Annotated in this window: 88 protein-coding genes and 1 tRNA gene (1 of these 89 only partly in view); 33 read left to right on the top strand and 56 right to left on the bottom strand. The window is 63.5% G+C overall.

Translation table 11 applies throughout. The annotated features are described in order from the left end of the window. Nucleotides 1-12 precede the first annotated feature (12 nt). Both HMPREF3227_RS00725 and HMPREF3227_RS00720 read right to left on the bottom strand, forming a co-directional pair. The gene (locus tag HMPREF3227_RS00725) at nt 13-324 is read right to left on the bottom strand and encodes a hypothetical protein (protein WP_156452944.1); all 312 of its coding nucleotides are present in this window, start codon (nt 322-324) and stop codon (nt 13-15) included. A 98-nt stretch (nt 325-422) separates the two neighbouring features. Further along, nucleotides 423-2003, bottom strand: a complete 1581-nt coding sequence (locus HMPREF3227_RS00720) for an ABC-F family ATP-binding cassette domain-containing protein (protein ID WP_066491036.1) — start codon at nt 2001-2003, stop codon at nt 423-425. 163 nt (nt 2004-2166) lie between these two features. Between HMPREF3227_RS00720 and HMPREF3227_RS00715 the strand changes: the two genes are divergently transcribed. Next, complete coding sequence (locus HMPREF3227_RS00715; RefSeq protein WP_066491031.1) at nt 2167-2919, top strand: hypothetical protein; 753 nt, start codon at nt 2167-2169, stop codon at nt 2917-2919. 100 nt (nt 2920-3019) lie between these two features. Here the strand turns inward: HMPREF3227_RS00715 and HMPREF3227_RS00710 are convergent, their stop codons facing one another. The 5 genes from HMPREF3227_RS00710 to HMPREF3227_RS00695 form a co-directional block, all read right to left on the bottom strand. Further along, nucleotides 3020-3814: an HAD hydrolase family protein gene (locus tag HMPREF3227_RS00710; protein WP_066509449.1), complete on the bottom strand. Its 795-nt coding sequence runs from the start codon at nt 3812-3814 to the stop codon at nt 3020-3022. A 19-nt stretch (nt 3815-3833) separates the two neighbouring features. Continuing rightward, nucleotides 3834-5858, bottom strand: coding sequence for an NAD-dependent DNA ligase LigA (gene ligA, locus HMPREF3227_RS00705; protein ID WP_066509446.1), 2025 nt, complete (start codon nt 5856-5858; stop codon nt 3834-3836). 65 nt (nt 5859-5923) lie between these two features. Continuing rightward, nucleotides 5924-6295 (bottom strand): hypothetical protein, encoded by a 372-nt coding sequence (locus tag HMPREF3227_RS13130; protein WP_141759213.1) that lies wholly within the window; start codon nt 6293-6295, stop codon nt 5924-5926. Nucleotides 6296-6521: 226 nt separating this feature from the next. After that, nucleotides 6522-7271, bottom strand: coding sequence for a hypothetical protein (locus HMPREF3227_RS00700; RefSeq protein WP_066491022.1), 750 nt, complete (start codon nt 7269-7271; stop codon nt 6522-6524). Then, nucleotides 7268-7966 (bottom strand): helix-turn-helix domain-containing protein, encoded by a 699-nt coding sequence (locus HMPREF3227_RS00695; protein WP_066509443.1) that lies wholly within the window; start codon nt 7964-7966, stop codon nt 7268-7270. The genes HMPREF3227_RS00700 and HMPREF3227_RS00695 overlap by 4 nt, the downstream gene beginning before the upstream one ends. 150 nt (nt 7967-8116) lie before the next feature. On the opposite strand from HMPREF3227_RS00695, the gene HMPREF3227_RS13935 reads away from it, so the two are divergent. Genes HMPREF3227_RS13935 through HMPREF3227_RS00685 form a run of 3 tightly spaced genes read left to right on the top strand, consistent with a single transcriptional unit; the run spans nt 8117 to nt 9249 of the window. Further along, the gene (locus tag HMPREF3227_RS13935) at nt 8117-8665 is read left to right on the top strand and encodes a putative glycolipid-binding domain-containing protein (protein ID WP_196131145.1); all 549 of its coding nucleotides are present in this window, start codon (nt 8117-8119) and stop codon (nt 8663-8665) included. Nucleotides 8666-8725: 60 nt separating this feature from the next. Next, a complete protein-coding gene (locus HMPREF3227_RS00690) occupies nt 8726-8980 on the top strand; it encodes a type II toxin-antitoxin system Phd/YefM family antitoxin (protein WP_066491016.1) in 255 nt (84 codons plus the stop codon). Between the two features lie 5 nt (nt 8981-8985). Then, on the top strand, nt 8986-9249 hold the full coding sequence (locus tag HMPREF3227_RS00685; protein ID WP_066491014.1) for a Txe/YoeB family addiction module toxin: 264 nt from the start codon (nt 8986-8988) through the stop codon (nt 9247-9249). Between the two features lie 12 nt (nt 9250-9261). Here HMPREF3227_RS00685 and HMPREF3227_RS00680 read toward each other — a convergent pair whose 3' ends face one another. Together HMPREF3227_RS00680 and HMPREF3227_RS00675 are read right to left on the bottom strand one after the other, a co-directional pair. Beyond that, nucleotides 9262-9444: a hypothetical protein gene (locus HMPREF3227_RS00680; protein WP_066491012.1), complete on the bottom strand. Its 183-nt coding sequence runs from the start codon at nt 9442-9444 to the stop codon at nt 9262-9264. Further along, on the bottom strand, nt 9445-9681 hold the full coding sequence (locus HMPREF3227_RS00675; RefSeq protein ID WP_369814841.1) for an alcohol dehydrogenase catalytic domain-containing protein: 237 nt from the start codon (nt 9679-9681) through the stop codon (nt 9445-9447). It lies immediately after the preceding gene. Nucleotides 9682-9915: 234 nt separating this feature from the next. Between HMPREF3227_RS00675 and HMPREF3227_RS00670 the strand changes: the two genes are divergently transcribed. The 4 genes from HMPREF3227_RS00670 to HMPREF3227_RS00655 all read left to right on the top strand — a co-directional run bounded on the left by HMPREF3227_RS00670 (nt 9916) and on the right by HMPREF3227_RS00655 (nt 12556). Then, a complete protein-coding gene (locus HMPREF3227_RS00670) occupies nt 9916-10584 on the top strand; it encodes a 3'-5' exonuclease (RefSeq protein WP_066491007.1) in 669 nt (222 codons plus the stop codon). A gap of 201 nt (nt 10585-10785) precedes the next feature. Next, a complete protein-coding gene (locus HMPREF3227_RS00665) occupies nt 10786-11283 on the top strand; it encodes an ArsR/SmtB family transcription factor (protein WP_066491127.1) in 498 nt (165 codons plus the stop codon). After that, a complete protein-coding gene (locus tag HMPREF3227_RS00660; RefSeq protein WP_066491004.1) occupies nt 11283-12269 on the top strand; it encodes a serine hydrolase domain-containing protein in 987 nt (328 codons plus the stop codon). The genes HMPREF3227_RS00665 and HMPREF3227_RS00660 overlap by 1 nt, the downstream gene beginning before the upstream one ends. After that, nucleotides 12266-12556 (top strand): hypothetical protein, encoded by a 291-nt coding sequence (locus HMPREF3227_RS00655; protein WP_141628778.1) that lies wholly within the window; start codon nt 12266-12268, stop codon nt 12554-12556. The genes HMPREF3227_RS00660 and HMPREF3227_RS00655 overlap by 4 nt, the downstream gene beginning before the upstream one ends. Here HMPREF3227_RS00655 and HMPREF3227_RS00650 read toward each other — a convergent pair. After that, nucleotides 12499-13422: a uroporphyrinogen decarboxylase/cobalamine-independent methonine synthase family protein gene (locus HMPREF3227_RS00650; RefSeq protein WP_066509431.1), complete on the bottom strand. Its 924-nt coding sequence runs from the start codon at nt 13420-13422 to the stop codon at nt 12499-12501. The two genes, HMPREF3227_RS00655 and HMPREF3227_RS00650, sit on opposite strands and share 58 nt — an antisense overlap. A 31-nt stretch (nt 13423-13453) precedes the next feature. Between HMPREF3227_RS00650 and HMPREF3227_RS00645 the strand changes: the two genes are divergently transcribed. Beyond that, nucleotides 13454-13816, top strand: a complete 363-nt coding sequence (locus HMPREF3227_RS00645; protein WP_066490995.1) for a PH domain-containing protein — start codon at nt 13454-13456, stop codon at nt 13814-13816. Here the strand turns inward: HMPREF3227_RS00645 and mnmA are convergent. Then, nucleotides 13813-14898 (bottom strand): tRNA 2-thiouridine(34) synthase MnmA, encoded by a 1086-nt coding sequence (gene mnmA / locus HMPREF3227_RS00640; protein ID WP_066490989.1) that lies wholly within the window; start codon nt 14896-14898, stop codon nt 13813-13815. The genes HMPREF3227_RS00645 and mnmA overlap by 4 nt on opposite strands. 27 nt (nt 14899-14925) lie before the next feature. Then, nucleotides 14926-15438 carry a VIT1/CCC1 transporter family protein gene (locus HMPREF3227_RS00635; RefSeq protein WP_066490987.1) on the bottom strand — a complete coding sequence of 171 codons (513 nt, stop codon included), beginning with the start codon at nt 15436-15438 and terminating at the stop codon, nt 14926-14928. A 94-nt stretch (nt 15439-15532) separates the two neighbouring features. Between HMPREF3227_RS00635 and HMPREF3227_RS00630 the strand changes: the two genes are divergently transcribed. Continuing rightward, nucleotides 15533-16366 (top strand): spermidine synthase, encoded by an 834-nt coding sequence (locus HMPREF3227_RS00630; RefSeq protein WP_066490983.1) that lies wholly within the window; start codon nt 15533-15535, stop codon nt 16364-16366. A gap of 43 nt (nt 16367-16409) precedes the next feature. Beyond that, nucleotides 16410-17273, top strand: coding sequence for an endonuclease domain-containing protein (locus HMPREF3227_RS00625; RefSeq protein ID WP_066490976.1), 864 nt, complete (start codon nt 16410-16412; stop codon nt 17271-17273). Nucleotides 17274-17363: 90 nt separating this feature from the next. Here the strand turns inward: HMPREF3227_RS00625 and HMPREF3227_RS00620 are convergent, their stop codons facing one another. Genes HMPREF3227_RS00620 through HMPREF3227_RS00580 form a run of 9 tightly spaced genes read right to left on the bottom strand, consistent with a single transcriptional unit; the run spans nt 17364 to nt 27983 of the window. Next, nucleotides 17364-18503, bottom strand: coding sequence for a glycoside hydrolase family 25 protein (locus HMPREF3227_RS00620; RefSeq protein WP_066490973.1), 1140 nt, complete (start codon nt 18501-18503; stop codon nt 17364-17366). Between the two features lie 48 nt (nt 18504-18551). Then, nucleotides 18552-20897: a bifunctional lysylphosphatidylglycerol flippase/synthetase MprF gene (locus HMPREF3227_RS00615; RefSeq protein WP_066509428.1), complete on the bottom strand. Its 2346-nt coding sequence runs from the start codon at nt 20895-20897 to the stop codon at nt 18552-18554. After that, nucleotides 20884-22155, bottom strand: a complete 1272-nt coding sequence (locus tag HMPREF3227_RS00610; protein WP_066490963.1) for an alpha/beta hydrolase — start codon at nt 22153-22155, stop codon at nt 20884-20886. Before HMPREF3227_RS00610 ends, HMPREF3227_RS00615 begins: the two co-directional genes overlap by 14 nt. Nucleotides 22156-22215: 60 nt before the next feature. After that, on the bottom strand, nt 22216-23334 hold the full coding sequence (locus HMPREF3227_RS00605) for a cysteine desulfurase family protein (RefSeq protein ID WP_066509425.1): 1119 nt from the start codon (nt 23332-23334) through the stop codon (nt 22216-22218). Further along, nucleotides 23334-24278, bottom strand: coding sequence for an electron transfer flavoprotein subunit alpha/FixB family protein (locus HMPREF3227_RS00600; RefSeq protein ID WP_066490961.1), 945 nt, complete (start codon nt 24276-24278; stop codon nt 23334-23336). The genes HMPREF3227_RS00605 and HMPREF3227_RS00600 overlap by 1 nt, the downstream gene beginning before the upstream one ends. A 12-nt stretch (nt 24279-24290) precedes the next feature. Next, nucleotides 24291-25079, bottom strand: coding sequence for an electron transfer flavoprotein subunit beta/FixA family protein (locus HMPREF3227_RS00595; protein ID WP_066490956.1), 789 nt, complete (start codon nt 25077-25079; stop codon nt 24291-24293). A gap of 42 nt (nt 25080-25121) precedes the next feature. Further along, nucleotides 25122-26276, bottom strand: coding sequence for a THUMP-like domain-containing protein (locus tag HMPREF3227_RS00590; protein WP_066490951.1), 1155 nt, complete (start codon nt 26274-26276; stop codon nt 25122-25124). Next, nucleotides 26273-27133: an NUDIX hydrolase gene (locus HMPREF3227_RS00585; protein WP_066490937.1), complete on the bottom strand. Its 861-nt coding sequence runs from the start codon at nt 27131-27133 to the stop codon at nt 26273-26275. The genes HMPREF3227_RS00590 and HMPREF3227_RS00585 overlap by 4 nt, the downstream gene beginning before the upstream one ends. A gap of 22 nt (nt 27134-27155) precedes the next feature. Further along, a complete protein-coding gene (locus HMPREF3227_RS00580) occupies nt 27156-27983 on the bottom strand; it encodes an ABC transporter ATP-binding protein (protein ID WP_066490930.1) in 828 nt (275 codons plus the stop codon). Between the two features lie 67 nt (nt 27984-28050). Here HMPREF3227_RS00580 and HMPREF3227_RS00575 point away from each other — a divergent pair, with 67 nt between their 5' ends. Both HMPREF3227_RS00575 and glgB read left to right on the top strand, forming a co-directional pair. After that, nucleotides 28051-30096, top strand: a complete 2046-nt coding sequence (locus tag HMPREF3227_RS00575; protein ID WP_066509413.1) for a maltotransferase domain-containing protein — start codon at nt 28051-28053, stop codon at nt 30094-30096. Between the two features lie 129 nt (nt 30097-30225). Continuing rightward, complete coding sequence (gene glgB / locus HMPREF3227_RS00570) at nt 30226-32346, top strand: 1,4-alpha-glucan branching protein GlgB (RefSeq protein WP_066490926.1); 2121 nt, start codon at nt 30226-30228, stop codon at nt 32344-32346. Between the two features lie 110 nt (nt 32347-32456). Here the strand turns inward: glgB and HMPREF3227_RS00565 are convergent, their stop codons facing one another. The 22 genes from HMPREF3227_RS00565 to rho form a co-directional block, all read right to left on the bottom strand. Further along, nucleotides 32457-32864: an arsenate-mycothiol transferase ArsC gene (locus HMPREF3227_RS00565; protein ID WP_066490914.1), complete on the bottom strand. Its 408-nt coding sequence runs from the start codon at nt 32862-32864 to the stop codon at nt 32457-32459. Nucleotides 32865-32969: 105 nt separating this feature from the next. Further along, entirely contained in the window at nt 32970-34409 is a 1440-nt protein-coding gene (locus HMPREF3227_RS00560; protein WP_066490913.1) for a cation:dicarboxylate symporter family transporter, read from the bottom strand. Nucleotides 34410-34729: 320 nt separating this feature from the next. Continuing rightward, a complete protein-coding gene (locus tag HMPREF3227_RS00555; RefSeq protein WP_066490908.1) occupies nt 34730-35641 on the bottom strand; it encodes a tetratricopeptide repeat protein in 912 nt (303 codons plus the stop codon). A 3-nt stretch (nt 35642-35644) separates the two neighbouring features. After that, nucleotides 35645-35956 (bottom strand): thiamine-binding protein, encoded by a 312-nt coding sequence (locus tag HMPREF3227_RS00550; protein ID WP_066490903.1) that lies wholly within the window; start codon nt 35954-35956, stop codon nt 35645-35647. Between the two features lie 68 nt (nt 35957-36024). Next, on the bottom strand, nt 36025-38127 hold the full coding sequence (locus HMPREF3227_RS00545) for a RecQ family ATP-dependent DNA helicase (protein ID WP_066509408.1): 2103 nt from the start codon (nt 38125-38127) through the stop codon (nt 36025-36027). A 38-nt stretch (nt 38128-38165) separates the two neighbouring features. Then, complete coding sequence (locus HMPREF3227_RS12710) at nt 38166-38450, bottom strand: hypothetical protein (RefSeq protein WP_068801669.1); 285 nt, start codon at nt 38448-38450, stop codon at nt 38166-38168. Further along, the gene (nucS, locus tag HMPREF3227_RS00540; RefSeq protein ID WP_066490892.1) at nt 38450-39142 is read right to left on the bottom strand and encodes an endonuclease NucS; all 693 of its coding nucleotides are present in this window, start codon (nt 39140-39142) and stop codon (nt 38450-38452) included. The genes HMPREF3227_RS12710 and nucS overlap by 1 nt, the downstream gene beginning before the upstream one ends. 81 nt (nt 39143-39223) lie before the next feature. Then, nucleotides 39224-39727, bottom strand: coding sequence for a DUF2550 domain-containing protein (locus tag HMPREF3227_RS00535; protein ID WP_231725114.1), 504 nt, complete (start codon nt 39725-39727; stop codon nt 39224-39226). A gap of 270 nt (nt 39728-39997) precedes the next feature. After that, nucleotides 39998-40369: a F0F1 ATP synthase subunit epsilon gene (locus tag HMPREF3227_RS00530; protein ID WP_066490883.1), complete on the bottom strand. Its 372-nt coding sequence runs from the start codon at nt 40367-40369 to the stop codon at nt 39998-40000. 10 nt (nt 40370-40379) lie between these two features. Next, complete coding sequence (atpD, locus tag HMPREF3227_RS00525; protein ID WP_066490872.1) at nt 40380-41828, bottom strand: F0F1 ATP synthase subunit beta; 1449 nt, start codon at nt 41826-41828, stop codon at nt 40380-40382. 3 nt (nt 41829-41831) lie between these two features. Beyond that, on the bottom strand, nt 41832-42806 hold the full coding sequence (locus HMPREF3227_RS00520) for a F0F1 ATP synthase subunit gamma (RefSeq protein WP_066490870.1): 975 nt from the start codon (nt 42804-42806) through the stop codon (nt 41832-41834). Nucleotides 42807-42862: 56 nt separating this feature from the next. Then, complete coding sequence (gene atpA / locus HMPREF3227_RS00515; protein ID WP_066490863.1) at nt 42863-44503, bottom strand: F0F1 ATP synthase subunit alpha; 1641 nt, start codon at nt 44501-44503, stop codon at nt 42863-42865. Nucleotides 44504-44588: 85 nt separating this feature from the next. Next, entirely contained in the window at nt 44589-45407 is an 819-nt protein-coding gene (locus tag HMPREF3227_RS00510; RefSeq protein WP_066490852.1) for a F0F1 ATP synthase subunit delta, read from the bottom strand. A 6-nt stretch (nt 45408-45413) separates the two neighbouring features. Further along, nucleotides 45414-45974, bottom strand: coding sequence for a F0F1 ATP synthase subunit B (locus HMPREF3227_RS00505; RefSeq protein WP_066490850.1), 561 nt, complete (start codon nt 45972-45974; stop codon nt 45414-45416). Nucleotides 45975-46018: 44 nt separating this feature from the next. Further along, a complete protein-coding gene (locus HMPREF3227_RS00500) occupies nt 46019-46258 on the bottom strand; it encodes an ATP synthase F0 subunit C (protein WP_066490849.1) in 240 nt (79 codons plus the stop codon). Between the two features lie 104 nt (nt 46259-46362). Then, nucleotides 46363-47136 carry a F0F1 ATP synthase subunit A gene (gene atpB, locus HMPREF3227_RS00495; protein ID WP_230384023.1) on the bottom strand — a complete coding sequence of 258 codons (774 nt, stop codon included), beginning with the start codon at nt 47134-47136 and terminating at the stop codon, nt 46363-46365. A gap of 530 nt (nt 47137-47666) precedes the next feature. Continuing rightward, on the bottom strand, nt 47667-48158 hold the full coding sequence (locus tag HMPREF3227_RS00490) for a hypothetical protein (protein ID WP_369814837.1): 492 nt from the start codon (nt 48156-48158) through the stop codon (nt 47667-47669). A gap of 49 nt (nt 48159-48207) precedes the next feature. Next, nucleotides 48208-49383 (bottom strand): MraY family glycosyltransferase, encoded by a 1176-nt coding sequence (locus tag HMPREF3227_RS00485; protein WP_066490844.1) that lies wholly within the window; start codon nt 49381-49383, stop codon nt 48208-48210. A gap of 93 nt (nt 49384-49476) precedes the next feature. Then, entirely contained in the window at nt 49477-50139 is a 663-nt protein-coding gene (locus tag HMPREF3227_RS00480; protein ID WP_066509405.1) for an L-threonylcarbamoyladenylate synthase, read from the bottom strand. A 73-nt stretch (nt 50140-50212) separates the two neighbouring features. Further along, on the bottom strand, nt 50213-51067 hold the full coding sequence (gene prmC / locus HMPREF3227_RS00475) for a peptide chain release factor N(5)-glutamine methyltransferase (protein ID WP_066509402.1): 855 nt from the start codon (nt 51065-51067) through the stop codon (nt 50213-50215). 3 nt (nt 51068-51070) lie between these two features. Next, the gene (gene prfA / locus HMPREF3227_RS00470; protein WP_066509399.1) at nt 51071-52147 is read right to left on the bottom strand and encodes a peptide chain release factor 1; all 1077 of its coding nucleotides are present in this window, start codon (nt 52145-52147) and stop codon (nt 51071-51073) included. After that, entirely contained in the window at nt 52147-54165 is a 2019-nt protein-coding gene (rho, locus tag HMPREF3227_RS00465; protein WP_066509397.1) for a transcription termination factor Rho, read from the bottom strand. Before rho ends, prfA begins: the two co-directional genes overlap by 1 nt. 358 nt (nt 54166-54523) lie before the next feature. On the opposite strand from rho, the gene HMPREF3227_RS00460 reads away from it, so the two are divergent. From HMPREF3227_RS00460 to HMPREF3227_RS00440, 5 genes are all read left to right on the top strand, one after another. After that, a complete protein-coding gene (locus tag HMPREF3227_RS00460; protein WP_066509395.1) occupies nt 54524-56296 on the top strand; it encodes a long-chain fatty-acid--CoA ligase in 1773 nt (590 codons plus the stop codon). A gap of 251 nt (nt 56297-56547) precedes the next feature. After that, a complete protein-coding gene (gene moaA / locus HMPREF3227_RS00455; RefSeq protein ID WP_066490819.1) occupies nt 56548-57666 on the top strand; it encodes a GTP 3',8-cyclase MoaA in 1119 nt (372 codons plus the stop codon). An 11-nt stretch (nt 57667-57677) separates the two neighbouring features. Continuing rightward, nucleotides 57678-58904, top strand: a complete 1227-nt coding sequence (locus HMPREF3227_RS00450) for a molybdopterin molybdotransferase MoeA (RefSeq protein ID WP_066490815.1) — start codon at nt 57678-57680, stop codon at nt 58902-58904. A gap of 30 nt (nt 58905-58934) precedes the next feature. Next, complete coding sequence (moaC, locus tag HMPREF3227_RS00445; protein WP_066490814.1) at nt 58935-59435, top strand: cyclic pyranopterin monophosphate synthase MoaC; 501 nt, start codon at nt 58935-58937, stop codon at nt 59433-59435. Beyond that, entirely contained in the window at nt 59435-60001 is a 567-nt protein-coding gene (locus HMPREF3227_RS00440) for a molybdenum cofactor guanylyltransferase (RefSeq protein ID WP_066490805.1), read from the top strand. The genes moaC and HMPREF3227_RS00440 overlap by 1 nt, the downstream gene beginning before the upstream one ends. A gap of 43 nt (nt 60002-60044) precedes the next feature. Here the strand turns inward: HMPREF3227_RS00440 and HMPREF3227_RS00435 are convergent, their stop codons facing one another. Beyond that, nucleotides 60045-60521 carry a MogA/MoaB family molybdenum cofactor biosynthesis protein gene (locus tag HMPREF3227_RS00435; protein ID WP_066490803.1) on the bottom strand — a complete coding sequence of 159 codons (477 nt, stop codon included), beginning with the start codon at nt 60519-60521 and terminating at the stop codon, nt 60045-60047. A 235-nt stretch (nt 60522-60756) separates the two neighbouring features. Between HMPREF3227_RS00435 and HMPREF3227_RS00430 the strand changes: the two genes are divergently transcribed. From HMPREF3227_RS00430 to narI, 5 genes are read left to right on the top strand one after another with little or no spacing between them, the layout of a single operon-like run. Continuing rightward, nucleotides 60757-62082 (top strand): nitrate/nitrite transporter, encoded by a 1326-nt coding sequence (locus tag HMPREF3227_RS00430; RefSeq protein ID WP_066509389.1) that lies wholly within the window; start codon nt 60757-60759, stop codon nt 62080-62082. Nucleotides 62083-62109: 27 nt separating this feature from the next. Further along, nucleotides 62110-65847 (top strand): nitrate reductase subunit alpha, encoded by a 3738-nt coding sequence (locus HMPREF3227_RS00425; protein ID WP_066509383.1) that lies wholly within the window; start codon nt 62110-62112, stop codon nt 65845-65847. Beyond that, nucleotides 65847-67442 (top strand): nitrate reductase subunit beta, encoded by a 1596-nt coding sequence (gene narH, locus HMPREF3227_RS00420; protein WP_066490795.1) that lies wholly within the window; start codon nt 65847-65849, stop codon nt 67440-67442. Before HMPREF3227_RS00425 ends, narH begins: the two co-directional genes overlap by 1 nt. Continuing rightward, a complete protein-coding gene (gene narJ, locus HMPREF3227_RS00415) occupies nt 67443-68249 on the top strand; it encodes a nitrate reductase molybdenum cofactor assembly chaperone (RefSeq protein WP_066509381.1) in 807 nt (268 codons plus the stop codon). It begins immediately after the preceding gene. A 9-nt stretch (nt 68250-68258) separates the two neighbouring features. Continuing rightward, nucleotides 68259-69041 carry a respiratory nitrate reductase subunit gamma gene (narI, locus tag HMPREF3227_RS00410; RefSeq protein ID WP_066509378.1) on the top strand — a complete coding sequence of 261 codons (783 nt, stop codon included), beginning with the start codon at nt 68259-68261 and terminating at the stop codon, nt 69039-69041. Between the two features lie 209 nt (nt 69042-69250). On the opposite strand, the gene HMPREF3227_RS00405 is transcribed toward narI, so the two are convergent. From HMPREF3227_RS00405 to HMPREF3227_RS00395, 3 genes are read right to left on the bottom strand one after another with little or no spacing between them, the layout of a single operon-like run. Further along, nucleotides 69251-70663, bottom strand: coding sequence for a multicopper oxidase domain-containing protein (locus HMPREF3227_RS00405; protein ID WP_066509375.1), 1413 nt, complete (start codon nt 70661-70663; stop codon nt 69251-69253). Continuing rightward, nucleotides 70660-71907 (bottom strand): beta-carotene 15,15'-monooxygenase, encoded by a 1248-nt coding sequence (locus HMPREF3227_RS00400; RefSeq protein WP_066509372.1) that lies wholly within the window; start codon nt 71905-71907, stop codon nt 70660-70662. The genes HMPREF3227_RS00405 and HMPREF3227_RS00400 overlap by 4 nt, the downstream gene beginning before the upstream one ends. Continuing rightward, entirely contained in the window at nt 71864-73000 is a 1137-nt protein-coding gene (locus tag HMPREF3227_RS00395) for a hypothetical protein (protein ID WP_066509487.1), read from the bottom strand. The genes HMPREF3227_RS00400 and HMPREF3227_RS00395 overlap by 44 nt, the downstream gene beginning before the upstream one ends. A gap of 64 nt (nt 73001-73064) precedes the next feature. Between HMPREF3227_RS00395 and HMPREF3227_RS00390 the strand changes: the two genes are divergently transcribed. The 4 genes from HMPREF3227_RS00390 to HMPREF3227_RS00375 all read left to right on the top strand — a co-directional run bounded on the left by HMPREF3227_RS00390 (nt 73065) and on the right by HMPREF3227_RS00375 (nt 77066). Next, nucleotides 73065-73325 (top strand): DUF2249 domain-containing protein, encoded by a 261-nt coding sequence (locus HMPREF3227_RS00390; protein WP_066509369.1) that lies wholly within the window; start codon nt 73065-73067, stop codon nt 73323-73325. A 134-nt stretch (nt 73326-73459) separates the two neighbouring features. Next, complete coding sequence (gene modA / locus HMPREF3227_RS00385; protein WP_369814840.1) at nt 73460-74290, top strand: molybdate ABC transporter substrate-binding protein; 831 nt, start codon at nt 73460-73462, stop codon at nt 74288-74290. Nucleotides 74291-74317: 27 nt separating this feature from the next. Continuing rightward, the gene (locus HMPREF3227_RS00380) at nt 74318-76153 is read left to right on the top strand and encodes an ATP-binding cassette domain-containing protein (protein ID WP_066490778.1); all 1836 of its coding nucleotides are present in this window, start codon (nt 74318-74320) and stop codon (nt 76151-76153) included. Between the two features lie 163 nt (nt 76154-76316). Beyond that, nucleotides 76317-77066: a helix-turn-helix transcriptional regulator gene (locus HMPREF3227_RS00375; protein ID WP_068801654.1), complete on the top strand. Its 750-nt coding sequence runs from the start codon at nt 76317-76319 to the stop codon at nt 77064-77066. A 99-nt stretch (nt 77067-77165) separates the two neighbouring features. On the opposite strand, the gene thrB is transcribed toward HMPREF3227_RS00375, so the two are convergent. The 4 genes from thrB to argS all read right to left on the bottom strand — a co-directional run bounded on the left by thrB (nt 77166) and on the right by argS (nt 82638). After that, entirely contained in the window at nt 77166-78095 is a 930-nt protein-coding gene (gene thrB / locus HMPREF3227_RS00370; RefSeq protein WP_066490776.1) for a homoserine kinase, read from the bottom strand. A 24-nt stretch (nt 78096-78119) separates the two neighbouring features. Beyond that, nucleotides 78120-79457 carry a homoserine dehydrogenase gene (locus HMPREF3227_RS00365; RefSeq protein ID WP_066490774.1) on the bottom strand — a complete coding sequence of 446 codons (1338 nt, stop codon included), beginning with the start codon at nt 79455-79457 and terminating at the stop codon, nt 78120-78122. A gap of 184 nt (nt 79458-79641) precedes the next feature. Beyond that, entirely contained in the window at nt 79642-80985 is a 1344-nt protein-coding gene (gene lysA, locus HMPREF3227_RS00360; protein ID WP_066509366.1) for a diaminopimelate decarboxylase, read from the bottom strand. Further along, entirely contained in the window at nt 80986-82638 is a 1653-nt protein-coding gene (gene argS / locus HMPREF3227_RS00355; RefSeq protein ID WP_066490772.1) for an arginine--tRNA ligase, read from the bottom strand. It abuts the gene before it with no gap. A gap of 226 nt (nt 82639-82864) precedes the next feature. On the opposite strand from argS, the gene HMPREF3227_RS00350 reads away from it, so the two are divergent. From HMPREF3227_RS00350 to HMPREF3227_RS00325, 6 genes are all read left to right on the top strand, one after another. Continuing rightward, entirely contained in the window at nt 82865-84517 is a 1653-nt protein-coding gene (locus HMPREF3227_RS00350; protein ID WP_066509364.1) for an L-lactate permease, read from the top strand. Between the two features lie 405 nt (nt 84518-84922). Beyond that, the gene (locus tag HMPREF3227_RS00345) at nt 84923-85708 is read left to right on the top strand and encodes a (Fe-S)-binding protein (protein WP_066490756.1); all 786 of its coding nucleotides are present in this window, start codon (nt 84923-84925) and stop codon (nt 85706-85708) included. After that, a complete protein-coding gene (locus tag HMPREF3227_RS00340) occupies nt 85708-87255 on the top strand; it encodes a LutB/LldF family L-lactate oxidation iron-sulfur protein (protein ID WP_066509362.1) in 1548 nt (515 codons plus the stop codon). The genes HMPREF3227_RS00345 and HMPREF3227_RS00340 overlap by 1 nt, the downstream gene beginning before the upstream one ends. Beyond that, a complete protein-coding gene (locus tag HMPREF3227_RS00335; RefSeq protein WP_066490752.1) occupies nt 87255-87890 on the top strand; it encodes a LutC/YkgG family protein in 636 nt (211 codons plus the stop codon). Before HMPREF3227_RS00340 ends, HMPREF3227_RS00335 begins: the two co-directional genes overlap by 1 nt. A gap of 225 nt (nt 87891-88115) precedes the next feature. After that, nucleotides 88116-89714 (top strand): alpha/beta hydrolase, encoded by a 1599-nt coding sequence (locus tag HMPREF3227_RS00330; RefSeq protein ID WP_066509360.1) that lies wholly within the window; start codon nt 88116-88118, stop codon nt 89712-89714. A 119-nt stretch (nt 89715-89833) separates the two neighbouring features. Continuing rightward, nucleotides 89834-89907: transfer RNA gene (locus HMPREF3227_RS00325), tRNA-Arg, on the top strand. Nucleotides 89908-90131: 224 nt separating this feature from the next. Here HMPREF3227_RS00325 and HMPREF3227_RS13120 read toward each other — a convergent pair. From HMPREF3227_RS13120 to HMPREF3227_RS00305, 5 genes are all read right to left on the bottom strand, one after another. Beyond that, a complete protein-coding gene (locus tag HMPREF3227_RS13120; protein WP_154666904.1) occupies nt 90132-90299 on the bottom strand; it encodes a hypothetical protein in 168 nt (55 codons plus the stop codon). A 197-nt stretch (nt 90300-90496) separates the two neighbouring features. Continuing rightward, nucleotides 90497-90796 carry a molecular chaperone GrpE gene (locus tag HMPREF3227_RS00320; RefSeq protein WP_066490747.1) on the bottom strand — a complete coding sequence of 100 codons (300 nt, stop codon included), beginning with the start codon at nt 90794-90796 and terminating at the stop codon, nt 90497-90499. A 119-nt stretch (nt 90797-90915) separates the two neighbouring features. Beyond that, a complete protein-coding gene (locus tag HMPREF3227_RS00315; RefSeq protein ID WP_066490745.1) occupies nt 90916-91413 on the bottom strand; it encodes a MarR family winged helix-turn-helix transcriptional regulator in 498 nt (165 codons plus the stop codon). A gap of 270 nt (nt 91414-91683) precedes the next feature. Further along, complete coding sequence (locus HMPREF3227_RS00310; protein ID WP_066509355.1) at nt 91684-94401, bottom strand: AAA family ATPase; 2718 nt, start codon at nt 94399-94401, stop codon at nt 91684-91686. A 6-nt stretch (nt 94402-94407) separates the two neighbouring features. Continuing rightward, nucleotides 94408-95033: the 3' portion of a metallophosphoesterase family protein gene (locus tag HMPREF3227_RS00305; RefSeq protein WP_066509352.1), read on the bottom strand. It continues 523 nt past the right edge of the window; only the last 626 of its 1149 coding nucleotides appear in the window; its start codon lies off the right edge, out of view — the gene reads right to left on this strand; the stop codon is at nt 94408-94410.

Raw genomic sequence — 95033 nt, 5'->3', positions numbered from 1 at the left:
ATAGGGTGTCCACTAAACGAGGGTAACCTCAACACCAACAAGAATGGGCAGCGTCCACGAAGGACGGAATCCGCGCGCGTCAACGAACGACAACACCGCCGTGAGCACAAGATAAGCAGCAACGACCGTCCATCCAGCGGCGTTAGCAGGGACCAGCACGCTGATTATCCACGGCGCGAAAACTAGTGCGGCTACCAGCACAACTGGAATCACCCAGTGCCAGCCGGTGCGCTTTTCTTCAGATTCCTCTTCCTCCGCATCCTCGGTGGGGACGGGATGCGCAACCGATTCCTGTTCGATGTCGAAGACTTCGTCGTTGTTCACGTCAGACACGCTAACAAGCATTTCGACTAAATGACACCGTTATGCAATTACGTTTCAGTCTCGATTTCCTGCTTCCAACCGCCTCAACGCGAATGAAGTTAAAGGTCAACCCACCCTTCGAGTCCAATGTCTTCACAGAATTTCTCGTCATGGCTCACCACAATGAGTGCACCTTCAAAGCCTGCGAGCGTCTCCACCAACCACTGCACCGTGCTCAGATCCAGGTTGTTCGTGGGCTCGTCGAGGAGCAACAGCCGTGGCGCCGGTTGGGCCAACAATGTCCGCGCGACTTCTACGCGGAATCGCTCACCGCCCGACAGTTCGCCGCACTTCTTGGAAACATCGTCATTGACGAAGAGTAACTGTGCAAGGTGGTCCCGTAGCCACTGGGGATCGGCTTCCGGATTTGCCGCTCGCACCACGTCCCACACGGTGTTCTCAGCAGGCAGAGTGATGAGTTGGCGAACGAAGCCGATGTCGGAAAGTGCGTAGGCCACCTGGAAATTGGACCGCGCAGCTGCATCCGCATCACCCGCTATGGTTCGGAGGAGCGTCGTCTTTCCGGAACCATTTGCCCCGCCCAGCCGAAGTCGTTCGGGCCCGGTAACGATGAGCGAGCGTTCTCCCCCACGCGGAGTCAGCTCCACCACCTTCGTTCCCTGTGGCAATCGCGATTCCGGCAAGTGAAGAAACACTGAAGCGTCATCGCGAATGCGCAATTGTGCCTCGGCCTCCTCGCGCCGCGCGTCCTCCACCGACGCGGCGTGCGACGAGTGACGGCGCGCTGCCGATCGTTCCGAGCGTTGTTTATCAAGCCCCATCGCCATGCCAGGTTTACGCTTCGACGCAGCAAACTTCTTTCCGCGACGAGCATCACGCGCGAGTCGAGTTTCCATCTCTTGGCGTTTGCGCACAGCCTGCTTTCGTTGCGACCGCGCCTCCGTCCAGGCCTGTACCGCCTTGTCCTGTTCACGGGCAATCACCGATTCATACGCCGAATAATTCCCGGGGAAACTACGCACGCGGCCGGCAAAGAATTCAATAATTTCGTCCGCCATGTTCAACAGCTCGCGATCATGGCTCACCACCACAACGGGTACCGTCGATCTGGCCAGAAACTCATACACAGCCTCACGGCCTGCGCGGTCGAGATTATTGGTCGGTTCATCCAGCACATACAGCTCCGGCGTGCGCAGCTGCAATCCAGCAAGCGCGACCTTGACGGCTTCGCCGCCCGAAAGAGACTGAGCAGCACGCGACAGATTCTTAGGCTCGGAAATTCCAGCATCGGACAGTACCGTCTCTGCGTGCTCACGAATATCCCAGTGCCCCTCGACCAGCTCGAAATCGTGCTCATCAACGCCACCGCTTTCGATGCGCTCCAGAGCTTCCACGATGTCCCGAATACCCAAGAGGTCAAGAACCGAGTGCCCTTCCACTGATGCATGTTGCGGCAAATATCCACGGCGTTCGGGCACGCGGAACGAACCGGAGCTCGGCATAAGCTCGCCTGCGAGTATCTTGAGGAAACTGCTTTTCCCAGAGCCGTTATCGCCGACAATCGCTGTCACGCGGCGATTGATATCCACGGAGACCTCTGCGAAGCACTGGGTTCCGTCTGGCCAGGTAAGAGAAAGATGATCCGTAGAGACGACGGAATGAAAGAAGTTGGCAGCCATGAGTGAGCCTTTCAGCAGTTGGTGTACAAGCTGAAGGCCGTGCCTCGGCGCTTCAGCGAATTACTTGACAAGCACTTCGCTGTTCACTGGTCTTCCTTTGTTCGATAATTCGGACACCTAAGACTGTATCAGCTCGGGCCACCGGCATGTTAGCTTCGGCATCATGGATACAGTCCTGATCACCACCTTGTTTGTCGCACCGCCCGCCCGGCTCACGGAAGCCTATGAGCTCTATCGCACTCGAGCGAACGCTGCCGATGCCGCCGTCCTCGCCCAGTCCACACACCCGCGCCCAGTCACCGATGACCCTTACACGCTGTGGGAGCTGCGCTCCGAGGCCGCCTTCTACCGTCTCACACAGCCGCAAAAGATGGAGCTCTTCGAGTTGCGCAGCCTAGTGCGCTACAACAGCGACGACGATAAAATTTTCGATCGCGTGCACGAGAAGTTCTTCTTCGAGGACCACGACGAACCCACGGTGTTCCCTGGCCAAGTCTCTCAGAGCCCCAGTGTGAAACTCCCGGAATCCGCACCAGAGCGGATGCCGGGTCAGCTCAATTACCTACGGATTTCGTTCCTCAGCCAAGAGACGAACGCCACAACCGTCTCTCAGACCTTCCAAAAGTTCATTGAGAAAGTGGCCGCCTTCGCCTATCTCGAGGACACCGAGGGCTGCATCAGCTCCGAAAACCCTAAAATCGCCGGGCCATTGTGGGTCCGCAATTCGACGCACACTGCGGCAGGCGTCGGCGACGGCGCGTTCCCCTTAGCAAAACACCTGTGGGTCGGCTACGCCCTGTGTGAGGCCTCGGCCGACGAGGCCGCGGCGCTCCTGCCCGACCGCACGGATCCGGACTGCACGATCCTTGGCCAGGTGGAGCAGCTCGACACGCTAACGACGAATCTCGCCGAGTAAGCCTCATCGCGACGGAAGAAGCACCACCCCGGTGATATGCGCATGTCGCGCGAGGATCACTCCGGGGCTTTCGTCGCAAGCATCGCAATAAACGGAGGACTCAGTCGCCTCCGGACGCTGAGAGCCCCGCTCTGGCGAGTCGCAGACCAGCAGGTACGTCGGCAACCACGTGATGAGCGCGAGCCTGTACGTCGGGGTGTGCATGCGGGAAGGTGAAGGAGGCATCGGCAAGCTCATGCATGGGCAGGTCATTAAAGCTATCGCCGAAGGTGAAGAGCTCAACCTCGGCGCGGGGCAGGCCGAGATGTTCGAGGAGCCAGGTCAGGCCCGTGCCCTTGGTATGGCCGGGCGGCATCATGTCGAAGAAGCCGGTGTTAAGCGAGGTCGAGACGTCGTAGCGCTCGTTGATCCACGGGATAATCTGATTCTGTAGCGGCTGATTGTCCGGCATGTAGGCCGAGAGCAGCACGACCTTTTCGTCTTCGAGCTCCGCACGAGAGACGACGCGCGGGCACTGGATGAAGGCGTTGGAGGATTCCGGAATGCCTTGCGTGACGATGCCGTCCGCGCCGTCGAGCGTCGTGCAATACAGGTTGAGCCCCGGTGTGCCTTCGAGGTGCGCGGCGACCTCATTGACGATCTCTGCGTCCAAGTGGTGCTCGTAGAGGACCTGGTAGTCCGCGTCCGTGATGACGGTGCCGTTGTAGAGGACGTGGTAGTCCATGTCGACGCCGAAGGGCTCGAGCGCGCGGCGGACCGAGTCGATGGACTTGCCCGTCGCGGAGACCGCAAGATTGCCCGCGGCGCGCCAGTCCTTGATGGCCTGGACCGTTTCAGGCGCGATCGCGTGATCGATGTAGACGGTGCCGTCCATATCGAATGCCGCAATCTTCATGGACAACACTGTAGTGAGTTTAGGCCTCGCCCGTGTCCAATAGTTTCTGAAAGCCGGCTTCGTCGAGGATCGTGAGCCCTAAGTCGCGGGCCTTCTGCTCCTTGGAGCCAGCGTTTTCGCCAACCACAACGTAGTTAGTCTTCTTCGACACCGAGCCCGAGGCCTTACCACCGCGGGTGAGAATAGCTTCCTTGGCGCTGTCGCGCGTGAAGTTCTCCAGGGTTCCGGTAACGACGATGGTGAGCCCCTCGAGGGTTTGCTCCTTCTTGTCGGTCTCGGCGACCTCCATGGACACGCCGGCGTTCGTCCACTTTTCCACGATCTCGCGGTGCCAGTCGACGTCGAACCAGCTCTTGAAGCTCTCTGCGATAATGCCGCCCACGCCGTCGGTCTCCGCGAGGTCCTCCACCGGCGCCGCGCGCAGAGCCTCCATCGAGCCATAACGCGTGGCCAGCGCACGCGCGGCGATAGGACCAACATGGCGGATGGACAGGGAGACGAGGACGCGCCAGAAATCTGCGTTCCGGGCGGTCTTCAGGTTCTCTAGCAGCTTCTTGCCCGGCGCGTTAAGCTTGCCGGCCTTGGTCGTATAAGCGCTGGTTCCCAGCAGCTTGTCCTCGTCGAGGTCGAAGAGATCGCCTTCGTCGTGGAGCACACCGGATTCGATGAGGTCGCGAGCTGCTTCCTCACCGAGCGCCTCGATATCAAGTCCCTTGCGGGAAGCCAAGTATTCCAGACGCGCGGAAAGCTGCGCCGGGCAGCTGCGGGTATTCGGGCAGCGCCAGTCTGCGTCGCCATCTTTCTGTGGGGCGAGCTTCGTGCCGCAGGACGGGCAGTTAGCCGGGAAATGCCACTCTTCCTCGGTGCCGTCGCGCTTCTCGGCGACAGGTCCGAGAACCTCCGGAATAATCTCGCCGGCCTTGCGGATGATGATGGTATCCCCGATGAGCACGCCCTTGCGCTTGACCTCGGACTGGTTGTGCAGCGTGGCGCGCGAGACCGTCGACCCGGAGACGAACACCGGCTCCATCACGGCGTACGGGGTCACGCGACCGGTGCGCCCCACGCCGACCTCGATGCCGAGCAGCTTCGTGGTCACTTCCTCCGGCGGGTACTTGTACGCAATCGCCCAGCGCGGCGCGCGCGACGTCGCACCCAGCGCGCGCTGCGAAGCCAAGTCGTCCACTTTGACCACGAGGCCGTCCATCTCAAAGATGGCGTCGTGGCGATGGTCCGCCCAATACTTCACGCGGTCTTGGACATCCTTGGCGGAGGTCACCTGCTCCGTGTATGGGGAGACCGGCAGGCCCCAGGCCTCCATCGCCTTGTAGGCGTCGTGCTGACTCGTGGGCGCGAAGCCTTCGCGCGCGCCGATGCCGTGGCAGACCATGTGGAGACGACGCTTCTTCACGTCTTCAGGATCCTTCATGCGCAGGCCGCCCGCCGCCGCGTTGCGCGGGTTGGCAAACGCCGGCTTGCCGTCGGAGAGGCGCTCCTCGTTAATCGCGCCGAACTCTTCCGGGCGCATGTAGACCTCGCCGCGGATTTCCACAAGCGCCGGAACCGGATACTCCTCGGTGCCTGTGAGCTCGTGCGGGATATCCTCGATAACGCGGGCGTTGTTCGTGATGACCTCGCCCACGCGGCCGTCGCCACGGGTGGCGGCAGTCGTGAGCTTTCCGTCGCGGTAGACTAGGTCGATAGACAGACCATCGATCTTCAACTCGGTGAGGTACGTCTTCGCCGGGGTGCGGTCCAGCCAGTCCTGCATCTCGGACTCGCTAAAGACGTTATCCAGGCTCATGAGCCGCTCGAGGTGCTCGATATCCGCTGCGCCCTCCGGTGCCGCGCCCACTTCCTGGGTCGGCGAATCCGGCACGGCCAGCTCGGGATGTTCGGCCTCCAGCTCCTGGAGACGACGGAACAGCGCATCGAAGTCCGCGTCCGGAATGATGGGCTGGTCGTTGTAGTAGAGCTCGCGGTGGCGGCGCACCTCTTGGGCGAGCTCGGACCATTCGCGTTGGATATCAACTGGGTTAGTCACGAGGGACAGTCTAGTGAAGTGGCGGACATGACTTCGAACTACATCGGCCTCCCGTGGCATCTTTTTTACACCGCGGGACGCTCCCACAAACTTTCCGAATCTGTAGCCGTAGCAATAAGCTTTCGAAGCTCTGCAACAGAAATAGTTGCGTCATCATCGACAGCGTAGGCAACTGCTGTTTCGAAAATTACTCTGAGTACTAGGCCAGTGGTTTCACCGCGTTGTGCAGCAATGTCACGAACCTTGTTAGAAACGCTCGTTGGCAATCTGACCGTAAAGGCGCTCATAGGCTCCGCAGCATTATGGCCTGCTTTATCGTGTGCACCGTTCTCAGGCTCGCTATCAGCCGACATTTCAATTTCCGCAGAAAAATCATTTCGCGACCGTCGCTCGCTTCGAGCTAGTACCACCATGGCGTATCTGCCAACATTGGTCATCCCGAAACAAGCATGATTTCATTCCGGCCATCGAGATATTTCTTGGGGTGCGAGCCCAAAACTTCTTCTACTTCCCTCGGAACGATATTGTGCCGAGCGATATGTGCCTCGATGTCTTCGTTCCATGTCAGCTCATGCCACATCCGCCGGGGTTCCGCCGATCAAAATACGTATCGTACGCGCCAACTAGGCAGTGTTCGAGAGCCGCTTGATTCAACTGTTCGGACTAACCAATCCTTCGCACAATGGTCGCGACTGCTTCTGCCGGAGCATCACACCAGACCCGCACGTCGTTGATCGATACGGCATGTTCCTTTTGCCACGGCCATCTCGGTGCTGAAACAAGCACAGGAGACGCCAGCTCGATATGGATGTTCGTCCCATCGCCATTCCCTAGAATCAATGTATCTACGTCGACAGCGTGCCGCTCATGTGAATAGCCACGCGACTGCACGATGCTCGCGACTGCACTTGGGGCGATACGTGCGATATCTCGCCCCGCATGCCGCAGTACGAGGTCTCCATCAACGAAATGTGGATAGACGAAAGCTGCCCCAAACACGCCCCACAGCAAGACGAGCGAATAGAGGGAAACTACGAGGATGACTGCGCGCAGCCAGACCCACGGCACCAGGAGCTCGATTGCAATGCATTCAATCCCCGTTGCACCTGTAACCGCAGCCGGAATTACCCACCACCCGCGATACGAATCAAGGGCCACTCCCGAGTAGCGTCGTTGTCGCAGAAGCAGCAAGACACCGGTCGTCAGCACCTGAAGCTCCGATTTCACTGCCCGAACTGGCACCAAATCCTTGTCACGATTGGCAAAGAGAAAGAGGCCTGCAAGAAAAAGTTCGAGAGCAATAAATCCCGCGACTATCTCGGATCCTTGTCCGAGCCCAGCGACAACGATGAATAGTTCTACCGCAAGAACAGTGCCGAAGAGTACTGATATAAGGACTGCACGGGCTTTCATCGCCGTATCAACTCCAGAGCCACCACCTGTCCATTATGTGCTGCGATGTCGTTCGGTTGGAGGTCTAAATACCCCGGGGTTAACGTCTCAATAATCCCGTTCATGACGCCGTCGGAATAGGCTGCAAACCACTGTTCCGCGAGCGCATCGCACTTCGGGCCAGGCTCGGTTTCCCCCAGTTGTACCCACAGCTGGTGGTGCTGCCTCACTGCGGAAACACACTCTGCCGAGTAAACGTTGGCTTGGAGCACTCGCCACGTCTGGTCGGTGGCGACCCCCGAATAGGACATGAGATTCCACGCATCGATCTCCTGTGCAATGTCCTGTTCCGACAATCCACCGGCTGCAAGCACCTTCTCCACTTCAGCCATAAGCTCACGAGGTGCCGGCATCGGTGGATTGTCCCTGAGTCGAAGGAGCCGGACACGTTGCTCACCTAGCTCAACAATTTTGCGATCAATTTCGGCAAGTGCGGCATCATACAACTCGTCTTCGGAATCAACGACCACGGATTTGAGCGGAATTCCTGCCACGACCAGTTGTCGAACTTTCACTAGAGCCGCGAGGTCCGCAAGAGAGTAGTCCCGGTACCCATTCGCTTTCCGCTCAGGTTCCGGAACCACACCCTGTTGGTGATAGTGACGAATGGTGCGAACACTACAGCCTAGCGCTCGGGCGACTTCAGAGATCCTCATAAGGCTTTTATAAACTATGACGTCGCGTCAAGGTCAAGGCACGAACGGCTACGGTTTAAAGGTTCACGTATTTTTGCCACATGGTTTCCTACACGTGGCGCAGCCGTATCGACAGCCAACAGGTTGACAACTACGACATCGAGTTTCTCGGTGGTGCTCCGCGCCCAAGGCCTACAACTCACAGACAAATACGTTGCGCGTTGGCAGCTCACGGCACCGTCTAATTGGACAACCTCGCACTTCAGCTTCAGCGCCACGGTGCAGGGTAAGGATAATTGGTCGTCCTCCATCGCGGCTTCAGGCAATCAGCCCACGGGACTCCCTGCGTCAGGACTCGACGCTGGAGTAGATCTCTCCAGCGCATTAGACATCGATTTGGGACGTTGCCCAATGACGAACAGGATGCCCATTCGGTGGCTCGGCCGGCTTGAGGACGACGTTGTCCGCACGCCATTCATCATGGCGTGGATTGATATGCCTCTCTGCGCGTCATCGCAAGCGACCACTACTCTCCCTCAGCAACCAAGAGTTCCGTGCGCTACGAGTCAGGAACACGGGACGTCAACGTCCTCCTCAAAGTCGACGTCAACGGAGATGCCTTCGACTATCCCGCTCTCGCACGGTGAGTCTCGACCGCGCATCACTCCCGGACCCCTCATCGTTAGTGCCGAGTCTAACGAACTTGACAGCAGCAGTTGACGCACAAAAAGAGCAAACGTACAATTTTTTGTACAATCCCAGACGTTAAGGAGATTTACGATGCGCACCATGACTTACTCCGATTCTCGAGCTCATTATGCCGAGGTACTCGATTCCGTCGTGGATGACCGAGAAGAGGTCATCATTACTCGAAACGGCAAAGAATCAGCCGTTATTGTTTCGCTCGATGATTACAACTCACTTCGGGAAACCGCCTATCTTATGCGCTCTCCTGCCAATGCCCGCCGCCTCTTCGATGCAATTGAGCGCCTAGAAAACGGCAGCGGAACCGAGCACGCTCTCGTCGAGGACTAGCCTCCATGAAGCTCGTCTGGGACGACAACGCGTGGGAGGACTACGTATGGTGGCAAACCCAAGATCGCAAGGTCCTCAAGCGCATTAATGCCCTCATCAAGGACATTGAGCGCAACGGAAACGAGGGCATCGGAAAGCCGGAACCGCTCAAACATGATTTTGTAGGCTACTGGTCACGGCGTATCACCGATGAACATCGCCTGGTCTTTAAAGTCACCGACGATGCCGTGCTTATCGCCATGTGCCGTTATCACTACGGGCAATGCTAGCGCGGACGACCATTAGAAATTCAGCAACGCCTTCGTCGCGCGCCGTTCGTCCATGGCAGCGTAAGCCGTAGCGGGATCGGCAAGCGGCAATTCGAGGCCGAAGACCACGCCGGGGTCGATGGTGCCATCCTTGATGAGCTCGATCAGGTGCGGAATGCGCGCGTACTCGGCCCGGGTGCCGACGCCGCCAACCATCTACACGTGCGTGCAGAACGACTGATAGCCCGCCCGGCAGATCTCGCACGTGTTGTCCGAGGCGACGAAGGGCCCAACCACGAGAGCGCCGGCCTTGACGTTCTTGACCTCAGCCCCAACTACTTCAACGACGCCGACGTATTCGTGTCCCATAACGCGATCCTGAATCTCGCCACCGAGGCCACTGTAGGCCCACAAGCCGGAACTGCACACGCGCGTCAGCTCCATCTTGATGATGGCGTCCGTCGGAGCTTCGAGCGTTGGATACTAGCGTTCGACGACGCGGACGAATCCGGCTTCGTGCATGACTACTGCGCGCAAAATGACTTTCTTCTCTATGAGATCGTGGGAGTGTCCCCAGAGGATCCGCGAGACGATACGCTGGCACTCTCACCTCGCGATCGCAGTCTCATGTCCGGCAGTTTTGACGTTCCTGTCTTCATGTCGAGGCGGGGCGCTAAGGTGTAAACCATGAACTTCGACGCCAGCCGCATGCTCTCTTTCGACCTCGAGACCACCTCCGTTAATCCCAAGGAAGCCCGCATCGTCACCTCCGCGCTCGTGCGCATTGATGGACGCGACGTCGACGCGCGCGAGATGCTCGCCGACCCGGGCGTGCCGATCCCTGAGGAAGCCGCCGCAGTCCACGGCATTACAACCGAAAAGGCCCAGGCCGAGGGCCGCCCGCACGATGAAGTCCTCGCCGAAACCGTTTCTGCAATCAAGCAGGCCTGGGCTGATGGACTCACGCTCATCGTCTACAACGCGCAATATGATCTCTCGGTGCTGCGCGCCCTCACCGGCGACTTCACGGTCGACGGCCCGGTCTTCGACCCCTTCGTTATCGACCGCGTCATGGACAAGTTCCGCAAGGGCAAGCGCACTTTGACGGATGTTTCCGCCCATTACGGCGTGGAGATCGGCAATGCGCACGAAGCCACTGCCGATGCCCTCGCTGCCGCCCGCGTTGCTTGGAAGCAGGTCCGCAAGTTCCCGGAGTTGACCGAGATGGACATGGACGAGCTCATGGAATTCCAAGCCGTTAAGTGGCACGAGGACCGTCTGAGCTTTAAGAAGTATCTCGAGGGCAAGGGCCGCGACGCCTCGGACGTTTCCACCGCGTGGCCGATGATTAGCTAAACTTCTCGAATTTCTCGACAGCCCGATTACCAGCAGATTCAGCGCCAAATCAGCCGATTTAACGTTCACGTTCGAGAAAACCTCCCTCCCCAAACGCCGCACGGCTCACCGCCGTGCGGCGTTCCTTTTGTCACGAGCGCGTCCCAATTTCCATAATTCTTGAAGTTTTTTGAATTTTCTGGAATTTTGGAATACATGACCATGACAGACCTCGTACAGCGCCTCGCCGAGGTGGAGCGACGCCTCGATGCTCTGGAGCACAAGCCCTCTGCAAAGCAGCAACCCGCGTCAGCCGACACTTTCTGGCTCCTTGACGCCCTTCAAGCCGGTCCCGAGATCCCGGATGGCTCCGTCGCCTTCGGCGGCGACGTCCAGCTCGGCGGAGGCAGCTACCAATACCAATGGCAGCGCCCCACCCACGCCGTGACAGACGAGCCGTGGACTGACGCCATTACCCGCCTTTCTGCGCTCGCGCACCCCCTGCGCGCGGAAATTCTCCGCCGTCTCCTCGCGGCCCCTGCGACGGCAGCCGACCTCGTGGAGGAGGGCATCGTGAGCTCCACGAGCACCGCCTACCACCATCTCAACGAGCTCAGCTCCGCCGGCTGGATTACCAAAGCCAAAGCGTCCACGTTTGAAATCCGCGCCAGCCGCGTCATTCCGCTGATGACCATCATCATCGCAGGAGAGGACCACTAATGAATAAGCGAATCATTGCATCCGTTGTTGCCGCAGTCTTCGTCGCCGCAGTACTCATCAGCTCCGGGCCCCGCGGAATCGCCACCGAGTCACGTCGTACCGGCACGCTCGACCTCACAAGCCACGCGGAGCGCGGCCATCATCAACTCGCCGCTTTCTTCCTCACCGACGGCACGCCCGAGTTCGGCGGCCTCGGCGCCGACGAGCACACTGAGGTTGAAATCGGCTCCGTGACCAAAATGTTCACCGTCGAAATCACACAGCAGCTTATCGAGGAAGGAGTACTCTCCCGCGACACTCGTGTCGGCGAAGTCCTTGACCTCGGGGACTCCCCCGCCGCCGACATCACTGTCAAGGAACTCGCCACCCACACCTCAGGCCTTCCGCGTCTCGCCAACCCCGACTTCTTTCGCAGTCTCGTCACAATGGTCAGAAACGGAAATCCCTATGCGGGTGAGACAACCGAAGATATTCTCGATGCCGCCCGCACCGCGAAACTCGAAAACCGCGGTACGGAGCAGTACTCCAACTTCGGCTACGCGCTCCTCGGCGCCCTGCTCGCGGAGAAGACCGGCACTCCCTACGAGGAACTCGTGCGCACCCGCATCTTTGAGCCCGCCGGCATGACGGAGTCCTACGTCGCGCTCCCCGGCACCGTGCCTGCCGATGCCCCGCGCGGCCTCGCCCCCAATGGCCGCACCGCCGCAGCGTGGGAGCTCGACGGCGATGCCCCTGCTGGCGGCATTCGATCCACCGCCGCAGACATGGCGAAATTCGCCGCCTGGATGTGCGACCACGGACACTTCGATCTCGGTTGGGAGAAGGAAGACAACAGTGACTGCACCTACTGGCACAACGGCGGCACCGGTGGCTACAGCACGATGCTCATCATCCAGCCCGAGCAGCACCGCGCCGCCTACGCCAGCAATGACGGCATGACCGGCGTCGAAGACCTTGCCCGCGCGCTATTTAAGGAGCACGCATGATGGCCATCGGTATCGCCCTCGCCTACTCAGCAGGACTGCTCTGGAGCACCTGGCGCCTGCGCACGCGGCCGCTATCCCTCCTGAACTTTCTAGCCAACGCGCTCTTCGACATCGCGCTCGCCTTCTATTTCGGCCGCGCGCTCGCCTGGAACCCCGGCGCCCTGTGGGCGTGGTACATCCTCGTCGCCGCCGTAACTCTACGCATCGGCGTTGGTGCCTACCAGCTGTTTTATAAGTCCCCTGCGTCACGCTCAAGCATGCCCGCGACCTCAGCCGCGAAGCGGTAGTCGCGCGCGGCGTCCCGGACGGGCCACGGGTTGATATCGACGTGCGTGACGAGCAGCTCGCGACTATGTCCCAGGCGGTCGACGTGCTGGGCCACGGCGATCGCGGCGGCGCGGGCATCGGTGAAGGTGCGCGGATCGAGTGCCAGGCCCACACGGCGGCTGGCCTCGAGGTGCTCGCCCAAGCCGTCGAGGTTCGCTGGCGTATCGAGTCCCGCGAAGTCGACAAGCAGTGTGCCCGCCGAGGCCAGCGGCCAGAGATTCCCGGCGCGCAGGTAATCCGCGCCGAGCTCCTCCAGCCTCGCGATCGCGACCTCCTCCGGTACTGCCCGGATTGGGTCGAAGTCGGTGGTGCCTGGGATGCGGCCTACGAGGGCATCGGCAAGCTGAGGCTCATCGAGTTGGAGGACAACCTCGGAGTTAAAGCGGCGGGCTACCTCCGCGGAGTGAGCCTGGATGCCTTCGAGGAGCGCAGCATGCAGGTCTTCGCGGGCGCCGCGGTCGGTAATCACGCGGTGGCCGTTAGACAACTCAACAGCGGCGGCGAGTGTCCACGGACCCACGGCCTGGATCTTCACGCGTGGAACATGCTCGCCCCAGACCTCCACGATGGCGTCGAGGTCACGCTCCATGCGGTCCCAGACGCGGCGAGTCTCGCGCTGCGGCCGGGCTGTCATCTGCCACGAGCGCGGGCCACGGTCGACGGTGAGCGCCTCGAGGAGGCCGGCGGTGCGGCCGATAGCATCAGAACCCAGGCCTCGGTCCGGCAGCTGCGGCAGATGCGGAAGGGCGCCGGTCTCCCCCATCACGATATCGGCGGCCTCAGACATGGAAGTGCCCGGCATGGGGCCTAATCCGAAACCGGTCATAGGTGCGCATCCTTTTGTTAGGTTGGTGGCTATGGCTTACGACAGTATCGCAACATGGTGGTTCAACGACGAAACCGACATTCCAGCGGACGTGCCGCTCGTGCCCGGCGAAGAAGCTATCGCCGCGTATACGACGCTGCGCGACGTCGCTGTCTTCACCACGAAGCGGCTCATCGTGCGCGACGCGCAAGGCCTAACAGGCAAGAAGAAGGAAATCTACTCACTGCCGTACTCCTCCATCACGATGTGGTCATCTGAGAATGCAGGCAAGATCGACCTCGACGCGGAACTCGAGTTGTGGACCCGTGCCGGGCGCATCAAGGTCAGCGTAGGCAAAAAGGTCGATGTCCGCGCCTTGGACCAGCTGATCAGCCGCTGCGTGCTGGGAGCTTAGTTAGTCCCGTTGATGGTGCCAGACCCGATAACGATGTCGCCGAGCTCGTCCGGGCTGGGCAGGTAGAGTACGGCGGCCTGACCGCGGGCCACGCCGTCGAGCGGCTCGTCGAGTTCGAGCGTCATCGTGTCATTCGCGCGATCGACGACGGCGTGGCAGCGCACGACGGAGCCGTGGGCGCGGACCTGGACGTCGCAGTCGAACTCGCCGTCCATGGCCGGGTGCAGGTACTTAAGACGGTCCGCGGTGATGCGCGTGACCTTAAGATCCTCGCGGGAACCGACCGTGACGGTGCCGGTGGCGGCATCGATGTCCGTGACGTAGCGCGGGCGACCATCGGCAGCGGGGGCCTTGATATCGAGGCCCTTGCGCTGGCCGATAGTGAAGTTCCACGCACCGTCGTGTTCCTTGAGCTCGTGCCCTTCCTTGTCGATGATCATGCCCGGGCGCAGACCGATCTTGGAGCCCAGGAACGCCTGAGTGTTGCCGTCCGGGATGAAGCAAATGTCGTAGGAATCCGGCTTCGTCGCGGTGGAGAAGCCGTGGCGCTTAGCCTCCTCGCGAATCTGCGGCTTGGGTGTGTCCCCAATCGGGAAGAAACAGTGGTCGAGCTCGTCCTTCGTGATGACACCCAGGACGTAGGACTGGTCCTTGTTTTCGTCGAGGGAGCGACGCATGTAGCCGTCCGAGTCGATGGTGGCGTAGTGGCCGGTCGCGACGGCATCGAAGCCCAGCGCCATGCCCTTGCGCAGGAGGGCTGCGAACTTGATCTTCTCGTTGCAGCGCAGGCACGGGTTAGGGGTCTCGCCGCGGGCGTATGAGTCCACGAAATCGCCGATGACGGCTTCCTTAAACTCCTCCGAGAAGTCCCACACGTAGAAGGGAATGCCCAGCTTGTCGCAGATGCGGCGAGCATCCGCGGAGTCCTCAAGCGAGCAGCAGCCGCGGGCCTTCTCACGGGTTTGCTGTGCGTCCTTGTGCAGCGCGAGGTGCACGCCCACGACCTCGTGGCCGGCGTCCACGGCGCGTGCGGCCGCCACAGAAGAATCGACGCCGCCGGACATTGCTACTAGAACTCGCATGGAGGTCAGTTTATCCCTTAAGGCAAATTATCCCACGACCCCGCCGAACGCTGTGCCGATGCCGTATGTCACCGCCAGGCCGAGCGCGCCACCCAGCACGAGCCGGAGTACCGCGCGCACGGGATCCGTGTCAGAGAGTTTGGCCGAGGTAAAGCCCGTAATCACCAGCGCGAGCAACGTCGTCGCGAAGACGACGAGGGCAGAGTTGGAGGAGAAGAACACTGATGCCAACGGCAGCGCCGCACCGGCCAGGAAGGAAGCGCCCGAAGCCGCGGCTGCCTCCCAGGGATTAGTGAGTTTCTCGCCATCGAGGCCGTACTCAATCTGCAGGTGCGCGGTGAGCGGGTCGCCCTCTCCAATCTCCTGCGCCGCCTTGTGCGCGGTCTTATCCGAAATGCCGTAGCCGGAGAGGATGCCGGCGGTGAGAATGGCGGCATCGGAAGCACCGGAGCCTATAACGCCGAGGAGAAGCGCGGCATTGCTGATGATGCCGTCGTTCGCGCCAAGCACCGCTGCGCGCAAGGAATTAACAGTGACCATGCATTCATTATGCACGACCTATAAGAGCTGGTCTAGGCTTGAAAACCTAACCTAACATGCGTCCGACGAGCCTGCCCTTAGTAAGGTATAGCGCATGGGTAGACAACGCGCGCACTCCTCCGACCCTCGGGTCGGCACCTACGAGATTTCCACGGGCTCGGCTTCCGTCGAAGCCGACCCATTCCGGGAGGGCGCGTATATCCTCAACGTCAACGGCGTGCCGTCCTCGCACATCGTGATCGATGAACCGAAGGAGCTTGAGTTCGAGTACATGCGCTGGATCGCTGCGGCTGTCGAGTCGCTGGCTCCTAGTCGCCGACTCGTCCATCTGGGCGGCGCGGGGTGCTCGCTGGCGCGCTATTTCGCTTCCGTCTGGCCTAACTCGCACAACACCGTGGTAGAGCTTGATGCCAAGCTCGGACAGTTGGTGCGTGAGCTTTTCGATATCCCGTCTGCCCCCACCGTCAAGATCCGCGCCGGGGAGGCGCGCGCGGTGACCTTCGGCTTTCCGCCGGGGCGTTGCGATGTCATCATCCGCGACGTCTTCGCGGGGTCCACAACCCCGCGCCCTCTCACCACGGTCGAGTTCTTCGAGGCGGCTCACTCGGCACTGAGCGCGGGCGGCCTGTATGTCGCGAACTGCGGCGACCACTCCTCGCTGCGGGTGGCGAAGGCGGAGCTGGCCGGCCTGGCGCAGGTCTTCTCTCATGTGGCCGTCATCGCGGATCCGCCGATGCTCAAGGGCCGCCGCTACGGGAACATCATTCTCATCGCCTCCGATACTGAGCTTCCTGTAGAGGGCTCACCGGAGTTTGCGGCGCTTACAAAACCACTGCTCGCCGGCGCCGTGCCCGCGCGTTACGAGGACGAACGCTGGACCCGGAAATTTTTCAAGGGGACGGACGCACTGCGCGATCCCGCCGAGTAGGTTAAGCTCCGGGACGGGGACCACACATTCAAGGGGGATTATCATGGATGACCTCGTCCTTTCGGAGCTCAGCCGCTCGAAGCTGCGCACGCTTGTCAAGAACGGCAAGGCCGTGCCCATCTGCAGAGGCTTGTATCTGAGCCGCACGCCCACAGCGGCGGAGTTAGCTGTCATCCTTCAAGACCGGACGCCGGACCTCGTTCTCACTGGGATCACCGCAGGACAGATAGCTCATGGAAAGCCGCTGACGCTGCCGCTCCACGTCGCGTATTCAGAAACTCTTCCCCACTCGCAGTTCTTCGTTGCGCACCGCACAACGCAGCTTGCGAACGACGTCCACAGCAAGGCACGCATTCACTACCCAATTCTCGCGGTCGCATGCATAGATGACGACGAGCTGGGCCTGAAATACCTCGAGCGCGCATATGCCGGTCAGCCCGGAAAAATCCGGCTCGAAGAGCATATGGAGTCGATTGCTCGCCTCCCGAAACGCTCGCGGGCGCTCCTCGATCGCGCGGCACTCGGGACCGACTCGGGCGCAGAAAGAAGTATCGTTCGCGGATTGCGCGAGCTCGGCCTGCACACTGAATCCAATGTTTTCATCGGCCCCTATCTCTGGGACATCGTGCTGCCCAAATTGGGATTTGCCGTAGAAATCGACGGCTTCGAGTACCACTCCCGGAAACCCGAGACCATTCGCGACGCGTGGAAGACAAACGACGCAGTGCTGCGCGGCTGGCGTCCGCTGCGCTATACGGGAAGCTGTGTGACGTACCACCGCGACGATATCCTCCGGCAAATCTCGACGGCGCTGAATCCCGACTTGGAGGCGAAAGTCCACACACCGGTCCGGCAGTGGCACAGGTGGTTTAGTACGCGGAGCGACCCGTGGGATGTGCATGACTGACGCGAAATAGCCACAACGTCCGAATAAGGAGTCGAAATGTGAAAAATCGAGACCTTATTCGGACGTTGTGGCTATTGTCAGCGCTGCCGTTTAAGCCCCGGCGAGCATCCGGTTCACGGCCGCCGCGACGGCGCCGGAGTCGAGCTGCGGCAACTGCACGCCAGCCTCGCGGGCGGCCTTCTGCGCGTGGTCGACCTCGACGGCGTCGACCTCGGTGTTGGACAGGTGCGCCGCGTTGTCGAGCAGCAGCGCGAGGTCGGAGAGGGTGGCACCGTTCTTCAGCATCTCCTCGAGCTTCTCCTTCGGCAGCGCGTCGTTGGCGATGAGTGCCTTGGCCATATCTGTAAACTGGTCCCCTCCGGCAGCCTCGGTGAGGGCAGGAGCGACGGCGGCGCCGACGGACAAAGCAAGGATGGCAGCAATGACGGCACGTGCGTCGCCGGACAGGTCAACGCCCGGGATGACGAGGTTCTCAAGGATGCCGCCGAAGTCGATGTAGTTACCGGCAGAGAACGTCTCGAGCTGCATCTGGGTGCCATTGAAGATGTTCATATCCACCGGGCCAGTGATGCCGCCCACGCGGCCGGAGTCAGAGCGCTGCCAGAAGGCGATACGGTCCCAGCCGCCCACCGGCTCCGGGGCCTGATCCTGGTACGCGGCGAGCCACAGCGGGAACTCGGAGAACTCCGTCGTGTTGCCCATCTCGTGGAGCCAGAAGTACTTGTACGTGTAGATCATCGGGGTGCGGCCGGTTAGGCGCTGCAGCTCCGAGGTGAAGGTGCGCGTCCAGGCCACGAGCTCGGCCGGGGACTTGCCCTCGGAGACCTCGAGGTCGAGGACCGGCGGCAGGGTCTGGCCCGGGACGAGGGCGAGCTGTGCAGCGAACTCCGCGGCCTGGCGAGCGGGATCCGCTGCTGGGCGGGCGTAGTGGTACGCGCCGACCTTGAGACCGGCCATCTTCGCGGCGTTCGCGTCGCCGACGTAGTGGCTGTTAACCCAGCCTTCGCCCTCGGTGGCCTTGACGAACGCGAAGGACTGGCCGTCCGACTTCACGGCGTTCCAGTCAATGCCGGCGAGCGTGGTGTGCTGGTGTCCAGAGACATCGATGCCGCTGGGTGCAACGAGGCCGCCCAGGTCTTGGGCCTGAGCGACGGTGCTGGAAACGGTGGCTGTGGACAGAGCAAGTGCGGCAGCCGTAAGGGCCGCGACGATACGGCGTGCAGAGATCATGTCTGCGACACTACACATCAATCACACGAGTCACACACACAACACGCGTTACTGCTTTAACTTTTCGGATCGCGCGGCGAGCCACGCGCGCACGGCACGCGCCGCATCCGCAGCCGAGAGCGACGGCACATAGGCGTGGACGACCGCGGCGGCGATAGCAGGCAGCGCCAACTCATCGTCGTACGCGAGGTACCACGCGTGCTCCGTCGGCTGGAACTTGCGCTTGCTCGCGGCGAGCGTGCGGAAGCCGTAGAGCGGCTCCATCTCCTCGCCCACGCGCGAGAGCAGCGCGTCGAGCAAACCGGGCTCGGACGAGCTGCCGGACAGCGGCGCGCCCGAGAGCGAAATCCACTCGCAGCCCTCGGCAGCGGCTTGCAGGAGCGCTTCGGAGATAAGCAGCTCAATGACGCCTTTAAACCCATGCTCGGAACGGCGCATGACGTCGAGCGTGTACCCCGCGATCTCGCCGGAATGGTGGACCGGCAACCATGACGTCACGCCATGCAAAGAACCGTCAGAACCCACGGCGAGCAGCAAGCGGGTACCGGGCACACGCAGCTCCGGCAGCGAGCCCAGAGTAAAGCCCATCTCCGGCAAAGACTTCTCGGAGACCCATTCTTCAGACAGGGCGATAACGGCCGCTTGAAGCTCGAGCGAAAGTTCCGACCACGTCGTCCACATAGTCGTCACGCCTTCTTTGCCGGCCTTGTTGCGCGCGGTACGCACGTTCTGGAACTTCTTGCCTTTAAACTCAGTGTTCTCGGTGGAGAGCACTGCTTCCTCGGCGACTTCGAGGCGGCGGAACCCCGGGCGCTCGAAGGCTTCGGAAACGGAGTACCACGCCGGACGCAGCGAATTCTCACGCGCGAAGGCCTCGAACTCGGCGGCGCAGCCCTCGGTGTCAAGTCCCACAGGCTGGCCCAAGGACAACGCCACCCCTCGGGAGGCGCGGTAGGCCACATACGTATCCCCCTCTTCATTAAAGAAGTAGCGGTTGCCCTCCCACAGAGTCATGAACGACAGGTGGTCGCCAGAGCCGGACTCGAGGATGGCACGCGCGTGAGTGGCATCACCGGAAGGGTCAGCAGGTCGAGCGAATATGCGCCAGCCTTGCCACGCGGCATAGAGCCAGAAGACCGTGCCCACCCACTCGTAGAGCGCCCACGCCGCCGAGGTGCCCGGCACGAGCGCGTACGGCAGGAGCAGCGCAACAACGGGCGGGAAGAAGCGCAACGGCCATTCAAACGCGATAGAGCCGAAGGACGCGTCGTCAAAGGAAGCCCTCAGAAGCCAGGCACCCACGAACCACACGGCGCTCACTACAACGAAAGCGAGCAGGAGGCGCAGCAGTACGCGGAGGACCGAGGCGGAATTCTCGCGCACGCTGAACACGCGGCGGTTCCAGACGAGTACACAAGCACACCCCAGCCACGGCACGAGAACCGCCGCTAGGTTGATGCCGTAGAGCGCCACGCCGTCTTCATCCAAGTCGAAGAGCTGCGTGACGAGCACGGCCATGGCAGCGAATTGAACGAGAAGCGAACCCCACCACGCGGCGAGGCGGCCCTTCCACAGCCCATAACAGAGCACGAGTTGGATGAGCAGCGGGATGAGGTCCGCGACGGCCGGGCCCAGGCCGTAGACACGCGACCAGCTGAGGGCGTCCTGGCACTCCTGCGAGCCGGGCAGGGAGTGGCATAGACCGGCGGTGAGGGCATCGGAAGCACCGCCGGACCACATGAGCTGGGTGACGGGGCTAAACGGGCCCTCGGCGCCAGGATTGAGCGCAACAAAGAGCGGACCGAGCGCAACGATCCCCACCACCAGTGCAGTGAGCACGCGCTTCTCGCTTGCCGATGCCCCCGCGCCGCGGGTTTCCTTCGCCCACCAGGCTCCCGCGGCGATGGATAACACGGCGGCGGTCACGCCGATGACATCGGGAAGCGTGCCCGAATACAAGGCCATGGTGGCGGGCAGCACGAGGATGACTAGGCGCACGCGGCGGCGCCAGAGCCGGGGAAGCCGCGCGGAGGCGAAACCGGCGGTGCCAATGATGAACGCGATGAGCGTCATCCGAGTCGAGCGCAGGAGATCATCGCCCCAGCGGTTGAGACCGGCAATCTCAATGCCCTTGGCAATCACGAGGGACAGCGGCACGACGATGAGCTGGCTTGCCACGCCCACGGCGAGGAAACGTTTCCACCCCAGGGTGCGCTCGGCTGGGATGTCCACGGCGAGGGCAAGCAGCGTAAGCATGAACGCCCCGCCGGCGGTGTGGACGGACAGGTCATCGAGCAGCCCATCCGAGGCACCAAGAATCCACAGAGCCCACACGATGACGATGAGGAGGAGCGTCACTGGGTTGCGACGCAGGAAGGTTTTAGAGCGTGACATCGGAATCTTTCAGTCCGTCGAAGGGGTCGGTCGTTACAGTGAGCCCGCCGCGGCGCGCGGCCCACGCGAAGGCGCGTTGTAGGCCAGGGCGCCACACGTCAAAGGAATGTCCACCTTCGAGCGTGCCGTACCACGCCGGAATTCCGGCGGCACGCGCCTTGGCCGAGAGGTCTGTGAGCGCGCTCTTCGCATGCTCATCCGCGGTGCCCGCGATGAAAACGGCGGCCAGCCCCGAATCCTTGTAGCTGTGTGCGGTAAGCAGGCTAGCGGGGTTTTGTGCTTGGTACTTGGACTCGTCGCCACCGAAGAACTTCTCAACCGTCGCGGCATGCGTGCCGATGGTCGGCTCCGCCTCGCCGGACAGATCGATGACCGAGCCGAATGCGGACGGGTGCGTCGTGGCGATCTGCAGCGTGCACGTGCCGCCGTAGCTCAAACCAGCGACCGTCCAGTGCTTCTGATCCGCATCCACGCGGAAGTCTGCCTTAATCGTGTTCGGCACGTCCGTCGTGAGGTACGTCATCACTGTGGCGACCGAAGAGTTGGCGCAGATGGGGTTGGCGTTCTCGGAGCCTGTGGCATCGACAGCGATGACGATCGGGCTTACTCCCCCGTTGGCGGCCTGGAAGCGGTCCGCGGTCTGCGCTGCCTCACCGGAGCCGAACCACTGCTCCGGTCCGCCGGGGTTGCCGTGGAGCAAGACGATAACCGGCAACGTGGCGTTCGACGTGAAATACGCCGGCGGCAGATACGCCGTGGCGTCGCGCGAGGTGAATCCCGAGACCGCGGAGGACACCGGGAAGGTAACGAGCGCGCCGTGGGCGCCGTCCGTCGCCGACGCAGCCTTGACCTGATCGAGCGTCATCTCCGGAGCTACGGGCTGCGGGTCGAGCGAGGCGACCGTGGGATACGTGCCGTATTCCATGTTGGCCAGGCCCGCGGTGGACACGGCGGAGACGACGGCGACGAGCGCGAGGAGCACGCGCAGGCGCGGCAGGACGGCCACGCCCACGAGCGCGAGCACCGAGACGAGCCCAGCGGCGAAAAGGTAGAGGGGAATATCCCAATGGCGGAGAATAAACCATGCCGCGGAGACAGCGGCGAGCGCCACGGCGAGGGTAAGGCCCGTGCGGTGCCACCGCTTCCAGCCGGCCCAGAGGACGACATCCGCGCCGAGGACAAGTAGCACCACGTAGATGACGCCCGCCGCGGTTCCCGTGAGCGGAATCTCCCGCACAAAATCGATAACTGATTGCACGAGATAACAGTAGTTCCCGCCTGCTGGAACGTTACGGGCGAAAGCCCACGAGTTTCCTACTTATACGCTGCGAGCTCGCTCCACGATGCTGGGAATTTCCTGACAGGCAGCATCCACGTCCGCCTGCGTGGTGCCGGGGCCGAGGGTAAACCGCAGACTACCGGAGTGGTCCTGGTCGATCCCCATAGCTTCGAGGACGTGCGAGGGGCGGTACACGCCGGCATGGCATGCGGAGCCTGCCGATGCCTCTATCCCCGCAGCGTCGGCCAGCATGAGCAAGCTATCCGAGTCCGTGCCCGGGAACGTGAGATGCAGGTGGCTGGGCAACGCCGGCTCATGCGTGTTGCAGATCGCGTCGGGCACGGCGGCCAATAGGCGATCGCGGAGAGCGTCGCGCAGTACGCGCACGCGGGCGGCCTCGGACTCGAGCTCGGCGAGCGACTCGTGGAGCGCGGCCGCCGTCGCAGAAGCGGCTGCCACGTCGACGGTGCCGGGGCGGATGCCGCGCTCTTGTCCCCCGCCGTAGGCGATGGGCTGCGGTGCCGGCGAGCGGCGCGCGAGCAGAAGGCCTGCGCCACGCGGACCGCCGAACTTGTGGGCACTGGCGGCCAACGTTGAGGCACCCAGCGCGTGGAAGTCGATAGGCAGCTTGCCCATGACTTGAACGGCGTCGATGTGGACGGGGGTCTCGCCCGCCCGGTCGATGACTTCTTTGACGGGCTGGAGGGCGCCGGTCTCATTATTGGCCCACATGCACGTCGCCACGGCAGCGGGGGCGTCGAGCGCCGCGAGGTCGCTCAGATGGCCGTCGTGGCCGACGGGCAGCAGGTCAACGGTCGCACCTTCCTTAGCGAGGGCGGCAACGGTCTCGAGGACACCAGGGTGCTCGATGGGCGTGGAGACAACGCGCGCCGGCGCACCGGCAGCCACGCGGGCGCGATAAAGGCCCTGGATGCCGATGTTGTCCGCCTCGGTGCCAGACGAGGTGAAGATGACCTCGATGGGCTCGCAGCCGAGGTCGGCGGCGATGGACTCACGGGCATCGTCAAGCACACTGCGCGCGCGGCGGCCCGAAGCATACGTCGCGCCGGCGTTGAGAGCGCCCGACGCGGCGACCCAGGCGTCCACGGCCGCTTGGCGCATGGGCTGGGTCGCCGCGTAGTCGAAATAGTGTGACATTAGCCGCGACGCGAGTTGATCTCGGCGGTAAGCGCCGGGGCGATCTCGTGGAGGTCACCCACGACGCCGAGGTCAGCGATCTCGAAGAAGGGCTCGTCCTGGTCCTGGTTGACCACGACGATGGTGCCCGAGGTACGCATGCCTGTGAGGTGCTGGATGGCGCCAGAGATGCCGAGTGCAATATAGAGATCCGGCGAGACGGTGACGCCGGTCTGGCCGACCTGGTGCGCGGGGTCGTAGGCGCCGTTGTCCACGGCGTCGCGGGTGGCGCCGACGGCGCCCCCGAGGGCATCGGCAAGCGGCTCGACAACTTCGGCGAACTTGTCGCCAACGCCGCGGCCGCCGGAGACAACGACCTTGGCGGCGGTGAGTTCGGGGCGCGCGGAGTGCTCGGCGGGCTTAAAACCGGTGACGGTGACGTCGCGCTCGGTGGCGCCCGGCAGCGGCATGGGGGCGAGCTCGCCCGCGGCCGGCTGCGGTTCGGCCTTGATGGCGCCGGGGCGCACGGTAAAGACCGGGCAGGCGCCCGCGGCGGTGGAGGTCGCCTGGAAGGTGCCACCGAAGATGACGTGGGTGGCGGAGTGATCCGGGTTGATGGCCGTGACGTCCGCGAGGACGCCGGAGGCCAGGCGTGCGGCAACGCGGCCGGCAATCTCGTTGCCGGTGGGCGTCGCGGCGATGACGATGGGCGCGGGGTTCGCGGCGCCGAGGGCGTGGAGGGCGTCGACCTCGGGTGTGATGAGGCGCTGGCCGTAGTCGGCCGTGGTGGCCTCAACGACCTGGGCGGCGCCGAGCTCGGCGAGCTCCTTCTCAAATCCTGCAGGCGAGGCGGAGACGACGACGGCAGAGACGACGCCCAGCGGGCGGGCGGCGGTGATGAGCTCGGCGGTGACCGGTGAAAGCTGGCCCGCCTCGTGCTCGACAAGAACGTAAACGTGCGACATGGTGGGTGCTCCTTAAATGAGGTTGCGGGCGGCGAGGAAGTCGGCGATCTGGCTGGCGGCCTCTTCGGCGGAGACGCCGGAGATGACCTCGCCGGCGGTGCGCGGCGGCAGTTCCTGGGAGTCAGTGACCTGAGTGGCCGGCGCAATGGCGTCGATGCCAAGGTCTGCGACGGACCACTCGGTAACCTCGGCCTTCTTCGCGGCCATAAGGCCCTTGAAGTTGGGGAAGCGCGGCTTGTCCGCCTTGTCTGTAACGGTGACGAGAGCCGGCAGGGCGGTCTCGATTTCCCACGTACCGCGGGCGTCCTCGCGGGTACCGGTGAGCTTGTCGCCGGTGAAGTTCAGGGTCTTCACGCCGGTGAGCGCGGGCAGCTGGCGGTACTCGGCGAGCAGGCCTGCGAGCAAACCGGTCTGGGAGTCCGAGGCCTGGGAGCCGGCGACGACGATCTGGACGGGGTCGGTCTCGGCGAGCTTGGTGAGCGCGGCGTTCAAGGTCCAGGCGGTGGAGAGTGCGTCAGCGCCAGCAAGCTGATCGTCCACGACGTGCACAGCGGCGTCCGCACCCATGGCGAGCGCCTTGCGCAGAGCTTCGTCGGCTTGGGCCGGGCCCATGGTGAGAGCCACGACGCGGAAGCCGGCGTCCGGATTGTTTTCGCGCAGGCGAAGGGCCTGCTCGACGGAGAATTCGTTGACCTCGTCGATGACGTTGTCCACGTCGCGGTTAATCCGGTGATCCTCCCCCAGTGTCTTCGTCGACCAGGTATCCGGTACGTGTTTGACCAGCGCCACGATGGTTGGCATGTGTCGTGTCCCTTTCCGTCATGCGTGTGTTATGAAAGTTAGCTAAACCTTGCTCGATGATACTCGGGGGCCGCAGATAAATGCGACCTGCCGCGAACTTCCGGCGGCCGAGCCCGCGAGGCCGTCGTCGACGCGCGCCACCACCACCGTGAGCGCTGCGGGGCCCCGCAGCTTGAGCTTCTTGCGGAGCTGGTCTGGGTCGACGTTCACGCCACGCACGAGGATTTCCGCGCGGCCACAGTCGTACGAAGCGAGCGCGGCCTTGAGCTTCTTGAGGGGGACCTGCTCGATGAATTCAAATCCCGAGGTGCCCGTGGGCAGCCGGTCGCCGGTGAGGTAGGCCAAGTGCTCGTCGAGCTGCCAGAGCCCCTCGCGCGCGGCGTAATGCTGGACGAGCCCGGCGCGGATGATGGCGCCGTCGGGCTCGAGGATGAAGCGGCCGGGCTCGCCGGGCGCGGGTGGATCGACGGGCGCGTCCGTGACGATGTCCGTGTGGCCGTCGCGGAGGATGACCGCGCGGCGGCGAGCGGCGGCGAGGTCCGGCGTGTAGAGGCAGGCCTCCTTGACGCCGCCGTCGACGGAGACGATGTCCACGCCGCCGTCCCACTCGGAGAAGTCGAGGCCCGGCGCGCACTTGATGGCCAGGGGACGGCCGGGGTACGCGGCGACGAGGTCTGGCAGCGGAGGAAGAAGCTTGGCGGGGTCGGTAATGCGGCGCCCACCCGCGCGACGGGCGGGGTCGGCGACGACGACGCCGGAGTTGGTCACGGGTGCCAAGGCATCCGCGCGGACGAACCAGCCGTCGGGCACGTTGTGGCGGGCCATGGCCAAGCGTGAGGCGTCGAGGTCGGAGCCGACATAGTCAATTCGGGCAGTGCGAAGCAATGCCCCCTCAGTGCCGATGGAACAGGTGACGTCGTGGACGAACTCAACGCCGAGCGCAGCCAAGTGCTGGGCGCGGAAGGACGCGACGGCGGGTGGGGTGGCTTGTTGGACCGAGGTGGCATCGGCAAGCCAGTGAGCAGGGAGCTTGCCCGAGCGGCGGGCCTGGAGGAGCTCGGCGACGGCGCGGGCGTGCTCGCCGTAGAGCCCGCGGAGGAACTCCACGTCCTTGAGCTGGGTCTTGGGAGTGAGTTCAAGATCGTGGTCGAAGGTGTGGGCCGCGAGGAAGGCGACCTCGTCGAGGGTAAAACTCATATGCGGTCCACCGGGTTGGTCTCGAAGTAGTCGCTGTAGTGTGGGTCGTCGACTGGGTCGCCGATGACGGGGCGCAGGTCAGCATTGGCCGCGGCCTTGATCACGCCGGAGACGCTGTCGTGCTCCGCGAGGCGGGCAAGCTGGCGCCACGTGGGCAGGGCAAGGCGCACGAGCCCGGCGCGCCATCCGTCGAGGAGGAGCTGGGGCGGGAACCAGTTGGCGTCAGCGGCTTCAAAGGTCGTGGCGTCCGGCTCCTGGCCCGGAGGCAGCGTCGCGATAAAGAAGAACGTGTCGAACCACTGGCCTTTATCGACGCCCGCCCAGCGCGCCCAGGGGCGCAGCATATCTGCGTCGAGCTTGAAGCGGCGGCGCGAGAGGAACTCTGTAAAGGAGATGGTGTGGTTTTCGAGCTCAAGGCGCTCGTCGTGATAGCGGCGCGCATCCTCGAGAACCTCGCCGGACAGGCCGCGCACCAGAAGCGTGCCGGCCTCCTCAAAGAGCTCGCGGGCAGCGGCGAAGACGAGGGCGTGCGTCTTGTAGCGGGTCACGCCCATCTTGCGGGCCATGGAAATGGTGGACGCGCCGGACCACAGCTCGCCGGAATCCCACGTGCGCGGCGGGAAGTCGCGGGGGTCGACGCCGCCGCCGGGGAATACGACATGCCCCGGATAATTGCGCATGGTGGACACGCGTTCTTGTACCCAGACCTCGAGTCCGTCCTCGCCATCGCGAACGATAAGGACGGTGGCAGCCAGCTTGCCGCCGTTGAAACCGGTATGGTCCGCGTGGTCGATGGCGTCGTGCTCACCGACGCCATCACGGAAATAAGTCCGGTTAGGGTCCCGATAGGTTGGCATAGTGAAGCCAGATTACCGCAACCTAGCGCACGCGGCGGGCGAAATAGCGCTCTCCAATGCGGTCAACCTGAATAGGCTGATGGAACGCCGTGGAGAGGTTCTCAGAAGTCAGCACGCTATTGATAAGGCCCATGTCCACGACCTTGCCCTCGTCGAGGATCATCGCGTGAGTAAAGCCGTACGGGATCTCCTCGACGTGGTGGGTAATCATCACGATCGCCGGGGCGTCCGGATCGAGCGCCAAATCCCCCAGGTAACCCACGAGGTCCTCGCGGCCGCCCAAGTCCATGCCCGCGGAGGGCTCGTCGAGGATGAGCAGCTCCGGGTTGACCATGAGGGCGCGGGCCAAGATGACGCGCTTCTTCTCACCCTCGGACAAGGTGCCCCACGTGCGCTTGGCCAGGTGGGTCGCCCCCACCTGGGCGAGAATTTCCTCGACGCGGCCGAAATCCATATCCTGGTATTCCTCACGCCAGCGTCCGAGCACGGCGTAGCCGGCGGAGATGACCAGATCGTCGACCCGCTCATTGTCCGGGATGCGGTGCTGCACGGCGGCCGAGGAAATGCCGATGAGCGCGCGCAAGTCGCGCATGTCCGTCTTGCCGATGCGCTCGCCCATTAAGAACGCCGTGCCCTTGGACGGGAATTCCTCCGCCGCGGCCATGCGGACAAGGGAGGTCTTGCCCGCGCCATTGGGGCCGATAATGACCCATCGTTCGTCGAGCTCTACCTGCCAATCGATGGGACCTACAAGGGTGCGTCCACCGCGGCGCAGCTCCACGCCGTGGAAGTCGATCAGAAGGTCGGGGTCAGCCACGTATTCAGGTTCGGCGATCTCTTGCGCAGTCATGCCCTCTATAGTGCCTTACGTTCCACTTCCCCGGTGAAAGTGACACAGCTAGGTTAGGCTGAAAGGCATGACTTCTCCCACCTCCTCCCCGCGCATATACGGCCACGCTTTCGGCCGCCTGGGCATTGACGATGTCCGCCCCGTCATCTCCGGCGGGAAGCTGCCCTCCAAGGGCACCGTTGGGGAGGTCATCCCCGTCACGGCCTTGGTCTGGCGCGAAGGCCACGACGCCATCGCCGCCACGCTGTCTGTGTGGAATGCGGAGGCCTCCACGGTCTCCTCGACGACCATGGACTTCGACCCCGTCAACCCGGATCGCGTCCATGCCGTCTTTACCCCCGCCACCCCGGGCCGCTGGTTCTTCCGCGTCGACGCGTGGAGCGATGTCATGGCCACGTGGCGCAACGCCGTGACGAAGAAGATGGACGCCGGCCAATCCGAGCAGGAGCTCGCCAACGATCTCTCCCACGGCGCCGACCTCTTTACCCGCGCCGCACTCCAGACCCCCACGGACCAGGCGGGCCCGCTCTTCGCTGCGGCCAAGGCACTTGCTTCCGATGCCCCCTTCACCGAGCGCGTCGCCCCCGCCTTCTCCCCCGAGGTCACCGAAATTCTCGAGCACCACCCGCTGCGCGAGCTCATCACCGAAAGCGAGATTTACGAAGTCGACGTCGAGCGTGCCAAGGCCCGCTACAGCTCTTGGTACGAGCTCTTCCCCCGCTCCACCGGCGGTTGGGACGCAGATGGCAACCCCGTCCACGGCACCTTTGAGACCACGAAGCGCGCGCTGCCCCGCGTGGCGGAGATGGGTTTTGACACCGTCTACTTCCCGCCCATTCATCCCATCGGCGAGGTGCACCGCAAGGGCCGCAACAATGCGGTGACTGCACAGCCGGGCGACGTGGGTTCCCCGTGGGCCATCCAGGACCACACGACCACGCACCCGGAGCTGGGCACAATGGAGGACTTCAAGGACCTCCTCTCCTACGCCGAGTCGCTCGGCCTCGAGGTCGCCCTCGATCTGGCCCTCCAGTGCGCACCGGACCACCCATGGGCGCAGTCCAACCCGGAGTTCTTCACGGTGCTCGACGACGGCACCATCGCGTATGCAGAGAACCCACCCAAGAAGTACCAGGACATCTACCCGCTCAACTTCGACAACGACCCAGACGGCATCTACGAGGCCATCTACGACATGGTCATGATCTGGGTGAACGCCGGTGTAAAGACCTTCCGCGTGGACAACCCGCATACCAAGCCCGCCAACTTCTGGGCGTGGCTCATCGCCAAGGTGCATGCCACGCACCCAGACATCATCTTTCTCGCCGAGGCGTTCACGCGCGCCCCGCGCCTGCTGGGCCTGGCCAAGGCGGGCTTTTCGCAGTCCTACTCCTACTTCACGTGGCAGAACTCCAAGTACGACCTCACGGAGTTCGTTCAGCACCACCTGGAGCAGGCCGATATCTGCCGCCCCAATATGTTTGTCAACACCCCAGACATCCTGCACGAGTCCTTGCAGACCGGCGGACGCGCCATGTTCGCCATCCGCGCCACGCTCGCCGCGACGCTCTCCCCGCTATGGGGCGTGTACTCCGGCTTCGAGCTCTACGAGCACGAGGCCGTCAAGCCCGGCAGTGAGGAATACCTCGACTCCGAAAAGTACGAGCTGCGCCCGCGCGACTTCCAGGCGGCGCTCAACTCCGGCGACTCGCTCGAGCCCTACATCGGGATGCTCAACCGCATCCGCCGCGAAAACCCGGCCTTGCAGCAGCTGCGCGCGCTCACCTTCCACGAGGTAGACAATGACAACGTCATGGCCTACTCCAAGGCGGACGCCGCCACGGGCAACGTCGTGCTCACCGTGGTCAACCTCGACCCGCGCAATACCCAGGAAGCCACCGTCCACATCAATTACGCGGCCATCGGCCAGGACGAAGGCGCAAGCTTTGAGGTCCACGACAAAATCTCGGGCAAGACATTCACGTGGGGGCCGCACAACTTCGTGCGCCTCGCCCCGCAGGGCGACGTCGCCCACGTCCTCGTGCTGCCCACCGTCGCCGAGGACCGCCGCACGCAGCTGGCCTGGCGTCCGCAGGACACCTACCGCGCCTAGTGCCAGCCAGGCCCTGCACGCCCGTTCGAGTGAGCAGGGTCCGCGGGCACAATATCAACCGCTCGGTGCCGATCAAGAGAAAACTCACATCGCCTGCACGCACCCCTCTATAAAGGTACTTTTGACTCTATGAGCATCCCGCAGTCTGACCTCGATCTCCTCAACTCCTGCCGCCACTGGGCGCCGCACGATTTCTATGGCTGGCACGACGGCGTCGTGCGCACCCGCAAGCCGGGTGCCGAGTCGGTCGAGCTCGTCACGGCCGAGAAAACCATTGCCATGACGAACGTGGGCAATGACATCTGGGAAGCCTGCTTGGTTCGCGAGGCCGATTACCGCCTGCGCGTGACCTATCCGGGCCAGCCCGCCCGCGAGGTGGCCGACGGCTACCACTTCCTCCCTACGCTCGGTACCTTTGACCTGCACCTTATCGGGGAGGGCCGCCACGAGCGCCTGTGGGAGGTGCTCGGCGCGAACCTCAAGTCCTATGAGACGGATCTCGGCGTCGTCGAGGGCGTCGCCTTCGCCGTGTGGGCCCCCAACGCCGTGGGCGTCGCCGTCGTCGGCGACTTCTGCGGATGGAACCCCACCCAATACCCCATGCGCTCGCTAGGCTCCACGGGCATCTGGGAAGTCTTCGTCCCTGGCATCGGCGTGGGCGAGCGCTACAAGTTTGCCATCCAGACCAAGCACTCCGGCCGCATCGACAAGGCCGACCCGCTCGCCAAGGCCACCGTTGCCCCGCCGGCGACGGACTCCGTCGTCGCCCGCTCCACCTACAAGTGGAACGACCACAAATGGATCGACGCACGCACCGGCGATATCAACGTGCCGGTCAATATCTATGAGGTCCACGTCGGTTCCTGGAAGATCGGTTCGAATTACAACGTGCTGCGTGAGGAGCTCATCCCCTACCTCTTGGAGCACAACTACACGCATGTCGAGTTGATGCCCGTCGCCGAGCACCCCTTCGGCGGCTCCTGGGGCTACCAGGTCTCCGGCTACTACGCGCCCTCCGCGCGCTGGGGCTCGCCAGAGGATCTCAAGGCGCTAATCGATGCCCTCCACCAGGCGGGCATTGGCGTCATCATCGACTGGGTCCCCGCGCACTTCCCCAAGGACGAGTTCGCGCTCGGCCGCTTCGACGGCCAAGCCCTCTACGAGCACCCGGACCCCCGACGTGGCGAGCAGTCCGACTGGGGTACCTACGTCTTCGACTTCGGTCGCAACGAGGTTCGCAACTTCCTGGTCGCCAACGCTCTGTACTGGGCCGAGGAATACCACGTCGACGGCCTGCGCGTCGACGCCGTGGCCTCCATGCTTTACCTCGACTACTCCCGCGAGGAGTGGCTGCCCAACCAGTACGGCGGCCGCGAGAACCTCGAGGCTGTCCAGTTCCTCCAGGAAACCAACGGGACGCTCCACCGCGCCCACCCGGGCGTGTGGACCATCGCTGAGGAGTCCACCTCCTGGGATGGTGTTACCCGCCCCACCTCCGACGGCGGCCTGGGCTTCGACTTTAAGTGGAACATGGGCTGGATGAACGACACGCTCGAGTACTTCAAGCGCGAGCCGGTCCACCGCTCCTACCACCACGGTGAGCTCACCTTCTCCATGGTCTACGCCTACTCCGAGCACTACATCCTGCCGTTTAGCCATGACGAAGTCGTCCACGGCAAGGGCACCATCTGGGGCCGCCAGCCTGGCGATGACTGGAACAAGGCGGCCGGCGTGCGCGCGTTGTATGCCTACATGTACTCCCACCCCGGCAAGAACCTGCTGTTCATGGGCCAGGAATTCGGCCAGACCACCGAGTGGAACGAGTCTTCTTCCGTCGATTGGTCCAACCTGGAAGGCTGGGGCCACGAGTGGCACCAGGGCATCAAGAAGCTCTCGCGCGACCTCGGTGCTCTATACAAGAACACTCCGGCGCTCTACACGCGCGATTTCGATCCCTCTGGCTTCCACTGGGTCGTGGGCGATGATGCCAACGGCAGCGTGCTCGCCTACGAGCGCTACGGCGAGGACGGCTCCGCGCTGCTCGCGGTCATCAACCTCTCCGGTTCCTCCCACACTCATTACCAGCTCCACCCCACCCGTCCGGGCTGCTGGGAGCTCGTCCTCAACACGGATGACTCCAGCTACGAGGGCGCGGGCAACAACCTGCCCTCCGAGTTCACCGCGGGCGACGACGGTGCCTGGCTGCACCTGCCCGCCAACTCGGCGCAGTGGTACGTCTACCGCGGCTAGTTCTTCCAGTCTCGCCCTGAGACGCAATGACCACAACGCCCGAATAAGGTCCCAAAAATCACAACTTTTCAGGCTTATTCGGACGTTGTGGTCATTTTCAGATCTCCGGACTACTTCCCCACGAGCCCGCGCACGTGCGCGTCAATCTCGTCGCGGATAATCCGCATGCGTTCCATGCCGTGGATGTCCTGATCGACGGGTTCGGATACCTCCCAGCGCTCCAGCTTTCCAGTCGCGTCCTCCGGCCAGTCCAGCTCCGCGCCACCCACGATGACCACGTGGTCGACGCTGCGCAGCAACTGTGGGTCCACGGCCTCGACTCGGCCGTGGGTCATGTCCGCGCCGACCTCGGCGAGCGCCTCGACGGACTCCTGGTTAACCTCACCCTCGGCACCCGACTTCGTGACCTTCACGCCCGCGGAGTACGTCTCCCACTCCGGAGCGTGCTTACGCGCCAGCGCCTCGGCCATCTGGGACTTGCCACGGTTGCTATTGCACAGGAAGTAAACGGAGAGCATGGTGGTCACCTTTCAGTACAGAACACGGTTGATGTGGGTCATTGTAGACATGACAACGCCCGCACGGCCGGTTGAATGGCAGCGCGGGCGGGTGGGGTTGAGCTCTTACTTGTAGATGCCCGAGCCCTTCTCGTAGTTGTCCAGGTCAATCTGCTGCGTAGGCTGCAGCGTCTCGTTGGCGGGGTTGACGACGTCCGGCAGCTTGAGGTCGACGTCGCTGTCGAGGTCGGTCTCCTTATAAGGCAGCTGGCCGTCGAGCACCTGGTGAACGCGGTTCATGTCGACAGAGTGCGTCCAGCGGCCGATCAGGACCGTGGCCAGGGCGTTGCCCGCGAAGTTGGTCAGCGCGCGGGCCTCGGACATGAAGCGGTCAATACCGACGATGATGTCCACGCCGTGCAGGAGCTCCGGGCGGTGCGATTGCAGGCCCGCGGCCAGCGTCGCGATGCCGGCGCCGGAGACACCGGCCGCGCCCTTGGAGGCGATGATCATGAAGACCAACAGGCCGATCTGCTCGCCCAGGTTCATGGGCATGTGCATGGCCTCCGAGATGAAGATGGAAGACAGCGTGAGGTAGATGGCGGTGCCGTCAAGGTTGAAGGAGTAACCAGTCGGGACCACGATGCCGACGGTGGGCTTTTCCACGCCGAGGTGCTCCATCTTGCGCATGAGGTTCGGAAGCGCGGACTCGGAGGACGAGGTCGCGAGGATGAGGAGGAACTCGCGGCCCAGGTACTTGCACAGCTTCCACATGGAGATGCCGCCGAAGACGCGGGCGATGGTACCGAGTACGAGGAAAACGAAGAGGAAACACGTGATGTAGAACGCCAGCATGAGGATGGCGAGCGACTTCACGGCATCGAAGCCGGTGGCGCCAACCACGCCGGCCATCGCGCCGAACGCGCCGATGGGCGCGACCCAGAGGATCATCGACAGCAGCTTAAACACGAGGCGCTGGAGGTGCGCAATGAACGCGAGGATGGGCTCACCCGACGGGCCCATGGACTGCACGGCGAAGCCGCAGAGTAGCGCGACGAAGAGAACCTGGAGCACCGAGCCCGACGTAAAGGACGAGAACAGCGTGTCCGGGATGATAGACGCAATGAAGCCCGTGAGGCCCTCGTGGCTCTCTTCTGCCTGAGCAATAAAGGAATCCGCAGCGCCTTGCGAAGCAGAGATGTCCAAACCGGTGCCCGGCTCGATGTAGTTACCGACGAGGAGGCCCACGCCGAGCGCGAAGGTCGACATGATGATGAAGTACGCCAGGGCGATGCCGCCGGCCTTGCCCACCGAGGCTGCGGCACGCACGGAGCCAATGCCGAGCACGATGGTGCAGAAGATGACCGGGGCAATGATCATCTTGATGAGGCTCACGAACATCGTGCCGAGGATCTTAAACGGCGCGGCGGCCTCCGGCGCGACGAGGCCGAAAACCACGCCACCGACGACCGCGACGATGACAGCAATGTAGAGCCAGTGCGTGCGGTCTTTCTTCGGACCCTTCGCCTGAGCAATTTTTGGGGTGGTGGTAACTGGCGAAACCATAGCCGTCCCTTTCTTGAAAGTGTGAGCCGCTCGATAGCGCACAGAGTTATGTATCGTCTTCTGCACCAAACGTGAAGCGGCTCACGTACGGGTGATATAGGGATACTAGACCCGCTCTTTTCTGTCGCGAAACCTAGGAAGTACAGGGTTAATGTGGTTTTAACCCCGGGGCTAGGAAAGGGGTGTCCGCGAAATTCGCCAAGCGAACACAAAGCCCCGCACGGGTGAGCATTTCTCTCACCCGTGCGGGGGATAGCCCGACAGCCAGGTCGTTATCGTGGCTGTTGGACGCGCCGCAGCGTGCAGCTGGTCACACTCGCCTAGTACAGGGCGCTCGCCAGCTTGGTACGTGCCGCGAGGACACGCGGGTCGCCCGCGTCGAAGAGTCCGAAGAGCTCGAGCAGGCGGTCGCGCAACGCAGCCTTCTCGTCACCCGCCGTGACCTTCATCGTGTTAATAAGGCGGTCAAAGGCCTTTTCCGGCACGCCGGCGACGACCTCGGCGTCCGCAGCATGCATCTGCGCGGCCGGCGAAGGGTCGGTCTCTGCCTCGGCGATGGGGTCTTCGACGCCGGAGATACGCTTGAGCAGCTTCGTGGTGTCGCGCGCCTGCTTGATGTCCGTTGCCTTCGGGTCGTCCGCGAGGATCGAGTCGTAGACCGCGATGGCTGCGTCGAAGTCGCCCGCGTTGAGCGCGTCCTCGGCCTGCGTCACGCGCGGATCGAGCTCCGGTTCCTGGGGCGTATCCCCCGCGTCCGGGATGCCCGACAGTTGGGCGCCGACCTGCTGGACGAGGGCGGCGACCCACTGCTCGAGGCTCTCGCGCGGCTGGCCCCCCTCGAAGTGGGTGATGGGCTTGCCCGCGGCGAGCGCAATGACGGTAGGCAGGTTTTGTACGCCGAAGACCTGCGCGACCTGCGGGGTGGCATCCGCGTCGACGTAGCCGACCACGAACTTCAGGCCGCCAGCCGCGGCGAGCTCCGCGAAATCGGCCTTCAGTTGCTCCGACTGCGGCGAGCGCGCCGTGCCCACGAGGACGACAACGGGCACCTGGGCGCTGCGGCGCGCGACGTCTTCTTCGAAGTTGGCCTCGGTCACCTGGAAGAAGGGCTGGACGCCGGCAGACGAGCCACCTGGCTGCGGGGCAGATGCCGCCTTGGCGCGCGCGTCATTGCGTGCTTTAAGCTCGCCCAGATCCAGGGCACCGCCGACGAAACGATTCGGAATAGTCATGGCTTAAACCTCCCCATTCTTCAGGTGGCGCTCGACGGCCTCGACCTTGCTGGTGAGCTGGCCCGTCACGCCCTCGCGAATATCGGCCTTAATCACAAGACCCGTACGCGGCGAAACCGCGCGTACGGCGTCCGTGGCCTTCTTAATGACGGCGAAGACCTCGTCCCACTCCCCTTCCAGGAGCGTGAACATGGCGTTCGTCTCGTTGGGAAGGCCGGATTCGCGCACGACCTTCACGGCGGCGGCGACGGCCTCGGACATCTCTGCGGTGGGCGACTCCACAATCGTGGGCGCGACAGAAAAAGCGACAATCATGCGTGCGATTCTACGCGCGCGAGCCACCCCACCGCCGGGTGGATCGCACTCAACGATCAGCCCTGTGATCACCCCCGAGCCGCGAGTGCAAAGGGCAGGACTTCTGCCCCCGTTGTTGTGAAAATGCCGCTGCCCGCGACGGTGACGGACCACGCCGTGTCCACGAGATCGGTCACGAGAAGCACCGGTCCGCCCGCCGCGGTGAGGACGTCCTGATTGATGCTCGCAAAGTCATAGTGCTGTAGCAGCCCCATGACGCGGTAGGCGGAGTTCTGCGCGGTGACCTCCGTGACGCCGGGCGCGGTGCGCAGGGTGCCGGCGAACTGCATGCGTCCCAGTCCTGCGACCGCCTGGGCGAGGCGCTCGACGAACGCCGTGGTCTCCGGGTCCACGTTGCCCAGTGCGACGACGGAGGTGGGACGCGTCTGCCAGTCCCAGCCGGCGAGGACCTCGACGACCTGCGGCAACCACGGGTCCTGCTGCCACGGCTGGCTGGGCACCCAGGCACGCTCCGTGACGAGCGTGGTAAGCGCCGGGCCACGCCCAATGTCATTGAGACGTCCGAGCGCCTTGCCTTCACCCACGCCCTTGATACGGCCCTTGACCGCGACGGGCCGGGTGATACCCGTCGGCCACATCTTACGATGTGCGAGTGCGACGCCGGGCGCGGTAAGTTGCGCCCTAACGGACTGGCCGACGGCGGCGTCGACGCTCGGATCCCAGCGTCTGCCCGTACAGTTGTCGCAGCGACCGCAGGGGTCGGTCGCGGTGGCGTCATCGAGCTGGTGGCGCAGGAAGAGCATGCGGCATTCCGTCGTCGCCTCGTAGTCAAGCATGGCCTGCTGCTCCGCTGTGCGCGCGGCGGCGAGGCCTTCATAGCGGGCCGAGTCATAAGACCACGGCTGCCCGGTGGACTGCCAGCCGCCTTGCACGCGCTGGACGGCGCCGTCTACGTCGAGGACCTTGAGCGCCTGTTCCAGACGCGAACGGTTAAGGTCCACGTGCGGCTCAATCTTCGCCGTGGACAACGGGCCGTCCGTGTTCGCGAGGACCTCGAGGAGCTGGCGCACGACCGGCTCGGGAGGGAAGGTAAGCGACGCGAAATAACCCCAGATGTCCTGGTCCTCGACGCCGGGCAAAAGGAGGACTTCCGCGTGATCGGTGCCGCGGCCCGCGCGGCCGATCTGCTGGTAATAAGACACCGGCGAGCCGGGTGCACCGACGTGGATGACGAAGCCCAGGTCCGGCTTGTCGAAGCCCATGCCCAGCGCGGACGTCGCTACAAGCGCCTTGAGCTCATTGTGGATGAGTGCCTGCTCAAGGCGCTCGCGTTCCTCGGCCTCTGTGCGACCGGTGTAGGCGGCGACCTCAAAGCCGGCACCGCGCAGCACCTCCGCGAGGTCCTCCGCCGCGGCGACGGTAAGGCAGTAGATAATGCCCGAGCCGGGCAACTCATGCAGGTGCGTCGCGAGCCAGGCCGGGCGCTGCGTCGTATCCTCGAGGCGCAGCACCGCCGGGTAAAGCGACTCACGGTCGAGCCCGCCGCGCAGCACGCCGGTGTTCTCCCCCAGCTGTGCCTGAACATCCGCGACGACACGGTCATTCGCCGTCGCTGTCGTGGCCAGCACCGGCGTATCTGGGCGCAGGCCAGCGAGCAGATCCTTGATGCGCCGGTAGTCCGGGCGGAAGTCGTGGCCCCAATCGGAGATGCAGTGCGCCTCGTCAACGACGAGCATGCCGGCGGCACGGCTAAGCTGGGGCAACACCGCGGTGCGGAAGGACGGATTATTGAGGCGCTCGGGAGAGATGAGCACGAGGTCAGCCTCCCCCGCAGCAATCGCGGCGTGGAGATCATCCCACTGCGTCATGTTCGCGCTGTTAATGGTCACCGCGCGGATGCCCGCGCGGGCGGCGGCCTCCACCTGGTTGCGCATGAGCGCCAACAGCGGCGAAATGATGACCGAGGCCCCAAAGCCACGGGTACGCAGCAACTTGGCCGCGATGAAATACACGGCTGACTTGCCCCAACCAGTGCGCTGCACCACGAGCATGCGGCGGCGCTGATTGACGAGCGAGTCGATGGCGGTCCACTGGTCGTCACGCAGATGGGCCTCGGATCCGGCGATGCCTTGGAGGAGGACGTCGGCTTCTTCACGGGTTGCGGGGTTCATGCCTTCCGAGTCTATCGGCGTGCGCGAAGCGTCACGCCCTAGCGGCGTTCCCAGCAATGCCGGTGCCAGTGGCGGCGGTCATCCGCGCGCCCGCCGGTATCGCGTGGCCATGCCACGATGTGCGCGACGCCGGGCGGAATGTTCTGGTTGCAGCCGGGGCAGATATAGAACTTCTTCGCAGCGGCCGAGCCGATGTGTCGCATAATGTAGGGCTCGCCGTGAGTCCAGCTGGGCCCCTCGACGGTCTGGGAACCGAAGAAAGAAGAGCCATCGGCAGGCAGGTAGCGTGGTTCGGTCTTGATTCTTCTGTTGCGACGTGGCATTAGAACAGGCGCAGCTCGTTGCTCTCAATGCCGCGCAGATCCTGGTAGTCAAGCACGACGCAGCGGATGCCACGGTCTTCGGCGAGGGTGCGAGCCTGTGGCTTAATCTCTTGGGCAGCGAATACGCCCTGGACCTTACCCAGCAGCGCGTCGCGGTTGAGCAGGTCGAGGTAGCGCGTAAGCTGTTCCACGCCATCGATGCCCCCGCGGCGCTTGATCTCCACGGCCACGTGGTGGCCCTCAGCGTCGCGCGCCATGATGTCCACGGGTCCGATGGCCGTGGGGTACTCGCGACGCACGAGGGTATAGCCCTCACCGAGGGTCGTGATGTGCTCGGCGAGCAGCTCCTGCAGGTGGGACTCGACACCGTCCTTCACCAAGCCTGGGTCCTCGCCGAGGTCATAGGCGAACTCGTGGAGGATTTCCTGGATAGTGATGCGCAGCTGCTCCCCCTTGGGATTTTCTACGAGCCACAGAATCTCGCCCGTGTCCTCGCCGTCGAGGTCCGTAATGGGCGACTCCTCGAGCGTGCACGGCGGCTGCATCCAGTTGAGCGGCTTATAAGCGCGATCGTCCGCGTGGACGGACACGGAGCCGTCCTTCTTCACGATGAGCAGGCGGTCTGCGAGCGGCAGGTGTGCATCGAGACGGCCAACATAATCCACGGAGCAACGGGCGATGACTAAACGCATGCTCACTACCCTAGCGCGGACGGCGCGCGCCCTTGCAATCGGCTTTCCGATGCCCCCTTGTGCCCAGCCATGCAGGCTGGCTTAGCGTCCCTGCTGGCGCTTATCCCGCTGCACGCGCTCGCGCAGCTTCTTAATGTCCACGCGCTCAAGCCGCTTGGACGGCGCCGACTCAACCCAAGCGTTGAGCGCCATCGCCCCATGGAGATCCGTGGCAAGTTCGTACTCCTGGCCGGCGGCCTGGAAATGAACGGCCTCGGTGGCCTCCGTCATAAAAGAAGCCTCGTCATCGTCGAGGGTGCGAGAACCCAACAATTCGATGTCGAGGCGACCTAGCGTAAGATCGGCGGCCGGCCATACGGAACGCAGCTTGTAGAACTCCATGAGCTCACCACGGTAGCGCAGCAGGCCGTGGCGCCAATTGTGCGTATCCTTGGCCGGCACGGTGCGCAGAAGCACCTGGGTGCCGTTGGAACGCAGAGCAAAGAAGCGCACGGCGGCGAGCAGCACCACAACGACGACGATGAGCAGAACAAGCCAGCCCAGAATGGTCATCACGGTCTCCACGGCGGTGCCACCTCCATGCAAGAGATAAATCTAAATTGGGGTTAGAGGCAACTCTAGCGCGTTCGCATTCCCTTGCGCTAAAAAATAACCGAATGCGGGTCAAGGATCACACGCGTACTGGCCCGTTTGTGGTGGGCACGGGGCATTTCGTTGCGCCGAGAGACGCACCCGGTCCGACTGCCAAAACGACGAATCCCGCCTCCCCTTCCCGAAGGAAGGACAGGCGGGATGCGACTCAAGCGAGAGCAGGAAGGGCCTTGCTGCCCTTGTCATCTCTCCAGCCGCAGAGTCTTAAGACTCCTGGGCACGACGGACGGCGCGCTCACCGGCGGTCTTACGAGCATTCTCCAGCCATTCGCTGGTGTGCTCGTTGCCCACGGTGGTGTCCTTGCCGTATTCGTCGGACCACACGGCCCAATCGGCAAGGACGGTCACCTTGTCTGCGTTGATGGAGAGGAAGCCACCCGACACGGCGGCGACGCGACGGTCGCCGTCGACCGGACGGATGGTCACGACGCCGTTCTCGACCAGCTGGCCGATCATGGGCTCGTGGCCAGGAAGCACGCCGATCTCACCCTCGGTGGTCTCAGCCGTGACGATGGTGGCCTTGCCAGTCCACAGCATGCGTTCGACGGAAACCAGTTCCACGGTGATGTCAGCCATGTGCGTCTCCCTACTTCTTCTCGGTCAGCTTCTTGTACGCAGCCTCGACGTCGTCCAAGCCACCCAGGCCGTTGAAAGCCTGCTCCGGGTAAGCGTCGAACTCGCCATTGCAGATGCGCTCGAAAGCGTCGATCGTCTCGGACAGCGGGACGTAGGAGCCCGGCAGGCCGGTGAACTTCTCTGCGACGAAGAAGTTCTGGCCCAGGAAGCGCTCGATACGACGTGCACGCTGAACGGTGATCTTGTCCTCTTCAGACAGCTCGTCCATACCAAGGATGGCGATAATGTCCTGGAGTTCCTTGTTCTTCTGCAGAATACCGATGACGCGCTGCGCAACTGCGTAGTGGCGCTCGCCGACGATGGACGGCTCGAGGATACGAGACGTCGAGGTCAGCGGGTTCACGGCCGGGTAAATACCCTTGGACGCGATACCACGGTCAAGCTCGGTCGTGGCGTCAAGGTGGGCGAAGGTCGTCGCCGGTGCCGGGTCAGTGTAGTCATCCGCCGGGACGTAGACGGCCTGCAGGGAGGTAATCGACTTACCCTTGGTGGAGGTAATGCGCTCCTGCAGAACACCCATCTCATCAGCCAGGGTCGGCTGGTAACCCACGGCAGAAGGCATACGACCCAGAAGGGTCGACACCTCAGAACCGGCCTGGGTGAAACGGAAGATGTTATCGATGAACAGCAGCACGTCCTGGTTCTGGACATCGCGGAAGTACTCCGCCATGGTCAGGCCGGACAGGGCCACGCGCATACGAACTCCCGGCGGCTCGTCCATCTGGCCGAACACAAGGGCCGTATCCTGCAGAACGCCCATCTCTTCCATTTCGAGGAAGAGGTCGGTGCCCTCACGGGTACGCTCGCCGACGCCGGCGAAAACGGAGGTACCGGAGAACTCGCGTGCGATACGAGTAATCATCTCCTGGATAAGAACGGTCTTACCCACACCTGCGCCGCCGAAGAGACCAATCTTGCCGCCCTTGACGTACGGGGTCAGAAGGTCGATGACCTTAATACCCGTCTCAAGGATTTCGGTCTTACCCTCGAGCTGGTCGAATGCCGGCGGCTCGCGGTGGATGCCCCACTGCTCGCCGTCACGGCCCAGACCCGGCTGGTCGAGGCAGTCGCCGAGGGCGTTGAACACATGGCCCTTGACGATGTCACCGACGGGAACCGAAATCGGCTTGCCGGTGTCGGTTACGACGGCACCGCGAACGAGGCCGTCAGTCGGTGCCATGGACACGGCACGGACGAGGTTGTCACCGAGGTGCTGAGCGACCTCGAGGGTGACAGTCTTTGCAACAGCTTCGAGGGAGATCTCGACGTGCAGTGCGTTGTACAGTGCCGGCAGTGCGCCGCGCGGGAATTCCACGTCGACGACCGGACCGATGACGCGCACGACGCGACCGGCAACCGCCGAATCCTGTGCATTCTGCTCTTGCAGAGCTGTAGTCATAATCTAGTCACTTTCTGCGCTGTCAGATAGCGCGCCAGCGCCACCGACAATCTCTGTAATTTCCTGGGTAATCTGTGCCTGACGGGCCTGGTTGGCCACACGCGACAGGTCCTTGACCAGGGCCGTCGCGTTATCAGTTGCAGACTTCATAGCGTTGCGTCGGGAAGCGGACTCGGACGCCGAAGACTCCAAGAACATGGAGAACAGCGTACGCGAGACATACTGCGGAAGCAGGGCATTCATGAGAGTGTCTGCGTCCGGCTCGAACTCGTAGTCTGCAGTAACCTCTTCCGTCGTCGCCGCAGTGGCGGACTCCGGAAGCTGCAGATCCTCTTCCTGGATGACCGGAACGACTGGCAGCAGCTGCTGCGCACGCGCAGTCTGAGACAGCATGGACTCAAACTCCGTGAACACAACGTGAACCTCGTCGAAACCGCGGACCGGCTGGCCCTCGTTGACGCCTTCACGCGACTTGGCCGTACCATTCGAACCCGCGAGGAAGCCATCAATAATGTGACGGCGCACGTTGTGGGTTGCCTCCCAGGACGGATCCTGAGAGAAACCGGTCCAGGCACCTGCAACCGGATCTTCGCGGAACTTGTAAAAGCCCACGCCCTTGTTGCCGGTGACGTAACGAACGACCTCGAGGCCGCGCTGCTTGAGCGCCGCTTCCAGCTCGGCCGCCTTCTTGAAGACGTTGTTGTTGTAGCCACCGCACATACCGCGGTCCGAGGAGACCACGAGAATGGCAGCTACACGCGTGTCTTCACGCGGCGTAAGCATCGGGTGGTCGAGCGAGCTAGCCGCAGCGAGTCGATTCATAACGTTGTTCAACTCTTGTGCATACGGCTGGGACGCTTCCACGCGAGCCTGCGCCTTGGTAATGCGCGAGGTAGCAATGAGCTCCTGAGCCTTGGTGATCTTCTTAGTCGAGTTCACGGACCGGATACGGTCGCGCAATTCGCGAAGATTTGCCATGGTGTTCGCTCCTCCCTTCTTTAATCTAGACGGTTAAAAGTCGTTGGATGTGTGACTTACTTGGCCGTCTTGCGGGAGACGTTGAGCTCGGTCTTCTTGTGCTCCGCCTCTGCCAGCGGCTCCACCGGAGCCTCGGTGCCGAGGTTGTGGCCCTCGGTCGTCTGGAAGGTCGGAGTGAAGTCCTTTGCACCAGCGAGAAGCGCTTCCTTGGACTCGTCGGTCAGAGCCTGGCCGCCAGCAATCTGCTCGAAGACCTGCGGCGCGTTGGAACGCAGGTACTCCTGCACATCGCGCTCGAAGCGGCGAACGTCCTCGACGGGAACGACGTCGAAGATGCCGGCGTCGGCCAAGAAGATGGACACCATCTGGTATTCAACCGGCTGCGGGGAGGACTCGGACTGCTTCAGCAGCTCGACAAGGCGCTCACCGCGCTCCAGCTGAGCCTTGGAAGCAGAGTCAAGGTCCGACGCGAACGCGGCGAAGGCCTGCAGGTCGCGGTAGGACGCGAGGTCCAGACGCAGGTTACCGGCAACCTTCTTCATACCCTTGGTCTGAGCGGCACCACCGACACGAGACACCGACACACCGACGTTAATTGCCGGACGGACGCCCTGGTTGAACAGGTCGGACTCCAGGAAGACCTGGCCGTCGGTAATGGAAATAACGTTGGTCGGGATGAAGGCGGAGACGTCGTTCGCCTTGGTCTCGATGATCGGGAGAGCCGTCATAGAACCAGCACCCATGTCGTCGGAGAGCTTTGCAGCACGCTCCAGCAGACGGGAGTGCAGGTAGAAGACGTCGCCCGGGTATGCTTCGCGTCCCGGCGGACGACGCAGCAGAAGGGAAATCGCACGGTAGGCCTCAGCCTGCTTGGTCAGATCATCGTAAATGATCAAGACGTGGTCGCCCTGGTACATCCAGTGCTGGCCAAGAGCAGCACCGGAGAACGGTGCCAGCCACTTGAAACCTGCGGAGTCAGAAGCCGGAGCAGCCACGATGGTGGTGTACTCCAGGGCACCGTGCTGCTCGAGCGTGTGGCGCACGCCAGCAATAGTGGAACCCTTCTGGCCGATAGCGACGTAGATGCAGCGAACCTGCTTGCTCTTGTCGCCGGACTCCCAGTTAGCCTTCTGGTTCAGGATGGTGTCGATGCAGACTGCGGTCTTACCGGTCTTGCGGTCGCCAATGATCAGCTGACGCTGGCCACGGCCAATCGGGGTCATTGCATCGATAGCCTTGATGCCGGTCTGCATCGGCTCTTCCACCGGCTGACGCTGGAGAACGGAAGGTGCCTGCAGCTCGAGGACGCGGTCCTCTTCGGCTTCAATCGGGCCAAGGCCGTCAATCGGCTGGCCCAGGGGGTTGATAACGCGGCCGAGGAATGCCTCGCCCACAGGAATGGAGAGAACCTCGCCGGTCCTCTTGACCTCGTCGCCCTCAGTAAGGGACTCGAAGTTGCCCAGGACAACGACGCCAATCGAGTTGGTGTCGAGGTTCTGTGCGACGCCAATCACGCCGCCGGGGAACTCGAGAAGTTCGTTAGCCATAACGGAAGGCAGGCCAGAAACCTGCGCAATACCGTCGGCTGCCGAAATCACCACGCCGGTCTCCTCACGGGAGGCCTCCGCGGAGTAGCTCGAGGTGTAGTTCGCAATCGCGCTACGGATCTCATCGGAGGAGATCGTCAGCTCCGCCATGTTGTTCCTACTCTCGGTAGTATCGTCCAATAATTTCTAAAGTTGTGTCGTCATCGAAGACGAGCTGAAGGAAAGGCTAAAGCCTTTACTTCGACATCGCGGTACGCATACGAGCAATCTTGCCCGCAGTGGAACCGTCGATGACCTCGTCGCCGACGCGGATGATCATTCCGCCAAGGATGCTTTCGTCAACCTCGGAGTGAATGGACATCGCACGACCGTAAATCTTGCCCAGCTTGTCGGCGAGTGCTTGCTGCTGATTGTCATTCAGTGCGCCCGCGGAGGTGACATAGGCGATGGAGCGGCCCTGCAGCTCAGCTGCCTGGGATGCCAAACCGGCAATGTCATCAATCGGGTTGTGCTCGGGGCGAGCGATGGTCTGAAGCGCAAGCGCCTCAGTGAACATCGTGACCTTGCCATAGAGCACGTTCGCCAGCAGTCCGCGCTTACGCGCAGACTCAGCAGTGCGATCGGTAAGCAGCTGGGTCAGCTCGCCCTCACGGTCCAGAATGCGCGACAGGCGGAAGAGCTCGTCTTCAACCTGGCCCAACTGGCCCTGAGCCTCGGCACCGCGCAGAAGAGCGCGACGGCCGAGATTAACCAAGCCATTCACGAGGTCGCGAGCGGACGACCACTGGTGGGTCACAACGTCCTCGAGCACGCGCAGAGCGCGGTCCGAAACCTTGGAACCAAACAGGGTGTTCACGAGCGCCTTGCGAGCATCTGCAGAAGCAGCCGGGTCCTTGAGGGCGCCGCGCAGCTCGCGGTCGCCATCGAGAACCTCGACAACCTCAAACAGATCGAGGCCGGTGCGTGCAAAGTCTGCGACCGCGTCGCCACCGTAAAGGACAGAGTCCAAGGTGGTCTGCGAGGTCGCGAGTGCTTCGCGGCTAGCTGCCTTCATGTCTGCCTACTTTCCGGCCGGTGCCACAGTGTCGAGCTCGGACAGGAAAGCATCAATCGTGGAGGACTTGCGGGTGGCGTCCGAAAGTTCGCCGCCCAGCAGCTTCTCTGCGAGGTTGATGGAGTTCTGACCGATTTCGGAACGCAGCTCGGTAACGACCTGTGCACGGGAAGCTTCCAGCTGCTTCTCGCCAGCGGCGACAATGCGGCGGGACTCTTCTTCAGCCTGAGCCTTTGCCTCGGTCTCGATCTGCTTGCCGCGCTCACGCGCCTGCTCACGGATCTCGGCAGCCTCGGCACGGGCATCAGCCAGCTGAGCGTTGTACTTCTCGAGTGCAGCCTTGGCCTCAGCCTGCTGAGCCTCGGCGCGCTTCAGGCCGCCCTCGATCTGGTCTTCGCGTGCCTGGAGCATCTTGTTGTACGCCGGAAGAACGAACTTCCAGAACAGGAGCAAGATGACTACGAAACAGATCAAAGACCAGACGATGTCATAAGTCGCGGGGAGAAGAACCGAGAACGAGTCCTCGTTCCCTTCTTCGGCCGCAGCCAAATAAAAGACGTTGTTCATTGGTCTCCAGTCTTAAAAAGGTTGGTGTGGTTAACGCGAACTTTTTAGAACAGGAAGCCGGCGACCAGGCCGATGAGGGCGAGGGCCTCGGTGAAGGCGATACCCAGGAACATGGTGGTACGCAGCTGGCCGGCCATTTCGGGCTGGCGAGCCATTGCCTCGACGGTCTTGCCGGCGACGATGCCGATGCCGATGCCCGGGCCGATAGCAGCAAGGCCGTAGCCGATGGTGCCGAAGCCAGTGAACTTGGTAGCAGCGTCAGCAGCCAGGATGATTTCGTTCATGGTGAAAGTCGTTCCCTTTCGTGTTCCCCGGCCTGTGTATCAGTCCGGGATGAAGATGTTGATGGAGTTGAAAGAATTCTTAGGTCGTGTAGCCGACCTTCGCCCTAGTGCGAATCCGCGTGGAGGGACAGCTCGATGTACACCGCCGTCAGCAGAGCGAAGATGTACGCCTGCAGGAAGATGACGATGATTTCGAACAAGCTGAAAGCAATACCCAGGATGATGGTGACACCCGAGAGAGCCGTCCAACCATTCAGCTGCCAGAAGAAGAAGTTCGAAGCAGAGAACAGCAGGACCAGAATGATGTGTCCAGCCAGGAAGTTCGCCATGAGACGAATGGCAAGAGTGACCGGTCGAAGAATGAAGGTCGAGAAGAACTCGATCGGCACAACGAGCAAGTGCAGGGCCGGAGGTAGGTTAGGAATAACCACCGACGACTTGATGAACTTGCCAAAGCCGTAGCGCTTTGCGCCTGCGTAAATCATGGCGATGTACGCAACAGCGGCGAGCACGATAGGCATGCCGATACGACCATTAGGAGAGATGTTCAATCCCGGAATAATGGTCGGTACGTTCATAAAAAGGACCGCGAAGAAGATGGTCGCGATAATCGGAAGGAATCGCTTCGCCTCCTTCTTACCCAGAATGTCTTCAGCAATATAGATGCGGACGAAATCGACCGCGTGCTCGCCGACATTCTGCAGACCCTTAGGAACCAGCTTCGGGTTCTTGAAAGCCAGCGCGAAAAGGACCACCAGAACGAGCGTCATCAAAACGCGAACGAACATAAGGCGGTCGAACGCAAACGCGCCGCCAGCAAAGTCCCGAAGGAACAGCTCAGAAGGATTAATTTGCCCCGGGAAGAATTCCTCACCCAAGTTGGGCTCGTGGAAGTGGCCACTTAGGGCCAAAGTTGTAACGCTCAGCGTTCTCTCCCGTGTTTGGGCCGTACGTAGTTCGTGAAAACTCACGCACGGTGCGATGGACGTCTCAAGCTCTCTGCCACAACCTTGGACTCCGTCGCACATCACACGTTGTGGCAGGGACTTACCAACCAAGATCCGTCATCCTCGCAGGTTATGCGGTGAAAATGTCGAATCTGCGGTAACCCGCGCTAAATAATATCAGGTTGGTAAGGGGTTTTCGCCCGCGGGGGCGCGCTTTTGTTTCGCCTGACAACGCATAGCGACTTTTATCACAAACCCGTGTCACTGAGCACGCGATTTACCCTGCTCACCTGACATAAGTAAGATGCGTCACAAAGGAGATGATCCCGCAGTAAATGGGGGTAGCTGCACTTATTCAACCCGCCCCTAACCGGGGGATTAAACTCTTAAAGCACGTATCAACACCGAATGCCCGCCCCCACTTCTTCGGGGACGGGCGTGGACCAGTGCTGAGCTAATTTTTAGAAGACATTCGACATCTGCGAAGTCATAACTCCCCACACCTCGGAGGCCAGGACAACCACGAGAACGGCGACCACGGTGATGAACAAGGCCACGTGATGGTAGAACTCGAGATCACGAATAGCCGCCATGACAATAATCAAGAGCACAAGCTTGAGCAACCAGCCACCGAATACGACAGCAAGGGTCGTATTAGACGTCGTATTGGAGGTAAAAAGCACCGACGCTGCCGTCATCAAGACGAATGCGCCGCCGATGGCCGCTCCGATGAGCACTCCCCAGATACCCGGCAGCCCAGCTACGCCGCCCCAGATAGCGAGCGACACAATCGTGATAGCTACAAGGCCTTTCCAGCCAAAGCTCACGGCACGCTGAAGCGGACGGCGCGGGTCATCAATGCCCTCAACACTGTTGAGCGGAGGCAGCTGCGCGGAAGTGTCCGCGGAATTGTCCGCGGAGTTGTCGTTGTGGGAAGCGGTGGATTCAGACACGGGAGACGATAATACCGCACCCTTCGCACTCCCCCAATGCTTAAGTCGCTTAGGCCGGATGGACGTGCTCCACGACCGTTGTCGGTCGACGCTTTCGACCGATCTTGCCTTGTCGCAGCGGAATGAGCGTCGCAACGAAAGCGAGGACTAGCGCGACGATGGTAAAAGTCACCGCAGCCGCCGGCGGCACGATAGAGAAACTCACTGCACCAAACGCCACAGCAGAGACCCACATGTAGAGCACGAGCACCGTTCGGCGATGTGTGTGTCCCAGGGAGAGCAGGCGGTGGTGGATATGGAGCTTGTCCGCTGCGAACGGGGATTTGCCGTGCGAGACGCGGCGTACGACGGCCCACACGAGGTCGAGCACGGGCACAAAGACTGCGGCCGCCACCACGATTAAGGGGCTCATGAGAGCCACCATGTCCACGCCGCCATAGAGCGACATGTTGATCTTGCCCGAGGCCGAGGTCGACGCAGCGGCGAGCAGCAAGCCGATGAGCATGGCGCCGGTATCTCCCATGAAGATGCGGGAAGGCTCAAAGTTGTGCGGAAGGATTCCGGAACAAATGCCCACGAGCGCCGCCGCGATGATGGCCGGCGGGTACGCCGAGACCGCGCCACCTTGGTCATGCAGGACGGTCAAGGAGAAGATGAGGATTGCGGCCCCTGCGATCATGCCCAGGCCCGCAGCCAGCCCATCCAGGCCATCGACGAAGTTGATCGCGTTGATGAGCAACACCGTAATGAACACAGTAAAGAGTGTGGACTGGACTTGGTCGAGGACAATGGTCGTTCCATCGCCTGCCGGGACGAAGAAGAGAGTCCAGCTCAGCCCCAGCACACTCATGACGCCGGCGGCGACCACCTGTCCCACGAGCTTGACCATGGCAGACAGTTCGTAGAGGTCATCGATGATGCCGACCAGGACGATGGCGGCGGCCGACCAGAGGACCGCGGTCATCTCCGGGGTGACGGGCATAAACCCGCGCGTCAAGGCTGGAAGCTGTTGGGCAAGAAAGATGGCCGCGATGAAACCGGTAAACATCGCCACACCGCCCAGCTGCGGGGTAGGTTGCGAGTGTGCGTCGCGCTGGCGGATCTCCGCCACGCGTCCGGTGCGGACAAGCAACGAGCGCACCGCGCCGGTGCACAAGTACGTGATGGCGGCGGCGACGAGCAGCACAAGACCAAGCTCACGCAGCGGTACGCCGGTTCCAGCCATCTATCCTTCTTCCTTCGTCATGTCGCGCTCTACTCCACGGGGAGATCGGCGCCGGGCAGTATCAGTTCTGAATGGTTATTCGCGGACGGCCAGTTACGGACGCGTGCGCAGAGCCTCCACAGGAACACCGATGACCTCAGAAATCTGCTCGGCAGAGATCGCGCCTTCGCGCAGGAGGTACGGGTGCGCCTGGGACAGGTCGACGATGGTCGACGGCTTGCCGATGGCGGCCTCTCCCCCGTCAAGGTACACGGACACGGCCTTACCCAACTGCTGCTTGGCGGCGATGGCCGTGGTCGGCGGAGTGTGTCCCGAGATGTTGGCAGAGGAAACGGCCATAGGACCGACCTCGCGGAGCAGCTCGATAGCTACGGGCTGCAAGGGCATGCGCAGCATCACAGTGCCGCGGGTATCGCCCAGGTTCCACGGCAGGCTGGGAGCCTGCGGAACGACGATGGACAGTCCGCCCGGCCAGAATGCCTCGACGAGCAGCTGCATGGTGTCCGTCATCGACGCGACGAGCCCCTTGTACGTATCCCAGGAACCGACGAGCACCGGCACCGGCATATCCGGACCGCGGTGTTTCGCAGCGAGCAGGCTCGCTACGGCGTCGTTGTCAAAGGCATCGCAGCCGATGCCGTAGAGGGTATCCGTCGGCATGACGACCAGGCGCCCAGACTTCGCGGCCTTGACGGCTTCAGCGATGCCCTCGGCACGGGTGGCCTCATCGGCGCAGTTATAAATCTTTCCTTGCATGTCTAAGGATTCTCCAGCCTTGACGGTGTGTGGGGACGGTTAATGGGGTGCGTTCCTGTTAACCCGGACTAGCTTACTCGTCTCGTAGGGCAGTCACGAAGCGTGGTGTGCCCGTGAGATCCTTGAGGGGTTTAATTGCTGCAAATCCCCCGGCGTCATGCAGCGCGGCCTGGACCAAGGAACTGGTCGTATCGTCGTGTTCGATGCCCACGCGGCCGCACGGTTTCAGCAAGCGGGACACCGCCGGCACTATCTGTCGAATGAGCGTCATGCCGTCTGCACCGGAGAAGACCGCCTCGTGCGGGTCGGCGTAGACCTCCGGCTCCAGGTCATCGGTCTCTGGAACGTAGGGCGGGTTCGTCACGATGAGGTCGACGCTACCATTAAGCTCCGCCAGGATTTCGGGATCCGTGACATCGCCTTGGATGAGCGTCACGCCGGAGTCGGCGAGGTTGCGTTGGGCGTAGGAGAAGGCGGCATCGGAAAGCTCGACGGCATAAACCCGGGTGTTCGGGACCTCGTGCGCGATATACGCTGCCAAAGCTCCGGAGCCGGTGCACAAGTCCACCACCAGCGGCGTCCCGCTCGCTGCGCGCGCGGTGCGGAGCGAGTGCACCGCCCACTCCGCGAGGACCTCGGTCTCTGGACGCGGGATGAACACACCGGGGCCGACCTCGAGTTCTAGGGGTCCGAACCACGCAACGCCAAGGACGTGCTGAAGCGGCTCGCGGCGTTCGCGGCGGGCGACGAGTGCCTCATAGGCGACGTCGAAGCCGGGCATGGGTTTCTCATGGAGAGGAATATCCATGTGTCCGGTGTGTATGAGATACGCGGCCATGAGTCTCGCGTCCCACTCGGGGCTGGACACACCAGACGCGCGAAGGCGCTCCGCAGCACTGCGAAGCGCCTGTCCGTAGGTGTGGGGCACCGTTTAGTCCTCGGCCTCGAGGCGCTCGGCGCGCTCCTGGGCCTGCAGGGCCGTGATGAGATCCTGCATGTCGCCGTTCAACACGTGGTCCAGATTATTGGCCTTGTAGCCAATGCGGTGGTCCGTGATGCGGTTCTCCGGCCAGTTGTAGGTGCGGATGCGCTCGGAACGGTCCATGGTGCGCACCTGGGAAGCGCGCTGTTCGCCGGCCTCGGCCTCGCGGGCCTCGCGCTCCATCTGGTCTAGTCGGGCCTGCAGAACCTGCAGGGCACGCGCCTTGTTCTGGATCTGGGAGCGTTCCTTCTGACAGGTCACAACCAGGCCGGTGGGCAGGTGGGTGATACGCACGGCCGAGTCGGTCGTGTTAACACCCTGGCCGCCCTTACCGGAAGAACGGTAGACGTCGACGCGGATATCCTTCTCGTCGATGCTGACAGACTCGATCTCGTCCGGCTCCGGGTAGACGAGCACGCCGGCCGCGGAGGTCTGGATGCGGCCCTGGGATTCGGTAACCGGCACGCGCTGGACGCGGTGTACGCCGCCCTCGAATTTGAAGACGGACCAGGCGCCGTCGCGCGACGGGGTCTTGGACTTGAAGGAGATGGACATGTCCTTCACGCCGCCCAGGTCGGATTCGTTGAGGCCGAGGACCTCCCACGCGAAGCCGGCCTTATCGGCGAAGCGCTCGTACATGCGGGCTAGGTCGCCAGCGAAGAGGGCGGCCTCTTCGCCACCGGCGCCAGCCTTGATCTCCATAATGATGTCGTCGCCATCGTGCTCGTCGCGGGGCGCGAGCAAGTCAGCGAGCTTTTCTTCGAGCTCGACCACGAGCGGCTCGAGGCGGTCGACCTCCGCCTGGAAGTCGTGGTCCTCGTAGGCCATCTCCTTGGCGTCCGCGAGATCCTCGCGAGCCTGTACGAGCTCATTGTTGATGCTCACGATGGGACGAAGCTCCGCATAGCGTTTGGACAGCTTGCGGAACATCTTTTGATCACCGGCCACCTCAGGGTCGGCCATCTGCATTTCGATGCCTTGGTACTCGGAGACGATGTCGTCAACGAGGGAAACTTGGCTAGCCATTAGACGTAATCCTCCACATCCTTGTCCGCGACCATGGGCGCGGAGCTGGCGATCTGCATGAGGAACTCGCCATTCGATTTGGTCTTCTTGAGCTGCTTGATAAGCAGGTCAATGGCCGCGAACGAGTCGAGGCCAGAGAGGATGCGACGCAGCTTCGTCATGATCCGCGCCTCCTCTGGGACGAGCAGGAGCTCGTCCTTACGGGTGCCGGACGGGTTAACGTCGACGGCCGGGAAGATGCGGCGCTCGGAAATCGCGCGGTCCAGCTTGAGCTCCGCGTTACCGGTGCCCTTGAACTCCTCGAAGATGACCGTGTCACCCGTGGAGCCGGTCTCCACCATCGCGGTGGCGATGATGGTGAGCGAGCCGCCGTTTTCGATGTTGCGCGCAGCACCCAGGAAGCGCTTCGGCGGGTAGAGCGCGTTGGAGTCCACACCACCGGAAAGGATGCGGCCCGAGGCCGGGGACGAGTTGTTGTACGCGCGGCCCAGACGGGTAATGGAGTCGAGGAGGACGACGACGTCCTTGCCCTGCTCCACGAGGCGCTTGGCGCGCTCGATGGCCAGCTCCGCGACGGCGGTGTGCTCTGACGGCGGACGGTCGAAGGTCGAGGCAATGACCTCGCCTTTGACGCTGCGCTGCATATCCGTGACTTCCTCAGGACGCTCGTCAACGAGGACAACCATGAGGTAGCACTCCGGGTTATTCGTGGAAATCGCATTCGCGATGTTCTGCAGAATGGTCGTCTTACCGGCCTTCGGCGGGGAGACGATGAGCGCGCGCTGTCCCTTACCAATCGGCATGATGAGGTCGATGACGCGCGTGGTGAGGATCTTGGGATCCGTCTCTAGGCGCAGGCGCTGGTTCGGGTAGAGCGGCGTGAGCTTGCTAAACTCTGGGCGATCCTTCGCCGTCTGCGGGTCGAGGCCGTTGACGGAGTCGACCTGCACGAGCTGGTTGTACTTGCGGCGGTTACGGCCGTTGCCCAGCGTCTTAGTACCAGCTCCGACCTTGACCTGGCCGGTCACAGCGTCGCCGGAGCGCAGACCCAAGCGGCGCACCAAGTTGTTGTTGACGAAGACGTCGCTGCCCGCGGCGTGGTAGCCGGTCGTGCGCAGGAAGGCCACGTTGTTGTCGACGACCTCAAGGATGCCGCCCACGGCCTGCAGCTCGTCGCCCTCGCGGACCTGCAGATCGCCGTTGCCGCCGTGATTGTTGCCACCCTGACCGTCGTTGCCACCGCGATTGCGACGATTGCGACGTCCGCGGCGACCGCGGCGACCATTGCCCTCGTCGTCGTTGTTGTGGCGGTTGCGGCCGTTCTTGTCGTTCTGGCCGTCATTGTCGTTCTTCTCGCCACGATCGCTATTTCGATCGTTACCGCGATCAGTGTTGCGGTCGCCGTGACGGCCGCGGCGGTTGCCGCGGCCACGCTGCTCGTCGTGGTTGCGCTGGTCTTCGGAAGAACGCTCAGCGCTATCGCCCGCGTTGGAGTCGGCAGAGGAGTCCTGTGCAGCCTCGTCGTCGCCGACGCGGCTGCGCTCGCGCAGGGACTTCTTCGAGTCGTCGTCCTGCGCACCGTTCTCCCCCTGCTCGTTGCGGGCCTCGCGGCGCGCACGATTGCGGCGGGCGCGGCGGGCCTGAGAGCGGGACTCGTAGGTGCGGTTATCGCCGCCGTCCTGCTTCTCACCCTGGTTGGCCTGCTCCTGCGGCTCCTGCTCAGCGGCATTTTCTACGGCTGCAGAGACAGAAGCGTTTTCGGAGGCAGCCTTGCGCGGGACGCGGCGCGGGCTGTCGCCGCCTAGGACGTTGCGCTTGGGCGCGGAGGTCGCGGGGGCATCGGCAGCCTTGGCAGCCTTAGCGCGCTTCGGCGCGGTGCCCGTGGTCAACGCCTCAATGAGTTCCCCCTTGCGCAGGCCCGAAATGCCCTTGAGGCCGCGCTCGGCGGCGAGCTTGCGCAGTTCCGGCAGCTTCATCGACGCAAGGTCAGCGGCTGCGGTGGTGTCCGTAGTGCTCACGGATATCCTTTCGTTTCTCCCCGGGCCATGGGTGGGATCGCCGCGCACGCACGTGCGATAAGGCCCAGGGAGCCATCTTCAAACAATGTCTATGAATGCCCATGGACGCAATCACGGTGCGAAACGCGTTACCCGTGAGTGAAGACACACGCGGCCATGAGTAGAAATCGGGTGACTGGTGGAATGAAATTCGCGGGGACAGCGGCGCCACGAGTCTTCGAGCCGAGCACGCCGAGTGCAGCGCGTCAAAGGGGGCGACCGTCACAATCCGCACAGTCGCCACCCAGTATAGATCACCGCTCGCCCCATGTCGCAACAGGCACCCACGCGTGGCAGGTGTGCGGCTACCATAAAGGGCATGCTTTCGACGATGCAGGACGTGCCGCTGAATATCTCACGCATCTTGGACTACGGGTCCACGGTCCACGGGGCCACCCCGGTGACCACGTGGCGTGGGGACACGGCCGCGGGCGAGGAGCCACAAGAGGTCGCAACGTTTGCCGATATCGGAGCGCGTGCGGCGGCGTGGGCGCATGCGTTGCACGAAGACCTGGGGGTTACCGGCGACGAGCGCGTGGCCACGCTAATGTGGAATTGCGCGGAGCACCTGGAGATTCTCTTCGGCACAGCGTGTAAGGGCGCGGTCTTCGTGCCGCTTAATAAGCAGCTCATGAATGACCAGATTCGCCACATCATCAACCACTCGCAGGCGAAGGTCATCGTTGCGGACCCGCGCTTGGCCGTGCAGCTGAAGCGTATCTTAAGCGGCGCGCCGGAGGTCGAGTCCGTGGTCTTTACTGGCTCGGTCGGGCTTGCCGATGCCGCCCTCCACATGCCCCGCAGCGTCGCGACGTACTCCTACGAGCAGCTCCTCGACGGCAAGTCCTCGCGCTACCGCTGGCCGGAGCTCGACGAGCGCACTGCGGCGGCGCTGTGCTACTCCACGGGTACGACCGGCGCGCCCAAGGGCGTGGTCTACTCCCACCGCTCCATTTACTTGGAGGCCATGCAGCTGCGTTCCTCGGATTCGCTGTGCGTCACGCACGGCGAGACCTTCTTATGCTGCATCCCCATCTATCACGTGCTCAGCTGGGGCGTACCCTTTGCAGCGTTTATGACGGGCACCCCGTTGGTTCTTCCGGACTCGGATGTCTCGGCACCCACGCTGTCCAAGCTCATCGCTGCGACCCACCCGCGCGTGGCGCACGGCGCGCCCACTATTTGGCTCCAGCTCATCGTCCACTACATGCAAAACCCGCCGGAGCGCATGTCGCTCACTGAGATCTACGCGGGCGGCTCGCCGGTGCCGCCGCAGCTCATCAAGGTCTGGGAGGAACGCTACGGCGTGGACGTCATCCACGTGTGGGGAATGGTGGAAACCTCCACCGTGGGCTCCGTCGCCCGCCCACCGCAGGGCGTCAACGGCCCGGCGCGCTGGGCCTACCGCATCTCCCAGGGGCGCATTCCCGCCTCGTTACAGTACCGCGTGGTCAACGACGGCCAAGTCGTGCCCAAGACGGACCGCAACTCCGGCGAGATTCAGGTGCGGGGCAACCTCGTCACCGCGTCCTACTACGACTCCCCCACGGCTTCTTCGGGTGGCCCGGCCAGCGAGTTCCGCGGCAAGGCTGTGGAGAACGCCGCCTCCAAGTTCACCGCAGATGGCTGGCTGCGCACCGGCGACGTTGGCTCCGTCACACACGACGGCTTCCTCACCATCGAGGACCGCGCCCGCGACGTCATTCGCTCCGGCGGCGAGTGGATCTACTCGGTCCAGCTGGAAAACCTCATCATGTCTGACCCGCGCGTTATCGAGGCCGCCGTCATCGGCTACCCGGATAAGCAGTGGGGCGAACGTCCGCTCGCCGTCACCGTGCTCGACCCGCAGACTTCCCCCACCATTGAGACGGCTGAGTCCCTGCGCAACGCGATGCGCAAGGAGCTACCCAGCTGGATGCTGCCGGAATACTGGACCTTCGTGAAGTCCATTGATAAGACCTCCGTGGATAAATTCGATAAGAAGGACCTGCGCATGCACCTGGCCGAAGGTGAGTACAACATCATTCGCCTCTCCGGTCCGGGCGAGACCCACCGTCCCGAGTTCGACGAGTTCGAAGCGGAGGAATTCTAGGCTGGCCGTCGCCGCTTCCGGCATTAACGGGGCGACGCTGAGCATCATCACCGGCTCCGTGCTCACCACGCTCGCCGTGACGGCCTGGATGCTGCGCCGCCGTTTCCGCGAAATCCCGTTATTGCGGGGAGAGCACTCTCGGTGGGTCAGCACTACTTACGGCAGCTCGACACGCCCAGGGAATAAACACGAACAAACCCGCGTTATATTGTTTATACCCGTGCCCACGTCCAAGCTATGGTGGAAACCCTATGACTTCCCCGTCTCAACTCACCCGCGTCGCACTTCCGCTGCCGCGCATCGGCGGCGCTCCCACGCCACCCGCGGATATGCCCGCAGCTCATGCGGACGGTTCGCGCGCGCTCATCGACCGCTACGGCCGCGTCGCGCGCGACCTGCGCGTCTCCCTGACTGACCGCTGCAATCTGCGCTGCACGTACTGCATGCCCGCCGAGGGCCTCGATTGGATGCCCACGGAACACACCCTCTCCGACGAGGAGACCATCCGCCTTATCCGCTTGGGCGTCGAACGTCTCGGTATTCGCCAAGTGCGTTTTACCGGCGGCGAGCCGCTACTGCGCAAGTCCCTGGAGAAAATCATCGCGGCAACCAAGCAGCTGCGCACTGACGAAGGTGTCGCGCCCACCATCGCGCTCACCACCAACGGTCTAGGCCTACCCCGCCGCATTAAAGCGCTCAAGGAGGCGGGCCTCGACCGCGTGAACATCTCGCTCGACACCATCGACCGCGAGCTCTACGCGCAGCTCACCCGCCGCGACCGTATCAAGGATGTCTTCAAGGCCATCGCTGCCGCGAGCGAAGCGGGCCTTCACCCCGTCAAGGTCAACGCCGTGGTCATGCCGGGCGTTAATGAGGACGGCATCGTCCCGCTCGCCCGCTTCTGCCTCGAGCACGGCGCGCAGCTGCGCTTCATCGAACAGATGCCGCTGGGTCCGCGTGAGAAGTGGCGCCGCGACCAGCTCGTCACGGCGGACCAAATCCTCGATTACCTGCGCGAAGACTTGGAACTTACCCCGGCCCGCGAGCCGCGCGGCTCCGCCCCGGCCGAGCTGTGGGAGGTAACCTCCCACGATGGCACCCTCCACGGCACGATCGGCATCATCGCCTCGGTGACGCATCCTTTCTGCGGCGACTGCGACCGCACGCGGCTTACCACGGATGGCGCGGTGCGCAACTGCCTCTTCGGCAACTCGGAGACGTCCCTGCGCGACCTCATGCGTGCGGGTGCCACCGACGAGGAGCTCATGACCGCCTGGGCCGGCGAGATGTGGGCCAAGCTGCCGGGCCACGGCGTCAACGACGAAGGCTTCTTGCAACCAGATCGTCCTATGTCCGCCATTGGCGGCTAACGTAGACATCTATGTCCGTTACCATCGCTGCGCACCGCGCGCGCGTCCTCGCGCTAGCACATCCGGCCATGCCCGTCGACACACCGCTCGCGGAGCTGCCTGGCCGCGTTCTCGCTGCTGACGCTCCTGCACGTTTCCCCGTCCCGCCTTTCGATAACTCGGCAATGGATGGCTTCCTCGTCCGCCGTGCCGATCTCAAGGGCAAAGGCCCGTGGACGCTGCCCGTCGCAGGCGATGTCCCCGCGGGCTCCGCGCCGCTGTCCGTGCCTGCTGGCCACGCCGTGCGCATTATGACGGGCGCACCCACCGGAGATCCTTCCGGACTTGCCGTCATCCCGGTCGAGGACACCAACATTCCGTCCGGCCCGCACCCGCTGCCAGAGTCGGTCACTGTTTTTAGGCTGGGCGAGCGCTCGCATATCCGGCGCGCGGGCGATAGCCTCCAGCCCGGCCACCCCGCGGCGACTGCTGGCACGCCTGCGGATGCGCCCACCCTCGCCGCGCTCGTGTCGGCAGGCGTCGCCTCGGTTTCTGCCTACCCGGCGCCGTCCGTCGCCGTCGTGACGTCCGGCTCCGAGCTGCTCACGGCGACCGACGCCGCGGCGCTCTCCTCGCTCCCGGCTGGGGCGCTTCCCAATTCCAATGGCCCCATGCTCGCTGAGCTCGCCCGCGTTGCTGGCGCCAGTGAGGTCACGTACCGTCACGTCGTGGACTCACCCGAGGCGCTCGCGGCGGAGCTCGATTCGCTCGCCGCTGCCGGGGTCGATCTCATCATCACCTCCGGTGGCGTGTCCGCCGGTGCCTTCGACGTTGTTCACGAGGTCCTCGGCGCCTCGCCTGACGCCTGGTTCGGCGAGGTCTGCCAGAAACCCGGCGCGCCACAGGGTGCCTCGACGTGGCGTGGCGTGCCCGTACTCTCCTTCCCGGGCAATCCCGTGGCGGCTTTCGTGTCCTTCCATCTCTACGGTGCGCCGGTCCTGCGGCGCCTGCGCGGTCTGCCCAACGCCCCTGCCCCGCGCGTTGTCGCCCAGCCCGACGCTGAATTCCCGCGCGTACGCGACCGCGTCCTCATAGTGCCCGTGCGCCTGGACTTCACCGTCTCGCCGCCGCGAGCCACGCCCTTTAGCGGCCGCCACGTGGGCAGTCACCTCGTCGGCTCGCTCGCCGGCACACACGGCTACGCTGTCCTCGAGTCCACGCTCCCAGACGGCGCATCCGTCGACGTCTACTTTTACTAACCCCCAGATTTCCCACTGATTGGAGCCCTCATGAAGTTCACTCACCTCAACGACGCCGGCGCCGCCTACATGGTCGACGTCACGGAAAAGAAGCCCACCGTGCGCACGGCCACCGCCTGCGGCGAGGTCTACTGCTCGCCGGAGGTCCTTGCCGCGCTGCGCGACGGCACGGTGCCCAAGGGCGACGTCCTCGCCGTCGCCCGCGTGGCCGGCATCGCCGCGGCGAAAAAGGTTCCGGAGCTCCTTCCTCTCGCCCACACTATCGGCGTCCACGGCGCTGCGGTCGACCTTGAGCTGCGCGAGGACTGCGTCTTCATTGAAGCCACCGTGCGCACCGCAGACCGCACGGGCGTAGAGATGGAAGCACTCACCGCCGTCTCCGTCGCGGCGCTCGCCGTCATCGACATGGTCAAGGGCGTCGACCGCGCCGCCTACATTCGCCGTACGGGCATCGTCGCCAAGTCCGGCGGCCGCTCCGGCGATTGGTCTCGCGAGCTGCCGGAGCTCGCCGAAATCCCGGCCGCTGAGTAATGCGCCCCACAACCGGAGTCATCGTCCTCGCCGGCGGACGCGGCACACGCATGGGCGGCGTGGATAAAGGCTCCGTCACCGCGCGCGGCGCGCGCCTTATTGACCACGTGCTCGCCGCGCTGCCCTACGGCACGCCCACCGCGGTGGTCTCGCCGTACCCGCTGGGTCTGCCGCAAGTCTGCGAGTCTCCGCTCTTTGGCGGTCCCGTCGCCGGCATCGCCACCGGCTTCCACGCGCTCGACACCCCGCGGGTCGCGGTGCTCTCCGTCGATGCGCCCGATTCCCCGCGCATGCTTCCCCGCCTGGTAGCGGCCCTCGACGCCGCACCGGGGGCATCGGCAGCCGTCGCCACGACCGGCTCACGCATCCAGCCGCTCATCGCGCTGTGGAACGCGGACGCGCTTGCGGCCGCGCTGGCGGCGCTAGGTTCGCCGCACAATACATCCGCGCGCCGTCTCCTGCGCGCCGCCCCCGGCGCCCTTGTCCGCGTGCCCGGCACTGGTGCCGAAGTCGACTACGACACCCCCGCCGAATTGTGTGCCTGGGCTGCCCGCGCCTCAACCTAGTCGAAGGCTGAAGGCCTAACACTGAAGACCTAATACTGAAGGCCTAACGGGCGTCCCGGAAGATATCCCCCACGAGTGGCAGCACCACACCAAGCGTGTCAGCGACCGCGCCGCGCGAGGACGCCGAGTTGATGATGAGCGATCCACCGCCGCGATCCGTCATGCCGATGATTCCACGCGACAGCCCCGCCTTGTGCGAGGACTCCAGCCCCTTGAGCAAGACTTGGGTCTCCAGGCCGGTAAGCCGCGCGGTGACGAACTCCGCGGTGACTTCTGGCGTGTAATTCGTGGTGCCTACGCCCGTGCCGCCGATGACGACGATAACGTGCGTGCCAGCGCGCACCTCGGCGCGCAGCGCCTCCGCAACACGGGCGTAGCCTTCCGCGATCACGACGTGGGAGCCCACTTCGAAGCCCGCATCTACCATAAGCGACGCCGCGAGTTCACCCGCCGTATTGGGCTTTTCGCCGCTGAGAATCCTGTCGGCGGTAACGATGATGGCGGCCGTGGTGGGCGTCATATCTGACTCCTTCAATTCCGTACACAATGTGTGACAAATTCAACACATTCAAACGTAAACAAAACTTAGGGTGACCTTCTTCAAGTTAACCTGCACCGGGCGCGAGTGAATTATTTTCGCAACATTTTCATGCCGTAATTAAACACGGAAGAACCCGTGAAAAAGGTCATGCTCCAGCATAAACCACGATAAATTGGGAAGGAACCCTTTTCTACGAGATATGGCAAGGAAAATAATGACCGCCCTCGATACCTCCGGTTCTACCATTCAGGGATGGAACCCGGAAGATCCAGACCACTGGGATTCCAAGATCGCGTGGAAGACCCTCTGGCTCTCCACTTTTATCCTCATCATCGGCTTCGCCACGTGGTACTTGGTATCCGCCATCGCGCCGATGCTCAACCAGATCGGCTTTGATCTGTCGAAGAGCCAGCTGTACTGGCTCACCTCCATCTCGGGCCTCGCCTGCGGCCTGTTCCGACTGCTGTTCATGTTCCTGCCGCCGATCATCGGCACGCGCAAGCTCGTGACGCTGTCCTCCCTGCTGTTTATCATCCCGATGCTCGGCTGGTTCTTCGCCGTGCAAAACACCTCGACCCCGTTCTGGTGGTTCATGGTGCTGGCCTTCCTCTCCGGCGTCGGCGGCGGCGTCTTCTCCGGTTTTATGCCGTCCACCGGCTACTTCTTCCCCAAGCGCATGTCGGGCACCGCGCTGGGCATCCAGGCCGGTATCGGTAACTTCGGTATCTCCTTCATTCAGCTCGTCGCGCCGTGGCTCATGGGCTTTACGCTCCTGGGCATCGGCTTCGTGGCGCCGCAGCGCACGGATGAGGGCGATATCTTCGTGCACAACCCGGCTATCTTCCTCGTGCCGTGGGCCCTCGTCGGAGCTATCCTCGCGTGGACCATGCTCAAGGACGTGCCGATCAAGGCCAACTTCCGCCAGCAGATCGACATCTTCGGCAATAAGAACACGTGGATCCTCACCATCGTCTACCTCATGACTTTCGGTGCGTTCTCCGGCTTCGCGGCTCAGATGGCACTGCTCATCAACAACATCTACGGCGCTAACTCCTCTTTCGCAGGCACCTTCGAGAACCTGCCCAAGGGCGCGACCTACGCCTTCCTCGGCCCACTCATCGGCGCACTCGTCCGCGCACTCTGGGGCCCACTGTGCGATAAGTTCGGCGGCGCCATCTGGACTTTCATCGGCTGCCTCGGCATGACGGTCTTCACCGCAGCCTCCGCGCTCTTCCTCAACCCGAGCGACCCGAGCGAGTTCAAGTGGTTCCTCACCTGCATGCTCATCATGTTCTTCTTCACGGGTCTCGCTAACGCCGGCACCTTCAAGCAGATGCCTATGATCCTCCCGGCCCGCCAGGCTGGCGGCGTCATCGGCTGGACCGGTGCCATTGGTGCCTTCGGCCCGTTCGTCGTGGGTGTGCTGCTTTCCGCCATGCCTGCGGCTACGTTCTTCTGGGGCTGCGTGGTCTACTTCATCATCACCACGGCGCTCGTGTGGATCTACTACGCCCGCCCCAACGCTCCGTTCCCCGGCTAAACCAACTTCCTAGGAGTATTTTCACCCATGACTACTCACGTTGAGCCCCAGAATGGCAAACTCAACCCGCTGTTCAAGCTGGGTGCCTACCTGCGCCACGGCGAGGCCAGCGACTCCGGCCAGCAGCTGTTCCTCCAGGGCGGCCGCCAGGCTGATGTCTTCTACCGCAACCGCTGGGCCTTCGACAAAATGGTCCGTTCCACCCACGGCGTGAACTGCACCGGTTCCTGCTCGTGGAAGGTCTATGTCAAAGACGGCGTCATCACCTGGGAGTCCCAGGCAGTGGACTACCCCACCACCGGCAATGACATGCCGGAATACGAACCGCGCGGCTGCCCGCGTGGTGCATCCTTCTCCTGGTACACCTACTCGCCCACCCGCGTGCGCTACCCGTACGCCCGTGGCGTGCTCGTCGACATGTACCGCGAGGAAAAGAAGAAGACCGGAGACCCGGTCCTCGCCTGGCGCGCCATCCAGGAAGACCCGGACAAGCGCGCGGCCTATATCTCGCAGCGCGGCAAGGGCGGACTCATCCGCATTACCTACGAGGAGGCCATCGAGATGGCCGCCGCGGCACACGTCTACACCATTCGTGAGCACGGCCCAGACCGCATCTTCGGCTTCACCGTTATTCCGGCCATGTCGCAGGTCTCCTACGGTGCTGGTTCGCGCTTCCTTCAGCACATCGGCGGCGTAGCACTCTCCTTCTATGACTGGTACGCCGACCTTCCGCCGGCCTCCCCGCAGACTTTCGGCGACCAAACGGACGTCCCGGAGTCAGGCGACTGGTACAACTCGTCCTACCTCATGATGTGGGGCTCCAACATTCCGGTTACCCGTACGCCGGACTCCCACTTCATGGTCGAGTCCCGCTACCGCGGCACCAAGGTCGTTGTTGTCTCCCCGGACTTCGCAGATAACACGAAGTTCGCCGACGAGTGGGCGCAGATCAACCCGGGCACCGACGCCGCCCTCGCGTTCGCCATGGGCCACGTCATTCTCAAGAAGTTCCACGTCGAGCGCCAGGAACCGTATTTCATGAACTACATGCGTAAGTTCACGGACTCACCGTTCCTGATCACCCTCGAGGACCGCGGGGATGGCACGTACACCCCAGGAAAGTTCCTCACCGCTGCCCAGCTTTCCGATGCCTCCCTCAACGGCTCCCCCAATGCCGCCTACCGCACGCTCGTCATGGAAGAAGACGGCAAGGTCGTCGACCCGGGCGGCACGATGGCAGACCGCTGGGACATGGAATCCTCCAAGTGGAACCTCTCATTGGGCAACGCCGATCCGGTCATGTCCATCGCGGAGACCGACTCCTACTCCACCGCCGAGGTGCTCTTCCCGCGCTTCGACCTCGATGCTGACCCGAGCGATGTGGGCACCGATAAGCCGATCGGCGCCGGCGTTGTCCACCGTGGCGTCCCGGTCCGCGAGGTCGACGGCCAGCTCGTGACCACCGTCTTCGACGTGTTGCTCGCCCACTATGGCGTCAACCGCGAGGAGCTCAATCTCCCGGGGTCCTGGCCCAAGGACTTCTACGATGCCTCCGAGGTCGGCACCCCGGCTTGGCAGGAAGAGCTCACCGGCGTCGCCGCTGAGACCTGCATCCGCATCGGCCGCGAGTTCGCGCAGAACGCCGCAGATTCACAGGGCCGCTCCCAGATCATCATGGGCGCCGGCGTCAACCACTACTTCCACGCGGACACTATCTACCGCACATTCCTGGCGCTCACCTCCATGTGTGGCACGCAGGGTGTTAACGGCGGCGGCTGGGCTCACTACGTGGGCCAGGAGAAGCTGCGCGCCATCAACGGCTGGACCCAGTGGGCCATGGGCACGGACTGGCAACGTCCGCCGCGCCACATGATTTCCACCGGCTTCTACTACTTCGCCACGGAGCAGTACCGCTACGACAACTCGCACGCCTCGCACCTGGGCTCGCCGCTGGCTAGCCACGGCTCCATCGAAGACAAGATGGTCGCCGACACGATGGTCGAGGCCATGACCCGCGGCTGGATGCCCTCCTACCCGCAGTTCAACAAGAACTCGCTGCTCCTCGCGGACGAGGCCAAGGCCGCTGGCCAGGACATCAAGGATTACGTTGTCAACCAGCTGGAATCCGGCGACCTCGAGTTCTCCTACAACAACCCGTCGGCCAAGGAAAACTGGCCGCGCATCCTGCTCAACTGGCGCACGAACCTGCTGGGTTCTTCCGCCAAGGGCACGGAATTCTTCCTGCGCCATCTGCTGGGCGTGGACTCGGACGCCACCGCGGCCGAGCTCTCCCCGGAGGAGCGCCCGAAGTCCATCACCTGGGTCGACGACGCGCCTGAGGGCAAGCTCGACCTCATGCTGACCACGGATTTCCGCAACACATCCACGACGCTCGTCTCCGACATCGTGCTCCCAGCCGCCACCTGGTATGAGAAGCACGACATGTCCTCGACGGATATGCACCCGTACCTGCACTCCTTCAACGCGGCGATTAACCCGCCGTGGGAGGCACGCACGGACTTCGAGGTCTTCCGTGACCTCGCTGCCTCGCTGTCCGCGATGGCTGTGAAGTGGCTGGGCACGCAAACCGACGTGGTCACGCAGCCGAGCCACCACGACACCCCGGATGAGATGGGCATGGCCCGCGGAATCGTCCCCGATATCAAGGAAGTCGGCCTCGTCCCGGGGCTGACCATGCCGAAGATCGCCACCATCGAGCGCGACTACACGAAGATCTACGAGAAGTGGACCCACTTGGGCCCGCTGTCGGCCAAGGCCGGCACCGGCGTCCACGGCACGAAATTCAACGTGGAGAAGCAGGTCGAAGAGCTTAAGCTCATCTGCGGCACCGAGAAGACCTCCATGGGCGAGCTCGTGGATCTCACGAAGGACACCAAGGTCATCGACGCCATCCTGCATCTGTCCGGCGTCTCCAACGGCGAGCTCGCCAAGCAGGGCTTCGAGTTCCTCTCGTCGCGTACCGGCAAGGACCTCACCCCGCTCGGCACCGCTGACGAGGATGTGCGCATCACATGGGACTCCATCAAGGAGCGTCCGACCGAGATCATCACCTCCCCGGAGTGGACCGCAGATAAGCGCAATGGCCGTCGCTACACGGCGTTTAGCATCAACGTCGAATTCGACAAGCCGTGGCACACTATCACTGGCCGCATGCACTACTACATCGACCATGACTGGTTCATGGACTACGGCGAGTCGCTGCCGGTCTTCCGCCCGCCGCTCGACCACCTCCGCATGCACGGCGAATTTGAGCCGGGTCAGCAGCTGACCAACGAGCGCGGCGAGGCCGAGGTGACCCTGCGTTACCTCACCACGCACAACAAGTGGTCCATCCACTCGCAGTACTTCGATAACCTGCACGTGCTGTCCATCTCCCGCGGTGGCCAGGTCGTGTGGATGTCCGACAAGGACGCCAAGAAGATTGGCGTCGCGGACAACGAATGGGTCGAGGTCTACAACCGCAACGGCGTCGTCTCCGCCCGCGCCATCGTCTCCCACCGCATCCCGGAGGGCACGATGATTATGAACCACGCCCAGGAGCGCACAGTGGGTACGCCGCTCAACGAGCACACTGGCCGCCGCGGCGGTACGCACAACTCGCTCACGCGTATTTCCATCAAGCCGGTTCACATCGCGGGCGGCTACGGCCAGCTCACCTACCACTTCAACTACATCGGCCCAACCGGCAACAACCGTGACGAGGTCACGCGCGTGCGCCGTCGTTCCCAGGAGGTTACCTACTAATGAAGGTCATGGCCCAAATCTCCATGATTATGAACCTGGACAAGTGCATCGGTTGCCACACGTGTTCAGTCACCTGTAAGCAGGCATGGACCAACCGCGAAGGCACCGAGTACATCTGGTTCAACAACGTCGAGACCCGTCCGGGTCTGGGCTACCCGCGCACCTGGGAGGACCAGGAGAAGTGGAAGGGCGGCTGGGAGCTCACCTCCTCCGGCAAGCTCAAGCCCAAGGCGGGCGGACGCTTGAAGAAGCTCGCCACCATCTTCCACAATCCGAACCTGCCCACCATCCAGGACTACTACGAGCCGTGGAGCTACCAGTACGAGGACCTCATGGGTGCCAAGGCCGGGCAGAAGACCCAGCCCACCGCCAAGCCGGTCTCCCAGATCGACGGTCGCGAGATCAATAAGATTGAGTGGTCCTCCAACTGGGACGATAACCTCGGCGGCTCCACCACCACGATGGACGCGGACCCCACGCTGCACAAGATGAATCTCTCCGTGAAGAAGGAGATCGAGGATTCCTTCATGTTCTACCTGCCGCGCATCTGCGAGCACTGCATGAACCCCACCTGCGTGTCCTCCTGCCCGTCCGGCGCCATGTACAAGCGCGCCGAGGACGGCATCGTCCTCGTTGACCAGGACCAGTGCCGCGGCTGGCGTATGTGCGTCTCCGGCTGCCCCTACAAGAAGGTTTACTTCAACCACAAGACCGGCAAGGCTGAGAAATGTACTCTCTGCTACCCGCGCCTTGAGGTCGGCCAGCCGACCGTCTGCTCCGAAACCTGCGTGGGCCGCCTGCGCTACCTCGGCGTCATCCTCTACGACGCTGACCGCGTCGCCGAGGCCGCATCCGTCCCGGACGAGAAGGACCTCTTCGAGGCACAGAAGTCCATCATGCTCGACCCGCACGACCCGGAGGTCGTCAAGGCCGCCCAGGCTGCGGGCATCCCGCACTCCTGGATCGATGCCGCGCAGAACTCGCCCATCTACGACCTCATCTTCAAGTACGGTCTGGCACTGCCGCTCCACCCGGAGTACCGCACGCTGCCCATGGTCTGGTACATCCCGCCACTGTCCCCCATCGTCGACCAGGTGACCAAGTCCGGCAACGACGGCGAGGACCACAAGATCCTCTTCTCCGCCTTGTCGAATATGCGCATCCCGCTCGAGTACCTCGCAGGCCTGTTCACGGCCGGCGACACGGTGCCCGTCGAGAAGTCCCTGCGCCGCCTCGTCGCCATGCGTTCCTACATGCGTGATATCAACCTGGGCAACGAACCGCAGGAAGAGATCGCACAGGCCGTCGGCATGACCGGCGAGGACATGCTCTCCATGTACCGTCTGCTGTCCATCGCGAAGTACGATGACCGCTACGTCATCCCGACTGCGTCCCCGGAGACCCCGCGCGGCATCGCCTCGCTCGATCCCTTCGGCAACGTCGACCCGTCCCGCGCCAGCGACGATGTCTTCCATGACCTCGGCATGGGCGCTCCGGAAGCCTGCCACACCGAGGGTGCGGCGGCATCGGAAGGCAAGGTCTCCTTGCTCAGCTGGACGGGCGACCGCCCGGACTCCATGTTCCCGGAGCGCTAAATGGGTATCTTCGAAAAGCTCGCCGCGCGCATGCCGGTGCCCCAGCCTGACGATGCCCCCGCGGGCTTCGGCACGCCCGCCGGCATCGGCAGCATGGGCGGCGCCGCCGACGTCAAGCGCACCGTGCGCACGCATACCGGTAAGGTTCCAGCAACACTCGTCGCGCCCGTCGAGGTCACCGATGACCAGCGGCGCCTCGTCGCCATGGCCGCCTCCGTGCTGCTGCGTTACCCGGGCGAGGACTTCCTCGAGCGCCTCGACATCGTCCAGGAGCAGCTTGGTGAGCTGCCCATGGCGATTGCGACTGACTTCATGACCTTTGCGGACTGGGCGCGCTCGACCGGCCTGCGTGGGCTCGAGGAGCACTACGTCGAGACCTTCGACCAGCGCCGCCGTTGCTCGCTCTTCCTCACCTACTACGCGGTGGGCGATACGCGTCAGCGTGGCATGGCCATCTTGTCCATCGGTGAGCAGCTCAAGTCTTTGGGCTTTGAGCTCGACTCCGATGAGATGCCAGACCACCTCTGCGTCATGCTCGAGGCACTCGCCTACACCGAGGGCGAGCCTCATGCCCGCGCGGTGGAGATGCTCGCCAGCTATCGTGAAGGCATTGAGGTGCTCCGCGCCGCGCTGGAGCAGCTTGGCTCGCCGTATTCGCACCTCATCGTTGCGCTATGCAAGGCCTTGCCCGACGTCGACGAGGAGACCGCGCAGAAATACGTTGACCTTATCCGAACCGGCCCGCCCGCTGAGATGGTGGGTATCGCCGATCTTCCCTTCCCCACCGCTCAACCCGACATTCATTAAGGATCCACCATGGAATATTTCAATAACTTCCTCTGGGGTGCGTTCCCGTGGCTCGCTATCGCCGCCTTCTTCGTGGGCATCTTCTGGCGCTGGCGCACCGACCAGTTCGGCTGGACCACGCACTCGTCCCAGATTTACGAATCCAAGCTGCTGCGACTGTCCTCCCCGCTCTTCCACTGGGGCATGGTCTTCGTCGTCATCGGCCACCTCATGGGCCTGGCAATGCCCAAGTCCTGGACCCGTGCCGTCGGCATCAGCGACCACGCCTACCATCTCATCGCGACGATCCCCGGCTCCATCGCTGCCGTCGCCGTGGTCCTCGGCTTCTGTGGCCTGCTCTACCGCCGCATCGTCAACCGCTCCGTCTTCCTGTCCACCTCGAAGTCGGACAAGGTGATGTACGTCTTCCTGGGCCTGGCGCTGCTCTCGGGCACCGTCGCGACGTTCTCCACCCAGGTCTTCGGCGGCCCGCAAGGCTACGACTACCGTGAGACCATCTCGCCGTGGCTGCGCGACCTCATCGTGTTCAATATCCACCCGGAGACGATGGTTGACGTCCCCTGGCAGTTCAAGCTCCACGTCCTCGCTGGCTTCACCATCATCGCCGTGTGGCCGTACACCCGCCTAGTCCACGCGTTCTCCGCGCCGGTCGGCTACGTCACGCGCCCGTACGTGGTCTACCGCTCCCGCGATTCCCGCGCGACGGACATGCGCCACCACGTAGCCTGGGAGCCGGTGCGCAACCACTACTCCCAGCTCGACAAGTCCGAGACACCTTCGCACGGCGCCTAACCCGCGCCCTGCCCCTCCCACGCCCGCTCTCCTCGCACAGGAGCGCGGGCGTTTCTCGATCCCTGTGTCTTCTTCGCCGTCTAAGCCTCCACATGTGCCGCTCTTAGGCACCTTCGGCGGCCACAAATTCCGTCCCGTGATAGGGAGATAAAAAAAGACACCACGCCTCGAACCGGGGCGTGGTGTCTCGGGTGCCAGGTGGCTGCAATCTACTCCGTGACGACGATCGTGCCGTGCTCACCCTTTTCGGCGTTCGTCATAATGTGGTTGACGAAGCTATACGTACCGGGCTCGTTGAAGGTCATCTCCACGAAGCCGCCTTGGGCAGGCAGGAGATCGAGGGCCTGCGAGCCCGACTGCTTCTCGTCGCGGATGAGGTATGTGCCCTCCTTGTAAACGGTGTCGAATTGCTCGCCCACGACGTGGAAGGACAGCGGCTGGTCCGGGCCGACGTTGAGGAGCCACAGGCGGACGGTCTCGCCGACCTTGGCGTGCAGCGGCTCGAGGTCGTACTGGTTGGGGTAGCCGTTGAATGCCATGAGGTCGAAGTCGCCGTTCGCGACGCGGTCGGGGTCGGCACCGATGGCTTGGTCGCCGAGGAAGACATCAGAGGCCACGAACGTGTACTCGCCGTCAACGTCGCTCAGGGCGTCGTCGCCGACCGGGTCGATGATGACCGCGCCCATCATGCCGTTGGCGATGTGGAGGCTCATCGGGTCGGTCGAGCAGTGATACATCCAGATTCCCGAGCGGTTGGCGGTGAACTCGTAGGTGAGCTCCTCGCCGGGCTCGATGGTCGCCATGGTGGTGTCGGGGTTGACCTCGCCGGCGTGGAAGTCGACGGAATGGCCCATGGTGCCGTTGTTGACAAGCGTGATCTTGAACGTGTCACCCACCTTGCCGTGGAGCGTCGGACCCGGGGCTTGGCCGTTAAAGAGCCACTGCATCTGCTTCACACCCGGCGCGACCTCGCGGACTTCCTCGGTCATCTCCCACGTCTCCTCGTGGACCGTGCCCGTCGACGGTGCCAGAGCGGCGTCGCGCGCCTGGAAATCGTCGCGCTTCTTCGTACGGTCCGCGGCAGACGGCACGGTGACAAACGGGTTGGAGGCACCGGCGACGGCATGGTTGTGCTCACCAGTTGAGGCTTCGGAGTTCGCACCCGTCGCATGCACCATGAACGTCATGCCCTGCATCTCGTGGCCAGCAATCGTGCAGATGCCCTTGATGTCCTCCGTGATGACGCCCGCGTCGAGCTGCGCGGACTTGCCCGGCTCGATGCGGCCGGTCTCGTTATCGCCGATCTTCAAGTCGTGGACCTTGTCGCCGGTGTTCGTGAAGTTCACGATGAGGCGCGAGCCCGCGGGCACGTCCACGGAATTCGGCACGAAGGCCATGCCGTCCACGGTGACATCGACAACGACATCGTCTCCAGATGCCGCGACCGGAGCCGCCGGCGATGAGGCCTTGTTCGTTGCCGTCGTGTTCACCACGGCGAGCACGACCACGGCCGCGATGGCGAGGCCAATGAGCAGCCAGGCGGCCCAGCCGTTGGCGTTCGACTTCGCCGGTTGAGCCGGCTGGGACGGTTGGGAGGGTTGCGGGGACATAAGATTCGTCATGCGGACTTCCTAACTTTCAGCGACCAGCAGATAGCCGCCACGTGACCGATGAGGCCTAACCCCATCATGATAATCCCGGCCAGTGCTGGGCCGGTAAGCGTAATGAGCGCGCCAAGGTTGACCAGCACCACACGCGCGGGCGCCGCGAACGTGCCGCGTCGACGCCCTTCGTAAACGGCCTCACGCCCACCACCGCGCAGCGTGGGCAGCAGGTGCGTGAGCACGCCCGTAACGAGCTGGAGCAGCCCGCCGCCCACGAAGGCCGGCATGAGCACGAGGGTGACTGCCCGGGGGAAGGCTCCGGCCAGGACTGAGGCGGCATCGGCAGCGTTGAGCGCCACCATCCAGAACACTCCGGCCAGCACGCTTGCCGATGCCGCCGTTACCTGCGGCGCCCCGCCCAGCACGCCCGACACGACCGGCGCGATTACGAGCGCACTGGCGAGCACAGTGAGCAGCTGCGCAATGCCCGCGGGCACGGGCAGGCCGAGCGCGTAGCACACGACGGCGGCCGAAAGCCCACTGCAATGCACCGTGAGCGCACGCAGGCAGCGGGCGCGGGCGGTGGGCGAAATCTTCGTGCTGGAGAGGGTGGGCAGCAGCGTCACCACGGTGCCGACGATGGTGAGCAAGGCAAAGCCCCAGACCGCCGCGCGTTGGTGGGCCGCGATGAGCGAGGAATAGTTGCCCACTCCCCGCCCGGCGAGCACGGCGCAGACGACGGCGACGATCATGAAGGCGGCGGCCGCGATGTAAAAGGGCACGGTGACGGCGAAGGACCCGGCGAGCGAACCGCGCAGGGCGCGCGCGATGGCCCAGATGTGCCACGCGAGGGAGGCAATGATGAGGAGCGAGGCGGCATCGGCAAGCGGGCCCCAGTCATAGCCCGCGCGGTCGATGAGTAGGAGGAGGAGTCCCACCTGGACGAGCGCCACGCGCGCGGCAACGGCGCGGTAATCCTGTGTCGCGGTGCGGGTGAGCGCCTCGGCGAAGTGCGTGGAATAGACGATGATCGCCGTGGTGAGCGCGCCGATGGTAAACGGGTGGATGAGCTCCCACCAGATGACAGGTGCGCCGAATTGGCGGGCGATGACGTAGCCCATGCCAATAAAAATCCACAGCGCGATGACCGCGAAGGCCAGCGTGTGCCAGCGGCGGCGGCCTGCGAGCGAGACGTCGCTCAACGGCGCGGCCTGCGCTTTAAGCCGTGGTTGCGGTGCGCTGGGGCCGAGTCCTATCTCCATGACGCGCCTCCTTCCAGGTAAGAATTATGCCGGTAACTAAGAACACGAGCACCGCGAGGATGGTCGCGAGCCCGCCCGATTGATAGGCCCCGGCGTACTGGCGCAGATCCGCGTAGATGCGCAGGGCCAGTCCCAGGTGCAACAGGATGAGCGGCACGTAGAGCGCCGGGTGATACGGGAGCTTGCGCCGGATGACCGAGGTCAAAATGGTCGGCGCGTGGGCGAAGATCATGGAGATGACGAAGCCCAGGAAGACCGCGTGGATGGATGCATCGTAGGCAAAGCCCGTCACGTCCGGCCCGAAGGCCAGCCAGAACACGCCGCCAAGGGCGAGCCAGCCGTAGCCGGCGAGCATCGCGATGGCCGTATAGCGCGGCAGGCCGGTGGACCGCACGAGGTTCTTCGCGACGTCGAGCTGGGCCGCGCGGGCCGCACACGCGACGAGGGTGAGCCCCATGACGCGGTAGCCAATGGCCGGGTTGGCGAGGAAGAGCACCGCCGCGGCGGCGAGTGCCAACACGAGTGCGGCGAGCGAACCTCCGGCGCGGGCGCCGGACATGGTAAGCCGCGCGAGCTCCATGCGTTCACCCAGGATGGTCGCCACGGCGTAGAGCACCGCGAGCGGCATCGCGGCGGCGAATCCGCCGGTGGTGGCCCACTGGACGGCCGCGGAGACTCCGCCGAGCACGCCGACGGCCTGCACGAGCACGGCGAGCATGGGCTGACGGTGGCGGTAAATCTCGGTGTATATCGCGCCGAGGACGAGGAACGAAGCGGCAAAGGCGGCTGCGGGCACGGCACGCGGCAGGCCCGCGAGCAACGTCACGACGCCCAGGACGTGGAACGCCGGTCCCGCCCACGCCCAGGACGTGCGCACGGCGACGGCGCGCTCCAGGCCGATGGCGCCGCCCACGAAGCCAAAGACCATAAGCGGCCCATGGTCGCGCGCGATGGAGGCCGCCGCACCCGCAGGCCCCCACGTAAAGCCGAGCAACGAGGCGCCGGCGGCGAGACCGACGAGGAGCGACGCGCCCGCGACGGCAAGGAACGCCATCCGGTGCGCGACGTTCTGCGTGGCTCGATTATTTTTCACGACTTTTATCGTACTAATATTGAGCCTAAGATAAAAGCGAATATCAACCGAAAGGACCACAGCCATGCAGCTGCCCATCTCTGACGCCCACAAGGGCAACGACATCCCGACCCTCGATGCCACCACGATTCCGCACGTCGTGCGCCACGGCGCCATTCATGGTGCGCTGGGCACCCTCAACGTGGGTGAGTCCATGGTGCTCGTCGCCCCGCATGACCCAATCCCGCTGCTGCGCGAGATCGAGGCCCGCGAGGAGGACTTCGAGCTCGAGTACCTCAAGAAGGAGCCGCAGGAGGTGCACATCAAGTTCACGCGCACCGCGTAAACTCCCCTGCCTTCGCACCATCGCCCCGCCCCACAGTGCGGGGCGATGGTGCGTTTTTCATCAGATATTTGTATTTGCACCCACTAAACTTGAACCCATTACTCGCCTCTGCAGAAAGTTCACTCATGCGTCTTATCCGTCCGCTTCTCGCCGTCCTTGCAGCCTCTGCCACCGCCGTCACCTTGAGCGCCTGCTCCCCGACTCAGCAGAAGGACTCGAGCACCGGCTCGGCCGACACAGCCGCGTCTGCGTCGTCCGATAATTCCGGGTCCTCTGACACCCCGGCTTCCGATGCCGCCGAATCCGTGCAGCTGGCTCTCTTCGCCGCGTCCTCGACGCGCGTCCTCAACGAGGCCATGGAGAAGGCCGCGGCAGACATCCCGGCCACGCTCACCTTCAACAACGGTGGTTCGGCTGCGCTCGTCCAGCAGATCAAGGAGGGCGCTCCGGCGGACCTGTTGCTCACTGCATCGAAGAAGACGATGGACCAAGCCGTCGCGGACGGCACCGTAGACGAGCCGCAGACGCTAGCCGAAAACGTCATGGTCATGGTCGTGCCCAAGGGCAACCCGGCGGGAATCACGTCCCTTGATGACGTGAACGAGGACACGACCTTCGTGCTCTGCGACCCCACCGTGCCGTGCGGCGACGTCTCGACGAAGATCATGGACGACAAGGGCCTCGACCTCAAGGCAGACTCGCTCGAGAGCCAGGTCGCGGACGTGCTGGGCAAGGTCACCTCCGGCGAGGCCGACGCAGGCTGGGTCTACTCCACGGACGCCGCAGCCGCCGGTGATGCCGTCGAGGTCATCGAGATTCCGGGAGCCGAGAAGTTCACCAACTCCATCCTGGGCGCCACCGTCAAGGATTCCGAGCACAAGGACGCGGCGACTAAGCTGTTGAATACGCTCGCCGATGACTTCGATTCCACGTGGACGGAGTTCGGTTTCACCCCGGCTGATTAGTTCCCGGATACCCCACCTGCTGTTTACATGAACGCCACTGACCTCGAATCCCCGCTTCGCCTGCGCCGCGCTCCAGTAGCGACACCGGTCGTCTTCACCGTGCTGGGTATCGCGGCAGTGGCGTATATCGTAGGGCCCATCATCGCCTTGGGCCTGCGCGTGCCGTGGGGACGCTTCGTCGAGATTGCCGCGCGTGCCGAGACCCGCGAGATGCTCATCATCACGCTCGCGGCAGCCGCACAAGCAACAGTCATCGCGGTAGCACTCGGTGTGGGGCTGGCCGTGTGGCTGCACAACCTGCGCCGCGGCGCATCCATCGTACGCCTGCTTGTCTACGTGCCACTGGCCATGCCTCCGGTCGTCGCAGGCCTCGCGTTGACCGCAGCTTTCGGGCGCCGCGGACTGCTCGCCCCGATACTCGACGCCCTCGGCATCCAATTCGCCTTCGACTTCTCCGGCGTCGTGTTGGCGCATATCTTTGTCGCGCTGCCTTTCGTTGTGGTCGCCGTCGACACGGCACTGCGCCAAATCGACGGGGAGATCCTCGCCTCGGCGCGCGGCATTGGGCTCACGCAGTGGCAGATTCTGGGCAAAATCACCGCACCCATGACGGCCCCAGCCATCCTCACGGGCGCCGCGCTCGCCTTCGCACGGTCCCTGGGTGAGTTCGGTACGACGATCACCTTCGCCGGTTCCATGCCTGGAATTACGCGCACGATGCCGCTGGGCATCTACCTCGAGCGCGAAGTAAGCACCGAAAACGCCTACGTGCTCTCAGCCATCCTCATCGCGCTCGCCATCGTCTCGCTCGCGGTGGCTGGCCTGCCGACGCTGGTCCGCAAGACTCCGCGCCAGCGCGCCCGCGAGCTGGGGTGTCTCGATTCCGCGCGCCTGCGCGAGCTCACCGCACCGGACTCAGCGGCCGCGGTCACGGTGTCCCACGGCGACCACACGACGGTCTTCCCGGCCGGCACGATCTCCGCCATCATCGGCGAAAACGGCGCCGGTAAGACGACGCTCATGAATATCATCGCCGGCCGCGTGCGCGCGGACGTCACAGTGGACGCTGGCGGCGGACGCGTGGTCATGCTCACGCAGCGGCCGGGCCTGCCGCCCACGACGACGGCGTTGGGAGCCGTCGCTATGGTCGTCGGCCGCGAGAAGGCAGCACAGATGCTCGATGCCGCCGGACTCGCCGATGTCGCCGACGCCCGCGTGCCCACGCTCTCCGGCGGCCAGGCCGCGCAGGTCGCCCTGGTCCGCGCGCTCGCTGCGCGTCCGGCGGTGCTCATCCTTGACGAGCCACTCGCCGCCGTGGACGTCGCCTCAGCCGCGCGGTGGCGCCGCTTTCTCCATGCCACCGCGCACGACCGTACGACACTCATGGTCACTCACAACGCGCTCGACGTCGCGGGACTCTCCTCCTTCGCGGCCGTACTCGAGGGCGGCCAGGTTGTCACCGCGGGCCCCACGGACACGCTGCTGCGCACGCCGCCCACGCCGTTCGTCGCGGGACTGGCGGGACTCGGGATGCTCCATGTGACGGTCACCAGCACCGACGAGGTCGTGTGCGCTGGCACGCGACTGCGCGTCGACACCGATGGCCTGCCGGAAGGCGCCGCCGCGTTGGCCACGTTCCGACCGACGGCGGCCAACATCGTGGACTCAGACGACGGCCTGGCGGGCAAGGTCATCGCGGTCACGGCGACGACACTGGCGGATGCGACGGCGAGCGTCGACCTCGGCGCGGGCGTCGTGGACGTGCCCATCGATGCTGCCACCGCGGATGCCCTCACTCCGGGCATGAGCGTGCGCTGCCATATTCCGGCCTCAGAGCTCAAGGTCTACGCTGCAGCGTCGTAGCCTTACTTTCGGGGTGGTGTAATATTTACGGGGTTCGTGATGTTTATTACAACATCGCAGAAGAATGGGTACGCCGCTCTACGCGGAGTAATCTCAAAGCTGTTATCTCTTCGAGTGAACGTTTTCGCGCTCTGTTCAAGCGCTTGTCATCAAGGATGTGAGTATGCCTTCTACGCCGCGCTCATCCACTGAGCTCTTTCCCGAGGCCCTGCGCCTGTCTCCTAAGCAGCGCGAAGTTCTCACCACGCTGCAAGATTTCCCGCAAGGCGCACGCGCCGCGGAGATCGCAGACGAGCTCGACATGCATGTCAACACCGCCCGCGGCCACCTCGACGAACTCGTCGCCGCTGGTGCCGTGCGTGTGATTACCGCGCCCGCCAAAGGCCGCGGACGACCGTCGCTCATCTTCCAGGTGCGCATTCCGGACAACCGCTCCATCGCCGAGGAATACGTCGCGCTCATCAGCCTCATGGCGGAGATGCTCGCGGACAAAGACAGCCTTGACGATTTCCAGTCCGAGCAGGCCCGCGAGATTGGCCGCCGGTGGGCACAGACCATGACAGACTGCGGGCGCGACGGTGACGATCCGCTCTCCCCGCTCTACCGCAAGATGCGCGACATGGGCTTCGATCCCACCATCGACGCCCAGGAACTTAATTCCACCGGCGTCTCCGCGATGGAGCTGCATGCCTGCCCGTTCGTCGCGGCGGGCGTCCAGCCCTCTCCCTTCGTGTGTGCAGTCCACGACGGCTACCTCGACGAGCTCTCGCGCCGCGACCTCAAGGGACGCCTGCACCTCAAGCTCATTCCGAAGTCCGGAAACCGCATCTGCCAGGTTCACATCGAGCGCGTTGAGGCGGCTGAGCCCGCCGCTGCTGAGCCTGCGATGACGACTGCAGGCAGCGCAGCGTAAGACTAAAGCCCGAGCGGCGTGCTGCGGCTCGCGCCCCACGACGACAGCTCCCCTTGCCGTTGGCAAGGGGAGCTTTTGTCGTGCGTCTCTGTCCGGTGTCTAGGCCCGGGAGACGGTGACCTCGACGGGGCCTGCGACCTCGAGCTCGAGGACGCGCAGGCCAGCGGCGCGGGCGTCGTCGAGAATGGCGGCATCGATAGGCTCAGTGTGCAGGACCGCACAGGTCGGGCCCGCGCCGGAGAGGTACGCGGCGTAACCGCGGTTGCGCAGGCGGTTGACCCACTCTGCGGTCACCGGCAGGACGTCCGAACGGTACGGCTGGTGCAGGCGGTCGCGCGTGCCTTCCCAGAGCAGCTCCGGGTAGTGCTGAAGCGCTGCGACCTGGACGGCGGTACGCGACACGTTGAACGCGGCATCGGAATGCGTGACGTGCGACGGCAGCACGCGGCGCACAGCCTGCGTCGACGCGTGGAAGTCCGGGATGAGCGCAGTGACCTTGATGTCCGGGTGAACGTCAAGGGTTGCGGCCTTGTACTCCGGCGCGGTGCGGCCGTCGACGGGGACGGTGGTCCACGAGACGACGGCCTGGCCAAGGACAGACGCAGACGAGTTATCCGGATGACCCTCGAAAGCCGCAGAAAGCTGCACCAGCTGCTCATTGGTGAGCGGTGAGCCCGCCAGGCCGTTGCCAGCGGCGACGCCCGCGACGGCGGCGGAAGCCGAGGAGCCAAGCCCCCGCGACTGCGGGATGGTGTTATGGCAGACCACGCGCAGGCCCGGGGCGTGCGCGTCCGCGGCGGTGAGCGCCGCACGGATGGCCTTGACCACCAGGTGGGAGCCATCGTGCGGGAGCTCGTCCGCGCCCTCGCCGAAGATCTCCACCTCGAGGCCGGAGGCGGTGACCTCGACCTCAACGGTGTCGTAGAGGCTCAGCGCAATGCCGAGTGTGTCGTAACCGGGGCCCAGGTTCGCCGAGGAGGCCGGAACCTTCACCGTGGCGGTCGTGCCGACTTCAATGTCAATGCTCATGAAGAATTACCTTAGTCGAGCGGACTAGTTGTCGAGGCGGATCACGGAGTTGACCGCGTGGACGTCGTCAAGGCCAGAGAGGTGCTCGACAATGTCCGCGAGGACAGATTCGCGCGCAGCATGCGTGACGACGATGAGGCGGGCGGTCTCGCCGCGGTCCTCCTGGCGCACGGTACGCAGCGAGACGCCGAACTCGGCGAAGACGTTGGAGATAGCTGCGAGCACGCCGGTGCGGTCCGCGACCTCCATGTCGATGTGGTAGCGAGTCTCAACCTCGCCAAAGCTGGCGATGGGCAGGTGCGCGTAGGTGTTGTCCTCCGGAGCGCGGCCGCCGTGGACCTTGTTACGCGAGGCACCGACGAGGTCACCGAGGACGGCCGAGGCGGTCGGGTTACCGCCCGCACCGTTGCCGTAGAACATGAGGGAGCCTGCGGCCTCAGCCTCGACGAAGATCGCGTTGTAGGACTTGTTGACCGACGCCAGCGGGTGGTCCTTCGGCACGAGGGTCGGGTGGACGCGGGCGTTGACGGACTCGGTGCCGTCCGCAGCGGTGAGACGCTCGCAGATAGCGAGGAGCTTGATGGAGTAGCCAGCCCGGTCGGCGGCTTCGATGTCCTCGGCGGTGATCTTGGAGATGCCCTCGCAGTGGACGTCGTCGAATGTCACGCGCGTGTAGAAGCCGAGGGAGGCGAGGATGGCTGCCTTGGAGGCGGCGTCATGCCCCTCGACGTCGGCGGTGGGGTCTGCCTCAGCGTAGCCCAGCCGGGTGGCTTCGGCGAGCGCGTCCTCGTAGGAGGCGCCGGTGGTCTCCATCGCGTCGAGGATGAAGTTCGTGGTGCCGTTGACGATGCCGGAGATGCGCTGGATCTTGTCGCCCGCCAGCGAGCGGCGCAGCATGCCCACGACCGGGATGGCGGCGGCGACGGCGGCCTCGAAGAAGAGGTCGACGCCTGCGGCGTTAGCGGCGGCGGCGAGCTCATCCGCGTGCGCGGCTACGAGCGCCTTGTTGGCGGTCACGACAGACTTGCCGGCCCTGAGCGCAGCGAGGACGAGCTCGCGCGGGTAGTCGATGCCACCGATGACCTCGACGACGACGTCGACGTCGTCGCGGTTGATGAGCGCATGGGCATCCGTGGTGAGCAGCTCCGCAGGAACGCCCGGGCGCTCCTTGGAGGTGTCCGAGACAGCGATGCCGCGAACGGCGACGGGGCCGCCGATGCGCTGCTCAAAGTCGTTGGCATTTTCGTTGATGAGTCGGAACACCTCGGCACCAACGGTACCCATACCCAACAGCGCGATGCCGACGGTCGCGCCGATACCCTTGCCGTGGCCATAGGTGGTTGCTGCCTGGTTATTCGCCATGAGGTGTCCCCTTGAAAATAGTGGGTGTAATAATTACTTCCGCTCATAATACAGACCCCTCGGTCTACTCGCGCACTAGTCCCCCGCCGATGGGCGGCACATCAGTAGGAGAAAACGTCCGACACCCCGCTGAACTGGGAATTCCAGGCTGCGGGGCGTGAATAAATATTGCGTGCGGTGGGCTTTAGTCGGCCTCGAGAGCGAGCAGATCCGCGACGGTTTCGCGGCGCAGCATGAGGCTGGCATCGCCATTGCGCACGGACACGACGGCTGGACGCAGCGCACCGTTGTAACGCGAGGACATCATGTACTGGTACGCGCCCGTCGTAGCAAAAGCGACGAGGTCGCCCGTCGTGATGTCGCCGGGGAGCGTGCGCTCGTCGATGAGAATATCGCCGGACTCGCAGTGGAAGCCCACGACGCGGGAGTCGACGGACGTGGCCTCGGTCTCGCGGCCGACGAGACGTACGTCGTACTCGGAGCCGTAGAGAGCCGGACGGATATTGTCCGACATGCCGCCGTCAACGGACAGATAGCGGCGGATGGGCAGCTCGGCCTTGCCGGTTTCCACGTCCTTGACGGTACCGATGCGGTAGAGCGTGACCGCAGACGCGCCCACGAGGGAGCGGCCGGGCTCGACGAGGACGAAGGGTGCGGCGATGCCGAGCTCCTGGGCCGTGCGGTCTACGGCGGCCAGCAGATCCGCGGCGAGCGACGCGACATCGAGGGCTTGCTCGTATTCCATGTAGGGAATGCCAAAGCCGCCGCCGAGATCGAGCTCGGGCAAGGCGACGCCGAGCTCGGTGTGGATACGCTTGTAGAGCGCGAGCACGCGCTCGGCGGCAAGCTTGAAGCCCTCCGCGTTGAAGACGGACGAGCCGACATGGCAGTGCAAGCCCACGAGGTTGAGGTTGGAGGCCTCGAGGCACGCGCGGGCTGCGTCGAAGGCGGCGCCGGTAGCGAGCGAGATTCCGAACTTCTGGTCCTCGTGCGAGGTGGCGATGAACTCGTGCGTGTGGGCGTCGACACCGGGCTTCACGCGGATCATGACGTTCTGGACGCGACCCGCCGCGGCGGCAATCTCGTTGAGCTGTGCCAGCTCGCCCTCGTTGTCCAGCACGACGTGAGCCACGCCGTTGTCGACGCAGAGCTCGAGGTACTCCTTTTCCTTGTTATTGCCGTGCGCGGTCATGCGCGACGGCGGGAAGTTCGCGGCGAGCGCGATCTTGCACTCGTTGAGCGAAGCGACGTCAAGGCACAGGCCTTCCTCGTTGACCCAATTAACCACGCGCTTGGTGATAAACGCCTTGGACGCGTAGTGGATGTGGTCCGGGCCTCCGAAGGCGTCCGCCATCTCACGGCAGCGCGCACGGAAGTCGTCTTCGTCGAAGACGTAGAGCGGCGTGCCGAACTGCTCGGCGAGCTCCGGCAGCGGGACGCCGGCAATGGTGACGACGCCGTCCTCCTCGCGGCGGGCGTTGCGCGGCCACACGTGCGCCGGCAGCGTGTTGAAGTCCGTCGTGCTCACTTACATCTTCTCCGGCGTGGACACGCCCACCATGGTAAGGGCGTTGGCGAGGACCTGACGGGCGGCATCAGCCAGCGCGAGGCGCGCGGAGTGGATCGGCTCGGCTTCCTCGCCAGCCTTGGGCAGGACCTGGCACTGGTCGTAGAAACGGTGGAAGACGCTGGCCAGCTCCTCAGCGTAACGCGCGATGCGGTGCGGCTCGCGGAAGTTCGCGGCGGCCTTAACGACCTCCGGGAACTCGCCGAGGGTACGGATGAGGTCACCCTCCTTGTCGTGCGTGAGCAGCGCGAGGTCCGCGCCCTCTGCGGACACGCCGATCTCAGACGCCTTGCGCAGGATGGAGCAGATACGAGCGTGGCCATACTGCACGTAGTAGACCGGGTTGTCCGAGGACTGCGAGGTCCACAGCCCCAGGTCGATATCGAGCGAAGAGTCGACGGAGGAACGCACCAGCGAGTAGCGAGCGCCGTCGACGCCGATGGCCTCGACCAAGTCATCGAGGGTAATGACGGTGCCGGCGCGCTTGGACATCTTCACGGCGACACCATCGCGCAGCAGGTTGACCATCTGGCCAATGAGGACCTCGACCTGGTTCGGGTCGTAGCCCATGGCCGCGGCGGCCGCGCGCAGGCGCGCGATGTAGCCGTGGTGGTCCGCGCCGAGCATGTAGATGGCGAGGTCGTGGCCGCGGTCAAACTTATCCGCGACGTAGGCGATATCGCCCGCGATGTAGGCGGCGTCGCCGTCGGATTTGATAACCACGCGGTCCTTGTCGTCGCCGTAGTCGGTGGATTTCAGCCACCAGGCGCCGTCCTCGAAGTAGAGCTTGCCATTGTCCTTCAAGTGAGCGACGGCCTTCTCCACCGCGCCAGACTCGAAGAGGGAGTTCTCATGGAAGTAGACGTCAAAGTCGACGCCGAACTCGTGGAGGGAGTCCTTGATGTGCGCGAACATCATCTCCACGCCCGAGGCGCGGAACTTCTCGCGGATCTCGTCCTCGGTGCCCTCCAGGGCGTCCGGAACCTGCTCCATAACCTTGGCCGCGATCTCCTGGATATAGTCTCCGCCGTAGCCATCCTCCGGGGTCGGCTCACCCTTTGCGGCGGCAACGAGGGAGTTAGAGAAGCGGTCGATCTGGCGGCCGTGATCGTTGAAGTAGTACTCGCGGGTCACGGCGGCGCCGGAGGCCTCGAGCACGCGGCCGAGGGAGTCGCCCACGGCGGCCCAGCGGGTGCCGCCCAGGTGGATGGGGCCGGTAGGGTTCGCGGAGACGAACTCGAGGTTTATCTTCTTGCCCGCGTATTCCTCGTTGGAGCCGAACGCAGCGCCAGCCTCGCGGACCTGAGCAACGATGGCGCCCTGCGCGGCGGCGGCCAAGCGGATATTAAGGAAGCCGGGACCGGCGACCTCGGCGGAGTCGATGGCGGCGTCGGCCGAGAGGGCATCGGCAAGCCAGGTAGCAAGCTCGCGCGGGTTGGCGCCGGCCTTCTTAGCGACCTGAAGGGCGAGGTTGGTGGCGTAGTCGCCGTGTTCCGGGTTGCGGGGGCGCTCGACGGTCACGGACTCGGGCAGGACGGAGGCGTCCAGATCGTGCGCGGCCATGACGGTCGCGGCGGTGTCGCGAATGAGCACGGAAAGATCTGCAGGATTCATAGGGACAAATTCTATAGGTCATGCACGGCCGGGGCACCATTAGTCCCTGCTGGACCGCGGCAGGTTGCACGCAGCTGCCCCCGTCTGGCGTGAGGTAGATGTCATAGAACCGACAAATGTGGAATAAATCGCTAACCCCGGTTTAGTCTAAGAAAGACCAACCCATCCTCTTTATCGATCGAGCAGGGCTACCGTGTCCTGTTCTGCCTAGGGAAAGCGAGTTCGTATGAACACCTTTCAGATCACGACAGATGCCCTAGCTGGCTCGCCGGCGCTCACCGCGCTGGTGTCCATCTTGCCGCTCGTCGCCTTCTTCATCATGCTGCTGGGTATTAAGGCCCGCGCGCACACCTCTGGCGCCGTCGCGTTGCTCGTGGCGCTTCTCATCGCCATCTTCGGCTTCGACATGTCCTTCGGCATGGCCGTCTCTTCCGCCGTGCGCGGCGGGCTCTTTGGCTTACTGCCCATCGTCTGGGTCATCGTCACCGCTATCTGGTTCTACGAGATCACCGTCGCCTCGGGACGCTTTGAGGATCTGCGCAAGACCTTCGACCTTCTCGGCGACGGCGATATCCGCATCCAAGCCATCCTCATCGCCTTCTGCTTTGGCGGACTGCTCGAGGCCCTCGCCGGCTTCGGCGCTCCGGTCGCTATTACCGCGACGATGATTCTGGCGCTCGGTGTCAAGCCGCTCAAGGCCGCCACCGTCGTGCTCATCGCAAACACCGCTCCGGTGGCCTTCGGCGCCGTGGGCATTCCCGTCACCACCGCCGGTGAGGTGGGCGGCCGCACCGTCGAACAGACCGCGGACATCGCAGGCCTCATCTCCTCCATCGTCTTCCTCATCGCAGCCGCCGTGCCGTTCTTCATTCTCTTCATCCTTGATGGCTGGCGCGGCGTGAAGGAAGCTGCTCCGGCCGCCGGCGTCGTGGGCATCTCCTTCGCCATCGCGCAGTGGCTCGCGGCGAATTTCTTTGCCTACCAGCTCACCAACGTCATCGCCTGCATCGTCTCGCTCGGCTGTGCGTTTGCATTCCTGCGCGTGTGGAAGCCCAAGAACGTCGACGCCCTGCGTGAGCGCATGGGTCTGCCGGCGCAGGAGACCTCCACGGACCTCACCGGCTCCCGCATCTGGATGGCCTTGCTTCCCTATGCCGTCGTCACCGCCGTCTTCGGCCTGGCCACCGCCGTACCGGCTCTCTTCGGCTTCCTCAAGGTGAAGTTCGCCTGGCCGCTGCTCGATGGCACCGTGCTCGCCACGGACGGCAAGCCCATGGACACCGCGTTTAGCTTCAACGTCTTTGGCAACCCGGGCTCGCTGCTACTTATTGCTGGCATCATCGTGGCGGTCATTTACATGTTCTTCAACGAAAACGGCCGCTACACGCTCAAGGCTTCGGACCCCGTCACGAAGTTTGGCGACGTGGCCAACCGCATGAAATGGTCGGCCCTCACCATCATCCTGGTCCTAGCGCTCGCCTACACCATGAACTACTCGGGCCAGACCATCGCGATTGGCGAGTTCGTGGCCTCGGCCGGCGGCATCTTCGCCCTCTTCTCCCCTGTCCTCGGTTGGATCGGTACCGCCGTGACTGGCTCGGATACCTCCGCCAACGCCCTCTTCGCCAACCTCCAGGTCACCGCCGCCAACAATATTGGCGTGAACCCGGACCTCATGCTCGCCTCGAATACCGCCGGCGGCGTCGTGGGCAAGATGATCTCCCCGCAGTCGCTCGCCATTGCCGCGACCGCCGTCCAAATGGAAGGCCAGGAGTCCAAGATCCTCAAGGCCGTCGTGGGCTACTCCGCACTCTTCCTCGTGGTGGTCTGCGTTATTGTCTTCCTCATGACGAACGCGCTCGGCTTCCTGGTTCCCTAAAAGCACTTTCCGCACGCCCCGCCCACGCTGGCTTTCCTTCAGCCAGCGCGGGCGGGCTTTGTGCGTTCTTGGCGGTTCCAAGACGACCATACTATGGATTGCCCTCCCGAATTACCCCCGTTTTCTTGTGATGAAATCCTCACGCCCGTTCGGAAATCCGGCTTCCCGGCCCGTCTTTTAATAGCGGGCGCGCAGGTAGCGAATTCCGCAACACTAATGTTGCGGAATAAGCGCAGCTAGAAGCCTATTTTTGCGTCGAATTTACACACCATGCGCGGTACTATTTCATACATAACCCCATAACACGTACAACCCAGCGGTCAGTGTCCGTTTCCGTGGAAAATGCTGGCTTCAGCCCTCATCGAGACAACAGGCAGTACTGCTGGAACCCAAAGGAGCGCATACATGCGTATTGCACTGTTTTCCACGTGCATCGGCGACGCCCTGTTCCCAGATGCTCACAAGGCCACGGCCCTCATCCTCTCGCGCCTCGGCCACGAGGTTGTCTTCCCGGAGGAACAGACCTGCTGCGGCCAGATGCACTTCAACACCGGTTACCAGAAGGAGTCGCTGGGCATGATCCGCTCTTACGCGGATGCCTTCGCAGACCCGTCCATCGACTACGTCGTCGCCGCCTCCGGCTCCTGCGTGGGCGCCGTACGTGAGAAGCACGTGCAGCTCGCAGACCGCCACGGCACCGCCGCGGACGTGGACGGCGCGAAGAAGGCCGCGGGCAAGACGTATGACCTCCCGGAGTTCCTCGTGGACATCGCAGGTGTCACCAACGTCGGTGCCTTCTTCCCGCACCGCGTGACGTACCACTCCTCCTGCCACGGCCTACGCTTCCTCAAACTGGGCGACCGCCCGTACCAGCTGCTCGAGCAGGTCGAAGGCATCGACCTCGTCCCGCTGCAGAACGCGGAAGAGTGCTGTGGCTTCGGCGGTACCTTCTCGCTGAAGAACCCCGAGGTCTCCCAGTCCATGTCCTTCGACAAGGCTCGCCACATCAAGGAGACGGAGGCTGAATACGTCACCGGCGGCGACTCTTCCTGCCTCATGAACATCGCCGGTACCCTGTCCCGTCAGCGCTCCGGCATCCGCGCCGTCCACATGGCGGAAATTCTGGCGTCCACCAAGGAGCACCCGTGGACCCCGAAGTCGGCCGCCTACTCCAAGGAGAAGATGCTCTAATGACCACGTTCCTCGACACCACTCCGCCGCGCTCCCCTGAGGGCGTGGGCAACCTCCGCGGTGACCGCGGCTTCGTCCCTGCCGCGCACGATGGCCTCAACAACGCCACGCAGCGCCGCAACCTCCAGCACGCCACCACCACCATTCGTAACAAGCGCCAGCACGCGGTCGATGAGACCCCGGACTGGCAGCAGCTGCGCGACGCTGGCTCCGCCCTCAAGGAAGACGTCGCAGCTCGCATGCCGGAACTCCTCCTCCAGTTTGAGGAGCAGGTCACCAAGCGCGGTGGCCACGTCCACTGGGCACGCGATAACAAGGAAGCCAATGAGATCATCACCTCCCTCATCCGCGCCGAGGGCGTCCAGGATGTCGTGAAGATCAAGTCCATGGCGACCCAGGAAATCGGTCTAAACGAGCACCTCGAAGCCGAGGGCATCCACGCCCAGGAGACCGACCTCGCCGAGCTCATCGTCCAGCTGGGTGACGACAAGCCGTCGCACATTCTGGTTCCGGCCATCCACCGCAACCGCGCCGAGATTCGCGATATCTTCGTCAACAAGATGCCGAACACCACGGACGAACTCAAGGCCGAGCCGTCCGAGCTGGCCGAGGCCTCCCGTCTCTTCCTGCGCGAGCAGTTCATGAAGGCGAAGGTCGCCATCTCCGGCACTAACTTCGGTGTGGCGGAGACCGGCACCATCAACATCGTGGAGTCCGAGGGCAACGGCCGCATGTGCCTCACCCTTCCGGAGACCCTCATCACCGTCATGGGTATTGAGAAGCTCGTGCCGAAGTTCCAGGATCTCGAGGTCTTCCTCCAGCTGCTGCCGCGTTCGTCTACGGCAGAGCGCATGAACCCCTACACCTCCATGTGGGCGGGTGTGACGGAAGGCGACGGCCCGAAAAACTTCCACATCGTGCTCCTCGACAACGGCCGTACCGCCGCCCTGTCGAGCCCCATCGGCCACCAGGCCCTCAAGTGCATCCGCTGCTCCGCGTGCCTCAACGTCTGCCCGGTCTACGAGCGCGCCGGCGGCCACGCCTACGGCTCCGTCTACCCGGGCCCCATCGGCATCTCGCTTACCCCGCAGCTCACCGGCATCAAGGACCACCACGATCCGTCGGCCTCCCTGCCGTACGCTTGCTCGCTGTGTGGTCGTTGTGACGAAGTCTGTCCGGTGAAGATTCCGCTCACCGAGGTCATCCTCGAAAACCGCCACCAGAAGGTTGAGCACGCCGCCCCGCCCATCGAGCCCAAGCTCTTCGGCGCCGTGGGCCTGCTCTGGAACCACCCGCAGCTGTGGGACAAAGTTACCCGCGTCGTCGCTCTGGGCCGCGTGCTCGGCGGCTTCAACGGCGTCATGGAATCCCTGCCGCTGTTCCTATCCGGCTGGTCCGCAGGCCGCGACACCGCGGTGCCGCCAAAGAAGTCCTTCCGTCAATGGTTTGAAACCGAGGACGCCAAGGACCTGCTCGCCCAGGCGCGTGCCGAGGGCCTGCCCACCAATGCCCTCTCGAACGCTCCCCAGAAAGGCGAAGACAAGTAATGGACGCCAAGACTGAGATCCTGCAGCGCATCCGCACCGCCCAGAAGCAGGCAGGTCTCCCCGACCACGTAGAGATCCCCCGCGAGTACCAGACCAAGGGCACGCTCAACGCGCAGGAGCTGCATGAGATGCTCATCGACCGCCTCGTAGACTACAAGGCGGACGTGCACGAGGCCGCCGAGTCTGAGCTGCCGCAGAAGATCGCAGAGATCCTCCAGCAGCGCGGCTGCTCCGACGTGCGCTACGCCGAGGGCATGGACGCTTCCCTGCTCGAGGCCTTTAATGCCGCGGGCGGCCACGCTACTCCGGACTCCCGCGAATCCGACCCGCGTGAGCTCAACGACGTCGATGCCGTCGTCACCGAGTCCCACGTCTCTTCCGCGCAGACCGGCACCATCGTGCTCGAGGCAGGCCCGCTCTGCGGCCGCCGTGCTCTCTCGCTCGTGCCGGACCGCCACCTCGTCATCGTGCGCCCGGACCAGGTTGTCTACGGCGTGCCGGAGATGGTCTCCCGTATCAACCCGGATTACCCAGCCACGTGGATTTCCGGCCCGTCGGCCACCTCGGACATCGAGCTCTCCCGCGTGGAGGGCGTCCACGGCCCGCGTGACCTCATCGTGCTGCTCGTGAAGTAAAACGCCTCCGCGACCCGCCACGGGTCACCACGCCCCGCTCGCGCATCTTTCCGATGCCGCCGGCGGGGCGTTGTGCTGTCGCGCGGCGCCCCGCACGGCACGGGTCAGCTGCGCCATGTAGCCAGCTTTGTTACAGTAAAAAGTAGTTCCAATAGTCTCTGTCGTCCCGTCTCCCGGGCCACCACAACGCCCGCGGCGGGAACGGTCCGTCTTGCAAGGAGTTGTGTGTCTACTAGTCCCCGTCCTCTCCGCGGCCTGCTCGCCACTCTGGCGGCAGCCGCGACGCTGCTTTCCCCGAGCATGGTCGCTCAACCTGCCGCACAGGCTCAACCCCAGGCTGAGAATCGGCCAGCCATCGCGTGGGAAGACTGCCCCGCTGAGGTCACTATCGACCGCGCGCAGTGTGGCCGTGTCACGGTCCCCACGTATTACGGTCACCCAGATCGCGGCACGATTTCCGTCGGCTTCGTCAAGGTGCCCGCGGCCAATCCTTCTGCACGCCGTGGTGCGCTCTTTACCAACCCGGGCGGCCCGGGCGGCGACGCCTACGGGTGGGCTGGCAATGACGCAATTGCGTGGCCACAGGCCGTGCGCGACGAGTGGGACGTCATCGGCGTCCAGCCCCGCGGCCTGCCCGGCTCCACGCCAGTGCGCTGTGAGGAAGCAGGAGGCAGCGAAGCTGACGTTTTCCTTGCCTACGGCAAGCTAGTGCGTGACGCCTGTGAGAAGGGTACGCCGGGCTACACGAACTCGCTCACCACGGAAAATACCGCGCGTGACTGGGAGGAAGTGCGCAAGGCCCTGGGCGAGGACCGCATCTCCATCGCAGGCCTCAGCTACGGCACGTTCCTCGGCTCGACGTATGCCACGCTCTTCCCGCAGCACACGGACCGCGTCGTGCTCGACTCCGCCATGGGAACGAGCCTCACGTGGAACGGCCTCCTGCCCGCACAGCGTGCCGGCTATGAGGGCGCCTACCACGATCTCTTCGCGTACATCGCGGCCAACGACGCACGCTTCCACCTCGGCACGACACCTCTGGCGGTCTACGAGCGCTGGGCTGCTCGCATCCAGCGCGAATCCGGCGTGCGCCCCACCACGCTCCCGCCGAACGCGAAGATTGGCGACCTACCGCCCGGTCTTGAGGTCGTGGGCCAGCCCGGCGCCGATCTCATGACGGCCACGGGCGCGCTGCGCGCCAACGCCAATTTCCTTGCAGACAAGGTGACGCATCCCAACTCCGTGCCCGTGACGTCTACGACCTTCGCGATCACACGCGAGGTCGGCCCGCGCCCCGAGACGTGGGAGAAGTTCGCCGAACACCTCGCAGGACAGCGCGACATGGCCGCGGAGGGGATCGGCGGCCTCAGCGAGCAGGACCAACAGAAATTCATGGACGCGGCCATGCAGGCGCAAAATATGCAGGCGCTCATCATGTGCAACGAGAACACCGTTCCTGGCGACCCCACGCAGCTGCCGCTGCTCGTCTGGTCCAACTTCGTGACGGGCGACTTCAATGACGTTTTTCCGGCGCTGTGGGGCTCTGGCACCGCCTGCAGCGGCCGCGGCCCGGTAGCCACCCCGGTCAAGCTCAGCGGCGCACACCTGGCGACCCGCCCGCTCATGCTCTCCGGCACCCGCGACCCGCAGACGCCGTACCGCTACCAAGGCGAAATCCGTGACGCCATGGGCGCCCACCAGGTCACCGTCAACGGTCCGGGCCACGGCCACTTTGCTCTCGGCAACAAGGCCGTGGATGACATCGTGGTGGACTACCTGCGCACCGGTCATACCGCCGCTACCTCGGCACCGGGGCTGCACTAGGATTTTCACTCAGTCCAGCCACCACGCCACCCCCGGGGCAATTCCTGTTCCGGGAAGGGTGTGAGTTAAACTATTCCTCGTTGCGTGCGCAGTGCCCGGCGGTGCTGCGCACAGCACATGCCTCCGTAGCTCAGCGGATTAGAGCATCGGTTTCCGGTACCGAAGGTCGCAGGTTCGATCCCTGTCGGGGGCACAATAAAAATCCCGTTGACCAGCAGAAATGTTGGCCAACGGGATTTTGTTTGCACGTCTCAACGTTCGGCCCCTCGCCACTATCACGCGGCCAGCGAGCAACCGCTCAACGCTGCTCGCTATGCAGCTGTGTCATGTAGGGGTTCAGGGACGAAAAAGCAGTGCGCCAAGACAACGAACGGCCCCGGCAAGTGCCGGAGCCGACGCGCTAAAGCTCAAGGTTAATTAGAAGAGGGAACCCATCTCAATGTAGTGCATACCCATGAGAGCGGCCATCCACACGATGGCCGAGAGGATGAACATCGGGATGGCAAAAAGGAATTCCTTCGCGATGCCGTTGTCAGCTTCGCGGGCGGCAGCTTCTTGCTTTTCGGTTTCCAGACGAGTGCTCATGTCGTCATTCCTTTCGTTCATCCTTTAAGACCAGGAAGGCCGCAACGGCACTTCGATGACGTTCTGGTCTCTTAATAACCCTTATTAGAGTAGCAGGTGGCGCCCCATATCTCCCTATCGATCCGGAGATATTTCGTTACCATACGGTTACCTAGTGCTAACAACCCCCTTACGGGGTAGACAGAAAGTTCGAGCGCCTACACGCCCGGATCTTCGCCCGCTTCCAGCGCGTCAAGGAACGCCTCACGGTCCGCGAACATGCGCTCAATATCTTCCTCGGGACCGACAATCCACAGCCCAGATTCTTCGTCGAAGGTCACGGCGTCCTCCGCGTGGCGCGCGAAGACCTCCTCCATGAGGTCGAGCTGCTCCTCGGTAGCCGTATCATCTTCAAAAGACGCCGGATCCCCGAGCCGCGGCGACTCCTCGCGCAACTCTGTCACGCCGTACTCCGCGTACTGGCGCAGGGGGTGCTCAAATAATTCTTGACCCATCATGTCCGCCATTCTATGGCATACAGACAAAAGAAGACCTCGCGTTACCTATTCTTTAAAACGGTGCCGCGGGGTATCAGGGCGCTACAGAACGCTCCTACTTGCCAATGTCGCGCGGTAACTTAAGCTTCGCCCTGGGCCGGCACGTGAACGCCGGAGGAGAAGTCCACCGGATGGTCCACCACTGCGGCGAAGTACTTCTTCAACACCTCGACGTCAGCCATGTCCATTGGGTCAAAGACCAGCTGGCGCACGGACTCAACGTGATCCGGGGCAGCCGCCTCAAGGCGTTCCAGGCCAGCGTCGGTGATGCGCACAACGACACCGCGAGCGTCACCCACGGACTTCATCTTCTGCACGAGACCGCGACGCTCCATGCGCGTGACCTGGTGCGAGGTGCGGGAGCGGTCCCAGTCCAGATCCGCGCACAGCTCGCGCAGACGCAGCTGCTGCTCGGGAGCCTCAGACAGCGAAACAAGAACAGAGAACTCCGACACGGAGAGATCGCCACGCGCCATGAGCGCCTCATCCATGCCGCGGTTGATTTTACGAATGGTGCCGAGAATATCGCGCCAGAGCTCCTGCTCTTCCGCGTTAAGCCATCGAGGTTCTGTAGTCACCTCAACAAGGGTAGCACTTCAACGCACTTTAACAAACCAATAAATGAGTTTCTTTTGTGGTCTACCTGCGACTTTAGCGGATTCATATAACGAGTTTTTACCTTAAATTCAGAAAACATATCATAACAACGTAATTAATGAAGTCGCCGCGGAGTACAATAGTGACACCGTAAACAGTTGTTCACTAAGGACTATCTAAGGTTTCGTTGTGCTATTCAACCATTCGCCCCACCCTGCCGGCCGTGCATGCCAGGGTGGGGCGTCAAAGAATTACCGACCCGCAAGTGGAACACGTTTCAAATCTTCGATGTCGAACTCGACGCGACCAGGGATCCACTCATAACGCTCAGGCATACACGTGAGCACAATGACCTGGCTGTGACGCCCGGCATCCGCGAAGATGGTGGACATGAGTTCTAGGCGCTGCGAGTCCGTGGAACCCAATGCGTCGTCAATGATGACAGGCACACCAGCATTCAACTCTCCCCCACCCTCCGCGTCATCGCCCACCATGTCGGCGATAGCCAGACGCGTGAGAATGCCCAGCTGCTCTTTCGCACCACCGGACAACGCGTCGAGGTCGACCGTGACGCCGCCGCGTGTGCGGCTGGCAATGCGCAGTTCCTCATCCAGGTCGAATGTGATGTCGCCGCCGAAAAGGGAACGCGCGAGCTGTCCCAGGCGGTCAGCAAACGGTGCCGCGTACCGCTGGCGTGCGGCCGTCTGGTGCTCCTGGAGCACTTCGTAGAGACGACGCGCGGCAGCAGCGCGACGCTGCACGGCCGCGAGCTTTTGCTGCGCCAGCTCTTCAGCAGCAAGGGCAAGCTCAAGTTCTTCTGCCGCGCCGGAGGCTGCCGAGATATAAGACTCCATCCTGAGCATCTCCTTCTCGGCGGTGCTGATGGTGTTCTCCAGAGTCTCGACGCGCGTCTGTGCGCCCACCACCAGCTTCTGTGCCAGCGTCGGGTCGTTGTCTGCAAGCTCGCGCTCAGCCGTCTCCAGCTGTTCCTCCAGTTCACTCAGCGCCGTCTTCGCGGCCTCCGCCGCCACCTGCAGATCCTCGACGCTGCCGGCCTCTGCGGCTGCAGCCACGGCTTTCTGCGCACGCTCAACGTTCTCGCGGACTGCCTTTTCGTTCTGTTGCACCGCGATGAGTTCCGCCTGCGCCTGGCGACGTTGCAGCGGTTCAAGGCGGGCCGCGGCCTTGTCGACCTCGGCGTCGGCGGTCTCAAATGCGTCGTGTGTTTCCTTGCGGGCTTCTTCTGCTTCGGCGACGCTGAGTTCTTCCGCAGTGTCTTTGACACCAGCAGCCGCAACCTCGAGCTGTGCCTCCAGGGCGCCCAGCTGTGCACGCAAGTCGCCGAGCTCCTCGCCACGCAGCGCAGAGCGCAAGTCGGCCTCGGCCCGGGAGAGGTGCTCCCCCACTTCGCGGTGTGCGTCACGGGTCGCGCGGACCTCATCCACGTCTACGCACTCGAGCTCCTGCAGAATATCGGCGAGCGCGGCACGTGCCTTGTCTTCACGCGCACGCGCGTCCCCGCTCGCTGCAGCACCTGCATCGAAGCGAGCAGAAATGCCAGCAATATCCAGCACGGTGCCGTTATCGAGCGCGACAGTCACATCCTCATCAGCGGGCAGCGCACGCTCCTCGCCGTCAACGGTGACGCTCGAGTCCTTGCCCGAACGCAGAATCAGCTTGGCCGCCGCCTGCTCACGCAGGGAGGCAGCAAGCTCGACCTCGTTGGAGGCCTTTTCAGCACGCGTGACGTCAGCATCCGTGATGACACGACCCCGCGCAGCGGCGACCTCGCGGGCGTCCTTCACCGCCGCGTCGAGGCCATCGAGTTCGCTCACGCGCTCGCGCAGCTGGGCCAGGCGTTGACGGTCCTGGGCGTGTTCAGCAGCGACACGGGCAGCATCGCGGGCCGTGCGTGCTTCATCACGCACAGCCTTCGCCTTAGTGAGCGCCGCGGTGAGCTCCTCGACGGTCTCTTCTTCTTCCCTGGCGGCGGTCTCTGCGGCAGCGACGGCCTCAACGGCCGTCTTCAGTTGAGTTTCGTACTCCTCCAGGTTGCTGCGCAGCTCTTCCCGGCGCGCGAGGTCCTGGTCTGCGCGCTCAGAGTCGAGACGTGCGCGTTCCACGCCTTGGCGCTGTTGTTCCACGGCGGCAGCCATCTGCGTCGCCTTCGCCGCGGATGCTTCGCGCTCCTCCAGAACGGAGCGTGCCTCAGGCAGATCCTCACGCGCGCGCTCGAGCTTGTCATTCGCGCGAGCGTGACTGTCCACGAAGCCTGCAAGTTCATCAACCTTCTTCTGCTTCTGCGCGGCCTCGGCAACGCAGGCCTCGTGGTTCTTCTCCGCCTTGTTCAGTTCACCGGAGGCGCGCCCCTTCTCCGTGTAGTAACGGCGAAACTCGTCCGAGACGCGGCGCATGAGGTCAGTGTCGTCACCGAATGAGGTCTCGGCGTCCGTGCCGGTCTCGCGCTCCAGCGCCGCAGTCAGCGACGGCACGCCAGCTGCGGCGATGCCCTCATCAAGCTGGTCTTGGCGCAGGAAGAGCGTCGCCAGCAGAGCCTTGTCGAGATGTTCAGCGATAATCTCGTCGAGTCGTGCCTGAGCATCCGGACCGGTGAGGCTCTCGTGCTTCGGCGAGGTAATCTCCAGCTCCGTCTTCGAGCCTTTGATAAAGCGCTTATACAGCTTGAAGTCATAAGGGCCAATGCTCATGGACACGGTGACCTCGGGTGCCTCGTCCACGTCCACGGGTTTGAGCCACATGACACCGCGATCGGACAGCGTCTTATCGCGCGCTGTTTTCGCCGTGGACCCGGCACGCTCCAAAAGCGCGATGCCGAGCGCGTCGAGGATGGTCGACTTACCCGCCTCGTTGCCGCCATGAATAACGATGACGCCGGTATCCGGAAAATTGTCGGCTCGCAGGTGGCGCACGCCGCGGACGTTGTTCAATTCGATGGAATGAATACGCATGGTGGTTTAGGCTCCCTTGGCAGTAAGACGGAACAGCAGATTAGTGGCATCGCGCGCTTCGAGGTCGCCAGCGCTCATATCCTCGACGAGTTCTTCCAGCGCCGACGCGGCGAAGCCGGTAAGTCCGAGGTTGTCGAGCTCATCCGGGTCGGGCTCGGTCACCAAGTCCATAAGGCGCTCGCGCGGATAAAGCGCGGCAAAGATATCAGTGAGTTCATCAAGCCCTGATTCCAGCGCGCGCTGTGCGGTCAGACTCAGCGTGCCGGTGAGACCGTACTTGATGACGGTGCGGTCCTTATTCTCATAGGCACGCAGCTGCGACAGGAAAGACTCCACGTCTTCGAGGGAGTCAAGCTCCGCGGACACAGCGTCAAAGCGCCACTGCCCCACGTGGTGCTTTTCTACCGTCACCGTAGCCGGTCCCGTGCCGTCCTTTTCGATGGTGACCACGAGAGCATTGCCGGAATCACGCTCGCCGTTATCCGTCTCGAGGCCATGGAAATCCGTCACTTCGGGCGAACCAGAGAACCACACCGCGCCAGTCGCCGAGAGGTTCTGGGTTGAGTGCGTATCGCCCAAAGCAAGGTAATCGATAGAGCCGGAGCGAACGGCCTGCTCGACCTGCGCTAAGT

Origin of the sequence: Corynebacterium sp. CMW7794, assembly GCF_001563605.1 — a bacterium.
Lineage (GTDB): Bacteria > Actinomycetota > Actinomycetes > Mycobacteriales > Mycobacteriaceae > Corynebacterium > Corynebacterium phoceense.
Note: the sequence above shows the minus strand (reverse complement) of the source record. Positions and strands in the feature narration are given on the sequence as shown.

Coding starts and splice junctions, on each gene's coding strand:
- HMPREF3227_RS00695 (WP_066509443.1), bottom strand. CDS start 7,966: ATGAGGATCTCTGAAGTCGCCCGAGCGCTAGGCTGTAGTGTTCGCACC.
- HMPREF3227_RS00630 (WP_066490983.1), top strand. CDS start 15,533: ATGGGTAGACAACGCGCGCACTCCTCCGACCCTCGGGTCGGCACCTAC.
- HMPREF3227_RS00565 (WP_066490914.1), bottom strand. CDS start 32,864: ATGCTCTCCGTTTACTTCCTGTGCAATAGCAACCGTGGCAAGTCCCAG.
- thrB (WP_066490776.1), bottom strand. CDS start 78,095: ATGAGCATTGACATTGAAGTCGGCACGACCGCCACGGTGAAGGTTCCG.
- HMPREF3227_RS00615 (WP_066509428.1), bottom strand. CDS start 20,897: ATGTCACGCTCTAAAACCTTCCTGCGTCGCAACCCAGTGACGCTCCTC.
- HMPREF3227_RS00590 (WP_066490951.1), bottom strand. CDS start 26,276: ATGAGTTTTACCCTCGACGAGGTCGCCTTCCTCGCGGCCCACACCTTC.
- HMPREF3227_RS00660 (WP_066491004.1), top strand. CDS start 11,283: ATGAATAAGCGAATCATTGCATCCGTTGTTGCCGCAGTCTTCGTCGCC.
- HMPREF3227_RS00585 (WP_066490937.1), bottom strand. CDS start 27,133: ATGCCAACCTATCGGGACCCTAACCGGACTTATTTCCGTGATGGCGTC.
- HMPREF3227_RS00560 (WP_066490913.1), bottom strand. CDS start 34,409: ATGGTTTCGCCAGTTACCACCACCCCAAAAATTGCTCAGGCGAAGGGT.
- atpD (WP_066490872.1), bottom strand. CDS start 41,828: ATGACTACAGCTCTGCAAGAGCAGAATGCACAGGATTCGGCGGTTGCC.
- prfA (WP_066509399.1), bottom strand. CDS start 52,147: ATGGCTAGCCAAGTTTCCCTCGTTGACGACATCGTCTCCGAGTACCAA.
- HMPREF3227_RS00340 (WP_066509362.1), top strand. CDS start 85,708: ATGACCACGTTCCTCGACACCACTCCGCCGCGCTCCCCTGAGGGCGTG.
- HMPREF3227_RS13120 (WP_154666904.1), bottom strand. CDS start 90,299: ATGAGCACTCGTCTGGAAACCGAAAAGCAAGAAGCTGCCGCCCGCGAA.
- narH (WP_066490795.1), top strand. CDS start 65,847: ATGAAGGTCATGGCCCAAATCTCCATGATTATGAACCTGGACAAGTGC.
- nucS (WP_066490892.1), bottom strand. CDS start 39,142: ATGCGTTTAGTCATCGCCCGTTGCTCCGTGGATTATGTTGGCCGTCTC.
- HMPREF3227_RS00680 (WP_066491012.1), bottom strand. CDS start 9,444: ATGGTTGGCGGCGTCGGCACCCGGGCCGAGTACGCGCGCATTCCGCAC.
- HMPREF3227_RS00670 (WP_066491007.1), top strand. CDS start 9,916: ATGAACTTCGACGCCAGCCGCATGCTCTCTTTCGACCTCGAGACCACC.
- argS (WP_066490772.1), bottom strand. CDS start 82,638: ATGAATCCTGCAGATCTTTCCGTGCTCATTCGCGACACCGCCGCGACC.
- HMPREF3227_RS00435 (WP_066490803.1), bottom strand. CDS start 60,521: ATGACGCCCACCACGGCCGCCATCATCGTTACCGCCGACAGGATTCTC.
- HMPREF3227_RS00685 (WP_066491014.1), top strand. CDS start 8,986: ATGAAGCTCGTCTGGGACGACAACGCGTGGGAGGACTACGTATGGTGG.
- moaC (WP_066490814.1), top strand. CDS start 58,935: ATGAAGTTCACTCACCTCAACGACGCCGGCGCCGCCTACATGGTCGAC.
- HMPREF3227_RS13130 (WP_141759213.1), bottom strand. CDS start 6,295: ATGACCAATGTTGGCAGATACGCCATGGTGGTACTAGCTCGAAGCGAG.
- HMPREF3227_RS00425 (WP_066509383.1), top strand. CDS start 62,110: ATGACTACTCACGTTGAGCCCCAGAATGGCAAACTCAACCCGCTGTTC.
- HMPREF3227_RS00605 (WP_066509425.1), bottom strand. CDS start 23,334: ATGTCACACTATTTCGACTACGCGGCGACCCAGCCCATGCGCCAAGCG.
- HMPREF3227_RS00690 (WP_066491016.1), top strand. CDS start 8,726: ATGCGCACCATGACTTACTCCGATTCTCGAGCTCATTATGCCGAGGTA.
- HMPREF3227_RS00375 (WP_068801654.1), top strand. CDS start 76,317: ATGCCTTCTACGCCGCGCTCATCCACTGAGCTCTTTCCCGAGGCCCTG.
- HMPREF3227_RS00365 (WP_066490774.1), bottom strand. CDS start 79,457: ATGGCGAATAACCAGGCAGCAACCACCTATGGCCACGGCAAGGGTATC.
- HMPREF3227_RS00555 (WP_066490908.1), bottom strand. CDS start 35,641: ATGACTATTCCGAATCGTTTCGTCGGCGGTGCCCTGGATCTGGGCGAG.
- HMPREF3227_RS00600 (WP_066490961.1), bottom strand. CDS start 24,278: ATGTCGCACGTTTACGTTCTTGTCGAGCACGAGGCGGGCCAGCTTTCA.
- HMPREF3227_RS00500 (WP_066490849.1), bottom strand. CDS start 46,258: ATGAACGAAATCATCCTGGCTGCTGACGCTGCTACCAAGTTCACTGGC.
- HMPREF3227_RS00440 (WP_066490805.1), top strand. CDS start 59,435: ATGCGCCCCACAACCGGAGTCATCGTCCTCGCCGGCGGACGCGGCACA.
- HMPREF3227_RS00380 (WP_066490778.1), top strand. CDS start 74,318: ATGAACGCCACTGACCTCGAATCCCCGCTTCGCCTGCGCCGCGCTCCA.
- HMPREF3227_RS00645 (WP_066490995.1), top strand. CDS start 13,454: ATGGCTTACGACAGTATCGCAACATGGTGGTTCAACGACGAAACCGAC.
- HMPREF3227_RS00460 (WP_066509395.1), top strand. CDS start 54,524: ATGCTTTCGACGATGCAGGACGTGCCGCTGAATATCTCACGCATCTTG.
- HMPREF3227_RS00320 (WP_066490747.1), bottom strand. CDS start 90,796: ATGATGGGTCAAGAATTATTTGAGCACCCCCTGCGCCAGTACGCGGAG.
- moaA (WP_066490819.1), top strand. CDS start 56,548: ATGACTTCCCCGTCTCAACTCACCCGCGTCGCACTTCCGCTGCCGCGC.
- HMPREF3227_RS00715 (WP_066491031.1), top strand. CDS start 2,167: ATGGATACAGTCCTGATCACCACCTTGTTTGTCGCACCGCCCGCCCGG.
- narJ (WP_066509381.1), top strand. CDS start 67,443: ATGGGTATCTTCGAAAAGCTCGCCGCGCGCATGCCGGTGCCCCAGCCT.
- atpA (WP_066490863.1), bottom strand. CDS start 44,503: ATGGCGGAGCTGACGATCTCCTCCGATGAGATCCGTAGCGCGATTGCG.
- HMPREF3227_RS00655 (WP_141628778.1), top strand. CDS start 12,266: ATGATGGCCATCGGTATCGCCCTCGCCTACTCAGCAGGACTGCTCTGG.
- HMPREF3227_RS00635 (WP_066490987.1), bottom strand. CDS start 15,438: ATGGTCACTGTTAATTCCTTGCGCGCAGCGGTGCTTGGCGCGAACGAC.
- HMPREF3227_RS00390 (WP_066509369.1), top strand. CDS start 73,065: ATGCAGCTGCCCATCTCTGACGCCCACAAGGGCAACGACATCCCGACC.
- HMPREF3227_RS00595 (WP_066490956.1), bottom strand. CDS start 25,079: ATGCCAACCATCGTGGCGCTGGTCAAACACGTACCGGATACCTGGTCG.
- mnmA (WP_066490989.1), bottom strand. CDS start 14,898: ATGCGAGTTCTAGTAGCAATGTCCGGCGGCGTCGATTCTTCTGTGGCG.
- HMPREF3227_RS00665 (WP_066491127.1), top strand. CDS start 10,786: ATGACAGACCTCGTACAGCGCCTCGCCGAGGTGGAGCGACGCCTCGAT.
- HMPREF3227_RS00520 (WP_066490870.1), bottom strand. CDS start 42,806: ATGGCAAATCTTCGCGAATTGCGCGACCGTATCCGGTCCGTGAACTCG.
- HMPREF3227_RS00335 (WP_066490752.1), top strand. CDS start 87,255: ATGGACGCCAAGACTGAGATCCTGCAGCGCATCCGCACCGCCCAGAAG.
- HMPREF3227_RS00650 (WP_066509431.1), bottom strand. CDS start 13,422: ATGACCGGTTTCGGATTAGGCCCCATGCCGGGCACTTCCATGTCTGAG.
- HMPREF3227_RS00310 (WP_066509355.1), bottom strand. CDS start 94,401: ATGCGTATTCATTCCATCGAATTGAACAACGTCCGCGGCGTGCGCCAC.
- HMPREF3227_RS00700 (WP_066491022.1), bottom strand. CDS start 7,271: ATGAAAGCCCGTGCAGTCCTTATATCAGTACTCTTCGGCACTGTTCTT.
- HMPREF3227_RS00400 (WP_066509372.1), bottom strand. CDS start 71,907: ATGGAGATAGGACTCGGCCCCAGCGCACCGCAACCACGGCTTAAAGCG.
- HMPREF3227_RS00505 (WP_066490850.1), bottom strand. CDS start 45,974: ATGAACAACGTCTTTTATTTGGCTGCGGCCGAAGAAGGGAACGAGGAC.
- HMPREF3227_RS00720 (WP_066491036.1), bottom strand. CDS start 2,003: ATGGCTGCCAACTTCTTTCATTCCGTCGTCTCTACGGATCATCTTTCT.
- HMPREF3227_RS00350 (WP_066509364.1), top strand. CDS start 82,865: ATGAACACCTTTCAGATCACGACAGATGCCCTAGCTGGCTCGCCGGCG.
- narI (WP_066509378.1), top strand. CDS start 68,259: ATGGAATATTTCAATAACTTCCTCTGGGGTGCGTTCCCGTGGCTCGCT.
- HMPREF3227_RS00345 (WP_066490756.1), top strand. CDS start 84,923: ATGCGTATTGCACTGTTTTCCACGTGCATCGGCGACGCCCTGTTCCCA.
- HMPREF3227_RS00575 (WP_066509413.1), top strand. CDS start 28,051: ATGACTTCTCCCACCTCCTCCCCGCGCATATACGGCCACGCTTTCGGC.
- HMPREF3227_RS00620 (WP_066490973.1), bottom strand. CDS start 18,503: ATGATCTCTGCACGCCGTATCGTCGCGGCCCTTACGGCTGCCGCACTT.
- HMPREF3227_RS00485 (WP_066490844.1), bottom strand. CDS start 49,383: ATGGCTGGAACCGGCGTACCGCTGCGTGAGCTTGGTCTTGTGCTGCTC.
- HMPREF3227_RS00530 (WP_066490883.1), bottom strand. CDS start 40,369: ATGGCTGACATCACCGTGGAACTGGTTTCCGTCGAACGCATGCTGTGG.
- HMPREF3227_RS00580 (WP_066490930.1), bottom strand. CDS start 27,983: ATGACTGCGCAAGAGATCGCCGAACCTGAATACGTGGCTGACCCCGAC.
- HMPREF3227_RS00510 (WP_066490852.1), bottom strand. CDS start 45,407: ATGAAGGCAGCTAGCCGCGAAGCACTCGCGACCTCGCAGACCACCTTG.
- HMPREF3227_RS00480 (WP_066509405.1), bottom strand. CDS start 50,139: ATGCAAGGAAAGATTTATAACTGCGCCGATGAGGCCACCCGTGCCGAG.
- HMPREF3227_RS00625 (WP_066490976.1), top strand. CDS start 16,410: ATGGATGACCTCGTCCTTTCGGAGCTCAGCCGCTCGAAGCTGCGCACG.
- HMPREF3227_RS12710 (WP_068801669.1), bottom strand. CDS start 38,450: ATGCCACGTCGCAACAGAAGAATCAAGACCGAACCACGCTACCTGCCT.
- HMPREF3227_RS00430 (WP_066509389.1), top strand. CDS start 60,757: ATGACCGCCCTCGATACCTCCGGTTCTACCATTCAGGGATGGAACCCG.
- HMPREF3227_RS00405 (WP_066509375.1), bottom strand. CDS start 70,663: ATGACGAATCTTATGTCCCCGCAACCCTCCCAACCGTCCCAGCCGGCT.
- HMPREF3227_RS00550 (WP_066490903.1), bottom strand. CDS start 35,956: ATGATTGTCGCTTTTTCTGTCGCGCCCACGATTGTGGAGTCGCCCACC.
- HMPREF3227_RS00710 (WP_066509449.1), bottom strand. CDS start 3,814: ATGAAGATTGCGGCATTCGATATGGACGGCACCGTCTACATCGATCAC.
- HMPREF3227_RS00545 (WP_066509408.1), bottom strand. CDS start 38,127: ATGAACCCCGCAACCCGTGAAGAAGCCGACGTCCTCCTCCAAGGCATC.
- HMPREF3227_RS00450 (WP_066490815.1), top strand. CDS start 57,678: ATGTCCGTTACCATCGCTGCGCACCGCGCGCGCGTCCTCGCGCTAGCA.
- glgB (WP_066490926.1), top strand. CDS start 30,226: ATGAGCATCCCGCAGTCTGACCTCGATCTCCTCAACTCCTGCCGCCAC.